At 59.5% G+C, this 109239-nt stretch carries 119 protein-coding genes and 4 pseudogenes (1 of these 123 only partly in view); 68 read left to right on the forward strand and 55 right to left on the reverse strand.

What is annotated here, in order from left to right:
- The 3 genes from AC1RL4_RS24050 to AC1RL4_RS24060 all read left to right on the forward strand — a co-directional run.
- Nucleotides 1-708, forward strand: a 708-nt coding sequence (locus AC1RL4_RS24050; RefSeq protein ID WP_493120320.1) for an RHS repeat-associated core domain-containing protein, incomplete at its 5' end; no start/stop codon positions are given.
- Between the two features lie 118 nt (nucleotides 709-826).
- Nucleotides 827-1135 carry a contact-dependent growth inhibition system immunity protein gene (locus tag AC1RL4_RS24055; protein ID WP_019582712.1) on the forward strand — a complete coding sequence of 103 codons (309 nt, stop codon included), beginning with the start codon at nucleotides 827-829 and terminating at the stop codon, nucleotides 1133-1135.
- Between the two features lie 338 nt (nucleotides 1136-1473).
- On the forward strand, nucleotides 1474-1797 hold the full coding sequence (locus tag AC1RL4_RS24060; protein WP_028941042.1) for a hypothetical protein: 324 nt from the start codon (nucleotides 1474-1476) through the stop codon (nucleotides 1795-1797).
- A gap of 202 nt (nucleotides 1798-1999) precedes the next feature.
- On the opposite strand, the gene AC1RL4_RS24065 is transcribed toward AC1RL4_RS24060, so the two are convergent.
- Complete coding sequence (locus AC1RL4_RS24065; protein ID WP_028941041.1) at nucleotides 2000-3310, reverse strand: ATP-binding protein; 1311 nt, start codon at nucleotides 3308-3310, stop codon at nucleotides 2000-2002.
- The gene (locus AC1RL4_RS24070) at nucleotides 3307-4047 is read right to left on the reverse strand and encodes a response regulator (protein WP_026286577.1); all 741 of its coding nucleotides are present in this window, start codon (nucleotides 4045-4047) and stop codon (nucleotides 3307-3309) included. Before AC1RL4_RS24070 ends, AC1RL4_RS24065 begins: the two co-directional genes overlap by 4 nt.
- Nucleotides 4048-4364: 317 nt before the next feature.
- Between AC1RL4_RS24070 and AC1RL4_RS24075 the strand changes: the two genes are divergently transcribed.
- The 3 genes from AC1RL4_RS24075 to AC1RL4_RS24085 all read left to right on the forward strand — a co-directional run bounded on the left by AC1RL4_RS24075 (nucleotide 4365) and on the right by AC1RL4_RS24085 (nucleotide 6247).
- Nucleotides 4365-4628, forward strand: coding sequence for a DUF2790 domain-containing protein (locus AC1RL4_RS24075; RefSeq protein WP_019582709.1), 264 nt, complete (start codon nucleotides 4365-4367; stop codon nucleotides 4626-4628).
- 50 nt (nucleotides 4629-4678) lie between these two features.
- Complete coding sequence (locus tag AC1RL4_RS24080; RefSeq protein WP_096480671.1) at nucleotides 4679-4951, forward strand: hypothetical protein; 273 nt, start codon at nucleotides 4679-4681, stop codon at nucleotides 4949-4951.
- Nucleotides 4952-5038: 87 nt separating this feature from the next.
- On the forward strand, nucleotides 5039-6247 hold the full coding sequence (locus AC1RL4_RS24085; RefSeq protein ID WP_028941040.1) for a cytochrome c biogenesis protein DipZ: 1209 nt from the start codon (nucleotides 5039-5041) through the stop codon (nucleotides 6245-6247).
- A 17-nt stretch (nucleotides 6248-6264) separates the two neighbouring features.
- On the opposite strand, the gene AC1RL4_RS24090 is transcribed toward AC1RL4_RS24085, so the two are convergent.
- Nucleotides 6265-6723, reverse strand: coding sequence for a GNAT family N-acetyltransferase (locus AC1RL4_RS24090; protein WP_096480670.1), 459 nt, complete (start codon nucleotides 6721-6723; stop codon nucleotides 6265-6267).
- A 232-nt stretch (nucleotides 6724-6955) separates the two neighbouring features.
- Between AC1RL4_RS24090 and AC1RL4_RS24095 the strand changes: the two genes are divergently transcribed.
- Nucleotides 6956-7228: a DUF4242 domain-containing protein gene (locus tag AC1RL4_RS24095; protein ID WP_019582706.1), complete on the forward strand. Its 273-nt coding sequence runs from the start codon at nucleotides 6956-6958 to the stop codon at nucleotides 7226-7228.
- Nucleotides 7229-7265: 37 nt separating this feature from the next.
- On the forward strand, nucleotides 7266-8078 hold the full coding sequence (locus tag AC1RL4_RS24100; RefSeq protein WP_028941039.1) for a class I SAM-dependent methyltransferase: 813 nt from the start codon (nucleotides 7266-7268) through the stop codon (nucleotides 8076-8078).
- Between the two features lie 181 nt (nucleotides 8079-8259).
- Here AC1RL4_RS24100 and AC1RL4_RS24105 read toward each other — a convergent pair whose 3' ends face one another.
- The 4 genes from AC1RL4_RS24105 to AC1RL4_RS24120 form a co-directional block, all read right to left on the reverse strand.
- Entirely contained in the window at nucleotides 8260-9186 is a 927-nt protein-coding gene (locus AC1RL4_RS24105) for a universal stress protein (RefSeq protein WP_019582704.1), read from the reverse strand.
- 209 nt (nucleotides 9187-9395) lie between these two features.
- Nucleotides 9396-9782 carry a DUF488 domain-containing protein gene (locus AC1RL4_RS24110; protein ID WP_230171993.1) on the reverse strand — a complete coding sequence of 129 codons (387 nt, stop codon included), beginning with the start codon at nucleotides 9780-9782 and terminating at the stop codon, nucleotides 9396-9398.
- An 11-nt stretch (nucleotides 9783-9793) separates the two neighbouring features.
- Nucleotides 9794-10516 (reverse strand): phosphatidylcholine synthase, encoded by a 723-nt coding sequence (gene pcsA, locus AC1RL4_RS24115; RefSeq protein WP_018928045.1) that lies wholly within the window; start codon nucleotides 10514-10516, stop codon nucleotides 9794-9796.
- Between the two features lie 197 nt (nucleotides 10517-10713).
- Nucleotides 10714-11079 (reverse strand): VOC family protein, encoded by a 366-nt coding sequence (locus tag AC1RL4_RS24120; protein ID WP_018928044.1) that lies wholly within the window; start codon nucleotides 11077-11079, stop codon nucleotides 10714-10716.
- Between the two features lie 107 nt (nucleotides 11080-11186).
- Here AC1RL4_RS24120 and AC1RL4_RS24125 point away from each other — a divergent pair, with 107 nt between their 5' ends.
- Nucleotides 11187-11969 carry a tellurite resistance TerB family protein gene (locus AC1RL4_RS24125; protein ID WP_019582702.1) on the forward strand — a complete coding sequence of 261 codons (783 nt, stop codon included), beginning with the start codon at nucleotides 11187-11189 and terminating at the stop codon, nucleotides 11967-11969.
- A 121-nt stretch (nucleotides 11970-12090) separates the two neighbouring features.
- Here the strand turns inward: AC1RL4_RS24125 and hglS are convergent, their stop codons facing one another.
- The 5 genes from hglS to AC1RL4_RS24150 form a co-directional block, all read right to left on the reverse strand.
- Nucleotides 12091-13482: a 2-oxoadipate dioxygenase/decarboxylase HglS gene (gene hglS, locus AC1RL4_RS24130; protein ID WP_230171995.1), complete on the reverse strand. Its 1392-nt coding sequence runs from the start codon at nucleotides 13480-13482 to the stop codon at nucleotides 12091-12093.
- Between the two features lie 130 nt (nucleotides 13483-13612).
- Nucleotides 13613-14830, reverse strand: a complete 1218-nt coding sequence (gene glcF / locus AC1RL4_RS24135) for a glycolate oxidase subunit GlcF (protein WP_230171997.1) — start codon at nucleotides 14828-14830, stop codon at nucleotides 13613-13615.
- On the reverse strand, nucleotides 14831-15880 hold the full coding sequence (glcE, locus tag AC1RL4_RS24140) for a glycolate oxidase subunit GlcE (RefSeq protein ID WP_230171999.1): 1050 nt from the start codon (nucleotides 15878-15880) through the stop codon (nucleotides 14831-14833). It abuts the gene before it with no gap.
- Nucleotides 15880-17379, reverse strand: a complete 1500-nt coding sequence (gene glcD / locus AC1RL4_RS24145) for a glycolate oxidase subunit GlcD (protein WP_028941036.1) — start codon at nucleotides 17377-17379, stop codon at nucleotides 15880-15882. Before glcD ends, glcE begins: the two co-directional genes overlap by 1 nt.
- A gap of 231 nt (nucleotides 17380-17610) precedes the next feature.
- Nucleotides 17611-18555, reverse strand: coding sequence for an alpha/beta fold hydrolase (locus AC1RL4_RS24150; RefSeq protein ID WP_018928038.1), 945 nt, complete (start codon nucleotides 18553-18555; stop codon nucleotides 17611-17613).
- A gap of 260 nt (nucleotides 18556-18815) precedes the next feature.
- Here AC1RL4_RS24150 and AC1RL4_RS24155 point away from each other — a divergent pair, with 260 nt between their 5' ends.
- Nucleotides 18816-19889, forward strand: a complete 1074-nt coding sequence (locus AC1RL4_RS24155; protein ID WP_204125644.1) for a diguanylate cyclase — start codon at nucleotides 18816-18818, stop codon at nucleotides 19887-19889.
- 132 nt (nucleotides 19890-20021) lie between these two features.
- The gene (locus tag AC1RL4_RS24160) at nucleotides 20022-21263 is read left to right on the forward strand and encodes a M20/M25/M40 family metallo-hydrolase (RefSeq protein ID WP_028941034.1); all 1242 of its coding nucleotides are present in this window, start codon (nucleotides 20022-20024) and stop codon (nucleotides 21261-21263) included.
- Nucleotides 21264-21356: 93 nt separating this feature from the next.
- On the opposite strand, the gene AC1RL4_RS24165 is transcribed toward AC1RL4_RS24160, so the two are convergent.
- Both AC1RL4_RS24165 and AC1RL4_RS24170 read right to left on the reverse strand, forming a co-directional pair.
- Entirely contained in the window at nucleotides 21357-21968 is a 612-nt protein-coding gene (locus AC1RL4_RS24165; protein ID WP_230172001.1) for a glutathione S-transferase, read from the reverse strand.
- 109 nt (nucleotides 21969-22077) lie between these two features.
- Entirely contained in the window at nucleotides 22078-22998 is a 921-nt protein-coding gene (locus AC1RL4_RS24170) for a MurR/RpiR family transcriptional regulator (protein WP_007939390.1), read from the reverse strand.
- 311 nt (nucleotides 22999-23309) lie between these two features.
- Between AC1RL4_RS24170 and AC1RL4_RS24175 the strand changes: the two genes are divergently transcribed.
- The 15 genes from AC1RL4_RS24175 (at nucleotide 23310) to AC1RL4_RS24245 (ending at nucleotide 41694) form a co-directional block, all read left to right on the forward strand.
- Nucleotides 23310-25247 (forward strand): bifunctional 5-dehydro-2-deoxygluconokinase/5-dehydro-2-deoxyphosphogluconate aldolase, encoded by a 1938-nt coding sequence (locus AC1RL4_RS24175; RefSeq protein WP_230172004.1) that lies wholly within the window; start codon nucleotides 23310-23312, stop codon nucleotides 25245-25247.
- Between the two features lie 183 nt (nucleotides 25248-25430).
- The gene (gene iolE, locus AC1RL4_RS24180) at nucleotides 25431-26324 is read left to right on the forward strand and encodes a myo-inosose-2 dehydratase (protein ID WP_019649283.1); all 894 of its coding nucleotides are present in this window, start codon (nucleotides 25431-25433) and stop codon (nucleotides 26322-26324) included.
- Nucleotides 26321-27130 carry a 5-deoxy-glucuronate isomerase gene (gene iolB, locus AC1RL4_RS24185; protein WP_064617026.1) on the forward strand — a complete coding sequence of 270 codons (810 nt, stop codon included), beginning with the start codon at nucleotides 26321-26323 and terminating at the stop codon, nucleotides 27128-27130. The genes iolE and iolB overlap by 4 nt, the downstream gene beginning before the upstream one ends.
- 44 nt (nucleotides 27131-27174) lie before the next feature.
- Nucleotides 27175-28677 (forward strand): CoA-acylating methylmalonate-semialdehyde dehydrogenase, encoded by a 1503-nt coding sequence (locus tag AC1RL4_RS24190; RefSeq protein WP_018928031.1) that lies wholly within the window; start codon nucleotides 27175-27177, stop codon nucleotides 28675-28677.
- 26 nt (nucleotides 28678-28703) lie between these two features.
- Nucleotides 28704-29525 (forward strand): TIM barrel protein, encoded by an 822-nt coding sequence (locus AC1RL4_RS24195; RefSeq protein WP_086945492.1) that lies wholly within the window; start codon nucleotides 28704-28706, stop codon nucleotides 29523-29525.
- A 31-nt stretch (nucleotides 29526-29556) separates the two neighbouring features.
- Entirely contained in the window at nucleotides 29557-31488 is a 1932-nt protein-coding gene (iolD, locus tag AC1RL4_RS24200; protein WP_230172007.1) for a 3D-(3,5/4)-trihydroxycyclohexane-1,2-dione acylhydrolase (decyclizing), read from the forward strand.
- A gap of 31 nt (nucleotides 31489-31519) precedes the next feature.
- Nucleotides 31520-32545 carry a bifunctional inositol 2-dehydrogenase/D-chiro-inositol 1-dehydrogenase gene (gene iolG, locus AC1RL4_RS24205; protein ID WP_230172010.1) on the forward strand — a complete coding sequence of 342 codons (1026 nt, stop codon included), beginning with the start codon at nucleotides 31520-31522 and terminating at the stop codon, nucleotides 32543-32545.
- A 134-nt stretch (nucleotides 32546-32679) separates the two neighbouring features.
- Complete coding sequence (locus tag AC1RL4_RS24210) at nucleotides 32680-33540, forward strand: sugar phosphate isomerase/epimerase family protein (RefSeq protein WP_007939382.1); 861 nt, start codon at nucleotides 32680-32682, stop codon at nucleotides 33538-33540.
- A 214-nt stretch (nucleotides 33541-33754) separates the two neighbouring features.
- Nucleotides 33755-34807, forward strand: coding sequence for a Gfo/Idh/MocA family protein (locus tag AC1RL4_RS24215; RefSeq protein ID WP_019582687.1), 1053 nt, complete (start codon nucleotides 33755-33757; stop codon nucleotides 34805-34807).
- Between the two features lie 366 nt (nucleotides 34808-35173).
- Nucleotides 35174-36100 carry a sugar ABC transporter substrate-binding protein gene (locus tag AC1RL4_RS24220; protein ID WP_019582686.1) on the forward strand — a complete coding sequence of 309 codons (927 nt, stop codon included), beginning with the start codon at nucleotides 35174-35176 and terminating at the stop codon, nucleotides 36098-36100.
- A gap of 69 nt (nucleotides 36101-36169) precedes the next feature.
- On the forward strand, nucleotides 36170-37735 hold the full coding sequence (locus tag AC1RL4_RS24225) for a sugar ABC transporter ATP-binding protein (protein ID WP_019582685.1): 1566 nt from the start codon (nucleotides 36170-36172) through the stop codon (nucleotides 37733-37735).
- A 57-nt stretch (nucleotides 37736-37792) separates the two neighbouring features.
- The gene (locus AC1RL4_RS24230) at nucleotides 37793-38815 is read left to right on the forward strand and encodes an ABC transporter permease (RefSeq protein ID WP_018928024.1); all 1023 of its coding nucleotides are present in this window, start codon (nucleotides 37793-37795) and stop codon (nucleotides 38813-38815) included.
- A gap of 326 nt (nucleotides 38816-39141) precedes the next feature.
- Nucleotides 39142-39546, forward strand: a complete 405-nt coding sequence (locus AC1RL4_RS24235; protein WP_007935965.1) for a TraR/DksA family transcriptional regulator — start codon at nucleotides 39142-39144, stop codon at nucleotides 39544-39546.
- A 599-nt stretch (nucleotides 39547-40145) separates the two neighbouring features.
- Nucleotides 40146-41369 carry a methyl-accepting chemotaxis protein gene (locus tag AC1RL4_RS24240; protein WP_371929201.1) on the forward strand — a complete coding sequence of 408 codons (1224 nt, stop codon included), beginning with the start codon at nucleotides 40146-40148 and terminating at the stop codon, nucleotides 41367-41369.
- Between the two features lie 121 nt (nucleotides 41370-41490).
- A complete protein-coding gene (locus tag AC1RL4_RS24245; protein WP_018928022.1) occupies nucleotides 41491-41694 on the forward strand; it encodes a hypothetical protein in 204 nt (67 codons plus the stop codon).
- 9 nt (nucleotides 41695-41703) lie between these two features.
- On the opposite strand, the gene AC1RL4_RS24250 is transcribed toward AC1RL4_RS24245, so the two are convergent.
- From AC1RL4_RS24250 to AC1RL4_RS24260, 3 genes are all read right to left on the reverse strand, one after another.
- Nucleotides 41704-41943: a DUF2789 domain-containing protein gene (locus AC1RL4_RS24250; protein WP_018928021.1), complete on the reverse strand. Its 240-nt coding sequence runs from the start codon at nucleotides 41941-41943 to the stop codon at nucleotides 41704-41706.
- Nucleotides 41944-42082: 139 nt separating this feature from the next.
- Nucleotides 42083-42313 (reverse strand): hypothetical protein, encoded by a 231-nt coding sequence (locus AC1RL4_RS24255; protein WP_018928020.1) that lies wholly within the window; start codon nucleotides 42311-42313, stop codon nucleotides 42083-42085.
- Between the two features lie 159 nt (nucleotides 42314-42472).
- Nucleotides 42473-42721 (reverse strand): hypothetical protein, encoded by a 249-nt coding sequence (locus AC1RL4_RS24260; RefSeq protein WP_081625793.1) that lies wholly within the window; start codon nucleotides 42719-42721, stop codon nucleotides 42473-42475.
- A gap of 410 nt (nucleotides 42722-43131) precedes the next feature.
- Here AC1RL4_RS24260 and AC1RL4_RS24265 point away from each other — a divergent pair, with 410 nt between their 5' ends.
- The 4 genes from AC1RL4_RS24265 to AC1RL4_RS24280 all read left to right on the forward strand — a co-directional run bounded on the left by AC1RL4_RS24265 (nucleotide 43132) and on the right by AC1RL4_RS24280 (nucleotide 45542).
- Nucleotides 43132-43602, forward strand: coding sequence for a hypothetical protein (locus AC1RL4_RS24265; protein WP_026286571.1), 471 nt, complete (start codon nucleotides 43132-43134; stop codon nucleotides 43600-43602).
- The gene (locus AC1RL4_RS24270; RefSeq protein ID WP_007935975.1) at nucleotides 43602-43805 is read left to right on the forward strand and encodes a hypothetical protein; all 204 of its coding nucleotides are present in this window, start codon (nucleotides 43602-43604) and stop codon (nucleotides 43803-43805) included. Before AC1RL4_RS24265 ends, AC1RL4_RS24270 begins: the two co-directional genes overlap by 1 nt.
- Before the next feature lie 119 nt (nucleotides 43806-43924).
- Nucleotides 43925-44941, forward strand: a complete 1017-nt coding sequence (locus AC1RL4_RS24275) for an ABC transporter substrate-binding protein (RefSeq protein ID WP_230172018.1) — start codon at nucleotides 43925-43927, stop codon at nucleotides 44939-44941.
- A 163-nt stretch (nucleotides 44942-45104) separates the two neighbouring features.
- On the forward strand, nucleotides 45105-45542 hold the full coding sequence (locus AC1RL4_RS24280) for a DUF3995 domain-containing protein (protein WP_028941026.1): 438 nt from the start codon (nucleotides 45105-45107) through the stop codon (nucleotides 45540-45542).
- 68 nt (nucleotides 45543-45610) lie between these two features.
- On the opposite strand, the gene AC1RL4_RS24285 is transcribed toward AC1RL4_RS24280, so the two are convergent.
- From AC1RL4_RS24285 to AC1RL4_RS24315, 7 genes are all read right to left on the reverse strand, one after another.
- Nucleotides 45611-45973, reverse strand: a complete 363-nt coding sequence (locus AC1RL4_RS24285) for a Na+/H+ antiporter subunit G (RefSeq protein ID WP_230172019.1) — start codon at nucleotides 45971-45973, stop codon at nucleotides 45611-45613.
- Nucleotides 45970-46248: a K+/H+ antiporter subunit F gene (locus AC1RL4_RS24290; RefSeq protein ID WP_007935991.1), complete on the reverse strand. Its 279-nt coding sequence runs from the start codon at nucleotides 46246-46248 to the stop codon at nucleotides 45970-45972. The genes AC1RL4_RS24285 and AC1RL4_RS24290 overlap by 4 nt, the downstream gene beginning before the upstream one ends.
- Entirely contained in the window at nucleotides 46245-46733 is a 489-nt protein-coding gene (locus AC1RL4_RS24295) for a Na+/H+ antiporter subunit E (RefSeq protein WP_230172022.1), read from the reverse strand. The genes AC1RL4_RS24290 and AC1RL4_RS24295 overlap by 4 nt, the downstream gene beginning before the upstream one ends.
- A complete protein-coding gene (locus tag AC1RL4_RS24300; RefSeq protein ID WP_096480659.1) occupies nucleotides 46730-48415 on the reverse strand; it encodes a monovalent cation/H+ antiporter subunit D in 1686 nt (561 codons plus the stop codon). Before AC1RL4_RS24300 ends, AC1RL4_RS24295 begins: the two co-directional genes overlap by 4 nt.
- The gene (locus tag AC1RL4_RS24305; protein ID WP_007935994.1) at nucleotides 48412-48756 is read right to left on the reverse strand and encodes a Na+/H+ antiporter subunit C; all 345 of its coding nucleotides are present in this window, start codon (nucleotides 48754-48756) and stop codon (nucleotides 48412-48414) included. Before AC1RL4_RS24305 ends, AC1RL4_RS24300 begins: the two co-directional genes overlap by 4 nt.
- The gene (locus AC1RL4_RS24310) at nucleotides 48756-51686 is read right to left on the reverse strand and encodes a monovalent cation/H+ antiporter subunit A (RefSeq protein WP_230172023.1); all 2931 of its coding nucleotides are present in this window, start codon (nucleotides 51684-51686) and stop codon (nucleotides 48756-48758) included. Before AC1RL4_RS24310 ends, AC1RL4_RS24305 begins: the two co-directional genes overlap by 1 nt.
- Nucleotides 51687-51847: 161 nt before the next feature.
- On the reverse strand, nucleotides 51848-52876 hold the full coding sequence (locus tag AC1RL4_RS24315; protein ID WP_019582676.1) for a DMT family transporter: 1029 nt from the start codon (nucleotides 52874-52876) through the stop codon (nucleotides 51848-51850).
- Here AC1RL4_RS24315 and AC1RL4_RS24320 point away from each other — a divergent pair.
- From AC1RL4_RS24320 to AC1RL4_RS24330, 3 genes are all read left to right on the forward strand, one after another.
- Nucleotides 52871-53434 (forward strand): helix-turn-helix domain-containing protein, encoded by a 564-nt coding sequence (locus AC1RL4_RS24320; protein ID WP_230172024.1) that lies wholly within the window; start codon nucleotides 52871-52873, stop codon nucleotides 53432-53434. The two genes, AC1RL4_RS24315 and AC1RL4_RS24320, sit on opposite strands and share 6 nt — an antisense overlap.
- A 282-nt stretch (nucleotides 53435-53716) precedes the next feature.
- Nucleotides 53717-55153 (forward strand): FAD/NAD(P)-binding protein, encoded by a 1437-nt coding sequence (locus AC1RL4_RS24325; protein ID WP_230172025.1) that lies wholly within the window; start codon nucleotides 53717-53719, stop codon nucleotides 55151-55153.
- A 428-nt stretch (nucleotides 55154-55581) separates the two neighbouring features.
- Nucleotides 55582-55941, forward strand: a complete 360-nt coding sequence (locus tag AC1RL4_RS24330; RefSeq protein ID WP_230172026.1) for a DUF6124 family protein — start codon at nucleotides 55582-55584, stop codon at nucleotides 55939-55941.
- Between the two features lie 271 nt (nucleotides 55942-56212).
- Here the strand turns inward: AC1RL4_RS24330 and ppnN are convergent, their stop codons facing one another.
- Nucleotides 56213-57586 (reverse strand): nucleotide 5'-monophosphate nucleosidase PpnN, encoded by a 1374-nt coding sequence (gene ppnN / locus AC1RL4_RS24335; RefSeq protein ID WP_230172027.1) that lies wholly within the window; start codon nucleotides 57584-57586, stop codon nucleotides 56213-56215.
- Nucleotides 57587-57814: 228 nt separating this feature from the next.
- Between ppnN and AC1RL4_RS24340 the strand changes: the two genes are divergently transcribed.
- On the forward strand, nucleotides 57815-58342 hold the full coding sequence (locus tag AC1RL4_RS24340) for a DUF3087 domain-containing protein (RefSeq protein ID WP_019582805.1): 528 nt from the start codon (nucleotides 57815-57817) through the stop codon (nucleotides 58340-58342).
- A gap of 6 nt (nucleotides 58343-58348) precedes the next feature.
- Here the strand turns inward: AC1RL4_RS24340 and AC1RL4_RS24345 are convergent, their stop codons facing one another.
- Entirely contained in the window at nucleotides 58349-59338 is a 990-nt protein-coding gene (locus AC1RL4_RS24345) for a LysR family transcriptional regulator (protein ID WP_196808882.1), read from the reverse strand.
- Nucleotides 59339-59422: 84 nt separating this feature from the next.
- On the opposite strand from AC1RL4_RS24345, the gene AC1RL4_RS24350 reads away from it, so the two are divergent.
- From AC1RL4_RS24350 to AC1RL4_RS24365, 4 genes and pseudogenes are all read left to right on the forward strand, one after another.
- Nucleotides 59423-60592: a M20 aminoacylase family protein gene (locus tag AC1RL4_RS24350; RefSeq protein ID WP_028941014.1), complete on the forward strand. Its 1170-nt coding sequence runs from the start codon at nucleotides 59423-59425 to the stop codon at nucleotides 60590-60592.
- 90 nt (nucleotides 60593-60682) lie between these two features.
- Nucleotides 60683-61462, forward strand: coding sequence for an ABC transporter substrate-binding protein (locus tag AC1RL4_RS24355; RefSeq protein ID WP_374707279.1), 780 nt, complete (start codon nucleotides 60683-60685; stop codon nucleotides 61460-61462).
- Between the two features lie 135 nt (nucleotides 61463-61597).
- Nucleotides 61598-61693, forward strand: a pseudogene (locus tag AC1RL4_RS24360) (histidine/lysine/arginine/ornithine ABC transporter ATP-binding protein); the annotation flags it as partial.
- Between the two features lie 165 nt (nucleotides 61694-61858).
- Nucleotides 61859-63436: a sensor domain-containing diguanylate cyclase gene (locus AC1RL4_RS24365; protein WP_096480643.1), complete on the forward strand. Its 1578-nt coding sequence runs from the start codon at nucleotides 61859-61861 to the stop codon at nucleotides 63434-63436.
- A gap of 2 nt (nucleotides 63437-63438) precedes the next feature.
- Here the strand turns inward: AC1RL4_RS24365 and AC1RL4_RS24370 are convergent, their stop codons facing one another.
- Both AC1RL4_RS24370 and dapA read right to left on the reverse strand, forming a co-directional pair.
- Entirely contained in the window at nucleotides 63439-63834 is a 396-nt protein-coding gene (locus AC1RL4_RS24370) for a DUF2784 domain-containing protein (protein ID WP_028941011.1), read from the reverse strand.
- Nucleotides 63835-63894: 60 nt separating this feature from the next.
- The gene (dapA, locus tag AC1RL4_RS24375) at nucleotides 63895-64770 is read right to left on the reverse strand and encodes a 4-hydroxy-tetrahydrodipicolinate synthase (protein WP_230172030.1); all 876 of its coding nucleotides are present in this window, start codon (nucleotides 64768-64770) and stop codon (nucleotides 63895-63897) included.
- A gap of 379 nt (nucleotides 64771-65149) precedes the next feature.
- On the opposite strand from dapA, the gene AC1RL4_RS24380 reads away from it, so the two are divergent.
- From AC1RL4_RS24380 to AC1RL4_RS24400, 5 genes are all read left to right on the forward strand, one after another.
- On the forward strand, nucleotides 65150-65848 hold the full coding sequence (locus AC1RL4_RS24380) for an AzlC family ABC transporter permease (RefSeq protein WP_018928001.1): 699 nt from the start codon (nucleotides 65150-65152) through the stop codon (nucleotides 65846-65848).
- On the forward strand, nucleotides 65848-66159 hold the full coding sequence (locus AC1RL4_RS24385) for an AzlD domain-containing protein (protein WP_162830927.1): 312 nt from the start codon (nucleotides 65848-65850) through the stop codon (nucleotides 66157-66159). Before AC1RL4_RS24380 ends, AC1RL4_RS24385 begins: the two co-directional genes overlap by 1 nt.
- 61 nt (nucleotides 66160-66220) lie before the next feature.
- On the forward strand, nucleotides 66221-66379 hold the full coding sequence (locus tag AC1RL4_RS24390; protein WP_019582797.1) for a hypothetical protein: 159 nt from the start codon (nucleotides 66221-66223) through the stop codon (nucleotides 66377-66379).
- Between the two features lie 219 nt (nucleotides 66380-66598).
- Nucleotides 66599-67498 carry a polysaccharide deacetylase family protein gene (locus tag AC1RL4_RS24395; protein WP_230172032.1) on the forward strand — a complete coding sequence of 300 codons (900 nt, stop codon included), beginning with the start codon at nucleotides 66599-66601 and terminating at the stop codon, nucleotides 67496-67498.
- 77 nt (nucleotides 67499-67575) lie between these two features.
- On the forward strand, nucleotides 67576-67827 hold the full coding sequence (locus AC1RL4_RS24400) for a DUF1652 domain-containing protein (protein ID WP_230172034.1): 252 nt from the start codon (nucleotides 67576-67578) through the stop codon (nucleotides 67825-67827).
- Here AC1RL4_RS24400 and AC1RL4_RS24405 read toward each other — a convergent pair.
- Nucleotides 67824-68720 carry a LysR family transcriptional regulator gene (locus tag AC1RL4_RS24405; RefSeq protein ID WP_230172035.1) on the reverse strand — a complete coding sequence of 299 codons (897 nt, stop codon included), beginning with the start codon at nucleotides 68718-68720 and terminating at the stop codon, nucleotides 67824-67826. The two genes, AC1RL4_RS24400 and AC1RL4_RS24405, sit on opposite strands and share 4 nt — an antisense overlap.
- A 129-nt stretch (nucleotides 68721-68849) precedes the next feature.
- On the opposite strand from AC1RL4_RS24405, the gene AC1RL4_RS24410 reads away from it, so the two are divergent.
- The 8 genes from AC1RL4_RS24410 (at nucleotide 68850) to AC1RL4_RS24445 (ending at nucleotide 76381) form a co-directional block, all read left to right on the forward strand.
- Entirely contained in the window at nucleotides 68850-69998 is a 1149-nt protein-coding gene (locus AC1RL4_RS24410) for a muconate cycloisomerase family protein (protein ID WP_230172036.1), read from the forward strand.
- 10 nt (nucleotides 69999-70008) lie between these two features.
- A complete protein-coding gene (gene catC / locus AC1RL4_RS24415) occupies nucleotides 70009-70299 on the forward strand; it encodes a muconolactone Delta-isomerase (protein ID WP_028941006.1) in 291 nt (96 codons plus the stop codon).
- 51 nt (nucleotides 70300-70350) lie between these two features.
- A complete protein-coding gene (gene catA / locus AC1RL4_RS24420) occupies nucleotides 70351-71280 on the forward strand; it encodes a catechol 1,2-dioxygenase (RefSeq protein WP_018927994.1) in 930 nt (309 codons plus the stop codon).
- 119 nt (nucleotides 71281-71399) lie between these two features.
- Nucleotides 71400-72359, forward strand: coding sequence for an AraC family transcriptional regulator (locus AC1RL4_RS24425; protein ID WP_290371263.1), 960 nt, complete (start codon nucleotides 71400-71402; stop codon nucleotides 72357-72359).
- Nucleotides 72360-72526: 167 nt separating this feature from the next.
- Entirely contained in the window at nucleotides 72527-73891 is a 1365-nt protein-coding gene (benA, locus tag AC1RL4_RS24430; protein WP_230172037.1) for a benzoate 1,2-dioxygenase large subunit, read from the forward strand.
- On the forward strand, nucleotides 73888-74376 hold the full coding sequence (benB, locus tag AC1RL4_RS24435; protein ID WP_230172038.1) for a benzoate 1,2-dioxygenase small subunit: 489 nt from the start codon (nucleotides 73888-73890) through the stop codon (nucleotides 74374-74376). Before benA ends, benB begins: the two co-directional genes overlap by 4 nt.
- A gap of 10 nt (nucleotides 74377-74386) precedes the next feature.
- Entirely contained in the window at nucleotides 74387-75400 is a 1014-nt protein-coding gene (gene benC / locus AC1RL4_RS24440; protein WP_230172039.1) for a benzoate 1,2-dioxygenase electron transfer component BenC, read from the forward strand.
- Nucleotides 75401-75607: 207 nt separating this feature from the next.
- Nucleotides 75608-76381: a 1,6-dihydroxycyclohexa-2,4-diene-1-carboxylate dehydrogenase gene (locus AC1RL4_RS24445; RefSeq protein ID WP_230172040.1), complete on the forward strand. Its 774-nt coding sequence runs from the start codon at nucleotides 75608-75610 to the stop codon at nucleotides 76379-76381.
- Nucleotides 76382-76411: 30 nt separating this feature from the next.
- On the opposite strand, the gene AC1RL4_RS24450 is transcribed toward AC1RL4_RS24445, so the two are convergent.
- On the reverse strand, nucleotides 76412-76774 hold the full coding sequence (locus AC1RL4_RS24450; protein WP_019582786.1) for an NUDIX hydrolase: 363 nt from the start codon (nucleotides 76772-76774) through the stop codon (nucleotides 76412-76414).
- 222 nt (nucleotides 76775-76996) lie between these two features.
- Between AC1RL4_RS24450 and AC1RL4_RS24455 the strand changes: the two genes are divergently transcribed.
- Nucleotides 76997-77200: a hypothetical protein gene (locus tag AC1RL4_RS24455; protein WP_007941550.1), complete on the forward strand. Its 204-nt coding sequence runs from the start codon at nucleotides 76997-76999 to the stop codon at nucleotides 77198-77200.
- A gap of 212 nt (nucleotides 77201-77412) precedes the next feature.
- Here the strand turns inward: AC1RL4_RS24455 and osmE are convergent, their stop codons facing one another.
- Both osmE and AC1RL4_RS24465 read right to left on the reverse strand, forming a co-directional pair.
- Nucleotides 77413-77772 (reverse strand): osmotically-inducible lipoprotein OsmE, encoded by a 360-nt coding sequence (osmE, locus tag AC1RL4_RS24460; RefSeq protein WP_019582785.1) that lies wholly within the window; start codon nucleotides 77770-77772, stop codon nucleotides 77413-77415.
- 11 nt (nucleotides 77773-77783) lie between these two features.
- Complete coding sequence (locus tag AC1RL4_RS24465) at nucleotides 77784-78023, reverse strand: hypothetical protein (protein ID WP_018927986.1); 240 nt, start codon at nucleotides 78021-78023, stop codon at nucleotides 77784-77786.
- Nucleotides 78024-78114: 91 nt separating this feature from the next.
- Between AC1RL4_RS24465 and AC1RL4_RS24470 the strand changes: the two genes are divergently transcribed.
- From AC1RL4_RS24470 to AC1RL4_RS24480, 3 genes are all read left to right on the forward strand, one after another.
- Nucleotides 78115-79341: an RtcB family protein gene (locus tag AC1RL4_RS24470; RefSeq protein WP_230172041.1), complete on the forward strand. Its 1227-nt coding sequence runs from the start codon at nucleotides 78115-78117 to the stop codon at nucleotides 79339-79341.
- A 99-nt stretch (nucleotides 79342-79440) separates the two neighbouring features.
- On the forward strand, nucleotides 79441-79677 hold the full coding sequence (locus AC1RL4_RS24475; RefSeq protein WP_018927984.1) for a hypothetical protein: 237 nt from the start codon (nucleotides 79441-79443) through the stop codon (nucleotides 79675-79677).
- Nucleotides 79678-79784: 107 nt separating this feature from the next.
- Nucleotides 79785-80120 (forward strand): hypothetical protein, encoded by a 336-nt coding sequence (locus AC1RL4_RS24480; protein ID WP_018927983.1) that lies wholly within the window; start codon nucleotides 79785-79787, stop codon nucleotides 80118-80120.
- 280 nt (nucleotides 80121-80400) lie between these two features.
- Here the strand turns inward: AC1RL4_RS24480 and AC1RL4_RS24485 are convergent, their stop codons facing one another.
- Nucleotides 80401-80595, reverse strand: coding sequence for a hypothetical protein (locus tag AC1RL4_RS24485; RefSeq protein WP_081625797.1), 195 nt, complete (start codon nucleotides 80593-80595; stop codon nucleotides 80401-80403).
- A gap of 178 nt (nucleotides 80596-80773) precedes the next feature.
- Between AC1RL4_RS24485 and AC1RL4_RS24490 the strand changes: the two genes are divergently transcribed.
- From AC1RL4_RS24490 to AC1RL4_RS24500, 3 genes are all read left to right on the forward strand, one after another.
- On the forward strand, nucleotides 80774-80968 hold the full coding sequence (locus AC1RL4_RS24490) for a hypothetical protein (RefSeq protein WP_018927982.1): 195 nt from the start codon (nucleotides 80774-80776) through the stop codon (nucleotides 80966-80968).
- 288 nt (nucleotides 80969-81256) lie between these two features.
- Entirely contained in the window at nucleotides 81257-81442 is a 186-nt protein-coding gene (locus AC1RL4_RS24495; RefSeq protein ID WP_172901198.1) for a hypothetical protein, read from the forward strand.
- A 263-nt stretch (nucleotides 81443-81705) separates the two neighbouring features.
- Entirely contained in the window at nucleotides 81706-81960 is a 255-nt protein-coding gene (locus AC1RL4_RS24500; protein ID WP_019582782.1) for a hypothetical protein, read from the forward strand.
- A gap of 186 nt (nucleotides 81961-82146) precedes the next feature.
- Here the strand turns inward: AC1RL4_RS24500 and AC1RL4_RS24505 are convergent, their stop codons facing one another.
- Nucleotides 82147-82560, reverse strand: coding sequence for a CBS domain-containing protein (locus tag AC1RL4_RS24505; RefSeq protein WP_018927979.1), 414 nt, complete (start codon nucleotides 82558-82560; stop codon nucleotides 82147-82149).
- A 327-nt stretch (nucleotides 82561-82887) separates the two neighbouring features.
- On the opposite strand from AC1RL4_RS24505, the gene AC1RL4_RS24510 reads away from it, so the two are divergent.
- Nucleotides 82888-83463, forward strand: a complete 576-nt coding sequence (locus tag AC1RL4_RS24510) for a hypothetical protein (protein WP_019582781.1) — start codon at nucleotides 82888-82890, stop codon at nucleotides 83461-83463.
- Nucleotides 83464-83667: 204 nt separating this feature from the next.
- Here AC1RL4_RS24510 and AC1RL4_RS24515 read toward each other — a convergent pair whose 3' ends face one another.
- Complete coding sequence (locus AC1RL4_RS24515) at nucleotides 83668-84411, reverse strand: anti-sigma factor family protein (protein WP_019582780.1); 744 nt, start codon at nucleotides 84409-84411, stop codon at nucleotides 83668-83670.
- Nucleotides 84404-84916: a sigma-70 family RNA polymerase sigma factor gene (locus tag AC1RL4_RS24520; protein ID WP_007941935.1), complete on the reverse strand. Its 513-nt coding sequence runs from the start codon at nucleotides 84914-84916 to the stop codon at nucleotides 84404-84406. Before AC1RL4_RS24520 ends, AC1RL4_RS24515 begins: the two co-directional genes overlap by 8 nt.
- 153 nt (nucleotides 84917-85069) lie before the next feature.
- Here AC1RL4_RS24520 and AC1RL4_RS24525 point away from each other — a divergent pair, with 153 nt between their 5' ends.
- Together AC1RL4_RS24525 and AC1RL4_RS24530 are read left to right on the forward strand one after the other, a co-directional pair.
- Nucleotides 85070-86038 (forward strand): metallophosphoesterase family protein, encoded by a 969-nt coding sequence (locus AC1RL4_RS24525; RefSeq protein ID WP_019582779.1) that lies wholly within the window; start codon nucleotides 85070-85072, stop codon nucleotides 86036-86038.
- A gap of 14 nt (nucleotides 86039-86052) precedes the next feature.
- Nucleotides 86053-86361 (forward strand): cupredoxin domain-containing protein, encoded by a 309-nt coding sequence (locus tag AC1RL4_RS24530; RefSeq protein ID WP_007941931.1) that lies wholly within the window; start codon nucleotides 86053-86055, stop codon nucleotides 86359-86361.
- Nucleotides 86362-86515: 154 nt separating this feature from the next.
- On the opposite strand, the gene AC1RL4_RS24535 is transcribed toward AC1RL4_RS24530, so the two are convergent.
- From AC1RL4_RS24535 to AC1RL4_RS24545, 3 genes are read right to left on the reverse strand one after another with little or no spacing between them, the layout of a single operon-like run.
- Nucleotides 86516-87160, reverse strand: coding sequence for a TetR/AcrR family transcriptional regulator (locus tag AC1RL4_RS24535; RefSeq protein ID WP_230172045.1), 645 nt, complete (start codon nucleotides 87158-87160; stop codon nucleotides 86516-86518).
- Nucleotides 87147-87998, reverse strand: coding sequence for a 3-hydroxybutyryl-CoA dehydrogenase (locus AC1RL4_RS24540; protein ID WP_230172047.1), 852 nt, complete (start codon nucleotides 87996-87998; stop codon nucleotides 87147-87149). The genes AC1RL4_RS24535 and AC1RL4_RS24540 overlap by 14 nt, the downstream gene beginning before the upstream one ends.
- A 16-nt stretch (nucleotides 87999-88014) precedes the next feature.
- On the reverse strand, nucleotides 88015-89199 hold the full coding sequence (locus AC1RL4_RS24545) for an acetyl-CoA C-acyltransferase family protein (RefSeq protein WP_064617060.1): 1185 nt from the start codon (nucleotides 89197-89199) through the stop codon (nucleotides 88015-88017).
- Nucleotides 89200-89331: 132 nt separating this feature from the next.
- Between AC1RL4_RS24545 and AC1RL4_RS24550 the strand changes: the two genes are divergently transcribed.
- Entirely contained in the window at nucleotides 89332-90348 is a 1017-nt protein-coding gene (locus tag AC1RL4_RS24550; protein WP_230172048.1) for an AraC family transcriptional regulator, read from the forward strand.
- Between the two features lie 299 nt (nucleotides 90349-90647).
- Here the strand turns inward: AC1RL4_RS24550 and AC1RL4_RS24555 are convergent, their stop codons facing one another.
- The 4 genes from AC1RL4_RS24555 to AC1RL4_RS24570 form a co-directional block, all read right to left on the reverse strand.
- Nucleotides 90648-91322: a polysaccharide lyase family 7 protein gene (locus AC1RL4_RS24555; RefSeq protein WP_026286569.1), complete on the reverse strand. Its 675-nt coding sequence runs from the start codon at nucleotides 91320-91322 to the stop codon at nucleotides 90648-90650.
- Nucleotides 91323-91617: 295 nt separating this feature from the next.
- Nucleotides 91618-91956 carry a hypothetical protein gene (locus AC1RL4_RS24560; RefSeq protein ID WP_019582774.1) on the reverse strand — a complete coding sequence of 113 codons (339 nt, stop codon included), beginning with the start codon at nucleotides 91954-91956 and terminating at the stop codon, nucleotides 91618-91620.
- A gap of 16 nt (nucleotides 91957-91972) precedes the next feature.
- The gene (locus AC1RL4_RS24565; RefSeq protein WP_019582773.1) at nucleotides 91973-92701 is read right to left on the reverse strand and encodes an XRE family transcriptional regulator; all 729 of its coding nucleotides are present in this window, start codon (nucleotides 92699-92701) and stop codon (nucleotides 91973-91975) included.
- A gap of 152 nt (nucleotides 92702-92853) precedes the next feature.
- Nucleotides 92854-93750: an HD domain-containing protein gene (locus AC1RL4_RS24570; protein WP_230172049.1), complete on the reverse strand. Its 897-nt coding sequence runs from the start codon at nucleotides 93748-93750 to the stop codon at nucleotides 92854-92856.
- Between AC1RL4_RS24570 and AC1RL4_RS24575 the strand changes: the two genes are divergently transcribed.
- Entirely contained in the window at nucleotides 93734-94111 is a 378-nt protein-coding gene (locus AC1RL4_RS24575; RefSeq protein ID WP_081625796.1) for a c-type cytochrome, read from the forward strand. The genes AC1RL4_RS24570 and AC1RL4_RS24575 overlap by 17 nt on opposite strands.
- 427 nt (nucleotides 94112-94538) lie before the next feature.
- Here the strand turns inward: AC1RL4_RS24575 and AC1RL4_RS24580 are convergent, their stop codons facing one another.
- Entirely contained in the window at nucleotides 94539-95444 is a 906-nt protein-coding gene (locus AC1RL4_RS24580) for a LysR family transcriptional regulator (RefSeq protein WP_019582771.1), read from the reverse strand.
- Between the two features lie 107 nt (nucleotides 95445-95551).
- Here AC1RL4_RS24580 and AC1RL4_RS24585 point away from each other — a divergent pair, with 107 nt between their 5' ends.
- From AC1RL4_RS24585 to AC1RL4_RS24595, 3 genes are read left to right on the forward strand one after another with little or no spacing between them, the layout of a single operon-like run.
- Nucleotides 95552-96793, forward strand: a complete 1242-nt coding sequence (locus AC1RL4_RS24585; RefSeq protein WP_019582770.1) for a D-amino acid dehydrogenase — start codon at nucleotides 95552-95554, stop codon at nucleotides 96791-96793.
- Between the two features lie 27 nt (nucleotides 96794-96820).
- Nucleotides 96821-97171, forward strand: coding sequence for a RidA family protein (locus AC1RL4_RS24590; RefSeq protein WP_019582769.1), 351 nt, complete (start codon nucleotides 96821-96823; stop codon nucleotides 97169-97171).
- Nucleotides 97172-97200: 29 nt separating this feature from the next.
- Nucleotides 97201-98103, forward strand: coding sequence for a transporter substrate-binding domain-containing protein (locus AC1RL4_RS24595; RefSeq protein ID WP_019582768.1), 903 nt, complete (start codon nucleotides 97201-97203; stop codon nucleotides 98101-98103).
- A 220-nt stretch (nucleotides 98104-98323) separates the two neighbouring features.
- Here the strand turns inward: AC1RL4_RS24595 and AC1RL4_RS24600 are convergent.
- The 6 genes and pseudogenes from AC1RL4_RS24600 to AC1RL4_RS24625 form a co-directional block, all read right to left on the reverse strand.
- Nucleotides 98324-98728 (reverse strand): annotated as a pseudogene (locus AC1RL4_RS24600) (alanine racemase C-terminal domain-containing protein); the annotation flags it as partial.
- A gap of 89 nt (nucleotides 98729-98817) precedes the next feature.
- Nucleotides 98818-100245: an amidase gene (locus AC1RL4_RS24605; RefSeq protein ID WP_230172050.1), complete on the reverse strand. Its 1428-nt coding sequence runs from the start codon at nucleotides 100243-100245 to the stop codon at nucleotides 98818-98820.
- A 4-nt stretch (nucleotides 100246-100249) separates the two neighbouring features.
- A complete protein-coding gene (locus tag AC1RL4_RS24610; RefSeq protein ID WP_028940989.1) occupies nucleotides 100250-100933 on the reverse strand; it encodes an amino acid ABC transporter permease in 684 nt (227 codons plus the stop codon).
- A complete protein-coding gene (locus tag AC1RL4_RS24615; protein ID WP_019582764.1) occupies nucleotides 100930-101586 on the reverse strand; it encodes an amino acid ABC transporter permease in 657 nt (218 codons plus the stop codon). The genes AC1RL4_RS24610 and AC1RL4_RS24615 overlap by 4 nt, the downstream gene beginning before the upstream one ends.
- Nucleotides 101586-102374 carry an amino acid ABC transporter ATP-binding protein gene (locus tag AC1RL4_RS24620; protein WP_019582763.1) on the reverse strand — a complete coding sequence of 263 codons (789 nt, stop codon included), beginning with the start codon at nucleotides 102372-102374 and terminating at the stop codon, nucleotides 101586-101588. Before AC1RL4_RS24620 ends, AC1RL4_RS24615 begins: the two co-directional genes overlap by 1 nt.
- Nucleotides 102375-102451: 77 nt before the next feature.
- Nucleotides 102452-103324, reverse strand: coding sequence for a substrate-binding periplasmic protein (locus AC1RL4_RS24625; RefSeq protein WP_019582762.1), 873 nt, complete (start codon nucleotides 103322-103324; stop codon nucleotides 102452-102454).
- Between the two features lie 99 nt (nucleotides 103325-103423).
- Between AC1RL4_RS24625 and AC1RL4_RS24630 the strand changes: the two genes are divergently transcribed.
- Nucleotides 103424-104524: a GlxA family transcriptional regulator gene (locus tag AC1RL4_RS24630; RefSeq protein ID WP_026331971.1), complete on the forward strand. Its 1101-nt coding sequence runs from the start codon at nucleotides 103424-103426 to the stop codon at nucleotides 104522-104524.
- 138 nt (nucleotides 104525-104662) lie between these two features.
- Here the strand turns inward: AC1RL4_RS24630 and AC1RL4_RS24635 are convergent, their stop codons facing one another.
- The 3 genes from AC1RL4_RS24635 to AC1RL4_RS24645 form a co-directional block, all read right to left on the reverse strand.
- Nucleotides 104663-105490: a formyl transferase gene (locus AC1RL4_RS24635; protein WP_028940987.1), complete on the reverse strand. Its 828-nt coding sequence runs from the start codon at nucleotides 105488-105490 to the stop codon at nucleotides 104663-104665.
- Between the two features lie 2 nt (nucleotides 105491-105492).
- Nucleotides 105493-105636: a hypothetical protein gene (locus AC1RL4_RS24640; protein WP_019582758.1), complete on the reverse strand. Its 144-nt coding sequence runs from the start codon at nucleotides 105634-105636 to the stop codon at nucleotides 105493-105495.
- Between the two features lie 328 nt (nucleotides 105637-105964).
- Complete coding sequence (locus tag AC1RL4_RS24645) at nucleotides 105965-106762, reverse strand: helix-turn-helix transcriptional regulator (protein WP_425439673.1); 798 nt, start codon at nucleotides 106760-106762, stop codon at nucleotides 105965-105967.
- A 105-nt stretch (nucleotides 106763-106867) separates the two neighbouring features.
- Here AC1RL4_RS24645 and AC1RL4_RS24650 point away from each other — a divergent pair, with 105 nt between their 5' ends.
- Entirely contained in the window at nucleotides 106868-107824 is a 957-nt protein-coding gene (locus AC1RL4_RS24650; protein ID WP_028940985.1) for a threonine dehydratase, read from the forward strand.
- 238 nt (nucleotides 107825-108062) lie between these two features.
- On the opposite strand, the pseudogene AC1RL4_RS24655 reads toward AC1RL4_RS24650, so the two are convergent.
- Nucleotides 108063-108231, reverse strand: a pseudogene (locus AC1RL4_RS24655) (IS5/IS1182 family transposase); the annotation flags it as partial.
- Nucleotides 108224-109239: pseudogene (locus tag AC1RL4_RS24660) on the reverse strand (benzoate/H(+) symporter BenE family transporter); its annotated part runs 178 nt beyond the window's last position; the annotation flags it as partial. The pseudogenes AC1RL4_RS24660 and AC1RL4_RS24655, both read right to left, overlap by 8 nt.

The raw sequence follows: 109239 nt of genomic DNA on the forward strand, positions 1-109239 counted from the left end.
CGCAGCTACGTCTACGAGCCGGGCAGCTTCCGCCCGTTGGCCATGCTCGACGGCAAAGGCCCGAAAAAGGCCTGCCCGTTCTACTACCAACTCGACCACCTCGGCACGCCGCAGGAACTGACGGATTTCGGTGGCGAGATTGTCTGGTCGGCGAAGTACAACGCCTACGGCAAGCTCACGCATCTGGCACTCGGTGGAGGCGAGCAGCTCGACCAACCACTGCGTTTCCAGGGGCAGTACTTCGACGCCGAGAGCGGCCTGCACTACAACCGGCATCGGTACTATGATCCGGAGGTGGGTCGGTATCTGACACCGGATCCGATCAAGCTAGCCGGTGGGCTGAACCAGTACCAGTACACGCCGAATCCGACGGGGTGGGTTGATCCGTTGGGGTTGGCATGTCTACCGTGTCCCGGAGAAATAGAGGCTGATGGGCCGTTCAGCGAAATTGTTCCGGGTGGTGGTTTAGCAGCACACGAGGCCCAAGGAGGGCATCTTATTGCGAAGCATATCGGGAGAACGGATTTGCAGTTAGCACAAAGACTGGAAGCAGAGCCAACTATCCCTGCCGCTTCAACATTCCCTGATCGAGCTATTGCTGAGTCGGCTGTCGCGAGGGCGCTATCTGAAAACAAAAAACGGATCGACAAGTTCCTTAAAAGTAAAAAGAGCAAGACGACCATTACGCACAATTCGACCTGCCAGTAGGAATCAGTTTGCCTAACGGTAGTACCGACTATGTGCCAGCCTCGAAAGTATTGTTGGTATTGATAAAAGACGCCCGACGTCCTGAGGGATATTTTTTGCTGACAGGGTTTCCAGAGATATGAACAAAGAATTTCCCGAGTTACACGACTTTTTTGGAGCGTACTTCCATCAAGATTGGACGGTCGAACATGATACGGCTGAGCAAGTGATTGATGCTTTTTTAGCTGACTCCGATCCCGAGGATCTGATGGTAGTCCAGCATGAACTCAACACACTGCTTGATCAGCGGAAAGATGAGCTGGTGTTAAGGGATTACCTATTGAAAGAACTGAGCTGTTACTACTGCTACTGGAATGCGTGGGAATCAGGCGAGTCGTGGTTGCTCCATATCGCCAACAGATTGGCTAGTCGGCTGGATCGTCCTTGATGGAAAATTGCTGCGAAATTTCTGGGCAAAGTCGTCGGAAGTTTCCTTCAAGTTGTAGCGGTTTCCATGAACTGGTGCGCAGCGCGCCTCATCGATAGTCTTTGGGCGGTCACTGCAAATTCAGTGACAGGGCGTGGAAGCCCTTCTATCGTTAGGCGCATCAAGCGCCACCAGTTCGGCGTTTTTTATCGTCTGTGTTTCATGGTGGCTGTGCGCGGGGCGCTTTCGAGTGCGCCGGGTGCCTAACGTCCCGGTCTTCCACACCTGCGTACAGCCGCCACCTATTCGCGTGGAAGTGATTTCTGGCGGCTTCAATCCATACGTTAGGACTTAAATCGATGAAGACGCTTACACCCGATCCACCCTACGAAAAACCAATCCCCCACCCCGAAAACCGCTTCATGGCCCTCACCGGCAACTGCACCGACATGCCCACCCTGTTCGTCGATACCCACGCGCCGATCGATGTTTTGTATGACACTGCCAGCTATCGAATTCGCGCAGTTACTCAGGTGCTTGAGAACATGTCGATGCGCGGTTCAGTCGAGTGCGAATCCTTCATTCTCAGTGATTTTGCTTTGCTCTGTGCCATTCCATTGCGCGATGGCTGCGATGTGCTGGATGTCATTGGACGGCGGTTGCGGGCTCGGCCTTCGGAGTAGCGTCTAGCGCGGCTTTTGTGGCGAGGGGGCTTGCCCCCGTTGGGCAGCGCAGCGGCCCCAAAATCAGCAATCCGGTTTTGTCAGGCTCGCTAGGGGGGGCTTTGCGACTGCTTCGCGGTCGAACGGGGGCAAGCCCCCTCGCCACAAGGGCCTGACCGCACACAATCCCCCAAACACCACACCTACATTGGATGGGCGGTGTTTATTGGGGCTTTGGCAACTTGAGCTCCGCACACAACCCACCATCCACGCGATTGCTCAAGGTCAGTGCCCCGCCAATCGCCAGCGCCAATTGCTGGGCAATCGCCAACCCCAACCCGGTCCCGCCGGTGCTGCGATTACGCGAATTCTCCACGCGGTAGAACGGCTGCATCACCTGGGCCAATTGCTCTTCGGCAATCCCCGGCCCTCGGTCCATGACCTTCACCGACAAGCTGCCGTCGGCCTTCGTTTCCACCCACAACTCAGCCGCGCCAGCGAATTTCAGCGCGTTGTCCACCAGGTTAACCAGCACTCGCCGCAAGGCATGGGGCCGGGTGTTGATCACTGCGGCGCTTTTGCCGCCCAGCTGCACGTCTTTGCCCATGTCCTGATAGTCGAACACCAGGCTGTCGAGGAACGAATCCAGATCGGTGCGGCGACTTTCCTCGGTGGCGCCATGGATGCTGCGGGCGTAGGCCACGCCTTCGCGCACCAGGTGTTCCATCTCGCCGAGGTCATTCCACAGTTTGTCTTTTTCGCTGGAGTCGTCCATGAATTCGGCACGCAGTTTCATGCGCGTGATCGGGGTTTGCAGGTCGTGGGAAATCGCCGCCAACAGTTGCATGCGCTCCTTGAGATACGCCGCGATGCGCGCTTGCATGGCATTGAATGCCCTGGCGGCGTAGGCGACTTCGGTCGGGCCTTTTTCATCGAGGTGCACGGCGTGGGTGTTGGGGTCGAGGGTTTCCACGGCTTGGGCGAGGCGGGTGAGCGGGCGGATGGCGATTCTCACGGCCAGCCAGGTGCAGGCGATCAGCAGCGCCAGTTGCCCCAGTAATACCGCCGGTAACCACGGGGACAAAGGCACCATCGCGGGTCGCACGTCGATGGTGACGGGGCTGCCGTCCTTCAGTTTCAGATGGGCCTGGAAGTGTTTCTTCGGGCCGGGGATGTCGGTAAAAGTCAGCGGGTATTCATGGCCGATGGCGTCCTGAATCGAGGGGACTGCAATCGGCACATCGCTGGGCGCCATCGGTGTGCCGGGCGAACCTTCATTCAGCAGATAACCATAGTTGGTGCGTTCCAGGCGCTGCAGCCAGCTCGCTCGTTCGTTGGCAGGCAAGCGGTCGAGGATGGCGAGGGAGGTCGAAACGTCGGTTTCCAGATTGCCCAACATCGTATTTTTTGCACTTTCATAACGCTCGTAGTACTGCGCGCCAAAGGACAGCGCCTGGGCGAGGATCAGGCCGATCAGGAAAATCAGCGACAGCCGCGAGGCCAGCGTGCGGGGCCAGTGCAGCGCAAGGTTCATGACGGCGCACCGAGCACTTCCACCGGCAGGGAAAACACATAGCCTTCGCTGCGTACGGTCTTGATGTAGGCCGGTTCCCGGGCATCGTCGAGCAGGCGCTGACGCAAGCGGCTGACCAGCAAATCGATGGAGCGGTCAAACAGATCGGCGTCGCGACCTTGAGTCAGGTTGAGCAACTGGTCGCGATTGAGCACCCGCTGAGGATGATCGAGGAACACCCGCAGCAAACGATATTCCGCGCCGCTGAGGGCGACCATGGTGCCGTCCTGATCCAGCAGATGCCGGGCCGAGGTGTCCAGGCGCCAGCGACCGAACGCCAGCAGGCGACCGCTTTCGGTGATCACCAGATTCGGCGGCAGCATCCGCGTACGGCGCAGCACGGCGTTGATCCGGGCAAGCAGTTCACGGGCGGCGAACGGTTTGACCAGGTAGTCGTCGGCGCCCATTTCCAGGCCGATGATGCGGTCGGTTTCATCGTTGCGGGCGGTGAGCATCAGCACCGGCGTGGCCTTGTGTTTGCCGGCGCGCAGCTCACGGCAGAGCAGCAGGCCATCGTCGCCCGGCATCATGATGTCGAGCACGATCAGGTCCACTGGCGTGGTCTCCAGAAACGCGCGCATCTGCCGTCCATCCGCCACCACGGTGGTGCGCAGGCCGTTCTTCTTCAGGTAATTGCCTACCAGTTCCCGGATCTCGCGGTCATCGTCCACGATGAGAATGTGATCGACGTGTTCCATGGTCGCCATGCCTCTTGAGTAGGAGTTTTCGCGCAGTCTACCGAGTCAAGGCTCGCTCGCCCGCAGCGGTTTGTATTGCAGTGTATCTGGCCTGTCGGCGGATACACGGGGACGCAAAAACAGCCGGTTTCAGGGGTTTTGTATCGCTGTGTATCGCCGGCCGTTGCTGATACATAGCAATTTACTCGCGCCTGTTCCAGACACAGACGGGATACCTCGCGGGCTTCTAATGGCTTCCATCGAGGCAAACCCAAACCGCCTCGGCCCCATCAACGATTTGGCAACGATTGACCCATTGAAGCCCCGAGGAAACCACCATGAATACCAAAGCCGTCTACGCCGCCTGCCTGTTTGCCGCCCTGAACATCTGCACCTTGTCGGCCCGGGCCGAAGCCAATGTCACCCCGCAAACCTACACCTATGGCACGCACCTGGACATCCAGAAAGTGCTGTCGATGAAAGAGGACGCCACGCCTTCCTGCGGGATTGTGAATGCGCGGATGACCTACCTGGATTCCCAAGGCAAAACCCAAGCCCTGAATTACAGCAAATTCGCGGACAACTGCAACGAAGACAACTGAGTCCCTTGCTCACCCGTTATCAACCCCTTTTTTGAAACAGGAAGAACCCCATGAACAACGTCACTCGCTTTTTAACCGCCATCGTTTTCTCCGTAGCCGGCGTCGCCGCCCATGCCAACGCTGCTGTTGAGCAGAGCAGCGGTGGCAGCAGCACCTGCTTCCAACTGACGCCGCTGGTGGCTGAGGATGGTTCCAGCCGCACACCGCAGGGGCAATTGGTTGCAGAGAACGGCTCCAGCCACACACCGCAGGGGCAATTGCTTGCAGAGAACGGTTACAGCCGGACGCCACAGGGCCAGCAGTTGGAAAACCAGATGGCTTGAAGCCAGGCACTGTTCTGATGAACTCAATATTCCCAGTGTGGGAGCAGGCTAGCCCCCACATGGGACTCGTATTCTCAAGGTGAACCCATGTTTCTCATCGCATTCCTGGGCGGCATTTTGACCGTCCTCAGCCCCTGCATCCTCCCGGTCGTGCCGTTTTTGTTTGCCGGTGTTAAACGCACACGCACCTCGATCCTGCTCACCCTCGGCGGCATGGCCCTGACCTTCGCCCTGATCTCCAGCCTGGCCGTGGTCAGCAGCGATTGGGTGATACAAGCCAACAACACCGGTCGCCATGCGGCGTTGATCGTGATGGTGCTGTTTGCGCTGTCGCTGATCTCCGCGCGCATCGGCGGCTGGCTGGCGCGACCGTTCGTGTTGCTGGGCAATCGCCTCGACCCCAACACTCGCAAAATGTCCGGCCCGCTGGGCTCGGTGATGATTGGCGTCGCCACCGGCCTGCTCTGGGCACCGTGTGCCGGGCCGATCCTCGGGGTGATCCTCACCGGCGCCATGCTGCAAGGCGCCAACGCTCAGACCAGTCTGCTGCTGGTGGCGTATGGCCTGGGCAGCGCGTTGTCACTGGGCACCTTGATCTTCGCCGGTCGCGGTCTGGTCAATCGCTTGAAACCGTCGATTCCGGTTACCGGTTGGCTGCGTCGCGGCGCCGGTGCTGGGGTGTTGGTCGCGGCGGCGGTCATTGCCACCGGAACCGATAACAGATTGCTCGCCGGCACCTCCTCCGAAGGTGTTACCTCGGTGGAACAGCAGGTGCTGGAAACCGTGCCGAAGGTGGTCGATTACCTGGTCAGCAAGGTCAAGGCCGACCCGATGGACGCGGCCAAAGGTGCGATGCCGTCACTCTCTGGCGCGGTCGAATGGCTCAACTCGCCAGCGCTGAGCAACGACTCCCTGCGCGGCAAGGTGGTGCTGGTGGATTTCTGGACCTATGACTGCATCAACTGCCAGCACACCTTGCCCTACGTGAAGGACTGGGCGAAAAAATATGAAAAGGACGGCCTGGTGGTGATCGGCGTGCACACCCCGGAATACGGTTACGAACGCATCCTCGACAACGTTCGCGATCAGGTGAAAAAGCTCGGTATCACCTACCCGGTGGCGATCGACAACAACTACGCGATCTGGCGCGCCTTCGACAACCAATACTGGCCGGCTCACTACCTGATCGATGCCAAGGGGCAGGTGCGTTACAGCCACTTTGGCGAGGGTCGCTACGAGACTCAGGAGCAGATGATCCGGCAGTTGTTGGAAGAGGCCAAGGCGCCTGCCGCGTAACCTTTCCAATCAATGGCTCACAGGTTGCGCACCATGAGCCATTGGTCGTTTTCCCAGGCCTGAAAACGCTCCAGCACTGTCCATCCGCGTCTGGCGTAGTAATCGCTCTGGTCCCGGGTGTGTAAATAGATCTTCGCCACGCCACGTTCCCTGGCCTGCGCGCATATCCCCTCAATCAAACGCTCCGCCAATCCTTTTCCCCTTGCTTGGGGGGTGACGAACACACAAGCCAGCCAAGGACCCAGGTCAGGCCGGTGAGCCAGGTCGGCGGTGGCCAGTGCCGCACCACCCAACAGGCGGTCTTCATCCCGGGCGATCAAACATTGCCACGTGCCGTCGAATTGGCCGTCAGCGAATTCCCGTTGCCACTGAGGCAAGGGCTGGTCGGCGTATTCATAGTGGAATTGTTGGTGAATCCATGAAGCAAAGATGTCGCTGTGGTGCATGTGGTGAGCGAGCCAGTCCAGGCGAGGCATGGGGGAATCCTTTCAAAAAACGGTGGCCCATAAGAGCTGATTCAGGGCACATCGGCAATCCCGGGGGGCGGGTGTTAATCCTGCGTTACAAACGCATGACCATGTATCGGAGATCGGTGTATTTCGTGAGTCTGCCGGACGACCGGGCAGGACGGATACCTATCCGGGAGCTTTAGTTTGTGGACGGGGTCACTTGCGACCCTGCCATCACGATCATGAAAGGGAGAGGGTTATGCCTAAGTTCATTATTGAACGCGAGCTTCCGGGAGCCGGCGCACTGCCACAACAGGAACTCAAAGCGATCTCGCAAAAATCCTGCGATGTGTTGCGCGGATTGGGGCCGCAAGTGCAATGGCAGCAGAGTTACGTCACGGGCGACAAGATTTACTGCGTGTACATCGCGCCGAGCGAGGAACTCATCAGGGAGCATGCCAAACAAGGTGGCTTTCCGATCAACAGCGTTTCCCGAGTCATGAGCATCATCGACCCCACCACGGCGGAGTAAGCCGAGACCCGTTACAACCCGCAGCGGAGCAGACTTCATGAGTACACCCATTGACCTCACCGCCCTGAAAAACCGTCAGATGACTGCGTGGGCCAGCGGCGACTATGCCGTGATCGGCACCACGTTACAGATCGTCGGCGAACAATTGGCTGAAGCCTGCGACCTGCTCTGCGATGAGCTCGTGCTGGACGTCGCTGCGGGCAACGGTAATGCCACGCTTGCCGCTGCGCGCCGGGGCTGTAAGGTCACGTCCACCGACTATGTGGCCAAGCTGCTTGAGCGCGGCGAAGACCGGGCACGGGCGGAACACCTGAACGTGACCTTTCAGGTGGCCGACGCCGAGGCGCTACCTTTCGAGGATGCCAGTTTCGATGCTGTGCTCTCGACCTTTGGGGTGATGTTTACCCCTGATCAGCCAAAGGCTGCCGCGGAATTGGCGCGGGTGTGCCGCCCGGGAGGCCGGATCGGCCTTGCCAACTGGACGCCTGAAGGTTTCGTTGGCCAGATGTTCAAGGTCCTGGGGCGCCACATGCCGCCACCCGTGGGCGCTCAACCGCCTTCAAACTGGGGCTCTGAAGCGTGGTTGCACTCACAGTTCGATCAGCGCGACTTCGTGCTTCAGGTAACGCGGCGATTGTTCAATTTCCGCTATCGCTCGGCGGCTCATTTCATCGACACCTTCCGCACCTGGTATGGCCCGGTTCACAAGGCCTTTGCGACCCTGCCACCTGAAGGGGCCGCCGCCCTGGAAAACGACCTGACGGAACTGCTCAAGCGCCTGAACCGAGCGGGGGAGCGGTCGTTGGTGGTGCCAAGCGAATACCTGGAGGTGGTGATCACCCGGCGCTGAGTCGAGAACACAAAATCCCCGTGGGCGCGACCTCCTGTGGCGAGGGGGCTTGCCCCCGTTCGGCTGCGAAGCAGTCGCAAAGCTTTTGGGGCCGCTTCGCGACCCAACGGGGGCAAGCCCCCTCGCCACAGGGGTCGCGTCCACAAAGGTATGTGCACAATTTGGTATTCAGCCGTTGCAGTCACTCATCCAGTGACTCGGTGTACACCACCCACACGCTGCATGGCATTTTGTACAGCACATGCTCCACCGTGCTGCCGATCAACCGGCCCATGCCGCGATGGCCGATCCGGCCCATGACGATCACATCCACATCATGGGTCTCGGTGTAGTGGGTCAGTACCTTGGTGGGGTTGCCCATGATCATGTGCCGCTGCTCCGGCGCGATGCCGTTGCGCGCGGCCAGTTCGTTGAAGGCATTCTCCTGGAGGTCGAACAGGGTCTTGACCTGGTCCGAAGAGAAAAGCGCCGAACCGTTATAGAAGTTGAACTCGTCCGCGCTGATGGATGAAAGGTCATAGGCGTAGACCACATCGAGTTCGGCATTGCAGGCGCTCGCCAGTTTTGAGGCTTCGTGAAGGATCCGGTCGTTGAAACTGTTGTATTGATCATCGCGGTGAAACGGGTCGATCGCCGCGACGATCTTGCGCGGCAACGCGCGAGTGGCATGGCTGACGAAATGCAGCGGCACCGGGCATTCACGCAACAAATGCACGTCGAGGGGGGTAAACACCAGCCGCGACAGCCGCGATGGATGATCCAGCGCCTTGATCAGCACGTCCATCGGCTGCTCCTTGAGGTGAATCAGGATCTCCTCCAGCGGATGCTCGACCCAGGCCACCTCGGTGGTGACGTTCACACCGATCTTGCGCAAGGGGTGGGCCTGTTCTTCAAGCCACTGGCGGTGGCGCTCGACATAGCCCAAGCGCATCTGCTCCATGGCCTTTTCGTTGACCAGGCTGGCGGTCGCCAGGCCTTCCAGATAGTCGAAGGCCACGATGTGCAGGGCCGCCCCCTCGGCCTTGGCCAGCATCGCAGCCCGGTCAAAGGCGGGGCTGTGTTCCATCAGCGGTGAGGCGACCAGCATGAAGCGCGGTTGACCAGACATGACAAACCTCCCGTGGGTAAGCGAGCAGACGGTGGTCGTTCAATACATCTCAACCCTTTCATTATTGACCATGATCAACCCCTCGTCCGGTTCTAATGTGGGAGCGGGCTTGCTCGCGAAGGCGTCGGCATATCCAACATCGATGTGCCAGACAGACCACCTTCGCGAGCAAGCCCGCTCCCACAGGGGGATTTTGGTGTTCTTTTTATCTAAACAACCGTTGCGCCCCGAGCCTCCAGCAACTCCCGCAATACGGACCGGTGGCAGTGCGCTTCGTCTTCGCAGTAACACCCCACGGCCAGTGAGGTTTGATGGGAGAGGGCGGCCAGCAGGTCCAGCAACTGACTGGGCGCGGGATGGTTCATCTCGGCCTTGAACTTGCGCTTGAAGTTCTCCCAGGCTTTGGCATCTTCTGCCGCTTTGGCTTCGGCCACCAGTTCGGAGCTGGGGGACAGCAGCGGTTGCCACACATCATAGAAATCACGGCTGGCGAATTCGGCCTTCGGTACGCCACGGGGCGGGCGGCGTACCGTGCCTAGGCGCAGGCCTTCATTTGCGGTGCGGGGTGAGCCGAGTCGCACGATATGGATGGGCATGATTGCAGTGCCTATTTGAGCCGCGAGCCGTCGAACCACTCCAGCGCCGTGCGCCAGATGCAGATCCCCAGGAAGTACGCCGACATCAGCAGCCACAGGCCCATCACCAGTGGATTGATGACCGGATGGTTGAGCACCAGCGACAAGCTGCACAGCAACCAGATGGCCGTCACGGCAATGTTGATCGGCATGAAGCGGCGCACGCGGAACGGGTGCAGGAATTTCATTCGAGTCACGGTCAACAGCGCCAGGCCGATCACGGTGAGCAACGTGATCCACGGCGACGGACCGATGATGTACAGGCACAGCGCAACCACGTTCCACGCAGCGGGGAAGCCCTGGAAGTAGTTGTCCTTGCTCTTCATGTTGACGTTGCAGAAGCAGAACAGCGACGACACCAGAATCAGCGACACGGTCAGCAGCAGGGTGTAGTCCGGCAACGGGATGTAACGGTAGATGAACAGCGCCGGGATAAACACATACGTCAGGTAGTCGATCACCAGGTCGAGGATCGAGCCGTCGAAACTCGGCAGCACCGATTGCACATTGACCTTGCGTGCCAGCGCGCCGTCCAGCCCGTCGACGATCAGCGCCACGCCCAGCCACAGCAGGCAATGGGTGGGCTGGTTCTCCAGCAGGGCGAGGGTCGCGAGGAAAGCAGTGACCACGCCGGTGGCGGTAAAACCATGGGCGCCCCATGCTTTGAGCCTGGCGATGTGTACGGTGGATATCACGGGGGCGTTCTCCAGAAAATGAAGCAAGCCAGTTATCACCCTGCTATTGAGGGCGTCGGCAAACCGGATCGGGTTGCAGGTATCGACCGGATTTTCGGGGATAAGGTTCACCACCTTTGAATCTTAGACGCCGCGCAAAAAAATACCCCGGAAATATCCGGGGTACGTCATGAGCGTGGTCTGCCTGTGTTGTCAGCTTAATGAGGAAAGAACACACGCAGCCGATGGCTATCCGGGTCAAGGGCGACGAAGGTGCGACCGAAATCGAGTTCGGTCGGTGTTTGCAGCATGGTCAGCCCCAGGGCGCTCCACTTGGCAAACAGTGCATCGACCTGCTCGGCGGACTCTACCGGGAACGCCAGCTCGGTTCCGCCGCCCGTTACAGTCGTTGCAGGTTCGGCGGTATGCCGCGACCAGAGCCCCAGTTTATAGCCGTCGTCCAGGACAAACAGGGCGAAGGTCGGCGACTCTTCCACGGGCTTGCGCTCCAGCAGAAACTCATAAAACCGTGCACTGACGGCGGGATTGTCCACGAAAAGCAAAATGAAACGGGGAGTGATCATGGGGTTGCTCCATTAGAAGGTGGACGCAGCATAAAAGGAGGCGCTGTCAGTTTCTGTCAGGAGTGTGAAGGGGCACCTTTTGACGTCAGCCAGACGGAGTTGGCGGAATGTCCGGCGAGGACTATCGTTGCCTGACTTGGTTTCTGCCCATCAATGAGGACGTCGTCATGAACACCAGCGATTTGCTTGAGCAATTACTGCGGGCCGGCCAGGGCTCGTTGTCGCAACAAGGTGGTGGTGCGGCGTCGACTCAAGGCGGCTTGGGCGATTTGGGTGGCTTGCTCGGTGGCCTGTTGGGTGGCAGCGCGGGTGGAGGTGCTGGCGGCGGAGGTCTGGGAGGTTTGCTCGGTGGTCTGTTGGGCGGCGGTTCCCCTTCGGGCGGTTCAAGCCAAACGCGCTCGGGCGGCACCAACTATGCGGCGCTGGCCTCTTTGGGGATGATGGCGTTCCAGGCCTATCAGGCATGGCAACGCAGCCAGGCCTCGGCACCCCAACAGGCGCCGCGTACCGTTGATCTGTTGTCCGGTCCGGAAATCGAAGACCACAGCCATGCCATCCTTCGCGCCTTGATCGCCGCCGCCAAGGCCGACGGCCGTATCGACGACGCCGAGAAACAAATGATCAGCACTGAAATCGGCCGCCATACCGACGACCCGCAACTGCAACAATGGCTCGATGACGAAGTCGCCCGGCCGCTGGATGCCGCCGATGTGGCGCAGTCCGCCCAGGACCCGGGCATGGCCGCCGAGATGTACCTGGCCAGCGTGATGCTGGTGGACGATCAGCAGGATGCCGAGCGCAATTATCTGGACGAACTGGCCGCTGCGCTGAAGATCGATCCAGAGCTGCAACTGCACCTGGAGCAACAGGCCAAGGGCGGTGCGGCTTAAAAGGTCGAAAACGTGCCGTGCCGGCAACGACGCGACGAACGACGGGGCGGCCCCTCCTGCATGAAATACGTATTTCTGCAGGAGCTGCCGCAGGGCTGCGATCTTTTCGCGGCCATAACGCCTAATCGGTAACCTTCAAGCCCAATGCTGCAAAACACTCTTCGATCGATCGCCGCTGCGTCTCGGCATACAAGCCCAACTCATCAATCGTCGACCGTCCCAGCGCCTTTTCGAACGCCTGTTGGTTCGAGTGCACGCCATAGTGGGTTTGCGCCGCGTCCCCCAGGTTCGACTGAAAAATCCCCGCCGCACTGACCGGCAGGAAATCTTCGTACACCAGCGGTTCAACCCGCACATACCCGTCGCGGAGCAAATCCTCCAGAGACGCGTCTTTCAGCCCATCCGCCGCCAGGCCTTTTTCGGTCATGAAGTAGCGAAAGTACGCCAGTTCCTGTTGGCGCATTTCTTCTACGGTGTCAGGGAATTCGCCAAAGTGCTGCGTCATTAGCGCGTTGTAGCGTGCGGTATTGGCTTCGTTGGGGAACTCCTTGAGCTCATCCCGGGCAGCGTTGAGCAAACGGTCGTAAAGTGCCCGGCCCTTGGGCGTGAGCGCTGCGCCGCGTTGTTCGATTTCACCGAAGCGGGCGCTGTGGCTGCCGCGCATCTCGGCTTGATCGGTAAAAGCAATCGGCTCGTCCAACGCCTTGAAGCTGGTTTGACGCAGCAGAATCGGGCATTGGCGGCGGGGTGGGCCTTCGATCACCGCTTTGGGGGTAATGCCATGGGCGGGCATTTGTGCCTGGACGATGTCGATGTCCAGGGTGCGCGGCGTCAGGTGGTTAATGTGCGGGCCTTTGAACGCCACCACGTCGGCGATCAGTCGATGCTGGGCGCTGAGTTGTTGGTACTGCTCGGCGGTGACGGTGGCGCTGTGGTGCCAGCGGAAGGTTTCCAAGGCTTGTGCGACGAAGTCCTGCGCCTCGTATTCGGTCAGCCCTCCCTGGGTTTCGGCGCGCTCGATGAGCGTCAGCGCAGCCGGGGTGAAGATTGAACGCTGGTCCAGCACTGATTGGGCAAAGGCCCGCAGTTCGGTGTCTTCGATCAGTTCCAGGCGCAGTAGCGAGGTGAACACCCGGAACGGGCTGACTTGCAACGCCGCCTCATGCACGGCACGGAACGCGGTGGAATGCACCGGCACGCCGGCCGGGGTCAGGTCGTAATAGCCCACCGGTTGCATGCCCATCACCGCGAACAGGCGGGCGAGGGTTGCCAGTTCAGTGGCGGTGCCGACGCGGATTGCACCGTGGCGCTCCAGGTCCAGCCGCTGGATTTCCCCGGTGCTGTGCAACTGTCGGGCGATTTGCGGGTCGCTGTCCAGCACGTGGCGGTTGGTCTGTTCCACCAGTTCCATCAGCGCGCCGTACAGCGGCACTTCTTCGCGGTACATGTCGGACATCGCTTTGGAGAAGCGTTGGCGGATCAGGTCAGGGCTGACGAAATTCGGGTGGCTCATGAAAAAAATTCCTGGCGCAGTGACGTAACGGATGCCGGAAAAGATCGCAGCCTTCGGCGGCGCCGACAAACGAAGTTTCTGACGAACTTCATTCTGCCAAGGACTGTTCTTGCAACGCGGAAGTGTTCGGTCAACGCAGCACTTGGTCCACCAATTCGATCCAGTGCCTGACTGGGGTGCGTCCGGCGCTGTTGAGGTGGCTCTGGCAGCCGATGTTGGCGGTGGCGATGACGTCGGGGTGGCCGCTTTCCAGGGCGTTGAGTTTGTTGTCGCGCAGTTGCCGGGCCAGCTCCGGTTGGGTGATCGAATAGGTGCCCGCCGATCCGCAGCACAAATGACTGTCGGGCACAGCTGTGAGATTGAAGCCCAACCGCGTCAGCACGGCCTCGACCGCGCCGCCGAGTTTCTGTGCGTGCTGCAAGGTGCAGGGGCAGTGAAAGGCGATCCGTCGGTCGGTGGCGGCGCAGACCCGTTCCAACGGTTCATCGGCCAGCACTTGCACCAGGTCCAGCGCCAGTTCGCTGACTCGCCGTGCCTTGGCCGCATAAACCGGGTCGCGCTCCAGCAGATGCCCGTAATCCTTGATGAATGCGCCGCAGCCGCTGGCGGTTTGCACGATGGCTTCGGCGCCGCTTTCCAGGTGCGGCCACCAGGCGTCGATGTTGCGTCGGGCGCGGTCCAGGCCCACGGCTTGGGCGTCGAGGTGATAGTCCAGCGCGCCGCAACAACCGGCTTCCGGCACCGCAATCACGCTGATCCCCAGCCGATCCAGCACCCGCGCCGTCGCGGCGTTGGTGTTCGGTGACAGACCGGGTTGTACGCAGCCTTCGAGCATCAACACCTGGCGCGCATGCCGAGGGACGGGGCGTTTGCCCGGAGCAGGGAGGTCGTGGGGTAACTTCGCCTCAACCCCCCGTGGCAGCAACGGCCGGAAAGTGGCGCCGATCTGCAGCAGGGTCTTGAACAGGATCGGGTTTGGCGCCAATGCCCGCAGGCCCTGACGCAATAGCCGTTGACTGGCCGGGCGTGGCACCGCTTGATCGATCACGGCGCGGCCAATGTCCAGCAGGTTGTGATAATCCACCCCGGACGGGCAGGTGGTTTCGCAGTTGCGGCAGGTCAGGCAGCGATCCAGGTGCAATTGGGCCTGTGCCGTGGCGGGGGCGCCTTCGAGCACTTGCTTGATCAGGTAGATACGCCCGCGCGGCCCGTCCAGTTCGTCGCCGAGCAGTTGATAGGTCGGACAGGTGGCGTTGCAAAACCCGCAGTGCACGCAGGTGCGCAGAATCTTGTCCGCTTCTTCGGCGCGGGGCAGTTTCCGGGACTGCTCGCTAAGGTTGGTTTGCATCTAGAACTCCGCGTACATCCGGCCAGGGTTGAACAGCCTTTGCGGGTCGAGTTGCGCCTTGAGTTGCCGGTGATAGCGCAGCAGCGCCGGGGCCAGGGGCTGGAAAGGCGTTTCTGTGACGCCATGACTGAAGCAGGTGGCATGGCCGCCGTGCTGCTGAGCCAGTGATTGAATGTTATCGGCTGCTGATTTCAACCAGCGTTGCGCGCCACCCCAGTCGATCAATTGCTCGCCGGGCAAGTCCAGTGGCCCGAGGTTGTTGGGCAATGACAAGCGCCACAACGGCAGGCCTTCATTGAAAAAGTCTAGTCGTTGTTCGTTCAGGTCGGCCCAATAACCAGAATCCAGCGGCTCGCCGCCGAGCCGTTGATGAGCCGCCGCGACCGAGCCTTCGCCACCTTCCAGGCGCAGGTACAAACGCTGGCCATCGTGGCTGGCAGCGCTGATGGGCAGCGGTTGCTGGCCCCATTGCGCCAGATTGGCCAAGGCGCGGGCGCAGTCGATGTCCAGGCTGATGCTCAAGCATTGCCGGGGTTTGGGCAGCACCTTGAGCGAGACTTCGGTCAGCACCCCGAGGCAGCCATAACTGCCGACCATCAGGCGCGACAGGTCATAGCCGGCGACGTTTTTCATCACTTCGCCGCCAAAGCGCAGGTGAGTGCCCAAGCCGCTGATCACCCGCGTACCGAGGACAAAGTCGCGCACCGAACCGGCCCATGGGCGCCGCGGCCCGGACAGCCCCGCGGCGATCATTCCGCCGACCGTGGCGCCTTCGCCAAACGACGGCGGTTCGCAGGGCAGCATTTGCCCTGCGGCGTCCAGTGCAGCAAACAGTTCGCTCAGCGGTGTGCCGGCGCGAACGCTGATCACCAGTTCCGTCGGGTCATAGCTGACGATGCCGCAGTGGGCGCGGGTATCGAGCACTTCCCCGGCCACTTCACGGCCGAGAAACGCCTTGGTGTTCCCTCCCTGAATGCGCAGCGGCGTGGCGTTCTCTCGCGCTTGCCTGACCTGCCCGAGCAGGGCTGCACTGGCATCGAAGTCCGCCATCAGAAACGCTCCAGCTCAGGAAACGGCAGTTTTCCTGCGTGGATGTGCATCGCGCCGAATTCCGCGCAGCGGTGCAGGGTCGGGATGTTCTTACCGGGGTTGAGCAGCCCCTGCGGGTCAAACGCGGCTTTCACCGCGTGAAACAAGGTCAACTCGTCACTGTTGAACTGCGCGCACATCTGATTGATTTTCTCCCGGCCCACGCCGTGCTCGCCGGTGATGCTGCCGCCGACTTTCACGCACAGTTCGAGGATCTTGCCGCCGAGGGCTTCGGCCCGTTCCAGTTCGCCGGGCTGGTTGGCGTCGAACAGGATCAGCGGGTGCATGTTGCCGTCGCCGGCGTGGAACACGTTGGCCACCCGCAAGCCATATTCTTGCGCCAGGTTGGCGATGCCCTTGAGTACGCCGGGCAGTTCGCGACGGGGGATGGTGCCGTCCATGCAGTAGTAATCCGGCGATAGACGGCCGATGGCCGGGAAGGCGTTTTTGCGTCCGGCCCAGAACCGCACGCGCTCGGCCTCGTCCCGGGCCTGGCGCACCTCGCTGGCGCCGGCCTGTTGCAGCACCTCGCGGACTCGTTCGCAATCGTCCTGGACATCGGCTTCGACGCCGTCCAGTTCGCACAGCAGGATCGCTTCGGCATCCACTGGGTAACCGGCGTGGATGAAGTCTTCAGCGGCGCGGATCGCCAGGTTGTCCATCATTTCCAGGCCGCCGGGAATGATCCCGGCGGCGATGATTTCGGCCACCGCGCGGCCGGCCTTTTCCACGGAATCGAAACTGGCCAGCAGGACTTTGGCGACCTGGGGTTTGGGCAGCAGTTTGACCGTGACTTCGGTGATGATCCCCAGCAAGCCTTCGGAGCCGGTGAACAGCGCCAGCAGGTCAAACCCCGGCGCGTCCAGCGAGTCGGCGCCGAGGGTCAGGTGTTCGCCTTCAAGGGTCAGGATTTCGAGTTTCAGCAGGTTGTGCACGGTCAGGCCGTACTTGAGGCAATGCACGCCACCGGCGTTTTCCGCGACGTTGCCGCCGATTGAACAAGCGATTTGCGAGGACGGGTCCGGTGCGTAATACAAACCGAAGGGCGCCGCTGCCTGGGAAATCGCCAGGTTGCGCACCCCTGGCTGGACCCGTGCGGTGCGGGCGGCGGGGTCGATGTGCAAGATGTTGTTGAATCGCACCATCACCAGCAACACGCCTTTGTCCAACGGCAGCGCACCGCCGGACAACCCGGTGCCGGCCCCGCGCGCCACCACCGGCACGTTCCGGGCATGACAGAGCTTGAGCAGTGCCTGCACCTGTTCAAGATGCCGGGGCAGGGCCACCAGCATCGGCGTGGTGCGATAGGCCGAGAGACCGTCGCATTCGTAGGGCTTGAGTTCTTCCTCGCGCCAGATAATGTCCAGGTCCGGCACCTCCTGTTGCAAGGCCTTGAGCAGCACCGCCTTGTCGACGTTGGGCAGGGCGCCGTCGATGCGTTCGTCGTAAAGAATGTTCATCAATCGCGCCTCGTATGAATCGCCGAGCATCCCCCCCGAATTATCTGCCAACCCGTAGCAGCTGCCGAGCTTGCGAGGTTGCGTTCGGCTGCGTAGCAGTCGTAAAACCAGAGCTTGCAGTGCATCAGGCAAACTGCGTCAGCCGGATTCACGACTGCTGCGCAGCCGAACGCAGCCTCGCAAGCTCGACAGCTGCTACCGGCGAACGCAGCCTCGCAAGCTCGGCAGCTGCTATGAGGCGGTGGGGGTCATGTGATGCGCCCGCAAAAACTCCCGGTACAAGCGTGCGGTTTTGGTCGGCTGCTCAACCATCGGCATGTGGCCGACTCCGTCCCAGATTTCCACCCGCAGATCGGCGATGCCCTTGCTCCAGACGGGCACGCTACTGACGTCGATCAAGCGGTCCTTGCGCCCCCACAGCAGCAGCGCCGGGCATTTGATGTCGGGCAGTTTCGGTTCCATCGGCGGGCTGGCCCGGAAGTCCCTGAAGATTTCTTCCAGCTCGTCGCGCTGCTGTTCATAGCGCTGGGCGACGGCGTCCAGCACGATCCCCGGTACCCATGGCGGCGAAGCCATGGTCATGGCGTAGAAATGCTGAAACTCTTCACGGGAATGAATCAGGAACGGGTTATGGCCGCGAGCCAGGTGGCGCTCCATGTCGCTGGGTTCCGGGGCAGTGACGCCAGCCGGATCGAGCAGCGCCAGTGAAACGATACGCTCGGGGTAATTGACCGCCAGCCATGCCGCGATGTAGCCACCCATGGAATTGCCGATCACGTGCACCTTCTCGACGCCGCAGACATCGAGCAACTGGATCAATCGTTTGGCCTGGACCGGAATGTCGTAGCCACCACCGGCCTTGAAACCGGTTTCGCCATGGCCGGCGAGGTCGGGAATGATCACCCGGTAGTCGTTGACAAAATGCCGGGCGAAGCGCAGCCAGATATTCTTGTCGGCGCTGTAGCCGTGCAGCATCAGTATGTTGCTGGAGGCTTCGTACGGCCCGCCCTGCCAGGTCGAAACGGTCATTTCGGTGATCGGCACGATAAGCTTGTGCAACCGATACAGCCGGGCCTCCAGCGCCATGTTCAAGTCATAGAGCCAGTAACCGATGGCCGGGTAGCTCAACCAGCTCCAGGCCGCGAAAACGGCGATAGCGACAACCAACAAAAGCATCAGGCTATTCCTTTTGCAGTGATCAGGACGGAGGGTGGTTGGCGGAGCCTCTGCAGCGGCCTCCTGTTTATCGTGGTTTATCGATCCCTTACTTCATGTATAGACAAACATTGGGCACTCGCCTCATCGCGATGCCACACTATTGGAGCTACCAGCTGTCAGACCGTCATCCGGTGATGGCTATTCGCCGTTCCCCTGATAGACTTCAAACACTTTCACCCATGTGTTGTCAGGCTCGGTTCAGTAGTACAGAGGCCTCTATGGAAAAAAAGGGAGGAAAGGGACTTTCATTGGCCAGGAGGCTGTATGGGTCGCGCATCCTGGGTCTGGCCCTTGGACTATTGTGTGTCGGTGCAGGGATGTATCCACTCGACCCCGCGCCCTGGGTCTGGGTGGTGATGCTGTTCAACGGCGTCATCTGGCCGCATGTGGCCTATCAATGGGCGCGTCGGGCGAAAATTCCTTATCACGCCGAACACCGCAACATTCTGGTGGACGCGTTTCTCGGCGGTTTCTGGGTGGCCGCCATGCAGTTCAATCCGCTGCCCAGCGCAGCTACGCTGTCGATGATGGCGATGCACAACGTGGCCATCGGTGGCTTGCGTTTTCTGTTGGCGGGTGCCGTCGCGCAGGTGCTCGGGATAGGCCTCGGGCTGCTGGTGTTCATGCCGGCTTTTGTCCCGCAAACCAGTCCATTTCAGCTATACGCCTGTTTACCTTTGCTGTCGATTTATCCGATGTCCCTGGGCTGGGTCTGCTTCCGTCAGGCCCACACCCTCGGCCGACACAAGCGCGAGTTGCTGGCCCTGAGCCGCACCGACAGCCTGACCGGTCTGCTGAATCACGGTGCCTGGAAAGACCAGCTGGACATCGAGTTTCAGCGTTGCCGGCGCCAGCAGAAGGGCGGGGCGATTGCGTTGATCGACATCGATCATTTCAAGACCATCAACGACACCTACGGCCATGTCGCCGGGGACATCGTCTTGCGTCAGCTGAGCAAAATCCTCAAGCAGAACCTGCGTGCCGCCGATGTCGCCGGACGCTATGGCGGCGACGAATTCTGCGTGCTGCTGCCGGACCTGCCGCTGGAGCGCGCCGCCGTGGCGATGGATGCGCTGCGTGCTCGTTTCGCCACGTTGGGTTACGAGCAGAACCCGGCGCTGAAGGTCAGCTTGAGCATCGGCCTGGCGGCCTTCAACCCGGACCATGACGACGCGACCCTGTGGCTCAACGACGCCGATCAGGCGCTCTACGAAGCCAAGACCACCGGGCGTAACCGCGTCATCTGCCATGGCGACGGCAAGCCGCGTAAAGAGTTGCTTGATTCTGTGTAACCCAATAACCACACAAGCCCGCACACAGGGGATGTGCGGTGAATCAAATCTGTATGTGTCGCATCCGGTGTAGAGCCTTGCGTCGTAGTCAGGTAGGGTCTAAAGACCCCGACACGAAACAAGGATCGATTCATGACGTTCAAGCTCCCGCGTTCCTTCCTGGCCACCAGTCTTGGCCTGACCCTCGCCCTCGGCGCCTTCACCCCCGCAGCCTTCGCCGAACCCCACAAACAAGTCCTCGCCGATGCAGAACAGTACAAGGCTGAAGCCCTGAAACTGCTGGAACGGCTGGTGAACATCGACTCCGGCTCCGGCTATGAACCGGGCCTGACCCAGGTGAGTGACATCGCCATCGAAGAGTTGAAGAAACTGGGTGCCACCATCGAACTGGTGCCCAACACCCCGGACGAGAGCAACCATGTGCTGGCTACCCTCAAAGGCACCGGCAAGGCGAAGATCCTGCTGATGGCGCACATGGACACTGTGTTCAAGGAAGGCTCCGCCGCCGAGCGCCCGTTCCACATCAAGGACGGCCGCGCCTATGGGCCGGGCGTGATGGACGACAAGGGCGGCATCGTCGCCGGGATCTACGCGCTGAAAGTCCTCAAGAACCTCGACTTCAAGGACTACGCGCAGATCACCTTCCTGCTCGATGCCAGTGAGGAAACCGGCTCGGACGTCGCTACTGACCTGATCAAGAAAACCGCCAAGGCCCACGACGTGACCCTCAACCTCGAACCGGGTCGCCCGGCCGATGGCCTGGTGGTCTGGCGCAAAGGCAGTGCTACCGCCGTGGTCGAGGTCAAAGGCAAGGCTGCGCATGCGGGCGTTGCCCCGGAATTGGGGCGTAACGCTGCCATGGAAGCCGCGCACCAGATTCTGCAACTCGGCAAACTGGGCGATGAAGCGAAGAAAACCACCATCAACTTCACCGTGCTCAAGGCCGGTGACCGCACCAACGTGATTCCGGATCAGGCTACGGCCAAGGCTGACGTGCGGGCGGCGGTGCCGGAGGAATTCGACCGGATCGAAAAGGACCTTGCGCGGGTGTCGAAGGACAAACTGATTGCCGATACGCAAGTCACCACCAGCCTCAAGCGCGGCTTGCCACCGATGCCGCAAACGGCGGAATCGGATCGCTTGATGGCCATGGCCCAGGGCATTTACGGCGAAATTGGCCGCAAGTTGACGGAAGAAGGCAGCGGCGGGGCGGCAGATGCGAGTTTGTCCGCGGGTGTTGGTACGCCGACGCTGGACGGGTTCGGGATTGTCGGCGGCAATATCCATACGCCTGAGGAGTACGCCGAGGTCGAAAGCGTGGCGCCGCGGATTTATTTGCTGTCGCGGATGATTATGGAATTGGCCAAGCGGTAATCGGCCAGATCGTCAGGGCCCTGTGGTGAGCATTGCCCAATGCGGAACCCGCTCCCACAGGGATTTTCAGTGTTTCGGCTTACTGCGTATTGCCTACTCGATCGGTGTATCGACAAACACCTCAAGCCTTTCGGCATAAGCCGTAAACGCGTTGATCAGTGGAAACTGCTTGGCCTCCACCTGATCCGGCACCACCAGGTTGGTAAAGCTCCAGGCCACCGCCAAGCTAATCCCGTCCTGCGCAATCGAGCCGTCGGTCTTCAGCGGCTGTTTTTCCAGCTCCCGCTCCAGCGCCGAATACGCCGCCGCCAATTGCCCTTCGACCCGTTCCACCCAAGGCGTGTACTGAATTTCCGCTGGCCGCAGGTTGCGTTCGTAGTAAAGCTGTACCGACTTCTCGCACGCCGCCAATGCCAGGCCGATCAGCCGCAGCGAGCGCAAGCGTTGAACCGGATTGTCGGATATCAGGCTTTTACCCGGAGCGGCCAAGGCTTCGAGGTAATCGATGATCAGCGTTGAATCCATCAACACCTCACCGTCATCCAGCACCAGCGTCGGCGCCTTCACCACCGGGTTGATCTGCTGGAACTGCTCGAAGTGCCTGAACACCGAAACCGACGCGTGTTCCAGCGGGATGCCCAGGCATTTGGCGGAAATGGCGACGCGCCGCACGTAGGGCGAATCCAGCATGCCGATCAGTTTCATTGAGCCTCTCCTTACAGACGGTCCTTGGGGAGGGACAACCTTAGCCGAGGTTCAGCGACCTGCAAGCGGTTTCGCGCTAATTCTCAGGCCTATTGTTCATCCTCGAAGGCTAATCCTCAAAACCTGCCTGTTCATGAATCTCATCGACCTTCAATTCCAGTCGATAAGCCACGGCGATGAACAGCGCCTGGCACAGGCACAAGGTGGCACTCAATGAACGGAAGGCAAACGAGCTGCCCTCGTTGACCAGCAGCACGGTGTTGGCGCGCTTGGCCAATGGCGAGAGGTTGCTGTCGGTGATGATCAGGGTTTTCGCCTGATGGTGCTGGGCGATGCGCAGGCAGTGCTGGGTTTCCTTGCCGTAGGGCGTGAAGCTGATGGCGATCACCAGGTCATTGGCGCGCACGCTGCGCATCTGTTCGCGGTAGCTGCCGCCAAGGCCCGACACCAGGTGGATGCGCTTGTTGGTGTGTTGCAGGTTGTAGACCAGGTAATCGGCCACCGCAAACGAGCGACGCACCCCGACCACGTAGATGTTATCGGCATTCACCACCAGGTCCACGGCCTTGTCGAAAGCCTGGTCATCGAGTTCCAGCCCCAAACGCTCGATACCCGACAGGGTGGCGTTGATGCATTCGCGCGCCAGGTCGCCGCCGCTGGCCTTCTGCGACTTGTTGGCGATCATGCTGCGGATGCGTTGCTGGTAGTTCTGCACCGGCGTGGTCTTGTGGGTGTAGGCCTCGCGAAACAGCGCCTGCATTTCACTGAACCCGCTGAAGCCGAAGCGCTGGGAAAAGCGCACGATGGCCGACGGGTGCACTTCGCATTCGCGGGCGATGTCGCTGATGCGGTCGACCATGATCCGGTCGCTCTGCTGGCTCATGTAGCTGGCGATGCGTTTGAGCTGGCGCGGCAGACTTTCGTACTCCTCGGTGATCAGCTGCAACAGACGCTCGGCATTGATCGGAGGGCTGGCGAGATCGCTGTCGGGCGAGCTCTCGGTCGTAGCCGGCTGATCGGTGCGGGACATAGAAAATCCTTCTGGCTTGTTCTTATAGGAATGACGGTTCTCGTCATCCCCTGACAATAGGTTGGCTGTGCGCAGTCTACAGGGTAGGCCGGAATAAAATCTTGAGCTTGCAATCGGCCTGGGGTCTGCTGAAACGATGCACGGTGTCTGGAACGCTTGTATCAAAGTTTATTGGAAAAAATATTCCACGTAAAAAATATATAGAATAAATATTGATTGTTCGGCCCCGGTCGTTTTAGTCTGCATCCACCAAGAGTGTTCGGCGCCTTCATCGCCCCGAACGCAGGCTGATAAAAATAACAGGAGCCAGCATGGGCCAGACTCGTTTTGCCAGTGGGCGTCAATTGGATCTGATTTGCCTCGGACGCCTTGGCGTCGATCTTTATGCGCAACAAGTCGGGGCGCGGCTGGAGGATGTGAGCAGCTTCGCCAAGTACCTGGGCGGTTCGTCCGCCAACATCGCCTTCGGCACCGCGCGGCTGGGGCTGAAGTCGGCGATGTTGAGCCGGGTAGGGGACGACCACATGGGCCGTTTCCTCGTTGAATCCCTGGTCCGTGAAGGCTGCGACGTCAGCGGCATCAAGGTCGATCCGGAACGCCTGACCGCCATGGTCCTGCTGGGCCTCAAGGATCGCGAAACCTTTCCCCTGGTGTTCTATCGCGAAAATTGCGCCGACATGGCGTTGCGCGCCGAAGACATCAGCGAAGCCTTTATCGCTTCCAGCAAAGCCCTGCTGATCACCGGCACCCATTTCTCCACCGACGGCGTCTACAAGGCGAGCATTCAGGCGCTGGACTATGCCGAAAAGCATAACGTCAAACGGGTGCTGGACATCGACTACCGCCCGGTGCTCTGGGGTCTGGCCGGCAAGGCAGACGGCGAAACCCGTTTCGTCGCCGACCAGAACGTCAGCCAGCACGTGCAGAAAATCCTCCCGCGTTTCGACCTGATCGTCGGCACTGAAGAAGAATTCCTGATCGCCGGCGGCGCCGAGGATCTGCTCACCGCGCTGCGCAATGTCCGGCGCCTGAGCGCGGCAACCCTGGTGGTCAAGCTCGGCCCGCAAGGTTGCACGGTGATTCATGGGGCGATCCCGGTGCGTCTCGAAGACGGCGCGATCTATCCCGGTGTGCGCGTCGAAGTGCTGAATGTGCTGGGGGCCGGCGATGCCTTCATGTCGGGTTTCCTCAGTGGCTGGCTGGAGGACGCCAGCGACGAGCGCTGCTGCCAGTTGGCCAATGCCTGCGGCGGTCTGGTGGTATCGCGCCATGCCTGCGCCCCGGCGATGCCGACCCGCGCCGAACTCGATTACCTGTTCAACAGCCCGGTGCCGATCACCCGGCCGGATCAGGACGTGACATTGCAGCGTCTGCATCAGGTCAGCGTGCCGCGTAAACAGTGGAAGCAACTGTTCATTTTTGCCTTCGATCATCGCGGGCAACTGGTAGAGCTGGCCCACAAGGGCGGGCGCGACCTGAGCGCCATCTGCGAGCTCAAACAACTCTTTATCAAAGCCGTGGAACGGGTCGAGGCGGATTTGCGTGAGCAGGGCGTCGACGCCGATGTCGGCTTGCTGGCCGATCAACGTTTCGGCCAGGACTCGCTGAACACCGCCACCGGTCGCGGCTGGTGGGTGGCGCGGCCAGTGGAAGTGCAGGGTTCGCGGCCATTGGCGTTCGAACACGGGCGCTCGATCGGCAGCAACCTGATCGCCTGGCCGCAAGAACAGATCATCAAGTGCCTGGTGCAATTCCATCCCGACGACGAGCCTCTGCTGCGTCTGGAGCAGGAGGCGCAGATCAAGGGCCTGTATCAGGCCTCGCAGGTCAGCGGGCATGAATTGCTGCTGGAGATCATTCCGCCCAAGGATCACCCATCACCGCATCCGGACGTGCTCTATCGCGCCCTCAAACGCCTCTACAACCTGGGCATCTACCCGGCGTGGTGGAAGATCGAAGCGCAAAGCGCCGAGGAGTGGAAACAACTCGACGAGCTGATCCAGGAACGCGACCCGTATTGCCGTGGCGTGGTGCTGCTGGGCCTGAATGCCCCGGCGGCGACCCTGGCCGAAGGGTTTCAACAGGCCAGCCAGAGCCAGACCTGCCGTGGTTTCGCCGTGGGCCGGACGATCTTCCAGGAACCGAGCCGCGCGTGGCTGGCCGGTGAAATCGACGACGAAGCGCTGATTCGCCAGGTGCAGGGCACCTTCGTCGAACTGATCGATGCCTGGCGCACGGCCCGAGCCTGAACAAAGTCATGTGGTCGATTGGGCTTTTTGTGGCGAGGGGGCTTGCCCCCGTTCGAGTGCGTAGCACTCGCTATTTTGGGACCGCTTCGCGCTCCAACGGGGGCAAGCCCCCTCGCCACAAGAGCGCCACTGGCCACAGATGATTGGCCGAATTTTTTAGAGAAAACAATAAAAGGTGCAGCCATGCCCGCTATCCGAATTGGCATCAACCCGATCTCCTGGAGCAACGACGACCTGCCGTCCCTCGGTGGCGAGACGCCGTTGAGCACCGCCCTCAGCGAAGGCAAGGACATTGGCTACGAAGGCTTTGAACTCAACGGCAAGTTCCCCAAGGACGCCAAAGGCGTCGGCGATGTGCTGCGGCCTTACGACCTGGCGCTGGTGTCGGGCTGGTATTCCAGCCGTCTGGCCCGCCGTTCCGTGGCCGAGGAAATCGACGCCATCGGCAGCCATGTCGAGCTGCTGGCGAAGAACGGCGCCAAGGTGTTGGTCTATGGCGAAGTCGCCGACTCCATTCAAGGCCAGCGCATTCCACTGGTCGAGCGCCCGCGTTTCCACACCGAGCAGGCCTGGCAAGAATACGCCGACAAACTCACCGAACTGGCGCGTTTCACCCTGTCCCAGGGCGTGCGTCTGGCGTATCACCATCACATGGGTGCCTACGTCGAATCCCCGGCCGACATCGACAAACTGATGGCATTGACCGGCAGCGAAGTTGGCCTGCTGTTCGATTCGGGCCACTGCTACATGGGCGGCGGCGAACCGCTGCAGGTGCTGCGCAAACACATCGAACGGGTCTGTCACGTGCATTTCAAGGATGTGCGCAAACCGGTGGTGCAACTGGCGCGCAACAACCTGTGGAGCTTTCCGGACTGCATCATCAACGGCACCTTCACGGTGCCTGGCGATGGCGACATCGACTTCGGCGCCTTGCTCGACGTGCTACTGGGCGCCGATTACCACGGCTGGCTGGTGGTGGAAGCTGAGCAGGATCCGGCGGTGGCTCCGAGTTACGTCTACGCCAAAAAAGGCTACGACACCTTGCGTGCCTTGCTCGACGAGAGGACCGCGCGATGAGCCTGTTGGTCAAGAGCAATGCCCGCGGTCGGACCATGGTCGAGCTGGGTCAGGGTGAGCTGGAATACGTCGGTTTTGCCGCCTACCGCCTGAGTCTTGGCGAAACCCTTCCGGTCAGCGCGGGCGACAAGGAATTGTGCCTGGTGCTGCTCAGCGGTCGGGTCGGCATCAAGGGTGAAGCACCGGGGCAGGGCGCGTTCGACTGGGACAACATCGGCGATCGCCAGTCGGTGTTCGAAGACAAATCGCCGTTCGCCGTGTATTTGCCACCCGGCAGCCAGGCCCAGGTGGTGGCGTTGAGCGACGTGCAAATCGCCGTGTGCGCGGCGCCCGGTTCCACCGCCGAAAACCTCGTCCCAAGGCTGATCAAACCCGACAGCATGAAACGCAGCGTGCGCGGCAAGGGTGCCAACACCCGTTATGTCTGCGACATTTTGCCGGACACCGAGCCCGCCCATTCGCTGCTGGTGGTGGAAGTGCGTACGCCGTCCGGTCACTCGTCGAGCTACCCACCGCACAAGCACGACACCGACGATCTGCCGCACCAGAGCTTTCTCGAAGAAACCTATTACCACCAGATCAACCCGCCCCAGGGCTTCGTGTTCCAGCGGGTCTACACCGACGATCGCAGTATCGATCAGGCCATGGCGGTGGAAAACAGCGATCTGGTTGTGGTGCCCAAGGGTTATCACCCGGTCAGCGTGCCCTACGGCTATGAGTCGTATTACCTGAACGTGATGGCCGGCCCGAAACGCGTCTGGCAGTTCCATAACGATCCGCAGCACAGCTGGCTTCTGGATCTCTGAATTACAACGCCTGAATTCAAACATTCGAACGGAGAACAAGAATAATGAGCGACGCCCCGGTCATAGGCCATTACATCGACGGTCAGCTGCAGGACAGTGGTAGCGAGCGGTTCAGCAATGTCTTCAATCCGGCCACCGGCAGCGTTCAGGCGCGGGTCGGGCTGGCCAGCCAGAAGACTGTGGATGAGGCCGTCGCTTCGGCCATGAAGGCGTTCCCGGCCTGGGCCGAGCAATCGTCCCTGCGCCGTTCGCGGGTGATGTTCAAGTTCAAGGAATTGCTCGATCGCCATCACAACGAACTGGCCGAAATCATCAGCCGCGAACACGGCAAGGTGTTCTCCGACGCCAAGGGCGAAGTGACCCGTGGCATCGAAATCGTCGAATACGCCTGCGGTGCGCCGAACCTGCTGAAAACCGATTTCAGCGACAACATCGGCGGTGGCATCGACAACTGGAACCTGCGCCAGCCATTGGGCGTCTGCGCGGGCGTTACGCCGTTCAACTTCCCGGTGATGGTGCCGCTGTGGATGATCCCGTTGGCGCTAGTCACCGGCAACTGCTTCATCCTCAAACCGTCTGAGCGTGATCCATCCGCCAGTTTGTTGATGGCTCGTTTGCTCACCGAAGCCGGGTTGCCGGACGGAGTGTTCAACGTGGTCCAGGGCGACAAGGCGGCGGTCGATGCCTTGCTGCAACACCCGGACATCGAGGCGATTTCCTTTGTTGGCTCGACGCCGATTGCCGAGTACATCCACCAGCAAGCCACCTCGCGCGGCAAACGCGTACAGGCGCTGGGCGGTGCGAAGAACCACATGATCGTCATGCCCGATGCCGATCTGGATCAGGCGGCGGATGCGCTGATCGGCGCGGCGTACGGCTCGGCCGGTGAGCGTTGCATGGCGATTTCGATTGCCGTGGCTGTCGGTGATGTCGGTGACCAGTTGATTGCCAAACTGTTGCCGCGTATCGATCAACTGAAGGTCGGCAATGGCATGCAGGGCGACAGCGACATGGGGCCGCTGGTGACTGCCGAACACAAGGCCAAGGTCGAGGGTTTTATCGGCGAAGGCGTGGCCCAGGGCGCGCAGCTGATTGTCGATGGGCGCAACTTCAAGGTGCCGGGCGCCGAGAAAGGCTTCTTCGTCGGCGCCACGCTGTTCGACAAGGTCACGACCGAGATGAGCATCTACCAGCAAGAGATCTTCGGACCGGTGCTGGGCATTGTGCGCGTGCCGGACTTCGCCAGCGCCGTGGCGCTGATCAACGCCCATGAATTCGGCAACGGCGTGTCCTGTTTCACCAGCGACGGCGGCATCGCCCGCTCGTTTGCCCGCAGCATCAAGGTCGGCATGGTCGGCATCAACGTACCGATTCCGGTGCCCATGGCCTGGCACTCGTTCGGCGGCTGGAAGCGCTCGCTGTTCGGTGATCACCACGCGTATGGCGAAGAAGGCATTCGCTTCTACAGCCGCTACAAAAGCGTGATGCAGCGTTGGCCCGACAGCATCGCCAAGGGCCCTGAATTCAGCATGCCGACAGCCAAATAATTCACGTGTGCGGAGAACAACAAAAAATGAGCAAACCCCTGCGTTTCGCCTTGAACCGTATGGTCGCCCCACGTTTGTCCCTGCCGGCGTTCATCGAGTTGGCGGTGACCCTCAAGGCCGACGCCATCGAGATTCGCAACGATCTCAAAGGCGTCGAGATCGAGGATGGCACCGCACCCGAACACGTCCGTGAGCTGTGCGCGGCCAAAGGCATCACTGTGCTGTCGATCAACGCGCTGTATCCGTTCGATGTCTGGAATGACGAGCGCCGCGCACACGCCCTGAAGCTTGCCGCTTATGCCCGTGACTGTGGCGCACGGGGCTTGGTGATGTGCCCATTGAACGACCGCGCCGATCCACGAACCGAAGCGCAGCGTGCGTCTGGCCTGCGCACGGCGCTGAGTGAACTGGCACCGATCCTGCGCGATCACGGCATTCTCGGCTTCATCGAACCGCTGGGTTTCGAAGAATGCTCGCTGCGGCGCAAACGCACGGCAGTCGATGCGATCAAGGCCATCGGAGGGCTGGATGTGTTTCGTCTGGTGCATGACACCTTCCACCATCACCTGGCCAGCGAGCATGAATTCTTCCCTGAACTGACCGGGTTGGTGCACATCTCCGGCGTCGAAGATGCCGAGGCGCCACTGGCGACCATTCGTGACGGCCATCGGGTGCTGGTGGGCGAGGGCGACATCCTCGGCAATGCGGCGCAGATCGACACCTTGCTCAGTAGCGGCTATAGCGGCTACCTGTCGTTCGAACCGTTTGCCGACAGCGTCCATGACCTGGCGGATATCCAGACGGCGATCGGCGCGAGCATGGATCACCTGCAGAAATCCCTGAGCTGACATCGGATTCGCATACGGAAAAGGTGCAAGCATGACCACAACAAGACTGACCATGGCCCAGGCCCTGGTGAAATTCCTCGATAACCAGTACATCGAGGTCGATGGGGTTCAGAGCAAATTCGTCGCTGGGATCTTTACCATTTTTGGCCACGGCAATGTGCTGGGGCTGGGGCAAGCCCTGGAACAGGACAGCGGCGACCTGATCGTCCATCAGGGCCGCAACGAACAAGGCATGGCCCACGCGGCCATTGGTTTTGCCAAGCAACACCTGCGGCGCAAGATCTACGCCTGCTCTTCATCGGTGGGCCCGGGCGCGGCGAACATGCTGACTGCTGCCGCGACGGCCACCGCCAACCGTATTCCCTTGCTGCTGTTGCCCGGCGACGTCTACGCCTGCCGCCAACCAGACCCGGTGCTGCAACAGATCGAGCAGTTCCACGACCTGAGCATCAGCACCAACGATGCGTTCAAGGCCGTGAGCAAATACTGGGACCGGATCAACCGTCCCGAGCAACTGATGACCGCGGCGATCCACGCCATGCGCGTGCTCACCGACCCCGCCGAAACCGGCGCCGTCACCCTGGCCTTGCCGCAAGACGTGCAGGCCGAGGCGTACGACTACCCTGATTACTTCCTGCAAAAACGCGTGCACCGCATCGAGCGCCGTCCGGCCACCGAAGCGATGCTCGGCGATGCCGTGGCGCTGTTCAAAGGCAAGCGCAAACCGCTGATCATCTGCGGCGGCGGGGTCAAGTATTCCGGTGCCAATGCAGCGTTGCAGGCCTTTGCCGAGCGCTTCGATATTCCTTTCGCCGAAACCCAGGCCGGCAAGAGCGCGGTGGTGTCGAGCCATCCACTGAACGTCGGGGGGATCGGCGAAACCGGTTGCCTGGCGGCGAACCTGTTGGCCAAGGACGCTGATTTGATCATAGGCGTCGGCACCCGCTACAGCGATTTCACCACCGCGTCGAAATCCTTGTTCAAACACCCGGATGTGCAATTTCTCAACCTCAACATCAGCCCTTGCGACGCCCTGAAACTCGATGGCGTGCAACTGCTGGCGGACGCCAGAACCGGCTTGAACGCCTTGGCCGCTGTGTTGGGCGACTATCGCTCCGGCTGGGGCGATCAACCCCGACAGGCCCGGGCGCAGCTGGACGAGGAAGTCGACCGCATCTATCAGGTCGAATACCAGACTCAAGACTTCGTCCCGGAAATCAACGATCACCTGGACCCGGCGGTGCTGCGCGAATTCATCGAGCTGACCGGTTCCTGCCTGACCCAGAGCCGGGTGCTCGGTGTGCTCAATGAAACCCTGGCCGATGATGCGGTGATCGTCGCCGCCGCCGGCAGTCTGCCCGGCGACTTGCAGCGCAGCTGGCGCAGCAAGGGCGTGAACACCTACCACGTCGAATACGGTTATTCGTGCATGGGTTATGAGGTGAACGCCGCACTGGGGGTGAAGCTCGCCGAGCCTGAGCGCGAGGTCTATGCGCTGGTGGGCGACGGCTCCTACATGATGCTGCACTCGGAGCTGGCAACCTCGATCCAGGAGCGCCGCAAGATCAACGTGGTGTTGCTGGACAACATGACCTTCGGCTGCATCAACAACCTGCAAATGGAACACGGCATGGACAGCTTCGGCACCGAGTTCCGTTTCCGCAATCCTGAAACCGGCAAGCTCGATGGCGGTTTCGTGCCGGTGGATTTCGCCATGAGCGCGGCGGCTTACGGCTGCAAGACCTACAAGGTCAACACCGTCGAGGAGCTGCAAGCCGCGTTGGCCGATGCACGCTTGCAGACGGTGTCGACGCTGATCGACATCAAGGTCCTGCCCAAAACCATGATTCACAAATACCTGTCATGGTGGCGGGTCGGCGTGGCGCAAGTCTCCACCAGCGCGCGCACTGACGCAGTGGCCAAGACCCTCAACGAACGATTGGCCAAGGCCCGTCAATACTGATTGCCCTGAAACGAACAACAGGAGTGTTTATATGTCTTCGCTTTCCAATTCGTTGCGCATTGGCGTCATCGGCACCGGGGCCATCGGCCAGGACCATATCCGTCGTTGCAGCCAGACCTTGCTCAACAGTCAGGTTGTCGCGGTCACCGACATCAATTTGCAGCAAGCGGCCAAGGTCGTCTCCGATCTGAAACTGACCGCCGAGGTCTATCCCGATGGCCACGCGCTGATCAAGGCGCCGGACGTCGACGCAATCCTCGTCACCTCCTGGGGCCCGAGCCACGAAGAGTTCGTACTGGCGGCCATTGCGGCGGGCAAACCGGTGTTCTGCGAGAAACCGCTGGCGGTCACCGCCGAAGGCTGCCGCAAGATCGTCGAGGCCGAAGTGGCCCACGGCAAGCGACTGGTGCAGGTTGGTTTCATGCGCCCGTACGATGAAGGTTATCGGGCATTGAAATCGGTGATCGACAGTGGCCAGATCGGCGAGCCGCTGATGCTGCACTGCGCACACCGCAACCCGACCGTAGGTGAAAATTACAAGACCGACATGGCGATTACCGACACGCTGATCCATGAGCTGGACGTGTTGCGCTGGTTGCTCGACGACGACTATGTGTCGGTGCAAGTGGTGTTCCCGCGCAAGACCAGCAAGGCCCACGCCCATTTGAAAGACCCGCAGATCGTGTTGCTGGAAACCGCCAAGGGCACGCGCATCGACGTGGAAGTGTTCGTCAACTGCCAGTACGGCTACGACATCCAGTGCGAAGTGGTAGGGGAGACGGGCATCGCCAAACTGCCGGAGCCGTCGCAGGTTCAGCTGCGCAGCGGAGCGAAACTGTCCAATGCGATTCTGATGGACTGGAAGGATCGGTTCATCGCCGCGTACGACGTCGAGTTGCAGGCGTTCATCGATGGCGTGCGCGGCGGGCAGGTCGGCGGGCCATCGGCGTGGGACGGTTTCGCCGCCGCCGTCGCTGCGGATGCCTGCATCGAGGCGCAGAACAGCGGCCAGATTGTGAAGGTCGCACTCCCTGATCGCCCACACTTCTACGGCTAACCGATCATTCCCACGCTCTGCGTGGGAATGCATCCCGTGACGCTCCGCGTCACAAAACGGACGCAGAGCGTCCATGGCGGCGTTCCCACGCAGAGCGTGGGAACGATCAGCGTAAGGTGATGGAGAACAAAAAAATGCGCATCGCACTAGACCCCTACATGTACCGCAACCTGTCCCTGGGCAAGATGGTCGACAAGGTCGCCGAGCTTGGTTACGAACACATCGAGCTGTCGCCCCGAGAAGATTTCCTGCCGTTCTATAAAGCCCCGCGAGTCGACAAGGCGCGGATCAAGGAATTTCGCAAAGCCCTGAGCGATACCGGGGTCAAACTCTCTTCCTTATTACCCATGTACCACTGGGCCGCCGCCGATGAAGGTTTGCGCGTGGCCGCCGTGCGCAACTGGAAGCGGGCGATCCAGATTGCCGTGGAGATGGACTGCGAACTGGTCAACACCGAGTTCACCGGTCAGTCGGACAACCCATTGGTCTGCGAGAACCAGTTCATGCGCTCCATGGACGAACTGATCCCCGAGTTCGAACGCGAAGGCATCAAGCTCGATATCCAGGCCCATCCTTATGATTTCTGCGAGCGCAACAACGAGTCGGTGGACATCATTCGCGGTCTGGACCGCGACTGGATCAACTACCTCTACGCCGCGCCGCACACGTTTTTCTATGACGATGGCGTGGGTGATATCGCCTCGATGCTCAAGTACGCCGGTTCGAAGCTGAGTCATTTGATCATCGCCGACACCTACAACCACAAGGCCTCTTCGGGCTTGCGCTACATCGTCAACCCGCCGGGTGTCACTGCCACCGTGCATCAGCACCTGGACATCGGCCAGGGCGAGGTCGACTGGGAAGCGTTTTTCGGCACCTTGCGCGAGATCAAGTTCGATGGCATCGCCACCGTCTCGGTGTTCGCCTGGGAAGACCGGCCGGACGAGTCCAACCGAATGATGCTCGAACGCGTGACCCGCGAACTCTGCCAATAACCGCGGCATACACAAAAAACCTGTGGGAGCGGGCTTGTGTGGCGAGGGGGCTTGCCCCCGTTCGACTGCGAAGCAGTCGTAAACCAGTCACTGCTTTCTAAATTCAATAACGCGGTGATTGGTTTTAGGGGTGCTTCGCGCCCCAACGAGGGCAAGCCCCTCGCCACACAAGCTCGCTCCCACAGGGGCCGCGTTCTATAAGGAGAATACTTTCATGCGTATCGGACTTGTCGGTTACGGCCATGGCGGCCGGTTTTTCCATGCTCCGCTGATCAGCAGTTTGCCGGCGGCGACGTTTGTGGGCGTGGTCACCCGTTCCGCCGAGCGCCGACAACTGCTGGCCACGGAACATCCCGGTGTGCCGGCCTTCGACAGCATTGGCCAACTGGTCGAAGCCGGGATTGATGTGCTGGTGGTGTCCACGCCGCTCAAAGGTCGTCCGGCGTTGGTGCTCGACGCCATCGAACACGGGGTGGCGGTGGTCAGCGACAAGCCGTTCGCCGCCGATACGCAGCAGGCGCAAACCCTGATCACCATGGCCGAGCGTCAGGGCGTGCATTTGAGCGTTTACCAGAACCGGCGCTGGGACTCGGATTTCCTCACCGTACGCAAACTCATCGAGTCCGGTGCCCTGGGCCAGGTCACCCGTTTCGAGTCGCGGATCGAACGCTACTCGCCACAGTCGGTGAACAACGGCAGCGGCGGTGGTTTCCTGCGTGATCTGGGCAGCCATCTGGTGGATCAGGCGTTGCTGTTGTTCGGCCCCGTCACCCGGGTTTACGCCGAACTGGATTACCTCGAAAAAGGCCAGACCTTCGACAACGGCTTCTTTATGTCCCTGACCCATGCCAGTGGCGTGATCTCGCACCTGAGTGGCAGTTGCCTGCAAAACACCCCGGGCCCGCGTTTTCGCGTGACCGGCACCCAGGGCTGCTACAGCGTCGATGGTCTGGACGGGCAAGAGGCGTCGACCCTGGCCGGGCTCACGCCCAAATCCGAGGGCGAGCGCTGGGGCGTCGAAGAGCATCGTCGCTGGGGCTGGTTCGAACAGGGCGAGGTGCGCGAGCGGGTGCCGTCCGAGCGAGGCTGCTGGAACCAGTTCTATTTGCAGCTACAAACCGCGTTACAGAGCGGTGGCCCACTGCCGGTCGAGGCCCGTGATGCACTGGCGACCACCCGCGTGCTAGACGCTGCGCGGCTCAGTTTCGAGCGCCATCAAGTGGTGGCGTTGAGCGCATTTGAAAGCCATGGAACAAAATCAGAATAAAATTCTAAAATGAGTTGATATAGAAATTATTTTCTAATAAAGTCGTTTCCAGGTTGCCGACTATCAACGTCCGATCACGCTCAAGCAGGCCTTGAACGAGTGAAGGACGCACCAAAAACAAGAAACAAAGCCAGGTACCGTCGATGAAAACCTTCAACTCTGCTCTGCATGCTTTACGTTCCGCGCTGCACCTCTCTCGCGACCTGCCTCGCGTCTCGTTTCATTCCGTCTCTCGCTTGCTTTGCGTCGAACGCAAGGGCGCCCTGGTCTGCTGCATTCCGGGAGCGCCGATAGTCCGCTTGCCCGCTTACTGAAATCGTCACGCCTTATCCATAAAACCAACAAGAATGTGGAGAAAGACCTTTCATGAAGACCAAGACCCGTTTCGCCTCACTCGCCTTGTCCCTGATGCTCGCCAGCGGTGCCGCACTCGCTGACATGAAGATCGGCGTCAGCATGGCGCAGTTCGATGACACCTGGCTGACCTATCTGCGCGAATCCATGGACACCAAAGCCAAGTCCTATCCTGATGGCGTCAAGCTGCAGTTCGAAGATGCGCGCAGCGACGTGGTCAGGCAGTTGAGCCAGGTAGAAAGCTTCATCAGCCAGAAAGTCGATGCCATTGTGGTCAACCCGGTGGATACCGCCGCCACCAAGAAAATTACCGAAGCGGCGGTCAAGGCCGGCATTCCGCTGGTGTACGTCAATCGCCGCCCCGATGACTTGAACCTGCCCAAAGGCGTGGTCACTGTCGCCTCCAACGATCTGGAGGCCGGTCAGATGCAGATGCAGTACCTGGCGGAAAAAATGGGCGGCAAGGGCGACATCGTGATTCTGCTCGGTGATTTGGCCAACAACTCCACCACCAACCGTACCAAGGGCGTAAAAGAGGTGCTGGCCAAGTACCCGAACATCAAGATCGAGCAAGAGCAGAGCGGCATCTGGTCGCGGGACAAGGGCATGACCCTGGTCAACGACTGGCTGACCCAGGGCCGCAAGTTCGACGCGGTCGTCTCCAACAACGACGAGATGGCGATTGGCGCGGCCATGGCCCTGCAGCAGGCGGGTGTCGCCAAAGGCAGCGTGCTGATCGCCGGTGTCGACGGTACGCCCGACGGTTTGAACGCGGTGAAGAAGGGCTCTCTGCTGGTTTCGGTGTTCCAGGACGCCAAGGGGCAGGCCGACGGTTCGGTCGACACGGCGGTGAAAATGGCCAGGAACGAGCCGGTCGAACAGGCCGTGTGGGTGCCGTATCGCTTGATCACTTTGCAAAACGTTGACCAGTTCAAATAGTCCGTCCGTTCGATAACAACAATAAGCACGCAAGGTTGCGACGCGACCTTGCTGATGGAGTACCTGATCATGTTCGCTTCAGCGACTGCTTCGAGCCCCCCGTTGGTGGGTATCCAGCCAACCGCAACACCTGTCGATGAGCCGTACCTGTTGGAGATCATCAACGTCAGCAAGGGTTTTCCCGGTGTGGTGGCCTTGTCCGACGTACAGCTGCGGGTGCGTCCCGGTTCCGTGCTGGCGCTGATGGGCGAAAACGGTGCTGGCAAATCCACCCTGATGAAAATCATTGCCGGCATCTACCAGCCGGACGCTGGCGAGTTGCGCCTGCGGGGCAAGCCGGTGGTCTTCGAAACGCCACTGGCCGCGCTCCAGGCCGGGATTGCGATGATCCACCAGGAACTCAACCTGATGCCGCACATGAGCATCGCCGAGAACATCTGGATCGGCCGCGAGCAGCTCAACGGCCTGCACATGATCGATCACCGCGAAATGCACCGCTGCACCGCCAAACTGCTGGAGCGTCTGCGGATCAATCTCGATCCGGAAGAGCAGGTGGGCAACCTGAGCATCGCCGAACGGCAGATGGTCGAGATCGCCAAGGCGGTGTCCTACGACTCCGACATCCTGATCATGGACGAACCGACTTCGGCCATTACCGATAAGGAAGTCGCTCACCTGTTCTCGATCATTGCCGACCTCAAGAGCCAGGGCAAAGGCATCATCTACATCACTCACAAAATGAACGAAGTGTTCAGCATCGCCGATGAAGTGGCGGTATTCCGCGACGGCGCCTACATCGGCCTGCAGCGGGCCGACAGCATGGACGGCGACAGCCTGATTTCGATGATGGTCGGTCGCGAACTGAGCCAGTTGTTCCCGGTGCGCGAGAAGCCGATCGGCGATCTGTTGCTGTCGGTACGCGACCTCAAGCTGGACGGCATTTTCAAAGACGTCTCCTTCGACCTGCATGCCGGGGAGATCCTGGGCATCGCCGGATTGATGGGCTCGGGGCGGACCAATGTCGCCGAGGCGATTTTCGGCATCACTCCGAGTGACGGTGGCGAGATCCGGCTCGACGGCGAGGTGGTGCGCATCACTGATCCGCACATGGCCATCGAGAAGGGCTTCGCGTTGTTGACCGAAGATCGCAAGCTCAGCGGCCTGTTCCCGTGCCTGTCGGTGCTGGAAAACATGGAAATGGCGGTATTGCCCCATTACGTCGGTAACGGCTTCATCCAGCAGAAAGCCCTGCGCGCGTTGTGTGAAGACATGTGCAAGAAGCTGCGGGTGAAAACGCCGTCGCTGGAGCAGTGCATCGATACCTTGTCCGGCGGTAATCAGCAGAAGGCGTTGCTGGCGCGCTGGCTGATGACCAACCCGCGAATCCTGATTCTCGACGAGCCAACCCGGGGCATCGATGTTGGCGCCAAGGCCGAGATCTACCGGCTGATCTCGTACCTGGCCAGCGAAGGCATGGCGGTGATCATGATCTCCTCGGAACTGCCGGAAGTGCTGGGCATGAGCGACCGGGTCATGGTCATGCACGAGGGCGACCTGATGGGCACCCTCGACCGCAGCGAAGCGACCCAGGAACGAGTGATGCAACTGGCCTCGGGCATGTCCGCGGTTCACTAATGGATGCCGGCGGTGGCCATGGCTGCCGCCGATGACGCAATAGAAGGGTGAGTGGTTATGAACGCGATACTGGAAAACAAGCCTGCAATGGCACCGGTCAAGAGTCGCCGGCGCTTTCCGACCGAGTTGAGTATCTTCCTGGTGCTGATCGGCATTGGCCTGGTCTTCGAGTTGTTCGGCTGGATCGTGCGGGATCAGAGCTTTCTGATGAACTCTCAGCGCCTGGTGCTGATGATTCTGCAAGTGTCGATCATCGGCCTGCTGGCAATCGGGGTAACCCAGGTCATCATCACCACCGGTATCGATCTGTCCTCCGGTTCGGTGCTGGCGCTGTCGGCGATGATTGCCGCCAGCCTGGCCCAGACCTCGGACTTTGCCCGGGCGGTGTTTCCGTCCCTGACTGACTTGCCGGTGTGGATTCCGGTGATCACCGGGCTGGGGGTGGGATTGCTGGCGGGGGCGATCAACGGCAGCATCATTGCAATCACCGGGATTCCACCGTTCATTGCCACCCTCGGCATGATGGTCTCGGCGCGCGGTCTGGCGCGCTACTACACCGAAGGTCAGCCGGTGAGCATGCTCTCGGATTCCTACACGGCCATTGGACATGGCGCGATGCCGGTGATCATCTTTCTGGTGGTGGCGGTGATCTTTCACATTGCCCTGCGCTACACCAAGTACGGCAAGTACACCTACGCCATCGGCGGCAACATGCAGGCGGCGCGCACCTCCGGCATCAACGTCAAGCGGCATCTGGTGATCGTCTACAGCATCGCCGGGTTGCTTGCCGGCCTGGCCGGGGTGGTGGCGTCGGCACGGGCCGCGACCGGGCAGGCCGGGATGGGCATGTCTTATGAGCTGGACGCGATCGCCGCGGCGGTCATCGGCGGCACCAGCCTGGCCGGTGGCGTTGGGCGCATCACCGGCACCGTGATTGGCGCATTGATTCTCGGGGTTATGGCCAGCGGCTTTACCTTTGTCGGTGTTGACGCTTATATTCAAGACATTATCAAGGGGCTGATTATTGTGGTGGCGGTGGTCATCGACCAGTACCGCAACAAGCGCAAACTCAAGCGCTAAGCCACACGAAACACGAAACTGCGCCACGCCTGACCCGCGTGGCGCAGCCGTTTGTCTTCTATATACAGCCGTTGGACTGAATTTCTTGCTATAAACGCACTCCGATAAGCGCCTCAAAGCTCGCCATAGAGCACTTTCAAGGCTTTGTCGGACAGATTTGCTGTCTTTTCAGTTGCTGAGGCCTCAAGTCGGCCTTAGACTGCCGCCCCTCGTAAATTGAGTGCCGGGTGGCGCTTGGAATAAACGGCGCCGTTCCAATGACCGCACAAGGCTCAACGGAACGCTCCCTAATTCGCCTTAATGCACGTTTTTTTATAGAGATATCAATGACAAAGGACAAGTTGCTGGCCATGCCGGCGGATGACTACATGAATGCCGAGCAACATGCTTTTTTCTCTGAGCTGTTGCAGAACATGAAAGTCGAAACCCATGAGCGCATCGAACAGAATCGCATCGCCATCGAGAGCCTGGACACCCCGGCCGATCCGGCTGACGCAGCTTCTGTCGAAGAAGAGCGCACCTGGCTGGTGAACGCGATCGATCGCGACCAGCGCATGCTGCCTCAGTTGGAACAGGCCCTGGAACGCATCAAGGAAGACAGCTTCGGCTGGTGCGATGACAGCGGCGAGCCAATTGGCCTCAAGCGCCTGCTGATCAGCCCGACCACCAAGTACTGCATCGAAGCTCAAGAACGTCACGAGCAGATCGACAAGCACCAGCGTCAGGCCTGATTTCGTAGCGCCCCCATCGCGGGCAAGCCCGCTCCCACAGGTTCAGCACGGACTTTGTGGGAGCAGGCTTGCCCGCGATGCTTTTCGACGTCTGCGAAAAGCCGACGCACTTCTATTGATCTGCTGCAACCCCCCACTACTAACGGACCATAGATAATGGCCTTGTGGTGGCGTTTAATGCGGATACAACAATTAGAAGATGCCTGGGGTGACAAACGATGACGCGAGACGGGTCTCTGGCTGGGGCAGTGCCCGCAGCCGTACTTTTGCCGAAAAACCAGTGGCTCACGCCGACCCTGCAAAGCATCGCCCTGATGCTCTTGCTGTGTGGCATGGCATTGGCTGGCTGGTCGCTTTACCTTGGCCTGCCATTGGCCGTGCTGATCATCTGGCTGCCGCGCCTGCGTTCGCGCGCGCTCCCCGAGGCAACCCCAGAGGACAGCGCCAGCGCCATCGCCGGTTTGACTCGTGATCTTTCCTACACCACCAGTCATAACGCCTTGTCGGCTGCCGGCGTAGCCTTTTCGGTCAAGCAACTGGCCGACAAGCTGCAATCGCAACTCGGCGCCGCAGCACAGATTGTCAGCAGCGCTGAAGTGATGATCGCCACCGAACAGGTTACCTCGACACTCAGCCGGGAAGCCTTGAGCGCGGCCAGCGAAGCCCATCAGAGCAGCGCGGCAGGGCGTACGGAACTGATCGAGTCCATCGCGCGCATGCATCAACTCAGTCAGCGTGCCAGCAGCAGCCGCGAGTTGATCGAAGCCCTGAGCCTGCGCAGTGACGATATCCAGCGGGTCACGCTGGTGATCCAGTCCATCGCCAGCCAGACCAACCTGTTGGCGCTGAATGCGGCCATCGAAGCGGCGCGGGCCGGGGAACATGGTCGCGGGTTTGCGGTGGTGGCCGATGAGGTTCGTGGCCTGGCCGCGCGCACGGCGACGGCGACCGGCGAAGTCGGGGAGATGGTCGCTGACATTCAACAACGCACGGCGCAAGTTGTAGAGCAGATTCGTCAGTTGGCCAGCGACCTGAATACCGGCGTTGCGCAGGTCGAGCACACGGGGCAGCACCTGGAAAACATCGCGCGCCTGGCCGCCGGTGTTGAAAGGCAGGTCGGGGAAATCGCTCTGGGCGCGGACACTAATCGCGAACAACTCGACAGCCTGTTCCACGCCATCGAACAAATGCGCAGCGACCTGGCGATCAGTGACCAGCAAACCCAGCGCCTGGCCCAGGCGGCGGTGCAAATGGAAGGGCAGGCCGAAACCATCAGCGAACGCCTTGCCGAAGTCGGGCTGGATGACTATCACCAGCGGATTTACGACCTGGCCCGCGAAGGGGCAAGTCAGATTGCAGCGCGTTTCGAGGCGGATATAGACCAGGGGCGGGTCAGCCTCGACGACCTGTTCGATCGCAATTACCAGGCGATCCCCAACACCAGCCCGACCAAATACCAGACCCGCTTCGACCGTTACACCGATCAGGTCTTGCCGGCGATTCAGGAACCGTTGCTGCCGCGTCACGAAGGCCTGGTGTTCGCCATTGCCTGCACGCAGCAGGGGTATGTGCCGACCCACAACACCGTGTTCAGCCAGCCGCTGACCGGCGACGTGCAGGTCGATACCCTGCAAAACCGCACCAAGCGCAAGTTCGCCGACCGCACCGGGATTCGCTGTGGCAGCCACCAGCAGGCCGTACTGTTGCAGACCTACACCCGCGACACCGGTGAACTGATGCACGACCTCTCGGTGCCGATCATGCTCAAGGGTCGCCACTGGGGTGGATTGCGGTTGGGCTACAAACCGGAAAAGCCTCGCTGATAGCCTGACAATTGTTACCGCATATGCAACGAAGCTGTGCAGCGCCGTTGCTGTTTCCTCGCGGATGAACTCATTAACATGCCTGCATAGTTAGGTCGCTAATGAAATTCGAGAGGTCAGCATGCAAAGCAAAGTCGATGTCGCGGTCATGATTGGCAGCGGCGTGCCCGCCAGTTTGCGAGCGATGGGGCAGAGCGTCTGTTGGGTGGTGCTGCTCAATGGTGAGCGCCGGGGGACGGTGTTCTCCAGTCGCAATGAAGCCGAGGAGTGCAGGGCTGCCTGGTTGGCACAATTGAACGCCGAAATGCCCGACAGCCTGCATTGAGCCTCTTGGCTAGTGGATCTGGTGCATGCGCAGGTTCAGGTCGTCGACCACATGGGCCCAATCGGCGTCTTCACGCAGTTGTTCCTTGAGGAAGCCGGCTTGTTGCGGGGTCCAGAACTCGGCATCGATGAGTTTCTTGTCATCGGGCAACGGTGAATGCAGGGCAATGAAATCGTCGATGGCCTTTTCGCTGGAGTCCAGGCCGAGCTGGTCGAACAAGCCTTTCAAGTCATGTGTGGGTGAATCCATCTTCATCTCCTTGCAGATAATCAATCGCCTGGGGCGTGAGGTCTGAGGTGCGGCTTCATTGCATCTGAAGGCGCCGCGCGCCAGGGAGTTCGATAACGATGTCCAAAGCAGGGATGAGCATAGACTGCAAACCCGATGGTCAGCCCTTCAACGCACCCTCATCGACGGCAAGCTTCAGGGCTTTGGCGGATTCCTGGGCGGCAATCGTCGCGACTTCCGCAGTCTTGAACCAGCGATCCTTTTCAACCTGGTGATACGACACGGTGGTCAACGGCGGTTTGGCGCGCATGATAATGACTGCCTGGAATTCACCGTCGACCTCTCTGGCTTCGCCCCGGATAAAAAATTCACCGATATCAAATTCCGTCACGTAGCAGTCTTCCCTTTGAAATATTATGTTGTATTGAGCGCCGTCCACCCTGGGGACGGGTTTCATGGGGCGGGCAGTATGGCAGTAGTTGCCTGCCGGCGGCTGAGTTAAGTCGCCGGCGTGACGAAACGTCTATAGATGTGAATGCCGCAGGATGAGTCAGTTGCGAGACTCGAGCGAGCGGGCAAGGGCGCAGGCTTCGTTATGGTCGGCGCGGAAACCTCTGACACGTCCTGTGGATATTTCCCTGATGTGAAAAAAGGCGTTGCCGGCCAATACCACCTGAAAACGCGGGAGCAGATGCGCCTCAGGGAGGAAATCCTGCTGGCGGAGTACTATCGATTGCAGAAGTGACGAACTGTTTGTGTGGTGTGTGTGAGGCTGGGCGAAGTGAGTCAGTGTGCACATATGAAGTCCTTTTCGTGGTTTTACCGACGTGTGTACGTTGTTTTGGGTAGTCTCGGTGAGCATGGCTGCTCTAGAATCGCCGTCACTGGTTGGCGATTGCTGCCCATCTAAAGCAATTTTTTTCTGGCGATATGTCGGAAAAGTGCTTTTTTTAAAGAGATTTTTCCCTAAAGTTGGTAGTCAGGTTTTTCTGGCCGTCAGAAGGGCGTTTTCCTTCAACCTCTGACGACCGCCAGGCAAGACGACGCGGGGGATGTTCCAGTAATCTTCCCAAACCTCGCGATGAATGAGCCCTCTGCTCGTTCCAGGATTACGACCCGGGTCATTTGGCTAAACCTCGGCATTGCCGCTTTTTTCTGCTGTGCGCGTTTCCTGCGTGCGGCATCATTTTCAGATGTGGGGATGTTTCCTTGGCAGTAAGTAATCTCGATATGCATGCTTTGTTCGTACTGGGTGATTTGCGCGCAAAGCTGGTTAAACAGTTTCAGTCACGTTTCGTCTACATCACCGAACAGAACGCTGAAGGCATTTACATTGCCGAGATCGACACCGAAGCCGCGCTGGTGGTAGACGACAAGCCCGGGCTGAAACTCAAGGTCGGCGATCATTTCAGCGCTTCCGTATTGCCCAGCCGCGAAGGCGGCAAGCTGGACATCAAGTTCCGCGAAATCAAATTGACGGTATACGGACTGGGGGATTACGCGTTCGTGACCACCGCGGACGGCCACGGCATCGTGTTCAAGGAAGGTCATAGCGTGGTGATGGTGTTTGCGGCCCACCAACAATTGCAGGAAGGCCTGACCAAGACACTGAAAGCCGTGACTGCCAAGGCCGCCAAGTGGCGCAAAGGCGAACTGGTGACCTTCAAGGCCAGCGAGTAATGACCCAGACCCGCGCCGATTTCCATGAGCAGAACCAGGCCAGTGCACATGCCGAGGCCCAGCGCCTGTTGGCTGAAAAGGCCGTTCTGCAGGGAGCCTGGCTGAGTTGGGTAGCGTCACAGATTTATATGTTGCGCCCGGCGGCGTACGCCAGCATGGTCAGAAGAGAGCTTGCGCGCTTGCAGGAACCTTCCGAAAAATAATCCTCGCCCCTCGAAAGCAGAAACCTCTACTACAGTCAGTTGACTGAGTATTCAGAGGCTTGCGGTCTTCTTTGTCAGGCCATCCTGCTATTGCTGTGAACAGCACGAGGTGCAAGAGCATGAAGGGATTACGACGGTTACTGGCCGCTACCCTGGCCACGTTCGGCTTGTTGGTTTCACCCGTTCCGGTATTCGCTGCCCAGGCGCCGATTCACTTTGCCGACCTGAATTGGGAAAGTGGCAGCCTGATCACCGAGATTCTGCGGATCATCGTCGAGCAGGGCTACGGCTTGCCGACCGATACCTTGCCGGGGACGACCATCACCCTGGAAACCGCCTTGGCCAACAATGACATTCAGGTCATTGGCGAAGAGTGGGCGGGCCGCAGTCCGGTCTGGGTCAAGGCTGAGGCCGAGGGCAAAGTCGCGAGCCTGGGCGATACGGTCAAGGGCGCCACCGAGGGCTGGTGGGTGCCGGAATACGTGATCAAGGGCGACCCGGCCAAGGGCATCAAGTCGCTGGCGCCGGGGCTGCGCAGTGTCAGTGATCTGCCGCGCTACAAGGATGTGTTCAAAGACCCGGAAACCCCGAGCAAGGGGCGCTTCCTGAACAGCCCGATCGGCTGGACGTCGGAGGTGGTCAACAAGCAGAAGCTCAAGGCCTATGGGCTGAACGACAGCTACGTGAACTTTCGCAGTGGTTCGGGGGCGGCGCTGGACGCAGAGATCAGTTCGTCGATTCGTCGCGGCAAACCAGTCCTGTTCTATTACTGGTCACCGACGCCATTGCTCGGCCGTTTCAAGCTGATTCAACTGCAAGAGCCGCCATTCGACGCCGAAGCCTGGAAAACCCTGACCGAGGCCGACAACCCTAATCCGAAGCCGACTCGCTCACTGCCCTCGAAGCTGTCCATCGGTGTGTCCGCGCCGTTCCAGAAACAGTACCCGCAGCTCACCGAGTTCTTCAGCAAGGTCGATTTACCGATCGAAGCGTTGAACAAGGCCCTGGCGGACATGAGTGAAAAACACACCCCGCCACGTCAAGCGGCCGAGGCGTTCATGAAGGCGAACCCGCAGATGTGGCAGGCCTGGGTACCCAAGGATGTGGCGGATAAAGTCGCTGCCCAGCTGAAATAAACTGCTCGGGTGTACATAAATCCCGTAGAAGCCTGCGATCTTTTGATTTTGCCGTTGGAAGCAAAGTCAAAAGATTGCAGGCTTCGCCAGCTTGTGCCTGGCGCTTTTAAAATCGCGCAAGGAAGTTCATTCTTCTGCAACATTTCACACGGGACGTCTGAATATGAGCCTTTTGGTCGCGCAATGGATTGCTGCAATCTTTCTAGTCATCAGCCTGATCCACCTGTATTGGGCGGCGGGTGGCAAGTGGGGTAGCGAGGCGGTGATACCGAGAGTACCCGGGGAGGGCGGTGAGGCATCAAGGCCGGCGTTCAAGCCATCGGGCTTTGGCACGCTGCTGGTGGCGGTGGGTTTGCTGCTGATTGCGATGCTGGTGTGCCTGCGGGTCGGGCTGTATCTGCCCACGGTGCATCACTGGTCGTTGCAATGGGTGATTAGCGCGATTGCGCTGCTGATGTTCGCTCGGGCGATCGGCGATTCGAATCTGGTGGGGTTCTTCAAGCAGGTCAAGGATTCGAAGTTTGCCCGGCTCGACACTTGGGCGTATTCGCCGTTGTGCTTGGTGTTGGGGGCCGGGTTGCTGGCAGTGGCCTGGATCTGAGGGGGCGGTCAATCGCTTTCGCGAGCAAGCCCGCGAAGAGATCCCGCCAATCAACACAAATCCCTGAACTAACTCCCGGGTTCCGTGCGCCGACTACTCACTTCCGCCGGCACATCATCCCCTGCCATGCGCTTGCGGAACAGCGCCGCCCGGGCGAGCAGCAGCGTGGTCACCGGCATCGTGATCGATAACAGAATCGGAATCAGCCAGGCGTGCAACACCGGCCCCGACTTGAGCGCCGAAAAGTAAATGATCGAAGCCAGTGCCACGCACCACGCACCCAATGTCGAGGCCAGCGCCGGCGGGTGCATGCGCTGGAAGTAATCCTTCATCCGCAGCAGCCCGACTGCGCCGATCAGCGCAAACAGACTGCCAAACACCAGCAGAATCGCCACCGGTATTTCCACCCACAAAGACAGTTCAGCGCTCATTCGATCACCTCGCCGCGCAACAGAAATTTAGCCAGGGCAAACGAGCCGACGAAGCCGAACAGCGCGATCAGCAGCGCCGCCTCGAAGTAAGTGTCACTGGCATAACGAATGCCCAGCGCGAGCATCATCAGCATGGCGATGATGTACAGGTAATCCAGGGCCAGAACCCGGTCCTGGGCCGACGGGCCCTTGAATAGGCGGATCAGGGTCAGAATCATCGCCAGCGAAAAGATGAACAGACTCAGCAGGATCGCGTTCGACAGCAATTCGCTCATTCGAAGATCTCCATCAAGGGGCGCTCGTAGGTCGCCTTGAAGTGCTGGATGAATTGGTTTTCGTCATCCAGATCGAAGACGTGTAGCAACAGAATGCTGCGATCCAGCGCCAGTTCCGACCAGACCGTGCCAGGAATCACCGTGCAGATGATCGACAGGGCCGCCAGACCGTTGGCATCGCGCAAGTCCAGCGGCACCTTGATGAACCGCGAGCGAGGCGCACGCCGCCCGGTATTGAGCACGCCCCAGGCCACGGCGAGGTTGGACACCAGCACATCGCGCCCGACCAGCAAGAACAAATGCAGGATTACCCCAGGGCGACGAATGCGGATCGGCAACGGCCGCAACTTGCGCATCATCAGCGGAGCGCAGAAGCCCAATACCGCGCCCAACAGCACATTGCCGGGGCTCATCGACAGGTTCAACAGCAGCCACAGCAGCCACAAGGACAGCGACAACCACGGCGCAGGAAACAGACGCTTCATGGTTGCACCTCCACCAGTGCTGCCCTGGCTTCAGGGCTCGGCACCGCACGGGTGCCGAGCACCGCCATCACGTATTGCTGAGGGTTATTCAATGCTTGAGCGGCGGCCTGGGTGTAGCGCAGCAGCGGTTCAGCCTTGAACGTCAGCGCGATGCTCAGCCCCAGCAGCACCATGATCGGCACGCATTCCAGGCGGCGCAGCAAGGGCGACGGTCGCTCTTGCGGGGTCCAGAAACGCTGGATGCCCAAACGCGAGAAAGCGATCAACGAGGCCAATCCGGACAGGATCAACAACGCCAGCAACCCCCACGCGCCGTTCGATACCGGCTCGTCGCTGCCATGACCCAGGCCCAGCGGGTTGAGCAGGGCGCTGAGCAGGCTGAGTTTGCCGATAAAACCGGAGAGCGGCGGCATACCGATAATCAATAAAGCGCAGGCGATGAAGCTCAGGCCGAGGAAGGCCATGGTCCAGGGAATCACCTGACCGACCACGGCTTTCTGGTCGTCATCGAGGTTGAAGCCTTTGGCCGGCTGCAAGGATTCCAGGGGCCGTGGCAGCAGCTCGCCGTCATCGTCCAGTGGCATTTCGTTGGCCGAACGCGAACGCTCGATCAACTCCGCCAGCAGGAACAGTGCGCTCAAGGCCAGGGTCGAGCTGACCAGATAAAACAGCGCCGCGCCGATCAGGTTCGGCTGGGCGAAACCGATGGCCGACAACAAAATGCCTGCCGACACCAGAATGCTCAGGCTGGCCATGCGCTCCAGGCGTTGCGCGGCGAGGATCGCCACGGCGGCGCAGACGATGGTCGCCATGCCGCCGTAGATCAGCCAGTCGCCACCGAAGTACGCGGAGGCCCCGGCCTGGCCGGAGAACAGCAGCGTCCACAGGCGTAGCAGGGTGTAGACGCCGACCTTGGTCATGATCGCGAACATCGCCGCTACCGGCGCGCTGGCCGCGGAATAGGCCGGCACCAGCCAGAAGTTCAGCGGCCACATGCCAGCCTTGGCCAGGAACGCCACTGCCAGAATCGCCGCGCCGGCATGCAGCAGGCCGCGATCGGCTTCCGGCACCAGCGGGATTTTCAGCGCCAGGTCGGCCATGTTCAGTGTGCCGGTAACGCCGTAGATCAGCGCCGCGCCAATCAGGAACAGCGACGAGGCCAGCAGGTTGATCGAGATGTAATGCAGCCCCGACGACACCCGCGCCCGACCCGAACCGTGCAGCATCAGCCCGTAAGAGGCGGCGAGCAGTACTTCGAAAAACACGAACAGGTTGAACAGGTCCGCCGTGAGGAAGGCGCCGTACAGGCCCATCAACTGAATCTGGAACAGTGCGTGGAAACTCGAACCGGCGCCGTCCCAGCGGGCCATGGCGAACAGCAGGGCGCTGACGCCGATGATCCCGGTCAGCACCAGCATCAACGCCGACAGGCGATCGACCACCAGCACGATACCGAACGGCGCCTGCCAGTTGCCCGGCAGGTACACGCCAATGGAGCCGGGCACGCCGGTGGTTTGCGTCCATTGCAGCAACATCACGGCAATGCCCAGCCCCAACAGGCTGGAGAACAGATTGATCTTGGCCTTCAGTGGGCGGTGTTTTTCGCCCAGCATCAGCATCACGGCGGCAGTCAGCAGCGGCAGCAGGATCGGTGCGACGATCAAGTGAGTCATCGCCATCATTCTTTAGGCTCCCGGCCATCCACATGGTCGGTGCCGGTCAGGCCCCGGGAGGCGAGCAGCACCACCAGGAACAGCGCGGTCATGGCGAAACTGATGACGATCGCGGTCAGCACCAGCGCTTGCGGCAGCGGGTCGGTGTAGTGCAGCAAATCCTGAGGCACGCCGTCCTTGATGTTCGGCTCCTTGCCGATGAACAGGCTGCCCATGCTGAAGATGAACAGGTTGACGCCGTAGGACAGCAGGCACAGGCCCATGACCACCTGGAACGTCCGTGGCCGCAGTATCAGCCATACGCCAGACGCAGCCAGCACACCGATGGCGATTGCGATGACTTCTTCCATCAGATGGCTCCTTGGGTGACAACGGCTTTGGCCGCGGGCCTGATTTGCGCGCTGGTTTTATGACCGCGTACCGATTGGTGGGCGAGGGCGGTGAGGATCAACAGCGTCGAACCGACCACCACGGCGTACACGCCAATATCGAAGAACAGCGCGCTGGCGATATGAATGTCACCCAGCAGCGGCAGCTCGAAATGCCAGGTGTGGGTGGTCAGGAACGGATACCCGACCGCCATCGCCCCGAGCCCGGTAACGGTGGCGAACAACAGCCCGGTGCCCATCCAGCGCAGCGGCCGCAGGCTCATTTGCGCCTCGACCCACTGGGTGCCGGCGACCATGTATTGCAGGATGAACGCCACCGACATCACCAGTCCGGCGACGAAACCGCCACCCGGCTGGTTGTGCCCGCGCAGGAACAGATAGAAGGAGATCACCAGGGCGATCGGCAACAGCAGGCGCACCAGCACCGCCGGCACCATCATGAACCCGAGCGCGGTGTCGCTGGCATGACGCGGGTTGACCAGATCGGTGACCACATCGGGTGCCAGCAGACGCTGTTGGGCCGGCAGTTGCAGGCTTTCTTTCGGAGGGCGGAAGCGTCGTAGCAGGGCGAACACCGCCAGGGCCACTGCCACCAGCACGGTGATTTCGCCGAGGGTGTCGAAGCCACGGAAATCCACCAACATTACGTTGACCACGTTGCTGCCGCCGCCTTCGGGCAGGGCGCGACTGAGGTAGAACGAGGAAATGTCATTGGGCGTCTGGCGGGTCAGCATCGCGTAGGACAACAGCGCCATGCCGCCACCGACCGCTGTCGATAGCAGCAAGTCGCGAACCCGCCGTACCCGCGCCTTGCGCAGGCTGCTCGGCAACGGTGACACCTCTTCGATCCGTCGCGGCAGCCAGCGCAGGCCGAGCAGGATCAGCACCATGGTCACCACTTCGACCACCAGTTGCGTCAGGGCGAGGTCCGGCGCCGAGAACCAGACGAAGGTCACGCAGGTCATCAGGCCGCAGACACTGACCATGGTCAGGGCCGCGAGCCGGTGATACTTGGCTTGCCACGCCGCGCCGAGTGCACAGGCAATTGCCAGCAGCCAGAGGATCACGAACACGATCGAGCCCGGAATTTTCGCCCGGTCACCCCAGCTCAGGCTGCTGTGCAGCATCGGGATGACCCCGGCCAGTACGGCGGCGAGCACCACCAGAAACAGTTGGGTTTGCAGGCGCCGGGTGCTGATCCGCCGCTCCAGACGACGGGCCAGACGCATCATGACCACCAGGCTGCGCTCGAACAGGCGCTTGCCGTTGAAGCGGTTGATCACCGGCGGGTGCATGAAACGCCCGTGCTTGAGCTGATTGCGCAGCAACAGGTAGAGCACGATGCCGCCGGACATGGCGATCAGGCTCATGATCATCGGTGCGTTCCAGCCGTGCCAGATTGCCAGGCTGTATTCGGGCAGCGTGCCGCCCACCACCGGTAACGCCGCCGCCGCGAGCAGCGGGCCGACCACTTGCGCTGGGAAAATCCCCACCACAAGGCAGGTAAACACTAGCAACTCCACCGGCGCGCGCATCCAGCGCGGCGGCTCGTGTGGAGTGTGCGGCAGGTCGGTGGCGGTCGGGCCGAAGAACACGTCGACGGTGAAACGCAGGGAGTAAGCGACGCTGAACGTCCCGGCTATGGTCGCGACGATCGGCAGGGTCATCTCGATCCAGGCCGTGGCGTTGATGAACACTGTTTCGGCGAAGAACATCTCTTTCGACAGGAAACCGTTGAGCAGCGGCACGCCGGCCATGGAGGCGCTGGCGACCATGGCCAGGGTGGCGGTGAACGGGATCAGTTTGACCAGGCCGCTGAGTTTGCGAATGTCCCGGGTGCCGCTTTCGTGGTCGATGATCCCGGCGGCCATGAACAGCGAGGCCTTGAACGTGGCGTGGTTGAGAATGTGGAACACCGCGGCCACGGCGGCCAGTGGACTATTCAGGCCCAGCAGCAGGGTGATCAGGCCCAGGTGGCTGATGGTCGAGTAGGCCAGCAGGCCCTTGAGGTCATTCTGGAACATCGCGCAATACGCGCCGAGCAACAGGGTGCAGGCGCCGGCCCCGCTGACGATGTAGAACCATTCTTCACTGCCGGACAGCGACGGCCACAGGCGCGCGAGCAGGAACACCCCGGCCTTGACCATGGTCGCCGAGTGCAGATACGCCGAGACCGGGGTCGGTGCCGCCATCGCGTGGGGCAACCAGAAGTGGAAGGGAAATTGCGCACTTTTGCTCAGGGCGCCGATCAGGATCAGGGGCAGCAGAATAGGGTAGAGGGCATGCGCGCGAATCAGATCGCCGGCGGCCAGGACCTTGTCCAGGTCATAGCTGCCGACCACATGGCCGAGCAGCATCACCCCCGCCAGCAAACACAAACCGCCCGCGCCGGTGACCATCAACGCCATGTAGGCACCCCGTCGCGCATCGGCGCGGTGGTGCCAGTAGCCGATCAACAGGAACGAGAAGAGGCTGGTCAGCTCCCAGAAAAACACAATCTGGATCAGGTTGCCGGAGATCACCAACCCCAGCATGGCGCCCATGAACGCCAGGAAAAACGCAAAGAAGCGCGGCACCGGATCGTCCGGTGACATGTAATAACGGGCGTACAACGAAACCAGCGTACCGATGCCCAGCACCAGCATCGAGAACAGCCAGGCGAAACCGTCCATACGCAGCACGAAGTTCAGGCCCAGGCTGGGGAGCCAGAAGAACTCTTCACGGATCACGCCGCCATGGGCGATTTGCGGGTACAAGAGGGCGACCTGGACGGTGCCGATCAAGGCAACCAGGCCAGCCAACAGCGATTCGGTATTACGCGCGTTGTGCGGCAGCAAGGCTGCCAGACAGCTGCCGATAAAAGGCAGAAGCAGTAGAACTATCAGGGACATAGGCTTCTAATCTGCGGAAGTTTATGAAGCATCATACGTGCCAGCTCCCCGATCACCAAACGTCAAGCTGTCGCAGAATCCTACAAGGTAGACGCAGAAACCCTGATTCACATTGTTTCGGAGAGCCGGTTCGATCATTCCCACACTCTGCGTGGGAATGATCAGTGCTCGGCTTCGCTCTCCAAGGCTTCATCAACCTCGGCAGCCGCCTTACCCTTGGTCTTCAACTCACTGACAATCACCGCCGCCACAATCAACCCGGCTCCAACCAGCGCAATCGCCGGCAAGCGTTCCCCGGCAATCCGCCCGACAATCCCGGCCCACACCGGCTCCCCGGCATAGATCAACGTTGCCCGAGTCGGCGAAACACTCTTCTGCGCCCAATTCATCGCCACCTGAATCGCCGCACTCGCCGCGCCTAATCCCAAAGCGCTGCACAACAGCAACCACGAGAAGTCGGGAATCACTTCCTGGGTCGGCACCACCATCAGGAACGACAGCACCGACGTGGTTGCCAATTGCACCACCGTCACCCGGCGCACGTCGACCTGGCCGGCATAGGTGCTGATCAGAATGATTTCCGCGGCAATCGCCACGGCACTGATCAATGTGGCGATTTCACCGGGGCTGAAATTGAACGAAGCACCGGAAGGCCCCGACAGCAACATCAGACCGGTGAAGGCCAGCATGATCCCGATGCTCGGCATCAACCCCGGACGACGCCCCAGCACCAGCCATTGCAGCAATGGCACGAACGGCACATACAGCGCGGTAATAAACGCCGACTGACTGCTGGGAATGCTCTGCAAACCCACGGTCTGCAAGCCGTAACCAAGCATGATCGCCACGCCGATAAATGCCCCGGCCTTGAGTTCGAACAGCGTCAGTTCGCGCAGATGACGCCAGGAGAACAGCGCCACAAGGCTCGCCGCCGCGGCAAAACGCAGCCCGACGAAGAACATCGGCCCGCTGACGGTCATCGCATGCTGTACCAGCAAAAAGGTCCCGCCCCAAACCATGGTAATCAGCACCAGCACGCACTCGGCCTTGCTGAACCGGGAGAAACGGGGGGAAGTGTGAGAAGCGTTCATTGACGTCATGACCTTGCGCGCCATCTGAGGGAGACGCACAATGCGCCCGAAGTTGGGCAGTATACTGCGCAACGCCACCCAGTGAGCAATATAGTGCACAAAGATTCCACTCAACGGGCTTCGGTCCTCCAGCACGTCAGCCTGAACGTGCGACGTCTGCGCCACGCCGCCGACATGAGCCAGAGCGCCCTGGCCGAAAAGTCCGGGGTCAGCCGCCGGATGCTGGTGGCCATCGAGGCCGGCGAGAAGAACGTCAGCCTGACCACCCTCGACCGCGTGGCCGAAGCGTTGGACGTGGCCTTCAGCGACCTGATCCAGGCCCCCGACGCCCGCGACCCGAGCCGCATCAACGAATTGGCCTGGGCCGGTACGATCCCGGGCAGTAAAGCGGTGCTGCTGGCCAAAGCCACCGCCACCCGCGAAGTAGAACTCTGGGAATGGCGCCTGGAACCGGGCGAGCATTACCTCTCGGAGCCGGATGCCGAAGGCTACAGCGAACAGCTTTATGTGTTCGAAGGTTGCCTGACCCTGATGCTTGGCGGTCAGCCGCAGAAAATTGCGGCTGGCGAGTTCTTTATGTTTGCCAGTCATCAACCGCATTCTTATCGCAATGATGGGGAAGTGGCGGTGCGGTTTGTGCGCAATGTGGTGATTTGACTGTTTACCGGCTAACACTGGATAAACACTTTGCTGTTTTAAAGCTGCAAGTGTTTCTTGAATAATTACCCAACTTATTGAAATAAAAGAAAATTATATTCAAGTGCGGCTCCTGAAAAACAGTGGGGATGGCATCGAAACGAGCAGGTGCGCTTCCTGATGGCCGAGCAAAATATTAACTTGGCACCCAAGTACGCTTCACAGGCTAGCGTCCGGTGAGTGACTGACACGGAGCGATCCGCACGACTTCCATTCAGGTAAACATTGATCAGTGAGAACGCCATGACTGAGACCCCACGCGCACAGGCGAGCGACGCCATCCGTCACGCTGACATCCTGATCATCGGCGGCGGCCTCAGCGGTACGATGTTGGCGGCGCAGTTGTTGCGGTTGCCCGGTCAGCGCCGGATTCTGGTGATCGAGCCGCGAGCAGAACTGGGCCGTGGCGAAGCCTATAGCGCGGTGGAGCTGGGCCATACGCTCAACGGTAACGCGGCGCGTATGAGCGTCGACCCGGACAACGCCGATGACCTGACCCACTGGCTGACCGAACACATCGCCGCCGGTGGCTGGCCGGAGTCGGATGAGCAACATGTGCCGGTCAGTGAACTGTTTCCGCCGCGCGGGTTGTTTGGCGTTTATGTGCAGCAGCGTCTGGCTGAAGCGCAGGCGGTGGGCGCATTGAAGGGGTCGAGCGTCGAACATGTGCGGGCCGAGGTAGTGGACCTGGAAACGTTGAGCGATTCGGTGCGGTTGAGCCTGAGTGATGGGCAGCAATTGCAGGGCGCTTACGCGGTGTTGGCGACTGGAATGTTTCCCGCCGCCCGCACGCCGCAAACCGAATCCAGCGGTTTGAACGCCGCTGCACTCGACCCGTGGGATGTGGCCGCCATGCGTCAACTCGATCCGCAGTCGACGGTGCTGATCATCGGCTCGGGCCTGACCATGGTCGATGCCGTGGTGTCGCTGGAGCAGGCCGGGCATCGTGGGCCGATCGAAGTGTTCTCCCGTCATGGTTTGCTGCCGCATGTGCGCCGACAACCGCCGGCGTGGGTGGATTTTCTCGCCGAGGACCACAGTATTCGCACACCGCGTCAGCTGGTGCGCGAACTGCGCCGGCATTGCCGCGATGCCATCGCTCAGGGCATCGACTGGCAAGCGCCGTTGGATACCGTTCGGGCGCATATCGGGCGGTTGTGGAGTCAGGCGACCGATGTGCAACGCCGGCAATTTGTGCGGCATGTACGGCCATGGTGGGAAAGCCATCACCATCGCTCGCCGCCGCTGAGTGCCGAGTTGGTGGCGCGGCTACACGGGGAAGGGCGGTTGCGGATTCATGCCGCATCGTTCAAGGGGCTCGAGCCTGCGTCGGACGGTGAGGTCAGCATCCGCATTCGTCGTCGTGGCGAGACGCAAACTTGCGTGGTGCATGGCGCGGCGCTGATCAACTCCAGCGGCATCGAATACGACTGGCGCCGGGTGGCGCGGCTGTTGCCCCAGCAATTGCTCGCTCGCGGGCTGGTACGGCCGGGGCCGTTGGCGTTGGGCATTGCTGCGGCGGTGGATGGCGCGGTACTCAGCGCCGACGGGCAGGTCGCCAGCCGTTTGTTCGCCATGGGGCCACCGTTGCGCGGCATGTGGTGGGAGAGCACGGCGGTAACTGATGTGGCGAGCCAGGCCAAGTCTCTTGCGGCGCGATTAGTAAGCGATCTGTTGTAGCAGCTGCCGAGCCCGCGAGGCTGCTGCTACGGGCAGGCCAAGTCTCTTGCTCGCGAAGAGGCCAGCCCATCCACCGCAAAATCCACAGTAAGACCAATAAACAGGCGATGTTTAATCGACATCTCCAGATACTCACTCAGGCTACACAGCCTTGCGCCGTTGCCTACGACTACGCCAGAATCCGCCGGCTTGTGCGCCTTGAGGCCGGGCTCTATCGTTTCCGGGTCGCAGACGAATCAGCGATCGGGTTTAGCAGCTCGATGAATATCAAGGCACGTCAGTGTCGCCATTCGCGTTATGGCGGCTATGCGTGGGGCACTTCCGTGCGCCGGGTTCCTTGATCCCTGGTCTGCTAACCCGCGTACAGCCGCCACCTTCTTCGTTTAGCAGCGATAGATGTCGGCTCCACTGATCAAGGAGCTTCATTTATGTTCAAACCAACACCAAATCCTCCGGAAACCGACGACGTTTCCCCCTACGAATCCCTCGATTCGAAAAAACTCCACGAAGCCGCCGACCGCGCCCTCGACCACTACCTCAAACCACCCATCCCCAAAGCCACCAAGCGCAAACCCAGCACCATTTACCATGTGGGTACGAAGGTCGATAACGAAACCCTGCTGGTCAACGCCTGCGAATCCCTGGCGTCAGCGAGCATGATGCTCAGTGAGTTCGCCGGACTGATGGACATGCCACATCGCAATGTGATGTTGGGGATTCAATCGGTGGTCATGCTTGGGGAGTTGGCGGTGAACCGGGTGCTGGATAATTTCGATCCACAAGACTAGCTAGGATCTTTGGCAAAAGGGGCTTGTTGTGGCGAGGGGGCTTGCCCCCGTTCGGCGGCGCAGCCGTCGCAAAACCGGTATATGCGGTGTATCTGAAAACATGCAGCTGCAGGTTTTGGGGGCGCTTCGCAACCCAACGGGGGCAAGCCCCCTCGCCACAATGGGTTCCTGACTGAGCCCCTTAAATGCAAGAAACCCCGCATCACGCGGGGTTTCTTGTTTCCGGTGGTTTAAACGGCAACTCAAGCCCGCTTCCACAGGGTTTTGCGTATCAAGCCACTACTTGGTAACACGGCACATACGCCGCGCCGCCCGGCAGTTTCATCCGGTGCTGGGCGACGAAGGCTTTGAGCAAGTGGTCCAACGGCTGCAAGACCTCGGCATCACCGCGAATCTGGTACGGCCCGTGTTCTTCGATCAGGCGGATGCCCTTGTCCTTGACGTTGCCGGCGACGATGCCGGAGAACGCGCGGCGCAGGTTGGCGGCCAGTTCGTGGGACGGCAGGTTGCGGCTCAGTTGCAGGTTGGCCATGTTGGCGTGGGTCGGGTCGAACGGGCGCTGGAAGCCTTCGTCGATCTTCAGCAGCCAGTTGAAATGGAACGCGTCGTTGCGCTCGCGGCGGAACTGTTTGACCGCTTTGAGGCCCTGAGTCATCTGCCGCGCCACTTCAGCCGGGTCGTCGATGATGATCTCGTAGTGCCGCTGCGCTTCTTCACCGAGGGTTGCGCCGACGAAGGCGTGCAGTTGCTCCAGATACGGCGCGGCGCTTTTCGGCCCGGTAAGGACCACCGGGAACGGCAGGTCCTGGTTGTCCGGGTGCATCAGGATGCCGAGCAGGTACAAGAACTCTTCGGCCGTGCCCGCGCCGCCGGGGAAAATGATGATGCCGTGGCCAACCCGCACGAACGCTTCCAGGCGTTTCTCGATGTCCGGCAGGATCACCAGTTCGTTGACGATCGGGTTCGGCGCCTCGGCGGCGATGATCCCAGGTTCAGTCAAACCGAGGTAGCGACCGCCGTGGATGCGTTGCTTGGCATGGGCGATGGTCGCGCCTTTCATCGGGCCTTTCATCACGCCAGGGCCACAACCGGTGCAGATGTCCAGGCTGCGCAGGCCGAGTTCGTGGCCGACTTTCTTGGTGTATTTGTATTCTTCGGTGTTGATCGAGTGGCCGCCCCAGCACACCACGATTTTCGGCTCGACGCCGGGGCGCAGGGTGCGGGCGTTGCGCAGCAGGTGGAAGACGTAGTCGCTGATGCCCTGGGAGGTGCTCAGGTCGATGCTCAAGGCGTCGAGTTCGTTTTCGGTGTAGACGATGTCGCGCAGGGCGCTGAAGAGCATTTCGCGGGTGCTGGCGATCATTTCGCCATCGACGAAAGCGTCGGCCGGGGCGTTCAGCAGTTCCAGGCGTACGCCACGGTCTTGCTGGTGAATGCGGATTTCGAAGTCTTTGTAGGCTTCCAGGATGGTCTTGGCGTTATCAACGTGGGCACCGGTATTGAGGATGGCCAGGGCGCACTGGCGGAAGAGGGTGTAGGTGATACCGGATGAGGCTTCGCTCAGTTGCTGTACTTCACGCTGGGAGAGCGTTTCCAGGCTGCCTTTAGGGCTGACCGAGGCGTTGATTACATGTCGTTGGGTCATTCAATGATCCTTAAAACGATGTCACCCGCCAGCAACGGCGCATGGCATCCGAATAGTGTGTATCCATGATGAAGATGGCACGAACTGCGCTGTATCGCCATGCTCCCGTTTGACGATGAAAAGATGAAAAGGAGCTCCAGCATAGCTAAATCCTTCGGGGAGGCGATAATGCCTCGCAGTCTTTTTGTCACAGCGCCTTTTACCATCGATGCAAGGAACCCCGTCGCGATGTTCGAAATCCAGCCAATGAATGCCGAAACCTATCGACGCCAGACGCGGCGCAGCACGGTGATCATCGCCCTGATGTTCCTGGCGCTGGCGATGGTGCTGTCGACGGCGGCGGTGACGTTGTTCGGTGAACCCGGCGGCGATAATCTGCGGTTCAACGTGGGCGGGGTGTTTGCCGCGTTGTTGCTGACAGTGGCGCTGATGCGCGGCAAGTTCTGGAGCCAGGAGTGGATGGCGCCAGCGGTCTATGGTTGGCAGCTCAAGCGCAGCCTGATGAGCGTCACCAACGTCATGCACCAGGTGACGGCGGCGGTGGAGCAGGGCGACCCTGCCGCCATGAAACTGCTGCGCTTTTATCACTTGGGGCTGAGCCAGATGCACCAGTTGGACGGCAACTCCAGCGACCATAGTCAGCTGGCCCGCGAGATGGATCAACACGCGGCGCGGATGCAAGCACTGGGCATCGATACTGAGCAGACGCAATTGAATCCGGCCTGGCTTGAGGCATTGAAACAGACGCGCGCCTGATCCTTCTCAAACCCGCAGGTGCAGCGTTTCAAAGAGTTGTCGGTCTTCCTTTTTGGCCGAGCGGGCGTGACGCCGAATGACCTGTAACAGGCAATCGGTGAAGCACAGTGCCGGATTGCTCAGCGCGCCGTTGCGGCGTGTCACGATGCTCAACTGCCTGGGTTCGAATTGTTCGGTCAGTCCCAGGGAAACCACTCGGCCGAGAAAGGGCGGGGCGATACTCACGATGGAGGGCCCCCAGGTGCACATGTCGGCCCGCTCGACCATCATCTGCAGGATCGCCAGTGAATGGGCGCGGACGATTCGGCTCTCATCAATTTGTGCTCCGTGTTTCCAGAACAACTCCTGCATCAGCCCATCGTGACCGTCCGGTGCATAGTTCAAGGTCCAGTTCTGCTCCAGCAGCTCATGGATCGATCGAGCATTCTGTTGTGCATGGCCCTGGCGGACCAACACCGACGTTTGGTAATCGAGCAGGGTTTCGCAGGCAAATTCCTGGGTTGATTGTGCCGGGTGAAGCTGGCCGATCGCAAAATCCATGCTGCCATCGCGCAGCAGCGGTTGGGCCACGGCCATCAGGCTTTCGAACAGTTCCAGCCGGATTTCCGGCATTCGCTCCCGAAAGGCCAGCACCACTTCGGGCAAGAAGGTCAAGGCAATCCATGGCGTGATCCCGACACAGAGCCGCCCCTGAGCCTTGCCTCGCAGGTGATCAAGCTCTGTCTGCGCATGTTCGAGTTGCTTGATCACGAGCCGGGCGTGAGTCAGCAGCACTTTGCCGTACTCCGTGAAGTTCAGACCGTTGGGCGTTCGGGTGAACAGCGGCAACTGCTGGCTGGTTTCCAGTTCGCGAAGTGCTTTGGTTACCGCGGCCTGGGACATATCCAGCGAGCGAGCGGCCGCGCGGATGCTGCCGGTTTCGGCGCTGGCGATCAGTGCTTGTAGTTGATGCAGTTTCATATGCTCACCGTGACGACAACCAATGGTTGTCATCATAACCAAACTGCGTCTCCCCAGCCCGGATTCCGTTCCCTAAGATCGACCCCAACAGCCGCCCAGACCTATCGAGGGAATACAACAATGAACGCCGGCCCTGTCTTGCCTGGTATTGCAGCGATCCAGGATGAAATGATCGCTTTGCGGCACAGCATTCACGCGCACCCCGAGTTGGGCTTCGAGGAATTCGCCACCAGTGAGCGGGTTGCTCAGTGTTTGACGCAGTGGGGGTTTGAGGTCAGCACCGGTGTGGGCCGGACCGGGGTTGTCGCGACGCTGAAAAACGGTGAGGGGCGCTCCGTTGGCTTGCGCGCCGACATGGATGCACTGCCGATTCAGGAAACCACCGGCCTGCCGTATGCCAGCCGGATTGACGGTGTGATGCATGCCTGCGGCCACGATGGGCATACCGCAACCCTGTTGGCGGCCGCTCGATACCTGGCACAAACCCGGGCGTTCAACGGCACATTGCATCTGATTTTCCAGCCGGCCGAAGAAGGGCTGGGCGGTGCCAGGAAAATGCTTGAAGACGGCCTGCTCGAACGGTTCCCGTGTGATGCGGTGTTTGCCATGCACAACGTACCGGGTTATCCCGTCGGGCATCTGGGGTTTTACAGCGGCCCGTTCATGGCGTCTGCCGATACGGTGACGATCAAAATCATCGGCCACGGCGGCCACGGCGCGGTGCCGCACAAGGCCATCGATCCGGTGGTGGTGTGCGCCTCGATCGTAATCGCCTTGCAAAGCATTGTGTCGCGCAACGTCAACCCGCAGGACATGGCAATTATCACGGTGGGTTCCATACATGCCGGAAGCGCTTCGAATGTCATTCCCGTATTCGCCGAAATGAGTCTGAGCGTGCGAGCGTTGACCCCTGAAGTTCGCCGGCTACTCGAGCTCAGAATTACCGAGCTGGTCGAGGGCCAGGCCGCCAGTTTCGGCGCACAGGCCCATATCGACTATCAGCATTGTCATCCGGTGTTGATCAATGATCCCGAGCAGACAGCGTTCGCCCGTCAGGTCGCGCAGGACTGGCTGGGCGAAGGACAAATGATTGACGATCTGCGCCCCTTCACAGCCAGTGAGGACTTCGCTTTCATCCTGGAAAAGTGCCCGGGCAGCTATCTGGTGATCGGCAATGGCCAGGGCGACAACGGCTGTCTGCTGCACAACCCCGGCTATGACTTCAATGATGCCTGTCTGCCGATCGGGGCGAGTTATTGGGTGAAGCTGGTCGAGGGTTTTCTGCGTTGAGCGGCGGAGTTTTCAAGCGCTGCGGCTGTACAAAAAGCTGTCGGTAACCTGGCTCGGCGAGCCCCTAGAGGAAAAATAACAATGAATAAAATGATCGCGGCTGTATCACTGGTGTTGTTCACGGCATCCGGCCTGGCCGGAGCGGCCGACTGGTCCGGCAAAGTGTTGAGGCTGGGCGTCGACCCGACCTACCCACCGCTGGAATACAAGAACCAGGATGGCACGCTGACCGGCTTCGGGGTCGACATCGCCGAGGCGCTTTGCGCCGAGTTGCATGCTCGCTGCGTCTGGGTTGAAAGCAGCTGGGACGGCATGATCCCGGCCCTGCTGGCGCGCAAGTTCGACGCGGTGGCTTCGTCGATGACCATTACGCCCAAGCGCCTGGAGCAGATTGCGTTTACCGACAAGGTGTCCAATGCGCCGGCGCGTTTGGTGGTCAGGCGTGGATCGGGCTTGCTGCCCTCCCTGGAGTCGCTCAAGGGCAAGCGTATTGGCGTGGAGCAGGGGTCGACCCAGGAGGCTTATGCCAAAGCTGTCTGGGGTTCGAAGGGCGTAGATATTCTCTCCTATCAGAATCAGGACCAGGTGTACGCCGACCTGGTAGTGGGGCGACTCGATGCCTCGCTGCAGGGCGCGATCCAGGCCAGTTACGGGTTTCTGAACACTGCGCGGGGCAAGGACTATGAATTTGCGGGTGCCACCCTGGATGACCCCGGTTTTTTCGGCGTCGGTGATGGCATCGGCTTGCGCAAGAGTGATGTCGAGCTGCGCGAAGACTTGAACAAAGCGCTGGCGACGATTCTGGCCAACGGCACTTACGAACGGATCAACAAAAAGTACTTCGATTTCGACGTCTACGGCGCGAAATGACGCCTCTCGATACCTGAAACAGGGCGGCCGTCCGGGCCGCTCAGTTTGACCATCCTCTTCATTAATAAAAACACGGAGAGCGAAATGCTTCTGGAAGGCTTTGGCCCGAAAATCCTGCTGGGCACCCTGGCCGCCAAGGGACGGGTGGAGGAACAGGGAGCACCGAGCCGTGTGCTGGAGCAGCCTCGGAGCGAGCGGTTGAAGCAGTTTCTGGCGGGAAGCCTTAAGTAACGGGTGCTATCATCCTCGCTGATCCGGCGGATGATTTCGATGAGCCTTTTCGTGCAAATCACCTATCGTATCGGGTTGTAAAGGTTTGAGCGCCGGTCACGGCTGGCTGGCGCTAAAAGGGCGAACGGGAAAATTCGCCATGTCATAAGGGATTCAGGGAGCGTCATGGGGCATCCGTCCGTCAAAGATCGTATTGAACACACCCGGTTCGCCACGCCTTGGGTGCCCGAGCCGGTTGAGACAACGCTCAAGGTTCGATACGCGGTTTCTCTGCTGATTGCGGTGTGCCTGTCCTTGATGGCCATTGTGATCGGGGAAAGCTGGAACTCGCGTCAGTACCATCTGCGTGACAGCGAAGTGGCAATGTCCAACCTGGCGCAAACCCTGGCATCGCAGGCGCACGCATCGATCAAGCAAGCCGACACGCTACTGTTCTCCCTGGTGGACCGCCTCGAAATCGATGGCATGCAACCGGAAAAATTTCCCCGACTGCAACGTTTGCTCCAGGCTCAGCGCAGTGAGTTGGTACAGATCCATGGGCTGTTCGTGTTCGATGAAGAAGGACGCTGGCTCGCCAACGCCATTAACGTCATACCGCCCAATGCCAATAATTCCGACCGTGAATATTTCATCTACCACCGTGATCATCCCGACCGCGGCCCTCATATCGGTCCGTCGATAAAAAGTCGCTCGACCGGTGAGTGGATCATGACCGTGTCACGCCGGATCAATCACCCTGATGGCCGGTTTGCCGGCGTGGTGGTGGCTTCGATCTACCTCAAGCATTTCCTGGATTTGTACAACAGCATCGACATGGGCAATAACGGCGTGATCAACCTGATCTCCGATGACGCCACCATCGTCGTTCGGCGCCCGTTCAACGAAGCCGATATAGGCACCAGTGTTGCCAAAGGGCCGCTGTTTACCCAGCTGTTGCCCAAGGGCGATTCCGGTACGGCAACGGTCAGGTCCTTTGTCGACGGGGTGGTGCGGGTCGTGGGGTTTCGACGGGTCGAGGGGTATCCGCTTGTCGTCTTTGCCGGGCTCGACAAGGATGAAGTCCTGGCCAGTTGGCGGCAGGAATCAATATTCAGTGCGGGCATCGTCCTGTTGCTGCTGGGGTTTCTGGGGGCTCTCGGTTATCGCCTGATCCGCCTCATGAAGCAGCAGAATCATATTCAGAACAATCTGTTGGAGACTCAGGACAAACTCATTGAGGTCAACCGCAGCCTGGAGTTGCTGGCACTGGAGGATGCACTGACCGGGCTTTCCAATCGGCGTCAATTCGACCTGTTCATTCTCGCGGAAATGGGCCGCGCCAGGCGTAGCCAGGCCCATCTTGCGCTGCTGATGATCGATGTCGACCACTTCAAGAGCTTCAATGATCACTATGGTCATTTGGCAGGCGATGAGTGTTTGCGCAAAATCAGCACGATCATCACCGAAAACATCAAGCGCCCCGGTGATCTCGCGGCTCGCTTCGGTGGTGAGGAGTTTACGGTGGTGCTGCCCGGTACCGACTACGTGGGGGCGTTTCTGGTAGCGGAAAACATCCGCCGTGCGGTTCAGCAGGCCGGCATCGAACACGTTGGGGGCGTGGAAGGCGTGGTCACAGTCAGCGTGGGTGTCTGCGCCTACGACCCGGCCTCGCAAGCCCAGCCCGACGACATTGTCGGCGCCGCGGACAAGGCGCTGTATGTGGCCAAGGCCAGTGGCCGGAACATGAGTGTTATCGCCAACTGAGTTCAACCGGACCGGTGATTACTGCCTGAACGGGTCGGATGCTTCCATTGCCGGAACAGCCGCACATAGATCAGCATGTTGAGCGCCAACACCACGCTGCCCAGTGCCAGTTGAATCGTGGGCGTCAGCCCGGCCGGGTAAATAATCGGCCACACGTAATGTTCGATGAAGCCGCCGCCGTAACCGGTTTGCCCGGCCGCGTGGCGCATGCGGTTTTCCCATTCGGTGAGTGGGCATGCCAGGTGGAAGACTTCCACGATTACTCCCCATGCGGCGGCGGGCAGGTGCCACCAGATCAGGTGGCGCCATTTGAGCACCAGCAGCCCGCCGAACAGCACGAACAGAATGAACAGCAAGTGAGACAGCACCAGCCCGTCGGCGGCGATTCGGTAAAGCATGTCGATTCCCTGACGTGTTGGGTGAATCGCTCCATGGTACTCGGGCTGGACGCTTGTGCTCTATCGATTGCCGCCTTCAAGCGCTGCCAGTACTTCTTTCAAACGCACCGCCGTGCTTTCGCTGCTGCGTTGCATCGGCGCTCGCAGTTCGTCGTGGATCAATCCTTCAAGGGCCAGGGCGGTTTTTACCGGGGCGGGATTGGGCTCGATGAACAGGCTGTGAATCAGTGGCAGTAACTGGAAGAAGGTCGTTCGGCCGGCGGCTAAACGGTTGTCGCGAAGCTGTTGATACAGCGTCACGAACAGTTCGGGATGAACATGGGCCGAGGCGGCAATCGCGCCTTTGGCACCCAGGCATAGCGCGCCGAAGATCTGATTATCTTCGCCGCACAGCACGTCGACGTTACCGCTGGAGAGCAGTGCCAAGGTGTTGGCTGGGTTGCCGCCGCAGTCCTTGATCGCGACGATCCGCTCATGGGCGACGATCCGGAGCAGGGTCGCCTGCTCGAAGGCTATGCCGGTGCGATAGGGGATGTCGTAGAGAATAATCGGGGCGCTGGAAGCATCGGCGACGGTCTTGAAAAAGGCTTCGAGGCCGGCCTGGGAAGGGCGGATGTAGTACGGCGGCGGCACCAGCAAGCCCGCCAGGGGGCGCTTCAGGATTTCGCTTTGAAATTGCAGCAACTCGGTGAGGTTGTTGCCGGCCAGGCCCATGACCACACGTTCTGGTGGAGCCTGTTCCAGCACCGCATCGAGCACCGCCAGTTGCTCGTGTTTGCCCAGCGCCGCGGCTTCCCCGGTGGTGCCGCAGACCACTATGCCATCGACGCCTTTTTCCAGCAGACGACTGACCAGCCGCCGCAATCCGGCGAAGTCGATCGCACCATTGTGAAACGGCGTAACGATGGGAACCCAGATACCTTGAAACGATGACATGCACTTTCTCCTGAAGGTTGACCGATTTCGTCACCGTCAGAAGCGTAGAAGGAAGTCAGCAAGAGGAGGGGTGTCCGTCGCGCTCAATGTCCTGTCAGCTCATCTGACGGGACAGCGCGCCCCGGTCACATGAGCGACTGTTTCTTCGATTTAGGGGCGTGCGCAACGCAACCTTGCGCCTTGGCAATCAAGCCAATGACGACAGTGTTGAGGTTGAAGGTTGCGGACATGGTTGCTTACACCCTGAATGAGGCGCCCAGTTTTAAAAGCCGACGGGGTATTTGTCAATCGTGAAGTCGTTGCAAGTGCGCAAGATTGTTCAAGCCATCGGCCATGACTGCTGGCACAGTCTGACGTCTTTCCCTGGTTGTAGAGCGTTATGTCCAACTCATTCATGCCGCGTACTGCATTCCTTCGTGGCGCCGCGGCCATCATGCCGTTGTCCCTGGCGACCGCGCCCTGGGGATTGCTGGCCGGCTCCATGGCCATCGAGGCCAACCTCACGCCCCTGCAAGGCCAGGGGCTGTCGAGCATCGTGTTTGCCGGCGCGGCGCAATTGGTCGCCATCGGCATGCTCAAGGGCGGTGCCGGGGTCTTTTCGATTCTGTTGACCACGTTGCTGCTGACCTCCCAGCATTTGTTGTACGGGATGAGCATGCGTTCGGTGATTTCCCCGTTGCCGGGCCGCTGGCGTATCGGGCTGGGTTTTTTGCTCACCGACGAGTTGTTCGCCCTGACCAGCCAGCACGACAAACAGCAGTTCAACCGCTGGTACGCCCTCGGCGTGGGCCTGACGTTTTACATCGCATGGAACCTCTTCACCCTGGCGGGCATTGTGCTGGGCAGCAGCATTCCGGGCCTCGAACACCTGGGGCTGGATTTCTCCATCGCCGCGACGTTTATCGCCTTGATCACGCCGGTGGTGCGCAACGTTCCGACGGTGGTCTGCGTGGCGGTCTCGCTGTTCTGTTCGGTACTGTTCAGCTATTGGCAATGGGGTTCGGCGCTGGTGCTGTCGGGGTTGGCGGGCATGACGGCGGGCTTTATCTGCAACAAACTCTACGTGGGGCGCACATGATGGTCTGGGCTGTGATTATCGGGATGGGCCTGCTGGTATTCCTGAACCGCTACGTATTTCTTGAGCCTCGGTTGCCGGTACGCCTGAGCAGCAATGCCCGGCAGTTCCTCGGTTTCGCGGTGCCGGGCATGCTCACCGCGATCTGCGGGCCGATTGTGTTCATGCCCGACAAACAGTTGAACCTGCAGTGGGACAACCCCTACCTGATCAGTTCGCTGGTGGCCGTGGGCCTGGTGCTTTACACCCGCAATACTCTGCTCAGCATGTTGTTGAGCATGGGCTTTTTCTTTTTGCTGCGCTGGTGGCTCTGAGTCGTCCGGCGCGAAACTGTTCTACGCTTAACGGATGATCCCTTGAGGACGGGAGGTGGGCATGGCCACTGAACCAAAGCATCCGGACCTGGATGATGAGACCGATGAACCGACGGAGGAAGAAATCGAGCGGCAGAAGCGTTCGATGCCGGACTGGAAGCACCCCGACGACGGTAAAGAGCTGTCGGACCGCGACCAGGAACGCCCGCTGAAGCCCTGATCGGTTTGCACATCCCCAAAGCCCCGCCAATTGATGGCGGGGCTTTTTAGTTTTTGTAGTTTGAAATGCAATCACCCGGGGAGCAGGCGCTGGAACCAAACACTGTGTACCCTTATCCAACCTCGGCTCGCAGCGATTGGCGGGCCGGTCGAAGGATAAATGGGCGAGGGGCTTTTGCCATTAAACGTGACGGTCGCAAGGTCTGGCCCAAGGCAAAACATGAAGCAGTTGATCAAGGTTCTATCCGTATTCGCCATCGCCGTCGGCCTGTTTGGCTGCATCGCCGCGCCCATTGAAATGACGCCGCAGACGCAACAGCGTCTGCAAGCGCAGGCGCCGATCCGCTTTCTGCTGACCTTCGACGACGGGCCCAGCGCGTCCGGTTTTTACAACCCGACCGCCACTGTACTCGACAGCCTGGCGCGCAATCCGCTGCAACCGGACATCAAAGCCGTGTTCTTCGTGCAGACCCGCGCCTCGGGCGCCGGCGGCAGTGACGTGGGCCGCCAGCTCATGCGGCGCGAACAGGCCGAAGGGCATCTGCTGGGCTTCCACACGGCCACTCCCCATCACACCAACCATCGCTCCCTGGAGCCGGAACAACTGGAGCAATCGCTGACCAACGGCAGCGCAGACATCGCCGCGATCACTGGCACTCCACCGAACCTGGTGCGTCCGCCGTTCTGGAACTACGACAAACGCACCTTCGCCGCCTACCAACAGCATGGCATGCACGTACTGCTGACCGACCTGAGCGCCAATGACGGCAAGATCTGGGGCTTCAACGCCAGCCCTCGGCGGCGGGCCAATATGCTGCGGCAGCTGTCCGAAGTGCGCGAGCGCATCGCCCTTGGCCAGTTGCCGACGGTGGATGGGGTGATTCCGGTGGTGGTGACCTTTCACGACCTCAACCGCTACACCGCCCGGCATGCCCGCGAATACCTGCAAATCCTCCTCGACAGTGCCAACGCCACCGGTCTGGCCACGGCGCAGAAACCGTTTTACGACGACACGACAGCGCTACAGCGGGCGGCCATGGCGCGCACCGTCAAGCAGAGTTCCGAGCCTGTTCGTTTGCCGGGGATCTGGAATTGGATATGGGATGGGGATGCTCACTGAGCTCACTGGCGCATTGCGCAAGCTGAACTAATCTCAGTGGATCCAATCGGAAAACCGTCCATGGAGGGGCGTCTGTCATGGTTTCAATTGAGCAGCTTTGCCAGATTATCGAGTCCGGTTTCAAGCCGCTCTCCTGCGAGTGCACCGTGAACCGCGATGAAACCTTGCGGATCAAGGTCTTCGATCGCGATACCGGACGGATTGAGTTGTTGATCACCGGCGTATCCCCCGACAAACTGATCAGTGTTCGCGATATTTCCAACCTGATCGGCGAACTTCGTACAGAAATGCGTGCAGGTCGCCGAGCGTTCGCCGGTGTCGTGGCCTAGTTTGCAGGTCTGTCGCGCGGCAGCAGTTCATCGATCATCTGCAAGCAATGATTCAACCCCGGCGACACATCGCCCACGCGCCTGCTGAGAATGATCGGCGAGATCGCGTTGTCTTCCAGCACCGGAGTGAAGCCAATGTCGTCGCGGTGCAGCAACTGCACCGAGGCCGGTACCAGCGTCACCCCGATTCCCGCCCCCACCAGACCAATCGCCGTTTGCAGCTCGTTGGTCCATTGCGCCACCTTGATGTGCACGCCACTGGCTTCGAACAATGCGATCACGTGGTCGGCGTAACTCGGGCGCGGGTTGCCGGGGTAGAGCACAAAGGGTTCCTTGGCCAGCTCCCGAAGGCTGATGGGCCTGGCGAGGAGCGGATGGCCGGCGGGCAGGGCGGCGACCAGTCGATCTTCGGTGAGCACGGTCTGCAGAATGGCCGGGTCGTCGATGCGGATGCGCCCGAAGCCGACATCGATACGCCCGGCCTTGAGCGCCTGCACCTGTTGCAACGTGGTCATTTCCGAGAGCCCCAACTCCAGCGCCAGAGGCTCGCCGCTGCGCAACCGGCGAATCAGTTCCGGCAGCACGCCATAGAGGGTCGAGGGCGCAAAGCCAATGCCCAGCCAGGTCTTTTCGCCCAGGCCGATCCGCCGCGTGTTGTCGCACACCTTGCCCAGTTGTTCGAGCAGGGCGGTGGAGTGTTCATGGAAAAACCGCCCGGCGTCGGTCAGCTTCAGCGGTCGGCCGCGTTCCAGCAGCAACACCCCGAGTTCGTCTTCCAGCTGCTGGATCTGCCGGCTCAGCGGCGGTTGGGCGATGTGCAGCAGTTCGGCGGCGCGGGTGAAGTTGAGGGTTTGAGCCAGCACCTGAAAATATCGCAGGTGACGCAGTTCCATGGGGCCTCCGGACGTCGATCTGTTAAATACCTTTAAGGTATCGAGTCAGACCAATTCTATATTGGCTTCCCGAAAAAAGCCGTACCAGAATCGGTTCCAGAACTTTAAGAACCTGACGGGTATCGCGACATGCTTGCAACAGCCATTGAATCGATCGAGACGATCATCGTCGATCTGCCGACCATTCGCCCGCACAAGCTGGCGATGCACACCATGCAGAACCAGACTCTGGTGATCATTCGGGTGCGCTGTGCCGATGGCATTGAGGGTATCGGTGAGTCGACCACCATCGGCGGCCTGGCCTACGGCAACGAAAGCCCGGACAGCATCAAGACCAACATCGACAAACACTTCGCGCCACTGCTGATCAGCCAGGACAGCGGCAATGTGAATGCCGTGATGTTGCGCCTGGAGCGCAGCATTCGTGGCAACACCTTCGCCAAATCGGGTATCGAAAGCGCCTTGCTCGACGCCCAGGGCAAGCGCCTTGGCCTGCCGGTCAGCGAACTGTTGGGTGGACGGGTTCGCGATGCATTGCCGGTGGCCTGGACCCTGGCCAGCGGCGACACTGCCAAGGACATCGCTGAAGCGGAAAAGATGCTCGACCTGCGCCGCCACCGGATCTTCAAACTGAAAATCGGTGCCGGCGAGGTCAATCGCGATCTGGCCCACGTCATTGCGATCAAAAAGGCGCTGGGCGATCGCGCCAGCGTGCGGGTCGATGTCAATCAGGCCTGGGACGAAGCAGTCGCTCTGCGGGCCTGCCGGATCCTCGGCACCAACGGCATCGACCTGATCGAACAACCGATCTCGCGCAATAACCGCGCCGGCATGGTGCGCCTGAATGCCATGAGCCCGGCGCCGATCATGGCCGATGAATCCATCGAATGCGTGGAAGATGCCTTTAACCTGGCACGGGAAGGCGCCGCTTCGGTGTTCGCTCTGAAAATCGCCAAGAACGGCGGCCCGCGCGCCGTGCTGCGAACCGCCGCGATTGCCGAGGCGGCCGGTATCGGCCTGTACGGTGGCACCATGCTCGAAGGCGGTATCGGCACGCTGGCCTCGGCCCATGCCTTCGTCACCCTGAATACATTGAGCTGGGATACCGAATTGTTCGGCCCGCTGCTGCTGACCGAAGACATCCTCAGCGAGCCATTGGTCTACCGCGATTTCCAACTGCACGTCCCGTCAACACCGGGGCTGGGCCTGGTTCTGGATGAAGAGCGCCTGGCGTTTTTCCGTCGGGACAAAAGTTCCACTGTCGTTCATCAAGCCTGAGGAGGGCATCATGCTGTTTCACGTAAAAATGACCGTGAATCTACCGGTCGACATGAACCCGGAGCGCGCCGCTCAGCTAAAGGCCGACGAGAAAGCCCTGGCCCAGCGCCTGCAAGCGCAAGGCAAGTGGCGTCATCTGTGGCGCATTGCCGGGCTCTATGCCAATTACAGCGTGTTCGATGTCGACAGCGTTCAGGAGCTGCACGACCTACTGATGCAATTGCCGCTGTACCCGTACATGGCCATCGAGGTCAACGCGCTGTGCCGGCATCCTTCTTCCATTCGCGAGGATGACCGCTGAACCCAGCCTGTTCAGTTCGCTACGCTAATAATTACAAGATGAGGATCCACCATGAACGTCAAGATTTCCCACACCGCCAGTGTCCAGAAGTTTCTCGAAGAAGCCAGCGGCCTGCTCAATGAAGCCGGTGATCCGCGGGTCAAAGCGCTGGTTTACCGCATCCTGCGTGATTCGGTGAACATCATCGAAGACCTGGCCGTGACCCCGGAAGAATTCTGGAAAGCCGTCAATTACCTCAACGTGCTGGGCGCGCGGCAGGAGGCTGGTCTATTGGTAGCCGGGCTTGGTCTTGAGCATTACCTCGACCTGCTGATGGATGCCGAAGACGAGCAGGCCGGCAAATCCGGCGGTACCCCGCGGACCATCGAAGGGCCGCTGTATGTGGCGGGTGCGCCGCTGTCGCAAGGCGAAGCGCGTCTCGATGACGGCGTCGATCCGGGTGTGACTCTGTTCATGCAGGGCCGGGTGTTCAACACCGCCGGCGAACCGCTGGCCGGGGCGGTGGTGGATGTCTGGCACGCCAACACCGGCGGCACCTATTCGTACTTCGACACCACCCAGTCCGAGTTCAACCTGCGTCGCCGGATCGTCACCGATGCCGAGGGCCGTTATCGCTTCCGTAGCATCGTGCCGTCGGGCTACGGCTGCCCGCCGGATGGTCCGACCCAGCAACTGCTCAATCAACTGGGCCGTCATGGCCAGCGGCCGGCGCACATTCACTTCTTCATTTCGGCACCGGATCATCGTCACCTGACCACCCAGATCAACCTCGATGGCGATCAGTACCTGCATGACGATTTCGCCTACGCCACCCGTGACGAACTGATCGCCAAGATCACCTTCAGCGACGATCCGCAGCGTGCGGCGGCCCATGGCGTCAGCGGTCGCTTTGCTGAAATCGATTTCGACTTCACCCTGCAGTCGTCCGCCCAGCCTGAGGAGCAGCAACGCCACGAACGGGTCCGCGCACTCGAGGACTGATACCCTCGACCAGCCGAACCGGGCCACGAGATAACCGACCGTTTATCTCGTGGCCTTCTGTGTTTCGGGCAGGACACTAGAATGGCGGCGCCACTGATAACAACAATGAGAGTGAACCGATGATGCAAGCGCAATTGTTGAGTCATCGCAGCAGAATCTTCGACCATGCCGACCCGTATGCGGTGTCGGGCTACGTCAATCAGCATGTCGGCAACCATTGCCTGCAGATGCCCAGGGCCGGCCGACCGCTGGCCAGCCTCGATCATCGCAAGTTCGCCAGCCTCGACCTGTGCCGCATCAGTTACGGCGCCAGCGTGCGGGTTACCTCTGGCGCGCTGGACAGCATCTATCACTTGCAGGTGTTGCTGCGCGGCAACTGCCTGTGGCGTGGCCACGGTCAGGAACATTACTTCGCGCCCGGGGAGTTGCTGCTGATCAACCCGGACGATCCGGTGGATCTGACCTATTCCAGTGATTGCGAAAAATTCATCCTGAAAGTCCCCACCCGGCTGTTGGCGTCGGTGTGCGAGGAGCAGCGCTGGCGGTATCCGGGGCAGGGCGTGCGGTTTCTGGAAAACCGTTATCAGCTCAATGAACTGGAAGGTTTCGTCAGCCTGCTGGCGATGATTTGCCAGGAAGCCGAGGCTTCCGAGCCGATTCCTCGCGTGCAGGAGCACTATGCGCAAATCGTGGTCAGCAAGATGCTCGGCCTGATGAAGACCAACGTCATGCGCACCGACCCTGGCTCAGCCTCGGCCACGTTCGAGGCGCTGGTCGATTACATCGCCCGCAACCTCAAGCAAGACATCGACAGCGAAGAGCTGGCGCGCCAGGCGCGGATGAGCCTGCGTTCGCTGTATGGGCTGTTCGAACGCAATGCGGGGGACACGCCGAAAAACTACATCCGGCAGAAGAAGCTCGAGCGCATTCACGCCAACCTGAGCGACCCGACCTGCAACGTGCGCAACGTCACGGAAGTGGCCATGGATTACGGCTTCCTGCACCTGGGCCGGTTCTCCGACAGCTACCGCAAACAGTTCGGCGAATTGCCTTCCGACACCCTCAAGCGCCGTCACTGAGATCAATGAGCAACCCTGTGGCGAGAGAGCTTGCTCCCGCGCCACATTGGCAACCATCAACCGCCCCTTGCACAAAACGGATACAGGTCTGCACCCCGCGGATAGTCCGCCCCATCCCCACGTCCTAGCATGGCCCTGCCTGAATAAAAACAATGGAGGCGGCGGCCATGTCCCTGCGACCCGAATACCTTCACTCCCTGCTTGAAGAAGACCCTGAACAGGGTATCTATCGCTGCAAGCGCGAGATGTTCACTGACCCGCGGCTGTTCGACCTCGAGATGGAACACATCTTCGAAGGCAACTGGCTGTACCTGGCGCACGAAAGCCAGATCCCCAACAACAACGACTTCTACACCACCACCATGGGGCGCCAGTCGATCTTCATCGCGCGCAACAAGGACGGTGAGTTGAACGCCTTTATCAATGCGTGCAGCCACCGCGGGGCGATGCTCTGCCGGCACAAGACCGGCAACAAGAGTTCGTACACCTGCCCGTTCCACGGCTGGACATTCAACAACTCCGGCAAGCTGCTCAAGGTCAAGGACCCGGCGGCGGCCGGCTACCCGGCGAGCTTCAATTGCGAAGGCTCCCACGACCTGACCAAAGTCGCGCGTTTCGAGTCCTATCGCGGCTTCCTGTTCGGTAGCCTCAAGGCCGATGTGGTGCCGTTGGTAGAGCATCTGGGCGAGTCGGCGAAGATCATCGACATGATCGTCGACCAGTCCGCCGACGGCCTGGAAGTGCTGCGTGGTTCCTCCAGTTACATCTACGAAGGCAACTGGAAACTCACCGCCGAGAACGGCGCCGACGGCTATCACGTCAGCTCCGTACACTGGAACTACGCCGCCACCCAGAACCAGCGCAAACAGCGCGAAGCCGGCGATTGCAATCCGACCATGAGCGCCGGCACCTGGGCCAAGCAGGGCGGTGGTTTCTATTCCTTCGACAAGGGCCACATGCTGCTCTGGACCCGTTGGTCCAACCCCGAAGACCGTCCGCTGTACGAACGTCGCGACGAGTTGGCCCGGGACTTCGGCCAGGCCCGCGCCAACTGGATGATCGAGAACTCGCGCAACCTGTGCCTGTACCCGAACGTGTACCTGATGGACCAGTTCAGCTCGCAGATTCGCATCGCTCGGCCGATCTCGGTCAACCGCACCGAAATCACCATTTACTGCATCGCGCCCAAAGGTGAAAGCGACCACGCCCGTTCGAGCCGCATTCGGCAGTACGAGGACTTTTTCAACGTCAGCGGCATGGCCACTCCAGACGATCTGGAAGAGTTTCGCTCCTGCCAGACCGGTTACCAGGGCAGCGTTACCACCTGGAACGACATGTCCCGTGGTGCCGAACACTGGATTGAAGGCGCCGATGACGCGGCCAAGGAAATCGACCTGCACCCGTTGCTCAGCGGGGTGCGTACCGAAGACGAAGGCCTGTTCGTGCTGCAACACAAATATTGGCAGCAAACCATGCTCAAGGCCCTGGCCGCCGAACAGTCCGAACTGATTGCAGTGGAGGCCGTGCAATGACCATCACCTATGACGTGGTTCGCGATTTTCTCTACCGCGAAGCGCGCTACCTCGACGACAAGCAATGGGATGACTGGCTGGAGTTGTACGCGCCGGACGCCACTTTCTGGATGCCGTCCTGGGACGACAACGACGAGCTGACCATCGATCCGCAGCGGGAAATCTCGCTGATCTGGTACGGCAACCGCACGGGCCTGGAAGATCGCATCTTCCGCATCAAGACCGAGCGTTCCAGTGCCAGCATGCCGGACACCCGCACCTCGCACAACCTCAGCAACATCGAGCTGATCGAACAGGCCGACGGCTTGTGCAAGGTGCGTTTCAACTGGCACACCCTGAGCTTTCGCTACAAGACCGTCGACAGCTATTTCGGCAGCAGTTTCTACACCCTGGATGTGCGCGGCGAGAACCCGCTGATCTTGGCCAAGAAAGTGATCCTGAAGAACGACTACGTTCGCCAGGTCATCGATGTTTACCACCTCTGAGGCGGCCGTCATGACTCATTCCATTGCGTTCAATTTCGAAGATGGCGTCACCCGGTTCATCGACGCCAACGCCGGCGAAACCGTGGCCGATGCCGCGTACCGCCAGGGCATCAATATTCCGCTGGACTGCCGCGACGGCGCCTGCGGCACCTGCAAGTGTTTCGCCGAAGCCGGGCGCTACGACTTGGGCGAGGACTACATCGAAGACGCCCTCAGCGCTGACGAAGCGCAGCAGGGTTTTGTCCTGACTTGCCAGATGCGTGCGCAGAGCGATTGCGTGGTGCGGGTGCCGGTTTCATCGGATGTCTGCCGTACTCGTCAGGCCAGTTACGACGCGACCATCAGCGCCGTGCGTCAGCTGTCCGACAGCACCATCGCTCTGTCGATCAAGGGCGAAGCCCTGAGCAAACTGGCGTTTTTGCCGGGGCAGTATGTGAACCTCGGCGTTCCCGGCAGCGAGCAGACCCGCGCGTATTCATTCAGCTCGTTGCAGCGTGACGGCGAAGTCAGTTTCCTGATTCGCAACGTGCCCGGCGGTTTGATGAGCAGTTTCCTCACCGGCATGGCCAAGGCCGGCGACAGCATGAGCCTGGCCGGACCGCTGGGCAGTTTCTATCTGCGCGATATTCGCCGGCCGTTGTTGCTGCTGGCCGGTGGCACCGGCCTGGCGCCGTTTACCGCGATGCTGGAAAAAATCGCCGAGCAGGGCAGCGAGCATCCGCTGCATTTGATCTACGGCGTGACCAACGATTTCGACCTGGTGGAAATCGATCGACTGGAAGCCTTCGCCGCACGAATCCCGAACTTCAGCTTCAGCGCCTGCGTGGCCAACCCCGACAGCCGGCATCCGCTCAAGGGCTACGTGACCCAGCACATCGAGCCACGGCATTTGAACGATGGCGACGTCGATGTCTACCTGTGCGGCCCGCCGCCGATGGTCGAAGCGGTCAGCCAGTTCATTCGCGAGCAAGGCATCGCGCCTGCGAACTTCTACTACGAGAAATTTGCCGCCAGCGCGGCCTGAGCCGCGACACGCTCTAGTAGCAGCTGTCGAGCCCCAGCGAGGCTGCGTTCGGCTGCGAAGCAGTCGCAAAATAAAAAACTGCGGTATGTCAGGTAAACCGCGTTTGCCGGATTCACGACTGCTTCGCAGCCGAACGCAGCCTCGCTGGGGCTCGACAGCTGCTACAGATCGTGTTCCCGCGAAAGCGATTTCGCAACGAGGGTATGTATGAACAGATTCCACGAAAAAATCGCACTGATTACCGGTGCCGCCCAAGGCATCGGCCGGCGTGTGGCGGAACGCATGGCCGCCGAAGGTGCGCGGTTGATTCTGGTCGACCGCTCCGATCTGGTGTTCGAGTTGCAGAAAGAACTGGGGCGGGACAGCCAGGTGCTCGCCCTGACCGCCGACCTTGAGCAATACAGCGAATGCAGCCGCGTGATGCGCACCGCCGTTGAGCGCTTCGGGCGCCTCGATGTGTTGGTCAACAATGTCGGCGGCACGATCTGGGCCAAGCCTTTCGAGCATTATGAAGAGCAGCAGATCGAAGCCGAAGTTCGCCGCTCATTGTTCCCGACGCTGTGGTGCTGCCATGCCGCGCTGCCGTTCATGCTTGAGCAAGGCAGCGGCGCCATCGTCAACGTTTCATCGATTGCGACCCGCAGCGTCAATCGCGTGCCTTACGGTGCGGCGAAGGGTGGGGTCAATGCGCTGACCGCATGCCTGGCGTTCGAAACCGCCGGCCGTGGGGTGCGGGTCAACGCGACCGCCCCCGGTGGCACCGAAGCGCCGCCGCGGCTGATTCCGCGCAACACCGCGGAACAAAGCGCTCAGGAAAAGCTGTGGTATCAGCAGATCGTCGACCAGACCCTCGACAGCAGTTTGATGAAGCGTTACGGCACGCTGGATGAACAGGCAAGCGCTATCCTGTTTCTGGCCAGCGACGAAGCCTCCTACATCACCGGCATGGTCATGCCGGTTGGTGGCGGCGATCTGGGCTGACCTTTCGAAGGAGGCGTCGGCTGCGATGAGCTACAAGCGACGCTGAAACGCTCTGACGATTCTGAGTGTGGCGTCGCTTGTGTTCAGGTTCTGGACGGCGTCCAGCGGGTACCAGATGCAGTCGATGATTTCATTCTGTGGCCGCGCCTCGGCCACGTTTATGACCGATGCCTCGTAGACATGATGCCGGGTGCTGATCGTTTCCAGCTCCATCAGATACAGCAGGCCATCGACCCCTAGCCCGGTTTCTTCATAAAGTTCTCTTGTGGCCGCGCCCGCGATGGTTTCGCCAGGCTCGATTTTTCCGCCCGGCAAGGTCCAGCGCCCCCTGGGTTTGCGCACCAGGAGAATGTGCCGATCCTGCTCGCAAATGACGGTTGCGCGTACTTTCATGGATTACCTGACTGCCGGTTGTCATAAAACAGTCATAAAAATGCAATATTCAGACCGCAATCCGCAGACGTGTCTGCTTCAAGGGTTAGAGTCGACAGGGCGGTTGAAAGTGCAATGGAATGCCGGAATCCTGACGCGACGTCTGGTCGGCACTTCAGTGAAGGTCGGGTGTAAGGTAGCTAAGTGGACCCTGGACTATCACTGCCGAAATGGAGGTGACTAATGAGCGTTCCGATGCTGACCAAAATGCACATGAACGGCTATGACGTACTCAGCGTGAACAGTGGCCCGTGGCGGGTGTGCACCAAAGGTGACCGGCTTGGATCCTTTGGCAGCCGAGAAGAAGCACTGGCCTATGCGGCTGCGCTTCCCGCCTACAGAGCCCGGTCGGGCAGATCATCGCGTAGCCACAAATCAGACAAATAGTGCGCCTGAAGCCCCGGTACGCCGGGGCTTGTACCCGCTTGTACCCGCTTGTAGCAGCTGCCGAGCCCGCGAGGCTGCGTTCGGCTGCGAAGCAGTCGTGAAATCATACGGCGCGGTGTATCAGGTACACCTCATTTGCAGGATTTGCGACGGCTTCGTCCGAATGCGGCCCACACCGAACGCAGCCTCGCAGGCTCGGCAGCTGCTACAGGTCAGTAACCACCACCCATCCCGCCCGTGGACGGGGAATACTCTCTGGCTTTTCGTTGGACACGACTCCACTCGGCGCAGGTCATGAAGGCTTTATGGTCGACTTGGCCCCTGCCATCAAAACTGACGCTATACGGCTGCTGATTGCCGGCCTGGGTCAGTTTGTAATCGAAGCAAGTGCCTGGCTCTACCGTGCGATCGGTGATCGATAGCGGTTTGCCGCCAATCTGCTCGACCTGATCCTTGGTCATGCCGGCTTCGACCTTGGCCACCAGCGGCTGGTCCCGGTAAATTTGTGATTCGGTGTTGCAGCCACCTGTCGCCGCCAGCACGGCGATCAGCGCGCATAGAGGCTTGTTCATGGCAATGCTCTCTAGTGAACTTTCGTTCGAGTGATGGTTTTTGCTTTCACTTCTTCAGCATAGCCCGCCAGCCGCTCTTCATCGCCCTGGAACAAGGAGCACAGCCTGAGCGTCGCCTCTGCGTCCACATCATTGCCGGCCAGGCGCAACTGCTCTGCGATGCGCAAAAGCTCTACCGCCGACCACCTCAGATCCGACGCCACACCTTGCAGATCGCGCCGTAGTTGCTGTTCATATTCGTTAAGCCACATGATGACCTCCTGCAATTCCCCGCTACGAAATAGTAATCCCATTTACCTCGATGGAGCGTTATGTTCGTCTGATCCAAAGAGAGTCGAAATCATGCAACAACCTGCCTACCAACTGCTGGAAGTCGCCAACGGCAAGCCGATCAAACTCTGGACCGAAGGCGTGCCGGTTGAAAGCGAAGCCCGGCAGCAACTGATCAATACCGCGAAGATGCCGTTCATCTTCAAGCACCTGGCGGTGATGCCGGACGTGCACCTGGGCAAAGGTTCCACCATCGGCAGCGTGATCCCCACCGTGGGCGCGATCATTCCGGCGGCCGTGGGCGTGGACATCGGCTGCGGCATGATCGCCGCGCGCACCTCGCTGACCGCTGCCGACTTGCCGGATAACCTGCATGGTCTGCGCACTGCCATTGAAAAGGCCGTGCCCCATGGCCGCACGTTGAGCCATGGCCGCCGTGACGAAGGCGCCTGGGAACGCGTTCCACAGCAGGCCGATCAGGCCTGGGCGGCGCTGAATCCTCGGTTCAAGGCGATCATCGACAAGTACCCGAAACTCGCCAGCACCAACAACCGCCATCACCTGGGTACCCTCGGTACCGGTAACCACTTCATCGAGGTCTGCCTGGACGAGGCCAATCGCGTCTGGTTCATGCTGCACAGCGGTTCTCGCGGCGTTGGCAATGCCATCGGTACGCTGTTCATTCAATTGGCCCAGGCGGACATGCGCCAGCACATCGCCAACCTGCCGGACCGTGACCTGGCCTACTTCAAGGAAGGCAGCCGGCACTTCGATGACTACGTCGAAGCGGTGGGCTGGGCTCAGGACTTCGCCCGGCAGAACCGTGCCTTGATGATGCAAGCGGTGATTCACGCGGCGCGGCAGGTGATCCGCAAACCTTTCGAGGTTGCGCTGGAGGCTGTGAACTGCCATCACAATTACGTGCAGAAAGAGCGGCATTTCGGCGAAGACATCCTGGTCACCCGCAAAGGCGCGGTGTCGGCGCAGAAGGGCGAGCTGGGGATCATTCCCGGTTCCATGGGGGCCAAAAGCTTCATCGTTCGCGGCCTCGGCAACGAGCAATCGTTCTGTTCCTGCAGCCACGGCGCCGGTCGCACCATGAGCCGCACCAAAGCCAAGAACACCTTCACCGTCGCCGACCAGATCCGCGCGACCGCCCATGTGGAATGCCGCAAGGACGCGGCGGTCATCGATGAGATCCCGATGGCCTACAAGGACATCGACAAAGTCATGCACGCCCAGCGTGATCTGGTGGAAGTGCTGCACACGTTGCGACAGGTGGTGTGCGTGAAGGGGTAGGGATGGGAGGTATTCCGCTGGTCGGGAAAATCAACGGGAGTGGACAGCTCTGCTGTCGTATGGAGGTAGTGATCTATTCGCTGGGGCGAGGTATCTCAAATGACGGCGACTGATGATTTCAGACACCATGCGCATGAACTGATCGCGGACCTGGATGCGGCCACCACGGAAATGATGAAGTTGATTTCAGCCCATCAGCTCAGTGGGCCGGAATGGGAACGGGTCACGAAATGGCAGCATGAAGCGTACGAGCGGTGGATGAAGTATCTGAATGCGAGTTCGTATACCGATTCCGGCTCGGGGGTCGATCCGGGGCAGGGCGAGGCCTCTGTATAGGAGCCTCTGTATAAGAAAGCTCCTTTATAGCGGCGTAACCCCAGCGTTTGCTGGATGTCTGCCCAAGTACAGGCTACATTTCCCGTTTTTCAGGATAGAGAAGCATCATGCGGATGTTGATAGCGGGAGTAGCGGTGGCTGCGTTGGCGGGCTGTTCATTGCCCGCATCCCTGGTGCCCGGTGAGCCCAATGTCAGCAAATACAGCGATAAGGCGCCCAAGGAATATGCCGGGTGTGTATTGCCATTGTGGCGTCAGGAGATTGCGGGAACGACGCAAACCGCGATTTCCAATGGCTATCGGATTACTGCACCGAGCGTCATCACAGCTGACGAAATTCTGGATATCGTGAAGTCGAAGGATGGCAGCCGGGTATCGCTTTACCAAGGGCCGCCATGGGCCAAGTCAGGAGCGTTGCGCCAGGCTGTTCGGGATTGTCTGTAACGGCTTCTTCAGTAGATGACTCAAAAATAGTGTGGATATTTAATGAGTTACGAGATTTAGTAACTGGATAGTGAATTAAAATATCTTGTTACAGATCAATTGATTGGGTAGTATTGCCCCGCGTTCACCACCACGGTTTATGCATTTTTAAAGCCCAGGCGTCCATCAGCTGCCTGGGCTTTTTTTTTGTCTGGCATTTAGGGATGGCTTACAAGCACGCTGCCGGCAGAGCGCCAGCAGCGTTGGTGATGAGGTGGGTAAGCGCTATTGCTGCCTGTTGTTACCCGGCCGGATCAGCCTTGCGCCGATCACTGCCAGAAGGATTGCCAGTGTTTATAAGCCTCCTCTCGACCAGGACATTTCGCAGGGCCTGGCGTGCCGAAGGATCCAGTTGATGTTCTCTCTCCTTGAGTTCAAGCAAGATGGGGCTGGACCAGCCACGATAGGTTTGCTCGGTAATACGAGTAGGCGTCATCTATCTCTCCCTTGTGAGTCGCCCGACAACACAGTGGGCGAAGTCCTGTGCGATAAAAATCCTAGTCGAGGAAACGATTTGTCGCCAGCGATTGGCAGTGCCGACTGTCCTGCGCAACGTAGGTTGTTGGTGATTCGGGCGTAAACTGAAAAGGATACCTCATCAAAAGGAGCCGCATATGATCGCCGACCAAACGATTAGACAGGCGTCGGAGCAAAGCACTGTTTGGGACCAATATTTCTGTGCTGCGCTGATTGCCGAAAGCCATCTGACGGCACCGGTGGTAGGAGAAACCACCCACGAAGACAGGCAAAACATGCTGATTCAAAGGGCCAAAGCGCTTGCCGACAAGATGCTTGAAAACAGAAGATAAAACGGAGCCCGGCCATTGCGCCGGGCTCTTCACTTATCGGCCCTTTGACAGGTCACCTGGCCAGGCTGTCACTGGGCGGCGCGATGGACTGATCCGGTTTTTTGGGGCGCTGAGTTCTTTGTTCGTGGATCGTCTACAGTTGGTAATTCATGGATACGGAGATCGAACATGAAGTGCTTAATTTGTCACGCTGTCTCTAACACTGTTCATGTGGCTGAAGACTGGTCAGAAGTTGCATGCTCGGCTGGCTGTGGACGCTTCAGGGTCTCGGCCAACCTGATTAAAAGCATGAAGGGCAGGAACGAATCCTTTGACATCGAGCGCACAAGACAATGGCTCAAGATGTCCCGCAACGACGAGCCGGTGCCGTTGATATCCCGCTATGACTACAACGTTGCCTTGTTGCATCGCGACACCGGGGAGAAGTCGGTCATCGCGCCGAGTCGCTCCAGGCAGCCGCTGACGTCGGATTAGATTCCGCCCGGTTGTAACGCCACCCTCGGTAGGCGCTGCCCAAGGCTGCGATCTTTTGATCTTCAGCGGTTCCTGAACGATCAAGAGATGCAGCAGCTGCCGAGCGACGCCTAACGTTCGACCGTCATGTAAAAACAAGCAACCTCCTTGGATCGCCCGTGTCGATATCAACATATCCGCGCTATTCGTCATCACACCTGTCCAGGTTGTCAGCGTTTATGGCGGGCTGAAAGCGGCTATAGCTGAATGTTCAGGAGGTGGTTATGAACTGTCCGCTGTGTGGCAATACTAATGCGCTGGAAGATCGTTCGTTCGGGGGCGGATTGCGCATTCATTGCGAACCGTGTGGTGGTTTCTATCGAATTTCATCGACCCTGCATGCCTTGGCTGAAGGAAAGTCTTATGACACCGAGCTCGCTCGAACCCGCCTGAAGAAGAAGCGTGAAACCGGCAAATTGGAGGATCAAGAGCCGGCGCTAGGCCCGGAAGACAAAGACCTACTCATTGAGCCGGGCTAACGTGTCGCGCAACGCGAATGCAGTTCAACGAAGGGTGCGTTGCGTGGGGAAGGGGCAGCGACTATTTACAGAAGGACTCGCCTGGCCTTGAAGCCGAATTTCCAACGGATTCCAGGTCAGGCGAGCGTGTCGGATCCATGGGGCTGTAATCCTGATGAACACTTGAACGGCTCATTATCCAATCGGTTAATGAGCCTGTGCCACGCCGCACAAAACAGTCGCGGCGGCGGACTGAGATCGTGTGCTGGCAATGTTTCCCAGCGATACGACGCCAACCAGACGCTTGTCTCGGTTAAGCACGGGCAGGCGACGGAGGTGGACGTCCGCCATGTTTCTAGCGACATGCTCGATGTCTTCATCCTCATAGCAATAGCGGATGCCGCCACTCATTATTTTACTGATAGGGGTTGTTCCGGTGAGTCCTTCGGCGACGGCTCTGATGGCGATGTCCCGGTCCGTGATCATGCCAATCAGGCGCTCTTGCTCTTCAACCATAATGGCGCCGCTATCGATCCTGGCCATCATGCTTGCAGCCTCCTGGATCGTCTGGCTTGGTTTGGCTGTTAAAACATCTTTCGTCATAACTTCCGAGATCTTCATGAAAAAGACTCCTTTTAAAGGGATGCTTCAGTGATTACTGACTGTCTATTTTTCGACTTGGAGGGGATGTACAGGGTTCAGAATGTTTTGTCTCCGCTCGTCATCGTGGTGAACCGGGATTCTCCAGCGCCGCTCATTGAGCGGCGTTTTCGTATTCGGGCGTTGCTCAAGGAGCAGCGCAACACCGCAAACGTGCGAGAGGGCAGGCGGCTTCGGATGGATGGTTGAGTTTGTAACTTGCTCGATACAAATATGAATCTGTATCATTTAGTTTCAATTTAAGGGTGCGAGGGAGTGCATTGCCCACATAAAAATAAGGTCCAGGTAATGCTCAAAATGCTACTCGTGTACGGTCATCTGATTGCCACCTGTATTGCTCTGGGGAGGGTGCTGCAGGCAGATCAAAAGCTATGGAGCTGGCGCAGGGATGTGTTGAGCCAGGTGCAACGTGAGTATCTCGACGAGACTCAAAAAATCGTCACGCTCGCGCTATTGGCTCTTTGGGGAAGTGGCTTGCTGCTGGTGCTCCAGGGTTACCTCTATGAGGGGACCACGTATCTGCTCAATCAAAAGCTCTGGGCCAAGGTGAGTGTCGTCGCACTGCTTAGCCTCAACGGCGCTTTGTTGCATCGGATCGGTTTCCCACTGCTGCAGAAGGCGCCCTTTGTCTTGTTACACAGCTGCGCCCGTAATCGCCTTGCACTGTTGGGTGCGCTCTCCATGAGTGGCTGGTTATTTGCCGCATTCCTGGGGGTGGCTCGAGCGTGGAATCACGTGCTGCCTTACTTGCATGTGATGGGGGCTTTTGCCGCGTTTTCGCTAGTGGCTTGTGCAGTGGCGTGGATAGTCGCCAGCACAGCAGGCGCTATGGATGATGAGTGGTCGCGCACTGGCAGTGAGTAAAACCTGATTATGCCGGACGCAGGCTGTTCAGGTTTATTCAGAATTGTGTTCGGGACACAGGGCGCAACTCTGGATAGAGTTCTCACCGCTCACCCAGCTTCGGCTCTTTACCAAGCACGGAGTGCTAGGCCTTGGTTGGGCGAGCACCCATTTTTGATTGTTCTCGACAGAGAGAATGACGGCTCACGCGAAACCGTGCTCCCTTCAGGCACCGTCCCTGAGCAACTGGCTGAACGCCTCCAGCTCACTTTTTTCCACATCGGAAACCAGCACGAAGCGCATGTGATTGGTTTGCCAGGACACCACGTTAAAGCCACGAATCGTCTGGGTCTGCCGCGGCTTGTCTGCCTCCGGCACAGGCAGGATAAACACATTGATGATGTGTTTGGCCCTCCCGTAACTCAGGGCTGCCGTGGTCTGGTGTTGCAGATAATCCAGCCGCCCGCCCAGTAATGGAAACCCCTGCGCCGAGTAATCGAATACCGGCGGCGAGAAGTCGAGTTTGCCGGTGAACCAGGGCTTCACGGTGTGGCGGTCGGAGGACACCACATCGTTCAGATGCTCGCCCATCAACGAGCGGACATGGCTGGAGACAGCCTCGTCCATCAGCGGTTGCTCGCTGCCCGGCGTCATCACATAAAGCACCGCTGCCAAGGCCAGCGCCGCCGTAGAAAACGTCGGAGCGAACCATTTCCGCCAGCGCTCGACGGCGCGAGTCGCGGGAGCACCCGTGGCAAACACGCCGGCCGCTAACGATGCCGGCGCCGGGTAATACGGCGCCTGGCGCTTCACACTGACCTTCAGCAGTTTCACTTCATCATGCAGCCGCGCGCACTCGGCGCATGCGGCCAGATGCGCAGCCACATCCGCAGCCGTCGCAGGATCGAGTTCCTGATCCAGATAACCATGCAGCCGTGTCTGGCAAACCGTGCAGTCGAGTTCATTCATGATCGTGCAACTTCAGTAATTCGAGCTTGAGCATCGCGCGCCCCCGGGCCAGTCTCGACATGACGGTGCCGATGGGGATATCGACCACCAAAGCGATGTCCTTGTAAGGCATGTCTTCGAGTTCTTTCAGCACAATCACCTCACGAAACACCGGCGGCAGGGCGCACAGCGCTTGCTGGATCAGCGCCGCGTTTTCCGTGTGAATAGCCAGCAATTCCGGGGTCTGGCTGTGGCTCAGCGCCCCTTCGTCATCGCCAATGTCGTCATCGAAAGCAACCCAATGGCGCCCGGCCGAGGCTTTGAGCCAGGTGTAGCTTTCATTGCGCACGATGGTCAGAAACCAGGCCTTGGCGTTGCCATCGGCGAAACGCTGCAAAAACCTGAAGGCGCGCAGGGCGCTTTCCTGCACGACATCGCGTGCCGCGGCGTCGTTGCCAGTGAGCCAGCGCGCGAGGTTGTAAGCGGCGTCCAGATGGGGCGCAATCAGGTCCTCAAATCGCTTCATAGTGGCTTCCGCACTGTCACACCCCTATAACCGTGATGCGTGGTCTTTTATTCCCTGAAAAGAATTTGTTTTCCAACGCGGAATAAACACTCGTCCCGCAAGGTTTACCTCGTGTCAGCTACATCACTGTAGTCCGCTTGCGAGGACATACCGATGGACATTCAATCAACCCCCCCAGTGCACACCGACGACTTGCTGAACCCTGACCGCCGAACGCTGCTCAAGTGCTCGGCGTGGGCCGGGGCAGGGGTCATCTGGGCCCTGAGCGGCGGCATTCCCCGGGCCTTTGCGCTGGATGAGGCAGGCAACGTCGCCGACCCCAAGGCACTGGCCAGCACGTTTCACTTCGTGCAGATCAGCGACTCGCACATCGGCTTCAACAAGGAAGCCAACCCGGAGCCGGCAAAGACATTGCAGGTGGCGATCGACAAGGTCATCAAGCTGCCAAAACCGCCGTCGCTGATTCTGCATACCGGCGACATTACGCACCTGTCCAAGCCTGAGGAGTTCGACACGGCGGCACAGTTGCTCAAGGGCCTGCCTTCCACCGTGCATTACGTGCCAGGTGAACACGACACCCTCGATGAGGGCGGCGGCAAGCTTTACCTGGAGCGATACGGCAAGGGCACCAAAGGCAACGGCTGGTACAGCTTCGATGACCACGGGGTGCATTTCATCGCACTGGTAAACGTCTTCAACTTCCAGGCCGGTCACGAAGCCACCCTTGGGGCCGATCAACTGGCCTGGCTGGCCGATGATTTGCGGGCAGTGAAGACCAGTACACCCATCGTCGTGTTTACCCACATTCCGCTGTGGACGATTTATCAGCCGTGGGGCTGGGGCACCGAGGATGGTGATCAGGCGATTGCGATGCTGCGCAAGTACGGTTCAGTGACGGTATTGAACGGGCACATCCATCAGGTTATCCAGAAAGTCGAAGGCAACATCACCTTCCACACCGCCCGTGGCACGGCTTACCCACAACCTGCACCGGGTGCGGCGCCGGCACCGGGGCCGATGACGGTGGCCGCCGATCAATTGCGCAATTATCTGGGGATCACCGATGTGCGAGCGACACAGGGCGATCATCCGCTGGCGCTGATTGATTCGACACTGGTCTAGGGGAGGGCGGTCAGATGAAAACGCGACTGTTGGCGGTGGTGTGCCTGATGCTGTCGATGCCGGCGTGGGCTCAGGAGGTGAAGATCGATATCAAGGAGTTCATGTTTGCACCCAAGGATTTGACCGTGGCCGTGGGCACCAAAGTGACGTGGGTGAATGACGACCAGATTCCGCACACGGTGGCAGAAACCCACAAGGTGTTTCGCTCGGGGGCGCTGGATACGAATGACAGTTTTTCCTGGGTGTTCAATACGCCGGGAGAGTTCGAGTATTTTTGTGCGCTGCACCCGCAGATGATCGGGAAGATTGTAGTCACCCAGTAAACAAAGGGCGCTGGAGGGTTAAAAGACCGCAGCCCTCGACTGTTCCGACGTCTGCCGGCTCACTCAGCAGGTATCCCCAGAAATGACAAAGCCCCGAATAATCGGGGCTTTGTCGTACGGAATCTGCTGGCGGTACAGTTCAAGGAAGAGCCGCTTATTTCGTAGTTGGCTGCTTCGTACTGTCGCCCGCGTTGGCAGTCGTCACCCAATTACGCGTCTTTGGCGCCAATAATCGCTCGATGGCGCCACTCACCATGTTTTCCATCAAATTATCGCGCTCTTGTTCATCCAGCGAATAGTGCATCAGCCAACTGGGCGCGCTGTTGAGCAAGGCTGCAATGGCTCGACCTGCGGCCCGTTGCGCCGGTTCGCTCACGCGGGGTTTGGCTCCGAGCATCAGCAGCAATTTGCGTTCGTATTGCTCGCGCAAGTGGCGAACCTGTTCCTGCTGCTCCTCGTTGAGGCAGCCACTGTCGCGCTCCGCCAGTCGAAAATGCCAGGGCATTTCCTGGTACAGATTCAGGTGGGCGCGGATCAGGCTGTTGAGCCTGTCGCGTTTTGCCGGCGCCTGTTGCTCAAGGCGCCCCAAGGTTGCCAATAACTCCTCGTAGAACTCCTCGATCAAGTCGAGCAGCAAGTGCTGTTTGCTGGGGTAATGGTGATACAACGAGCCTGGGGTGAGCCCCAGGCTCGTCGCCAGCTCACGCATGCCGACCTGACCGAAACCCTTGCTGGCAAACAGCTCCAGCACCTTGCCCCGGTACTCGGCAAACCGTGAGCAACGCTCAGGCATAGGCATGGAAGCCACGTCCCGTTTTGCGCCCCAGGTAACCAGCGGCGACCATTTCCTTGAGCAGCGGTGCAGGGCGATATTTGCTGTCATTGAAGCCGTCGTAAAAGGCTTCAAGAATGGCCAGCACCGTGTCCAGACCGATCAGATCCGCCAGAGCCAGTGGCCCGATCGGCTGGTTGCAACCCAGGCGCATGCCGGCGTCGATGTCTTCGGCGCTGGCCAGGCCTTCCTGAAACACCAGGATCGCTTCATTGATCATCGGCACCAGAATCCGGTTGACCACGAATCCCGGACGATTGCCCGCGGTGATCGCGGTCTTGCCGAGGGCTTTTGCCATGTCCAGCGCCAGGGCGTGGGTGGCATCGCTGGTTTGCAGGCCACGAATCACTTCGATCAGGCCCATCACCGGCACCGGGTTGAAAAAGTGCAGGCCGATGAAACGCTCAGGCTGGCTCACGCTGGCGGCGAGTTGGGTGATGGACAGCGACGAGGTGTTGGAAGCGATCACGCACTCGGCGCTGACCTGAGCGGCGATCTGTTGCAACACGCGCAGTTTCAGATCGAGGTTTTCGGTGGCGGCTTCGATCACCAGTTGCGCGTTCAGCAGGCTGCCGTAATCAGTGCTGGTGCGAATCTTGTCGAGGGCGGCGAGCTTTTGCTCCTGCGTCAGCGCGTCCTTCGCGACCTGCCTATCAAGGTTTTTATCGACGGTCGCGATTGCCCTTTGCAGAGCACTCTCGGAAATGTCGATCAAGGTTACGTTGAAGCCGGCCAGGGCGCAGACTTGCGCGATGCCATTACCCATGGTACCGGCGCCGATAACTCCAATGTTCTGTAGGTTCATGCGTATGTCCTTGTGATCAAACCCGCTCGAACAACACGGCGATGCCTTGGCCACCACCGATGCACATGGTCGCCAGGGCATAACGGCCCTGACAGCGGTGCAGTTCATGAATGGCTTTGGTGGCGATGATCGCGCCAGTGGCGCCCACCGGATGGCCCAGCGAGATGCCCGAACCGTTGGGGTTGACCTTCTGCGGATCGAAGCCCAGCTCTTGCGCTACGGCACAGGCCTGGGCGGCGAAGGCTTCGTTGGACTCGATCACGTCAAGGTCGGCAACGGTCAGGCCGGCGCGCTTGAGCACCAAACGGGTGGCGGGAATCGGTCCCAGCCCCATCATTGAGGGCTCAACGCCTGCGTGGGCATAACCCACCAGTCGAGCCATGGGCTTGAGGCCCTGTTCCTGAACAGTTTGACCGGTGGCCATGATCAGTGCGCCGGCACCATCATTGAGACCAGACGCGTTGCCGGCGGTGACGGTACCGTCCTTTTTGAACGCCGGTTTCATGCGGCTCAATTGCTCGACGTTGACCTCAGCCCGTACATGCTCATCCGTCGCAAACGAAACCGTCCCTTTGCGGGTCGCTACTTCGATCGGCACGATCTGCCCGGAAAAACGCCCCTCGGCAATCGCCCGGGCAGCACGCTGTTGGCTGAGAAGCGCCAACTCATCCTGGGCCTGACGCGTGATGCCATAGTGCTCGGCGATATTTTCAGCGGTGATCCCCATATGGAAACCGGCAAACGGGTCTTGCAGTGCGCCAAGCATGTAGTCGACGGCCTGCATGTCGCCCATTCGTGCGCCCCAGCGCGCCTGCGGCAACAGGTACGCGCCGCGGCTCATGGACTCGACGCCACCTGCCAGCGCAGCGCCCGCATCCCCCAGCATCAAACTTTGCGCGGCACTGACAATCGCCTGCAAACCCGAACCGCAAAGACGGTTGACGTTGAAGGCGGGAGTCTCTTTCGTCAGGCCGGCATTCATCGCTACGACCCGGGAGATGTAGGCATCGCGTGCCTCGGTCGGGATCACATGTCCCATCACCGCGTGGCCGATATGCTCGGGCGCCAGGCCAGATCGTTCGATAGCGGCGCGGCAAACATCGGTTGCCAACTGAATAGGCGGTACATCCTTGAGTGAACCGCCAAAGCTGCCGATGGCAGAACGGACGGCGCTCACTACAAAAATATCGGAATGGTTCATGTTGGCTCTCTTGAACAGGTCTTTTTTGTTGAGCACGAGTCTAGAATCAGCAGCGCCGCTGGCCTATGCCAAAACTGTTCAAGGGTGATGGCGTTTTTTGCCATGTTCAGATGTAACGAGAGAGGCATTCAAATGCGGGAAACGGATTCGGTGGCGGTTTACTTCATGTATCCCATGATCCATGCGTTGCGTGAGAAGCCGCAGCGTCTGCGGTCACTCCTTGAACAGGTGGGAATTGATCCGGCACTGATGGATCAGCCGACAGCACGGGTGCCGGCCACGGCTTTCGCCGCGTTGTGGCTGGCGCAGATTCGTGAGTTGAACGATGAATTTTTCCAGTTGGACTCCCATGGTATGCCGCCGGGCAGTTTTGCCTTGATTTGTCGGGCATTGATTCAGGAGCCGACGCTGGAAAAAGCCATGCGTCAGTGTCTGGCCAATTTCGCCTTGTTCCTGAGTGATTTTCGCGGCACGTTGAGTGTGCGTGGCAAGCGTGCGGTCATCAGCTTGCAGACCCGCTCGCAGAACAGCGAGGTCAGCCGGCTGGGCGAAGAAACGTTTCTGGTGTTGATGATCAGTCTGCTGTGTTGGCTGGGCGGGCGGCGAATTCCCATCGATCGTGCGGACTTTCGTCATCAGCGTTTGTCGCTGCGTGATGACGCCTTGCTCTGGGGGCCCAACCTGACCTTTGGCACCGAACACACCGAAATCGAGTTCGCCAGTCACTACTTGCGGCTGCCGGTGGTTCAGGACCTTGCCTCGCTGAAAGTGTTTTTGCGCACCGCACCGCAATGGCTGGTGATCCGCTTCCGCAACCAGCATGGGCTGGCATCGCAGGTTCATCAGCGCCTGCGCCATAGCCATTACAGCGAATGGCCGACCTTGCAGGACTTCGCCCTGGAACAGCATCTGAGCCCCAGTACCTTTCGCCGGAAACTGGGACGTGAAGGCTGTTCGTATCAGGAAATCAAGGATGAAGTGCGGCGCGGGGTGGCGTTTGAACGGTTGCGCCAGACTAAGGCGAACATCAGCGATATTGCCGAACAGTTGGGGTTTCAGGAGCCGAGTGCGTTTCACCGCGCCTTCAAAAAATGGACGGGGGAGAGCCCGGGGCAATACCGTTTGCGGTTTCAAGGTCGTGATGATTGACCCATCCGGGCAGTCTTTTTGTGGTCTGTTTAGTTCGAGACGTGTTGAGCATTTCGCTCGGATATCTACTCGGCTGCACTCATCCGTGCCGTACGCATCGGGGTGATCTGCGCGAGGTCGTCACCTCTGGCTCTGCCTGCGCCGGTCTCTGCCCGGCGTACTCAGTGGCTGGCCTGATTACCGGTCAGGTGCCTGCTTTGCTACAGATCACACTCCGATGCGCTCTCATTGAGAGGGGCGGGCAGTTATCGTCAGGCTGACGTGACGCTGGTTGTCATGCTCGCACGAAATACGCGATTTCAGAGGTGGGTGATGGAAAGGTCGCTGATGATGCAGACCGAACCGTCTTGCGGGTCAGTGGTGTCGGAGTAATCGATCTGGTTGTACACACCGCCGTGGAAGGCGAGAGTTTTCGTGTCCCAGGTGTTGTCGAGGCGCATGATTGCAGAGGTGGATTTGACGCCATTACAGCTCGCCGAGACGGATACAGCGCCGCTCGAATTGGCGTGAATGTTGATTTTGAAAAGTGCACCGAGTGGCACGTCTTCCAGAATCGTCGTGTTCACCGGGTCTTCCTGGAGATAGCTCGATCGAAATCCCATCGTGATTCGGCCTTTGTTCCAAAACACTTTTACAGGTGGCCTTTCCGAACCCTGAACATGAATCTGGCTGATCACAACCTTCTGCAGCGAGTTGACCTTCGTGACTCGCATTTCTTGTCGGTTCCAGTGGTCAGCAGCGCTGGCGAACAACCAATAGCCTGGCTCTTTCCACTCGCAGCGCGTCCGCAGGGTGCTCTTGCTCGAAGCACCGAGCGTCGGCGCCGTCATTTGCAGCGAGCCATCTGGAAGCATCGAAACAACTTCCGGGCATTCAAGCAGTGCCCGCCAGCCGATCAATTCAAGCGCGATCGGGTTGGTGTCGGAGATTGGAAGCGGTGTAGCGATTGTGTAGTTGCTGATGTCTACGGTCATGGTCATTTCCCTATTTCATTTGATGTCACCCTTTGCTCAGTTGAGCCTTACGTTTGGTGCTGCTAGGCCAGTGATGCGTTGGCTTGAATTGAAATATAGGTATTCCCGTAATTCGTGTCAATGGGTATTCCCATAATTCCGCCGCCCCCACATTCTTATGGTGAGAGGGGGTCTGTATTTGGTGAGATTGGATGCGCTGAAATTCTTCTTGGGAGTGCAGCCACGCGCAGTACGACGAACGCCTCAAGCTCGCCCAGGCATCGAGGAACGGCGTTCAGCAGCGCGTGTATTTGATCTATTTTGCTAAGACTGCACGTTGGAGCCAATTCCGACTTTCTGCTTTGGTGCAGCGTATCGAATCCATGCGCCGGATAAGTGCTTGGGATTTCGAAGGGTCAAAAGGCTTGAAAGCAGCAGAAAACCCGTTCAAGCCGGCAATATCCTGCATTTCAAAATAAAGCAGGTCGCTGAGATATTCGCATTGCTCCAGCCGATCAGCCTCAGTGGTGGGCATCGGCGCCGAGTCAATTTGCTTCTCGAATTCCGTTTTTTCCTTCGGTGCGCTGCTGCAGCCCGAAAGGAGTGCTGCCAGCAAAAGGCCGGCAATCTGTGGCAGGCGTACCTTCACTTCCATTTGAAATACCATTCCTTCAACGCGAATACATCGCCCACCAGAACACATGCCCCAGAATCGAAATCTGCTGCTCCTGGATTTGCTGGAACGTGTAGTCCTCGTCCGGATGCTCGTCTCGGTTAAAGCTTCGCAGGCGAATTCCGGTGGGCGTGCGGTATACCTGTTTGACCCTTAGCTGGCCGTGGTGGTTGATCGCGTACATCTCGCCGTCGACGATATCGCTCAACGTGTTCTTGCCGACGTTGACGCCAACCGTGGCACCGTCGCGCAGCACCGGCAGCATGCTGTTGCCGCTCACCGCCACGCACTTCGCGTTGCTGAACTGAACGTTGTTGTGGCGAAGGTCTTTCTTAAAGAAGCGCAGCCTGGCGCTGGCGCTTTCGGCAATCGCGAATCGGCCGGAGCCCGCTGCTAACTCCACTTCCTGGAGAAATGGCACGTAAACCTCGTCGTCATCGAGCGGGGTTTCGTCATCCCATGCCTCAATGTCTGACATTGCCACGTTTGGTTGAGTGCGCTCAGCGGCTACTGCAACACCTTTAAGCATGTCGCCACTGCCTTCAGCGAGCCACATAGGGGAGACACCACAGACCGAAGCAATCTGAGCAGCAAAGGCCGTTGCCTTCGATTTGCCGCGCTCAAGGTCGGAAATTGATGTCTGCGTGAGGCCGGCGCGCTCGGCAAGCTCGGTCTGGTTCAGACCGGCATGGCGACGGGCGATTTTGAGTCTTTCTTTAAATTCCATCCGCGAAGTATTACGGGCGCTCCCATACTCTTGCAAGTCGGTATTCCTATATTTATGTGGTATGGGTGCTCCTGTATGGGCGGCCCCCCCAAAAAAAGCGCTCAATGTCTGGAAGCATTGTGATCACCACAGCCTGGGTGGGCTCACTAAATTCAGAGCCGTATCATTGGCAGTGGGCTCAGTGGGTTTGTTAGCAGTCGTTTGAGCGAAAGCTGAACTAAGCGAATGTGAAATCCTGCATCTGGAAAGGCCGAGAATATCTCACGTCGCTTCTGTCGTGAGAGTCCAAAAGCAACCGCACCGCGGGAGACGTCGATCCAATCGGCTTTGCGAAATACCTCTGCAAGGTTCTGTGGATCGCTATGGGACCGAGTTATTTTATGGTGGTTGCGAATGATCAAGATAATTTCTTGCGCCCAATCCAGCTTGTCGATTTCCTGAAGGAAATCTTCTGCCAATTGCTCTGACGGGGGCAAATAATCAAACGTCTTGGCCGTCCATATACCAAGATCATGAAATACCCCGGCCAAAACTATCTTTTCTAGATTCACAGCGTCCAGCGTACTAAGCGAGCAACAAAAGTTGATGACTCGGTACACATGATTTCGGTATCCGGTGAAGTCATTGCCGAGGTGTCCGGCATAGCGCTGAAGCAGTTCGTCCAGCAGCTCAATGTTGGTGAGCACTGTTCCATCCTCCTTGTTTGGAGGGGCTACTTTATAGGCTTGGATGCCTTGCATAAAGGCGCCCAGTGGAGAATGCGAAATTGCACTCCACTTGAACACCCGTTTGCATCGACCTGACCAGTCATTTGCATTCGTTCTGACCACCGATTGCATCGGATTTGAGCAGCACGCTTTGCAACCATGTTCGGCAGAAAACGGCCAGAAGCGGTCAGCGGATGCGCCTGGAAGACGAGTTGATTCAATGGGCATCAGAAATGACGGTGCGTGCGGACACGATGGCTGATATCTTTCCTGCGCACCAAATCGCGTCCAGTCGACGCTGATCCGATCAAGGAAGATAGAAACAATGAAAGTGTTATTCATCGCTTCGCTAGGAATTGTATCGCTGATTCAAACATCACTATCCTTCGCGGATAATGTTAATGGAAAAAATCTCTATTTACAGCGATGCACCATGTGCCACGGAGTAGATCTCAAAGCAACAGGGCCATTGGCTAATAAAAGCAATCCTCCTACACCTGATCTAACAACATCCGCTTTCAAAAAACGATTAAATGATTATCCGGGCGTAATTGTGTCATCGATAATACTTCGTCCAAATGGAGACTTGATTCCAAGAACTTTGCGAGAGAATGGCGTAAAGCTATCGCCGTACGCTTGGAGGATTAAAGATCTACGCGATTTAAATGAATACATGGGTGGTGTGATTTCAAAAAATCGATGATTTTAGAGATGAGAGGCAGGCACAGAAATTTAAAAACCATTTCAGGTTTGAGGGTTTGTGGGGCAATGCCGGTGAGCCAGTCGGCCTCGCGCGGGCACATCGCTAATGAACAATCTCCGATTAATACAAGCTAACCTCCAGCGATGCTTGTATCCCGTCGAACGCTCGACATTCCCCCGCGATTTGCAAGAGGGGAGATCGAGCGTCCTGTCGTTTTACCAAACGCCCTTTTCCTCAAAGACTCAGGCAGTTAGGCCCCCTGGCCAAATCGCGTACAGCGTGCTCACCCGCTCCTGCCCCGAACCCTCCGCTGACTTCCCGGGGCTTCGCCCGCCACTCTGCCGAGCTCTCGGTCGCAGCGTCGTCCACCCTGTGATACGGAGAGTCACTGAAGGCTTGATTCACCCGTTTCTGGGTCAGTTCTCAATCAGCGCCAACAATCCAATTGTCCTTGCGCACGACTGCTGAAGATCATCAGCAGCTCGCTCAGTGTATGCGGCGGCGGTTCGGCAGTGCGGGTCACTGCGTACAGGGTGATCGGCAGCGCTGGGGCCAGGGGACGAATGGCGGTAGCCCCAGGCGACGCGCCAAGGGCGGTGAAGGGGTCGATCACCGCCAGCCCTGCACCGGATTCGACCATCGCCCTGGCCAGTGAATAGGTTTGCACCGCGATGCTCACCCGTGGCGGCGGCTCTACCGCCTTGAGGTAGCTGTCGAGGCGGGCCGAAAGCGGGTCGGTGCTGGACAGCCCGATCAAGGGCGCATCGGCCAGGGCCATCAACGGCAGCGGCTTGCCTTCATCTTCCTGCGGCCAATAACCTGCCGGTGCCAACGCCACCAACACCCCGCTGGCCAGCGCCTGGGCCTTGAGCGCGGGGTGATCAGGCTGTTGCAGAGTCAGGGCGACATCAATTTCACGCATCAGCAGGTTCTGCACCAGTTCGCGACTGTGGGCGCTGGACAGCTCGCAAGCGATGTCCGGATAACGCTGGGTCCACTCATGAATGGTCGGCGGCAGCAGCGACAGGGCCAGTGCCGGGGTCGCACCGATCCGCAGGCTATGGCCCGGCTCACGGCGCAGGCTTTGCGCCAGGCGTCGCACCCCTTGCAGGCTCTCCGTGACCTTGTCGACCTCGCGCTCCAGCTCCAGCGCTTCGGGCGTGGCCTGCAGTTTACCGCGCACCCGCAGAAACAACGGGAAGCCCAATTGCTGCTCGGCGTGTTGCAGCACCTTGGTCACGGCAGGCTGGGAAACGTGCAGCAGCTGCGCGGCACCGCTGACCGAGCCGGTCTGGCGGATGGCCTGGAAAATCTCGATATGGCGAAGGCGCATGGCAAGTCCATAACCTTTGTTTATGGGTTAGCCATCTTTATTCATTGTTCGACGCCTGTCACCTGGCTCTAACCTCGGGTTCGTCTCAACAACGATTAAGGACTGACATGGCTCAGCATGTATGCATCATCGGCGGTGGCGTCATTGGCCTGGCAACGGCTTACGCACTGGTGCGCGATGGCGTTGACGTGACGCTGGTCGAGGCTCGCGAGTCGCTGGGCAGTGAAACCAGCTTCGCCAACGGCGGCCAGTTGTCCTATCGCTACGTAGCGCCCCTGGCCGACGCCGGTGTGCCATTGCAGGCCATTGGCTGGATGCTGCGCGGTGACTCCCCGCTGAAACTGCGCCCGCGCTTCGATCCTGCACAGTGGCGGTGGATGGCATCTTTCCTTGGTGCTTGCCGCTCCTCGGTCAACCGCGCCAACGCGGCCCATCTATTGCGCCTCGCGCTGTTGAGCCAGTCCACTTTGCAAACCTGGCGTGAAGAGGATGCCTTGGGCGGATTCCACTGGCGGCGCAACGGCAAGCTGGTGACCTTTCGCCAGGCCAGCAGCTTCGAACATGCCCGCAACAGCCTTGCCGCCCCCCGGCAGCAACAGGTGCTGTCGCACGCCGACTGCGCCCGTCTGGACCCGGCGCTGGCGGAGGCGCCCTTTGTCGGCGCCATTTATACCCCGGATGAAGAAGTCGGTGATTGCCACGGCTTTTGCCAGCAACTGGCGGCGCGCTTGCAGGCGTCGGGACGTTGCGAGTTCCGTCTGGGCCAGGCCGTAACCGGAATTCGCCATGCCCATGGCGCGGTGAGTGCGATTGAACTGGGCGACGAAGTGCTGCCGGTGGAGCAGTTGGTCATTGCGGCCGGCCATCGCAGTCCGTTGTTGGCACTGCCCGGAGTCAACCTGCCGCTGTATCCCCTCAAGGGTTATAGCCTGACGGTACCGATCGGCGCTCAGCACCGGGCGCCGGACCTGAGCATCACTGACTACGACCGCAAGATCGTCTACGCCCGGATCGGTGAGCAGTTGCGGGTGGCGGCGATGGTCGACATTGTCGGTTTCGATCCGTCGCTGGACCCCAAGCGCCTGGCCCTGATCAAACGCCAGGCGCGCGATACTTTCGCCAATGCCGGCGACTACGACCAGGCCATTGAATGGGCCGGCATGCGTCCGGCGACCCCCAGCGGCGTGCCGCTGCTGGGCGCAACGGCGTATCGCAACCTGTGGCTGAACCTCGGCCATGGCGCGCTGGGCTTCACCCTGGCCTGCGCCAGTGCTCGATTGCTCAGTGAACTGATCGGCCAGCGCCGCCCCTCCATCGACCTGCAGGGTTTTACGCCCCGTGCGGCTTGAACGCTTACTCCTTAGAAGGACCACCCGATGACCATTAACCGTATCCAGCCCAATCCACGCTTGTCCGGTGCCGTGACCTTTGGCGACCTGGTGTTTCTCTCCGGCCAAGTGCCGGGCGACGCCACCGATGCCGGCGGCCAAACTAGCCAAGTACTGGAAAAAATCGACGCATTGTTGGCCGAGGCGGGCAGCGACAAGAATCATCTGCTCAGCGCGACCATTTACCTGAAGGACATCGGCGAAGATTTCGCAGCGATGAATGACGTCTGGTCTGCCTGGTTGTCGCCCGGCCAGGCACCAAGTCGCACCACCTTGCAGGCCGAACTGGCGCGTCCGCAGGTGCGGGTGGAAATAACCGTTATCGCGGCACGCCGCTAAACCAACCCTCACCACAACGGAGAATAACAATGCAAAAAATCACGTTGATCGGCTGCACCTTGGGCCTGTTGCTAGGTACTCAGGCTCATGCTGACGAAGCATCGCTGGGTCCTACCTTGAGCAAGATTGCCAGCGCCAATAGCATCACCCTGGGCTATCGCGATGCTTCAGTGCCGTTCTCCTACGTGGGCGATCACTCGGGACAACCCATGGGCTACTCGGTAGACCTGGCGAGCAAGATCGTCGAGCGGGTGCAGCAGAAGCTGGCGTTGCCAAACCTCAAGGTGAAGTACAACCTGGTGACATCGCAAACCCGCATTCCGCTGGTGCAGAACGGTACCGTTGACCTGGAGTGCGGCTCGACCGGCGTTACCGCAGAGCGACAAAAGCAGGTGGCGTTTTCCTATGGGTTTATCTATGTCAAAGGTCAATTGCTGACGGCCAATGACAGCGGGATCAAGAGTTTCGCCGATCTGCGCGGCAAGAATGTGGTAACCACCGCCGGCACCACCAACGAACGCTATCTGAAAAGCTACAACGTCGATCACAAGATCGACATGTTCGTGATCAGCGCCAAGGACCACGGTGAAGCCTTCCAGATGTTGCAGTCCGGTCGGGCGGTGGCGTTCTACATGGACGATGCGCTGCTCTACGGCGAACGCGCCAAGGCCCGCGATCCGCACAAGTGGGTGGTGGTCGGGGAAGAGCAGTCGCGGGAAATCTACAGCTGCATGGTACGCAAAGATGATCCGCAGTTCCTCGCGCTGGTGAACTCGTCGCTGGGCGAGCTGTACAGCTCCGGGGAAATCAACGGGATCTACCAGCGCTGGTTCGAACAGCCGATTCCGCCTAAAGGCTTGAACCTGGAGTTCCCGATGACCAGCGAACTCAAGGCCATTATTGCCAAGCCGGTGAGTGATCCGGTGCAGTAGCTTCAGCTGAGCGTCCATCCCCGTAAAGTCGGGTTGAGCAGCCCTATCAAATTGACCTGTTTGGTCGCCTTGGCTGCTTCAAGGCTCTGGAGAATAAAACAGCCTTGAACGTCAGCACCGTTTTAGTCGTCACGGGTCGGCAGTGACCAGCGAGCGTCACTGCCAAAAGTCGTTACTGTGTGAGCGTTACCACCGCAGTAGCGACTAGCACCCTCACTGGTTAGTCGCAGGCTTTATCCGCCACCAGGGCTTTGGGATTGCTACTCCCCCAAACGGTAGCAAGGTCCACCAGCAATGTTCCACAGAGTTCTTCAAGTTCACTCTGGGTAATCTCACTGTCGCCTTGTTTGCCGAAGAGCACCACTTGATCGCCAGCGCGCACAGCAGGGATATCTGTCACGTCCACCATGAGTGTATTCATGGAGACCTTTCCTGCCACTGGAGCACGCTGCCCATCTATAAGGACAACGCCTTTATTGGTAAACGCTCGACGATCGCCATCAGAGTAGCCCACTGGAATATTCGCAAGCTTTGAATCACGACTCAGTGTCACTGTTCGGTCATACCCCACTGTATTGCCTTTAGGGTATTGATTAACAGACGCCACATATGACTTGACCTGCATGAAGATTTATAGCTGACACTTTCTAATCCTACTTTAACTTGGAGCGTTGGCAGGGTGATACCCAAGGACATATCAAGCAGTTGTATCCATCATGCAACCGCGTTGTCCGCCAGCTCCCAGCCCTCAGGCCGTAGCGTGTGCCAATCGCTGACCTGTTGATAGGCATGGCCGATGCGCAGAATCAGCGGTTCGTCGAATGCCCGACCCACAATCTGCATCGAGACCGGCATGCACTTTTCATCGAGCCCGATGGGCAGCGCCACCGAACATAGGTTCAGCAAGTTGGCGAACCGCCCCAACAAGGCCAGTGGCGTGCCATATTCATCGACCTCATCCAACGGCACACTACCAATAGCGTTGGTCGGGAAAGCGCATGCGTCTATGTTGGTCATGGCCTCCTGCATGGCGTGCCGAGCGGCGCGGCGCTGATTGTGCAACTGGATATACGACGCTGCGTCGATGTCGCGACCACTGAGTACGCGACGTTGAACATGGGGGTCGAAACGCAGATCGTCGCGCTCGAACAAGCTACCCAGGCTGGCATAACCTTCTGCGCTCATCAGCCCACCAGCGATGCGCATGCACTGCTCCAACGACGTGGGTAGCGGTTGTTCGATCAGTTGCATGCCCAATGCGGCCAACTGCTTGAGCCCCAAATCGTAAGCCTTCAGCACCCCGGGAGCGACATGCGCTCGTTCGGCCTGTGGCAACACCCAGATGCGCAAACCGGCTACCGGCTGATTGAGACCGGCAGCGGCGCTGAATACAGGTGCCTGGGCCGAAACCGGATCCAGCGGGTCCGGGCCCAGCAGTGCATCCAACATCCACGCCGCATCTTCAACGGTGTGGGTGATAGGCCCTACCGAATCCAGCGAAGGACACAGTTCGATCAAGCCATGGCGACTGATAAGCCCACGCGTGGTTTTCAGCCCGACCAAGCCGCACATGCCCGCCGGAATCCGCACCGAGCCGCCGGTATCGGTGCCCAACGCAGCGCTCGCCAACCCGCTGGCCACGGCCACTGCCGAGCCGCTGCTTGAGCCACCCGGAGCGTGATGCACGTTACGGTCCCACGGGTTCCACGGCGTGCCCATCACCGCGTTAGTGCCCCAGCCACCGAAAGCGAATTCGACGGTATGGGTCTTGCCAAGAATGATTGCACCGGCACGCTCCAGGCGTTGCACTGCAGTGGCGGTCAACCTCGAAACACGCGGTGCCTGTGCCAATGATCCACCCGTGATGGCCTGGCCATCGATCTCGAACAAGTCCTTGATCGCCAGAGGAATGCCATGTAGCGGTCCCAGGTGTATACCGGACGCACGCTGGCAATCAGCGGCGATGGCCGCGTTCAAAGCACGCGAGGGATAGGCCTCGACATAGGCATTGAGCTGCTCGTCAAAGCGCTCGATGCGCGCCAGTTGCGCACGAACCAACGCCTCGCTAGTCAGCGATCCAGCCTGCAGCGCCTGCTGCAACTGGGCAATGCTGTGGGAAGTAACTTGATCTATGGTGCTCATATGTTCAACCTCGCACGGTTTTGCGCCCGCGTGAAAAGTGCTTTTCAAGCACACGCGACAGCATTGAAAGAGGGAAAGCGATAACAAAATAGAACAGCCCTACCAGCAGGAAGACATGCATTGGCAGGAAGGTTTCCGAAGCGATGGCTCGCGCCGCCAGCATCAACTCATCGGTGGCGATCAGAGCGCACAACGAGCTGTCCTTGAGGATCGACACGTAGGCGTTAAGCAGTGGCGGCAACATGCCACGAATCGCTTGCGGCAGGATGACGGTGGTAAACGCTTTCAGTGGTGTCAGTCCGATGGCGATGGCGGCTTCGCGCTGGCCGCGATGCAGCGAATCCAGGCCGCCACGGAGGATTTCCGCAACGTAAGCGGCACCCTGCAAACCCAGACCGATGGCCCCGGCCCAATAGCCGGACAACGTCAACCCCAGGCTGGGCAACGCGAAATACAGAGCCAGCAGCAACGCCAGAAGAGGTACAGCGCGCATGCTCTGAATAAAGAACGTTGCCAACCGTTTTAGGATGACACTTGGACTTCTCATCGCGCAGACCAATAACGCCCCCAGCACGACCGCCAGAGCGAACCCCATCAGGGACAATTCGGCAGTGATCCGTGCACCGAGCAATAGGCGAGCGATCCAGTCGCTCCAGTACACCGGGTATTGCTGAAAAAAACTGATCATCGCGCGCTCCCAAAATGACGTTCGAGCCGAATGAATCCCACACCGATCGGTAAAATCATCGCAGCGTAGATGCACATCACAGCCAAATAGATCAGTGAAGTCTGGAAGGTAGAGGTCACCAGATTGCGCGCCAGGAACATTATTTCCGGCACAGCGATGGCCGAGGCGATGGACGTGTCCTTGACCAATTGCGTGACGTAGTTGGCGAACGCAGGCAACGTCACGCGCAGGGCCTGGGGCAAGAGAATGCAGTGCAAAATCTGCATCCGGCTCAGACCGACAGCCAACCCGGCTTCATGCTGACCGACATGCAGCGACTGCAAGCCGCTACGGAAAATATCGGCCAACACCGCGCTGCCCACCAGACTCAAGCCAACGATGGCGGCCAGCCACGCGGGCAAGTTGATGCCAAGGTAGGAGAGACCGAAATAGATCAGGAACAGATGCGCCAGCGCGGGAACATTGCGCATCCACTCAATGAAACAGCCGATCACCCCATGCAACACCCGTGACCGACTGAACGTCAGCAACACCGCCAGTACTACCCCTCCGGCACTCGCCAGCAGCAAGGTACACAGCGCGATTTCCAGGGCGGTGAGCGCGCCTTTCAACAACAGAGGCAGTAGCCCGAGAAAGACCTCGAAGTTCGCCATCAAGCGCCCTCCATGGCCATGCGCCCAAGAAAACTGCGGGTGCGCTCATGGCTTGGGTTGTCGATTACCTGCGCCGAAGGCCCTTGCTCGACAATGTGTCCGCCGTCCATGAAGATCACCCGATCCGCCACATCCCGAGCGAAGCGCACTTCATGGGTCACCATGATCATGGTGCGACCCTCTTGCGCCAGCTCACGAATCACGGCCAGTACTTCACCCACCAGTTCGGGGTCCAGCGCCGAGGTCGGCTCGTCGAACAGGATGACTTTAGGTTGTTGGGCCAACGCGCGGGCGATAGCGACCCGCTGTTGCTGTCCGCCGGACAACTGCTCGGGATAGACCTCGGCCTTGTGCCGCAGATGGACTTTTTCCAACATGGCATCAGCCAGCTCATAGGCCTGCTCGCGCGGCATACCCTGTGCCTTGATCGGCCCCAGTGCGACGTTGTCGCGTACGCTCAAATGTGGCCAGAGGTAGAAGAGCTGGAACACCATCGCGATCTCGCGTCGCTGCGGAGCCATTTCCCGATCACTCATCAGACGTATGCGTTTACCGTCCTTGATCTGCCCGATCAACTCGTCACCCAGCCAGATATCGCCTCGAGTGGGTTTTTCCAGGTAATTGATGCAACGCAGGCAAGTGGACTTTCCCGACCCGCTGGGGCCGATCAATGACAGGGTCTCACCGGCTTTCAACTCCAGGTTGATACCCTTTAGCACCTCCAGATCACCATAACTTTTGTGTAGGTCATGCACTCGCAGCAATGCAGGTTCGGACGGGGTCGACATCTTGGCTAACCTCTTTTTGTTATAGACATGGCGATGAATCGGCACGGGCCATCAGGCCGATTCATCCGCTCAAGCGCTTATTTGCAGCCGGGCAGTTTCCAGTCCGCCGGGCGGTCGACACCCAGCCTCAGGTCCTTGCCTTCCGGCACATACCAGACATCCTGAGTCAGACCGTAGCGGGCACCGATCTTGCGCATTTCACAGCTTTTCCAGAGGGTCTGGATCTGCTCGTTCACGGCAGCCACCAGCTGTGGACTGGCCCCTTTATTAAAGCCGTACACCACCTGACCCAGACCCGTCAGCAGTGGGAAATTCGGATCGTTGTCGGTGAAAGCGTTGAAGTGCAGGTGCCACTGCTCGTTGCGAAAAATGGCGTATTGCATGACCGGAGGATCGCCAATCACTGCATCGATGCGCCCGGCGAGGAGATCGCGCACCGCGGCATCGGAGGTGTCGTACAACGCTACTTGCAGCCCTTCGATCTTGCGCATCTCAGGGATGAACGAAAAACCCGTGATGGTGCCGACCTTCTTGCCCTGCAAATCTTTGAGGCTGCTCCAGTTGGTCTTGTCGGTCTGGGTGATCCCGTTCTTGAAATAGTGAATCGGGTCGCTCACGGTCATGATCTTCGCGCGCTGCTCGGTCCAGCCCATGGTGCCGGCCATCACATCCACGCGTTTAGCTTGTACTGAGGCGATGGTGCCGGCCCAGTCCATCAAGGCAGGTTTAACCTTCAACCCCAGCTTCTCAGATATTTGTTGAAGGATTTCACCGTCGTAGCCGACCATCCGGCTGTCTTGATAACCGGTCCCCGGCATATCGCCAGTGAACGCGATAGTCAGGCTTCCCGGCTCTACTGTTTCCAGTGCGAGTGCCGGTGCCGAGGCCAGCATGGATACCAGCAGACCCGCATAAATACCGGAAAAACGTTGAACGTTGGGCTTCTTCATCACGTGCTCCTCGATTGCTTTTTTTATGAACAGCATGGTGTTAGGCAGGAGCTCATCGTATGGTGATCAGCGGCATAACTTGTTGGATGGTTTGCATGAATGATTGAACATTTGCGACATTTCGGAGATGTACTGCCCAGGGCCTCCAGCGACAGCCTCGTGGAGGGGCTTGATAATGGTCAGGCACGACATCCGCCAAGCCGACGCGGCGCCACCGAGTTGTCTATTGGTATTGTGTTGTGGCCGCGCTTCCCCTTGCTGTCACTCTCAGGGCTGACCGATGCGTTGCGACATGCTGCCGATACGGGTGATCAGAGCCGCCCGATACGATGCCAATGGAAAGTACTCGGTACCCCTGGGCAAAGAGTCATTTCCAGTTGCGGACTGGATGTACCTATCGACAGTGAACTCACCCATCCTCATCAATTTGATTACATCGTGGTGATTGGTGGACTGCTTGATTCCCTTGAGGCAGCACCAAAGACTTATCCGGCATTTCTGCATCAGGCGGCAGCCGCTGACGTGCCATTGATCGGTCTATGCACGGGCAGCTTCGTGCTCGCTCGACATGGCCTGATGGAGGGACGTACTGCTTGCGTGCATGCCTACCATTGCGACGACTGGAAACGTCTGTTCCCCAGATTGCGCTTTGTCAGCAACAGTGACTTCCTCATCGACAAGGATCGGATCACCTGCGCAGGCGGTATCTCGGTGATTGAGTTGGCCATCCATCTTATTGGGGTGCATTGCGGCCCGGATCGGGCCGGCAAAGTTGTTCATCAGATGACGGTCGCAAAACGCAGCTCCGGCAGTTTCGTCGACCGGCGCAAGGCTCTTGGCTACGCCAGCTCTTCGAACAGGCGCCTGCACGAAGCCGTGATGTTGATGGAAAAGCACATGACCGAGCCCTTGGATATCGACACAATCGCGAACCTTGTCGGTACCAGTAAACGGCAACTGGAGCGGCTGTTTGTCGCTGAAACCAGTAACACTCCGGCCCAATTCTATCGCCACGTTCGACTCAGGTTTGGCCGATGGCTTCTCATCAGCTCGGATCGACATATCGGGGAAATCGCTTTCGAATGCGGGTTCGCCGATGCGCCCCATTTCATTCGACATTTTCAGAACATGTTTGGCATGTCCCCCGGAAAATTGCGCAAAGAGTTGATGCAAAAAGCGAGTCATTTGCATCGGATTTGACCAGCACGATTCGTGGACATGGCCGGCAGAGAGCGACCCAACACGGACGTTGAGCGACGCCAACCTTTTGCGGCGTTGTTTTGAGCTTTTCAATGCTCCAGCAACAAGGCCTCAGTAGGCCTTGCCGCCGTTCAGCTCTCAAGGAGCGCTTATCCGCAACGGAAATCCGTACGATTCGAAAAGATCCCAAACGTCCTCGCGATCGAAGAGCCGCCACCCCTGTGTCGTGAACCGCATCAGGTCATCCTCGCCGGGAAAGGAGTAGTAGGCTCCGGCAGATGGATCTTGAGACGTCCCCGTCATGGGCTCATCGCGCTCCAAGCGCCTGATTGCGTTCATGATGAGACGCGCGCCTGGTTGATAAAGTGAAAGGATGTGCCACAGCAAGGAGCGCTCCTTTTCGACTGCCACACGCGCAGTCTCAATGATGCGACCAACATCAATGCCGGGACTGTCGATCCAATGGAGAGTACAACCGATCTCCGGGTCCCCGTTCAGCAACGCCCGGAAGGTCGCGAGAACACCTCGATATTGAGGCAAGAGGCCAGAGTGAAGATTGAGGACGCCGCGTGGCGGAATTGCCAACGCTTCATTCTTCAGGATTTGACCAAAGCGGATTGAGATGAACAGATCCGCTCCCGCATCCTGCAGCATTTGCAGGCCCGCAGGATCCCTCAAGCTGGGCAATACGCGCACAGGAACCCCAAAGCGTTGCTGCAGTTCTGCAAAACCGAATCGATGCCCGCTACTGACCTGGTCGCTCGATCCGATTAACCCAGGGGCCAAGGCATTGAAGAGGTCCTGCTCGATCAATGCTAGTTGTCCGAGCATGCGTGGCACCTTCCTGCCCGATCCCACTTTCTCCGAGAGGAATATTCCCACTGTGCTCTCGTGAATTTCGGGCAACAGGAAATTGAGAGTGAGATTGCTCTCCACGTCCCGGTTCACCAGAAAAGCGATTCGCAACTTCAGACCTCCTTCAGCAGACCTGCCTTGAGATGCAGCAACGGCCAATTCAACACAAGCGGATCGATCCCATTCCCATTGTTTTGCCACGACGTATGGACGGAAGGCCCGATCTGCTCGATCAATTCCGGCATCAGACCTAGCATAGTTGCTCTTTCGTCATTGCTATGTCCCCCAGCAGCTCCTGGCCGTTCTCTGCCGATCATGGTTACAAAGCGTGCTGGTGAAATCCGATGCAATCGGTGGTCAGAACGAATGCAAATGACTGGTCAGGTCGAATGCAAACGGGTGGTCAAGTGGAGTGCAATTGCGCATCTAGTCAGGGGCAGCAATCGGCCAAAATCGTCCGACAAATTTTCCTTCCAGTCCAATTTACGGTCTAAGGTGGAAAACCTATTGAGCAGCGTGTCGTTCAACTCAAGAAAACGGCGATACAGCTGATCAAAGTGTTCTTCTACTTTTCCCTGACTACTATTATCCACGCAGCTGTACCGGACTTAATCCAAGGCGTTGCCTGAAAGTGGTTGCCATGTGCGCCTGGGAGTTAAAGCCGCAGGTGTGGGCGATCTCTGCCAGGCTTGCTGTCGAATCGCGCATTAGCGCGCGGGCCTTGGCAAGGCGTCGGTCGATCAGGTAACTGTGCGGGCTCTTGCCCGTCGCGCTCTTGAACGCTCGCATGAAATAACCTTCGGACAATCCAAGTAAGCCCGCCAATGCCGGTATGCCCAGCGGCCCGTCGAGGCCAGCGTCAATGAACTCATCGAGCAGACGCATTCGGCTGCCGGTGATAGAGCCTTGGGGTGGAGCCGAAAATGTTTGATCGCTCGTCGCCCGTTCAGCCAATGCGAGTGCCCAGGCCTCCCAATCGTCCTCCACAGAGGCGTGCAACAACGCGCGGCGCATTCGCAGGGCGAGGGTAATGGCCTGCTGATCAATGCGATTGTTGAATGCACTATCCCCGACCAACATATTCCCGTTGGTGCGCATTACCTGCAGGTATTCACCGCCCGAGAGTGACTCGGACAGCACGTCACAGCCAATGGGGACGAACGCCAGACTGTTGGGCATGGCATCGAAGGGCAGCACTCGGTCGCTGCCAATGGCGTGAAGGCCTCGCTGGCTGTCGAAGGCAAAGCCAATCGCTGCCTGAGGCGCTACATACCGGGTCGCGTAGGCGGCGCCGGGTAGCAATTCAATCGTCCATGGCCCTGCCTCGACTCGACGGACCGGTTCGGGGCGGGGCGTTGGCTGAAGGCGGCTTCGACGGCTCATGAACGCCATATTAGTGAAGCGGGGGCACAAAAGTCAGGTCAGTTTTTTGAAAGCCTGCGTGATGCGCCCGTGTCTAGACTGGGCAAAACCTCAGGGAGACGACTCATGCACAGACTGACTCGCGACGATATCGAGCAAGCTGCTCACCACGTGTACCAAGTCATGCCCGCTACAGCTCAATACCCTTGGCCCTTGTTGGCCGAGCGGTTGGGTTGCACCGTTTGGGTCAAGCACGAAAACCACACACCTACAGGTGCTTTCAAGGTGCGTGGTGGCATTACCTTCATGCACTGGCTAAAGCGTGAGCACCCGGGCATCAAGGGTATTGTCACCGCCACCCGCGGCAACCATGGGCAGAGCCTGGCGCTGGCAGCCGGCGCGCTGGGTTTGAGGGCGTTGATTGTAGTGCCGGAGGGTAACTCGGTAGAAAAGAACAATGCCATGCGCGCCTTTGGCGGTGAAGTGGTCGAGTGTGGCCGCGATTTTGATGAAGCCTGTGAAGAGGCCGGGCGCCTGGCGCAAGCGCATGACCTCTATCTGGTGCCGCCGTTCCATGCCGAGTTGGTCAAGGGCGTGGCCACTTATGCGCTGGAGCTGTTCAAGGCTGCACCGGATCTTGATACGGTTTACGTGCCGATTGGCTGTGGGTCGGGGATTTGTGGGGTGATCGCCGCCCGCGACGCACTTGGCCTGAACACCCGGGTAGTGGGTGTGGTTTCCACTAAGGCTGAGGCTGCAAAGTTGTCGTTTGATGCAGGAGCAATATGCGAAACCGCCTCGGCGAATACCTTTGCTGACGGCCTTGCCGTGCGTAAGCCAATTCCAGAAGCCTTTGCCATCTACGCGCAAGGTGCGCAGCGAATCGTATCAGTCAGTGAGGCGCAGATTGCCGAGGCCATGTGCGTGTATTACACCGATACCCACAATCTTGCTGAAGGGGCGGCTGCGGCGGCCCTCGCGGCGCTCATTCAGGAGCGTGAAGCAATGGCTGGAAGAAGGGTGGGGGTGATTCTGTCCGGAGGGAATGTGGACCGATTGGTGTATGCGAGAGTGATTGAGTGAAGTAAGTCGATGGAGTAAATGACCGCTGTTGGCCGATTCTGGTGAAGAAGTCGACGCGGCTCAGATAGCCGTGCACTGAGCAGTGAAAACGCCTTTTTTGCACGCTACTACGTCAAATCTGAGTACTGAACCTTCTGCGCAAAATACGGATTTCAATCTCGGACACGTCTTTTTCTACCGTGGAAATCGAAGTCGACTTTTTCAACAGAATCGGCCGACTCCTGCCTGTCACGAATGCCATGTAGGCGGTGATGCCTACATGGTGATAAGTCAGGATTTCTTTGCTTTTTGAAGTGACCTCGGTCAGCTACTACCAATAGTGTTTCCAGCATCATCGCCTTGCGGGCCTGCTTGGCCATCGAGCTGAGTTGATCTTGGTCGGAGCCGAGGTTGGTAGCGGCCATGGCGCGGCAAACGGCCGTTTAGCACGGCGTACGCGACCAGACCAATCAGTAGCCCCCAGAACGCTCCGCCAACCCCGAACAAGGTAATGTTGGCGGCGGCTGCCAGGAAGGTAATCAGCGAGGCTTCGCGGGATTTGGCTTCGGCCATGGCACTGGCCAGGCTGGCGCCGATGGTGCCCAGCAGGGCGAGCCCGGCCAGAGTAGTGATGAAGGTTGCCGGGAAGGCCATGAACACCGCAGCGAGGGTCACGCCGAAGACCCCGACGAGGATGTAGAAGACGCCCGCAGCAATGCCGGCGATCCAGCGCTTGGAGGGCTCTTCGTGGGCGCCCTTGCCGGTGCAGATGGCTGCTGTAATCGCCGCGATATTGAATGCGTGGGAACCATAGGGCGCCATGAGCAGGGAACCCAACCCGGTGATGGTCACGATCGGATTGGCACTGGTGCTGAATCCATCATTGCGCAGCACCAGCATGCCAGGCATGTACTGACCGGTCAGGGTGATCAGAAACAGCGGCATCGCGACACTGAGCAAGGCATTGAGCGAGAACTCAGGCAGGGTGAATACCGGCGCCGCGAGTTGCGGTTCCAGCCCCGACAAATCCACACGTCCCTGAATCAACAGGAAGGCCAGCCCCAGTGCCAAGATGCCCACCACTGCGTAGCGTGCGGTAAAGCGCTTGAGCACGACGTAGGCGACAATCAGCAACCCGACCAGCATAGGGTCAATGCTCATACCGCCAAAAGCACCGATACCGAACTGCAGCAGGATACCGGCTAGTAGCCCTGCGGCCACACCCGGCGGGATCAGTCGGATGACTTTTTCGAAGTAACCGGACAGGCCCAGCAGCACGAAGGCCGCAGCCGAGAGCATGTAAGCGCCCACCGCCTCAGCATAGGGCGTGGTGGCTAGGGCGACGACCAGGAATGCCGCTGCGGGTGTCGACCAGGCGGTGATGATCGGCTCACGGGAAACCCAACTGAGGAACAGCCCGGTAACGCCCACGCCAA

The sequence above is a fragment of the Pseudomonas sp. GW822-FHT07A10 genome, assembly GCF_058798795.1.

Bases quoted from the DNA above. Each gene is read 5' to 3' on its own strand.
- AC1RL4_RS24630 (WP_026331971.1), top strand. From the start codon at position 103,424: ATGATTGAACATTTGCGACATTTCGGAGATGTACTGCCCAGGGCCTCC.
- AC1RL4_RS24380 (WP_018928001.1), top strand. From the start codon at position 65,150: ATGTCCAACTCATTCATGCCGCGTACTGCATTCCTTCGTGGCGCCGCG.
- benB (WP_230172038.1), top strand. From the start codon at position 73,888: ATGACCATCACCTATGACGTGGTTCGCGATTTTCTCTACCGCGAAGCG.
- AC1RL4_RS24230 (WP_018928024.1), top strand. From the start codon at position 37,793: ATGAACGCGATACTGGAAAACAAGCCTGCAATGGCACCGGTCAAGAGT.
- iolB (WP_064617026.1), top strand. From the start codon at position 26,321: ATGAGCCTGTTGGTCAAGAGCAATGCCCGCGGTCGGACCATGGTCGAG.
- AC1RL4_RS24500 (WP_019582782.1), top strand. From the start codon at position 81,706: ATGAACTGTCCGCTGTGTGGCAATACTAATGCGCTGGAAGATCGTTCG.
- AC1RL4_RS24450 (WP_019582786.1), bottom strand. From the start codon at position 76,774: ATGAAAGTACGCGCAACCGTCATTTGCGAGCAGGATCGGCACATTCTC.
- AC1RL4_RS24080 (WP_096480671.1), top strand. From the start codon at position 4,679: ATGAACAACGTCACTCGCTTTTTAACCGCCATCGTTTTCTCCGTAGCC.
- iolE (WP_019649283.1), top strand. From the start codon at position 25,431: ATGCCCGCTATCCGAATTGGCATCAACCCGATCTCCTGGAGCAACGAC.
- AC1RL4_RS24295 (WP_230172022.1), bottom strand. From the start codon at position 46,733: ATGAAGCGTCTGTTTCCTGCGCCGTGGTTGTCGCTGTCCTTGTGGCTG.
- ppnN (WP_230172027.1), bottom strand. From the start codon at position 57,586: ATGACCCAACGACATGTAATCAACGCCTCGGTCAGCCCTAAAGGCAGC.
- AC1RL4_RS24605 (WP_230172050.1), bottom strand. From the start codon at position 100,245: ATGAGCACCATAGATCAAGTTACTTCCCACAGCATTGCCCAGTTGCAG.
- AC1RL4_RS24340 (WP_019582805.1), top strand. From the start codon at position 57,815: ATGTTCGAAATCCAGCCAATGAATGCCGAAACCTATCGACGCCAGACG.
- AC1RL4_RS24455 (WP_007941550.1), top strand. From the start codon at position 76,997: ATGAGCGTTCCGATGCTGACCAAAATGCACATGAACGGCTATGACGTA.
- hglS (WP_230171995.1), bottom strand. From the start codon at position 13,482: ATGAGCCACCCGAATTTCGTCAGCCCTGACCTGATCCGCCAACGCTTC.
- AC1RL4_RS24565 (WP_019582773.1), bottom strand. From the start codon at position 92,701: ATGGAATTTAAAGAAAGACTCAAAATCGCCCGTCGCCATGCCGGTCTG.
- AC1RL4_RS24095 (WP_019582706.1), top strand. From the start codon at position 6,956: ATGCCTAAGTTCATTATTGAACGCGAGCTTCCGGGAGCCGGCGCACTG.
- AC1RL4_RS24590 (WP_019582769.1), top strand. From the start codon at position 96,821: ATGACCATTAACCGTATCCAGCCCAATCCACGCTTGTCCGGTGCCGTG.
- AC1RL4_RS24650 (WP_028940985.1), top strand. From the start codon at position 106,868: ATGCACAGACTGACTCGCGACGATATCGAGCAAGCTGCTCACCACGTG.
- AC1RL4_RS24290 (WP_007935991.1), bottom strand. From the start codon at position 46,248: ATGAGCGAATTGCTGTCGAACGCGATCCTGCTGAGTCTGTTCATCTTT.
- AC1RL4_RS24325 (WP_230172025.1), top strand. From the start codon at position 53,717: ATGACTGAGACCCCACGCGCACAGGCGAGCGACGCCATCCGTCACGCT.
- AC1RL4_RS24215 (WP_019582687.1), top strand. From the start codon at position 33,755: ATGCGTATCGGACTTGTCGGTTACGGCCATGGCGGCCGGTTTTTCCAT.
- AC1RL4_RS24485 (WP_081625797.1), bottom strand. From the start codon at position 80,595: ATGACGCCTACTCGTATTACCGAGCAAACCTATCGTGGCTGGTCCAGC.
- AC1RL4_RS24285 (WP_230172019.1), bottom strand. From the start codon at position 45,973: ATGAGCGCTGAACTGTCTTTGTGGGTGGAAATACCGGTGGCGATTCTG.
- AC1RL4_RS24065 (WP_028941041.1), bottom strand. From the start codon at position 3,310: ATGAACCTTGCGCTGCACTGGCCCCGCACGCTGGCCTCGCGGCTGTCG.
- AC1RL4_RS24575 (WP_081625796.1), top strand. From the start codon at position 93,734: ATGAAAGTGTTATTCATCGCTTCGCTAGGAATTGTATCGCTGATTCAA.
- AC1RL4_RS24540 (WP_230172047.1), bottom strand. From the start codon at position 87,998: ATGAACCTACAGAACATTGGAGTTATCGGCGCCGGTACCATGGGTAAT.
- AC1RL4_RS24620 (WP_019582763.1), bottom strand. From the start codon at position 102,374: ATGTCGACCCCGTCCGAACCTGCATTGCTGCGAGTGCATGACCTACAC.
- glcF (WP_230171997.1), bottom strand. From the start codon at position 14,830: ATGCAAACCAACCTTAGCGAGCAGTCCCGGAAACTGCCCCGCGCCGAA.
- AC1RL4_RS24465 (WP_018927986.1), bottom strand. From the start codon at position 78,023: ATGTGGCTTAACGAATATGAACAGCAACTACGGCGCGATCTGCAAGGT.
- AC1RL4_RS24520 (WP_007941935.1), bottom strand. From the start codon at position 84,916: ATGAAGCGATTTGAGGACCTGATTGCGCCCCATCTGGACGCCGCTTAC.
- AC1RL4_RS24400 (WP_230172034.1), top strand. From the start codon at position 67,576: ATGGTTTCAATTGAGCAGCTTTGCCAGATTATCGAGTCCGGTTTCAAG.
- AC1RL4_RS24330 (WP_230172026.1), top strand. From the start codon at position 55,582: ATGTTCAAACCAACACCAAATCCTCCGGAAACCGACGACGTTTCCCCC.
- AC1RL4_RS24075 (WP_019582709.1), top strand. From the start codon at position 4,365: ATGAATACCAAAGCCGTCTACGCCGCCTGCCTGTTTGCCGCCCTGAAC.
- AC1RL4_RS24155 (WP_204125644.1), top strand. From the start codon at position 18,816: ATGGAAAAAAAGGGAGGAAAGGGACTTTCATTGGCCAGGAGGCTGTAT.
- AC1RL4_RS24625 (WP_019582762.1), bottom strand. From the start codon at position 103,324: ATGAAGAAGCCCAACGTTCAACGTTTTTCCGGTATTTATGCGGGTCTG.
- AC1RL4_RS24645 (WP_425439673.1), bottom strand. From the start codon at position 106,762: ATGAGCCGTCGAAGCCGCCTTCAGCCAACGCCCCGCCCCGAACCGGTC.
- AC1RL4_RS24545 (WP_064617060.1), bottom strand. From the start codon at position 89,199: ATGAACCATTCCGATATTTTTGTAGTGAGCGCCGTCCGTTCTGCCATC.
- AC1RL4_RS24275 (WP_230172018.1), top strand. From the start codon at position 43,925: ATGAAGGGATTACGACGGTTACTGGCCGCTACCCTGGCCACGTTCGGC.
- AC1RL4_RS24100 (WP_028941039.1), top strand. From the start codon at position 7,266: ATGAGTACACCCATTGACCTCACCGCCCTGAAAAACCGTCAGATGACT.
- AC1RL4_RS24120 (WP_018928044.1), bottom strand. From the start codon at position 11,079: ATGATCACTCCCCGTTTCATTTTGCTTTTCGTGGACAATCCCGCCGTC.
- AC1RL4_RS24405 (WP_230172035.1), bottom strand. From the start codon at position 68,720: ATGGAACTGCGTCACCTGCGATATTTTCAGGTGCTGGCTCAAACCCTC.
- AC1RL4_RS24580 (WP_019582771.1), bottom strand. From the start codon at position 95,444: ATGCGCCTTCGCCATATCGAGATTTTCCAGGCCATCCGCCAGACCGGC.
- AC1RL4_RS24395 (WP_230172032.1), top strand. From the start codon at position 66,599: ATGAAGCAGTTGATCAAGGTTCTATCCGTATTCGCCATCGCCGTCGGC.
- AC1RL4_RS24530 (WP_007941931.1), top strand. From the start codon at position 86,053: ATGAAAACGCGACTGTTGGCGGTGGTGTGCCTGATGCTGTCGATGCCG.
- AC1RL4_RS24510 (WP_019582781.1), top strand. From the start codon at position 82,888: ATGCTCAAAATGCTACTCGTGTACGGTCATCTGATTGCCACCTGTATT.
- AC1RL4_RS24355 (WP_374707279.1), top strand. From the start codon at position 60,683: ATGATCGCGGCTGTATCACTGGTGTTGTTCACGGCATCCGGCCTGGCC.
- AC1RL4_RS24060 (WP_028941042.1), top strand. From the start codon at position 1,474: ATGAAGACGCTTACACCCGATCCACCCTACGAAAAACCAATCCCCCAC.
- AC1RL4_RS24105 (WP_019582704.1), bottom strand. From the start codon at position 9,186: ATGTCTGGTCAACCGCGCTTCATGCTGGTCGCCTCACCGCTGATGGAA.
- AC1RL4_RS24525 (WP_019582779.1), top strand. From the start codon at position 85,070: ATGGACATTCAATCAACCCCCCCAGTGCACACCGACGACTTGCTGAAC.
- AC1RL4_RS24305 (WP_007935994.1), bottom strand. From the start codon at position 48,756: ATGGAAGAAGTCATCGCAATCGCCATCGGTGTGCTGGCTGCGTCTGGC.
- iolG (WP_230172010.1), top strand. From the start codon at position 31,520: ATGTCTTCGCTTTCCAATTCGTTGCGCATTGGCGTCATCGGCACCGGG.
- iolD (WP_230172007.1), top strand. From the start codon at position 29,557: ATGACCACAACAAGACTGACCATGGCCCAGGCCCTGGTGAAATTCCTC.
- AC1RL4_RS24280 (WP_028941026.1), top strand. From the start codon at position 45,105: ATGAGCCTTTTGGTCGCGCAATGGATTGCTGCAATCTTTCTAGTCATC.
- AC1RL4_RS24250 (WP_018928021.1), bottom strand. From the start codon at position 41,943: ATGGATTCACCCACACATGACTTGAAAGGCTTGTTCGACCAGCTCGGC.
- AC1RL4_RS24585 (WP_019582770.1), top strand. From the start codon at position 95,552: ATGGCTCAGCATGTATGCATCATCGGCGGTGGCGTCATTGGCCTGGCA.
- AC1RL4_RS24560 (WP_019582774.1), bottom strand. From the start codon at position 91,956: ATGGAAGTGAAGGTACGCCTGCCACAGATTGCCGGCCTTTTGCTGGCA.
- AC1RL4_RS24615 (WP_019582764.1), bottom strand. From the start codon at position 101,586: ATGGCGAACTTCGAGGTCTTTCTCGGGCTACTGCCTCTGTTGTTGAAA.
- AC1RL4_RS24350 (WP_028941014.1), top strand. From the start codon at position 59,423: ATGAACGCCGGCCCTGTCTTGCCTGGTATTGCAGCGATCCAGGATGAA.
- benC (WP_230172039.1), top strand. From the start codon at position 74,387: ATGACTCATTCCATTGCGTTCAATTTCGAAGATGGCGTCACCCGGTTC.
- AC1RL4_RS24210 (WP_007939382.1), top strand. From the start codon at position 32,680: ATGCGCATCGCACTAGACCCCTACATGTACCGCAACCTGTCCCTGGGC.
- AC1RL4_RS24595 (WP_019582768.1), top strand. From the start codon at position 97,201: ATGCAAAAAATCACGTTGATCGGCTGCACCTTGGGCCTGTTGCTAGGT.
- AC1RL4_RS24370 (WP_028941011.1), bottom strand. From the start codon at position 63,834: ATGCTTTACCGAATCGCCGCCGACGGGCTGGTGCTGTCTCACTTGCTG.
- AC1RL4_RS24555 (WP_026286569.1), bottom strand. From the start codon at position 91,322: ATGACCGTAGACATCAGCAACTACACAATCGCTACACCGCTTCCAATC.
- glcD (WP_028941036.1), bottom strand. From the start codon at position 17,379: ATGAACATTCTTTACGACGAACGCATCGACGGCGCCCTGCCCAACGTC.
- AC1RL4_RS24490 (WP_018927982.1), top strand. From the start codon at position 80,774: ATGATCGCCGACCAAACGATTAGACAGGCGTCGGAGCAAAGCACTGTT.
- AC1RL4_RS24085 (WP_028941040.1), top strand. From the start codon at position 5,039: ATGTTTCTCATCGCATTCCTGGGCGGCATTTTGACCGTCCTCAGCCCC.
- AC1RL4_RS24125 (WP_019582702.1), top strand. From the start codon at position 11,187: ATGTCCGGCGAGGACTATCGTTGCCTGACTTGGTTTCTGCCCATCAAT.
- AC1RL4_RS24550 (WP_230172048.1), top strand. From the start codon at position 89,332: ATGCGGGAAACGGATTCGGTGGCGGTTTACTTCATGTATCCCATGATC.
- AC1RL4_RS24090 (WP_096480670.1), bottom strand. From the start codon at position 6,723: ATGCCTCGCCTGGACTGGCTCGCTCACCACATGCACCACAGCGACATC.
- AC1RL4_RS24195 (WP_086945492.1), top strand. From the start codon at position 28,704: ATGAGCAAACCCCTGCGTTTCGCCTTGAACCGTATGGTCGCCCCACGT.
- AC1RL4_RS24220 (WP_019582686.1), top strand. From the start codon at position 35,174: ATGAAGACCAAGACCCGTTTCGCCTCACTCGCCTTGTCCCTGATGCTC.
- AC1RL4_RS24475 (WP_018927984.1), top strand. From the start codon at position 79,441: ATGACGGCGACTGATGATTTCAGACACCATGCGCATGAACTGATCGCG.
- AC1RL4_RS24385 (WP_162830927.1), top strand. From the start codon at position 65,848: ATGGTCTGGGCTGTGATTATCGGGATGGGCCTGCTGGTATTCCTGAAC.
- AC1RL4_RS24610 (WP_028940989.1), bottom strand. From the start codon at position 100,933: ATGATCAGTTTTTTTCAGCAATACCCGGTGTACTGGAGCGACTGGATC.
- AC1RL4_RS24225 (WP_019582685.1), top strand. From the start codon at position 36,170: ATGTTCGCTTCAGCGACTGCTTCGAGCCCCCCGTTGGTGGGTATCCAG.
- AC1RL4_RS24235 (WP_007935965.1), top strand. From the start codon at position 39,142: ATGACAAAGGACAAGTTGCTGGCCATGCCGGCGGATGACTACATGAAT.
- AC1RL4_RS24640 (WP_019582758.1), bottom strand. From the start codon at position 105,636: ATGCTAGGTCTGATGCCGGAATTGATCGAGCAGATCGGGCCTTCCGTC.
- AC1RL4_RS24310 (WP_230172023.1), bottom strand. From the start codon at position 51,686: ATGTCCCTGATAGTTCTACTGCTTCTGCCTTTTATCGGCAGCTGTCTG.
- AC1RL4_RS24505 (WP_018927979.1), bottom strand. From the start codon at position 82,560: ATGAAGATCTCGGAAGTTATGACGAAAGATGTTTTAACAGCCAAACCA.
- catA (WP_018927994.1), top strand. From the start codon at position 70,351: ATGAACGTCAAGATTTCCCACACCGCCAGTGTCCAGAAGTTTCTCGAA.
- AC1RL4_RS24175 (WP_230172004.1), top strand. From the start codon at position 23,310: ATGGGCCAGACTCGTTTTGCCAGTGGGCGTCAATTGGATCTGATTTGC.
- AC1RL4_RS24300 (WP_096480659.1), bottom strand. From the start codon at position 48,415: ATGATGGCGATGACTCACTTGATCGTCGCACCGATCCTGCTGCCGCTG.
- AC1RL4_RS24535 (WP_230172045.1), bottom strand. From the start codon at position 87,160: ATGCCTATGCCTGAGCGTTGCTCACGGTTTGCCGAGTACCGGGGCAAG.
- AC1RL4_RS24470 (WP_230172041.1), top strand. From the start codon at position 78,115: ATGCAACAACCTGCCTACCAACTGCTGGAAGTCGCCAACGGCAAGCCG.
- AC1RL4_RS24495 (WP_172901198.1), top strand. From the start codon at position 81,257: ATGAAGGGCAGGAACGAATCCTTTGACATCGAGCGCACAAGACAATGG.
- dapA (WP_230172030.1), bottom strand. From the start codon at position 64,770: ATGTCATCGTTTCAAGGTATCTGGGTTCCCATCGTTACGCCGTTTCAC.
- osmE (WP_019582785.1), bottom strand. From the start codon at position 77,772: ATGAACAAGCCTCTATGCGCGCTGATCGCCGTGCTGGCGGCGACAGGT.
- catC (WP_028941006.1), top strand. From the start codon at position 70,009: ATGCTGTTTCACGTAAAAATGACCGTGAATCTACCGGTCGACATGAAC.
- AC1RL4_RS24190 (WP_018928031.1), top strand. From the start codon at position 27,175: ATGAGCGACGCCCCGGTCATAGGCCATTACATCGACGGTCAGCTGCAG.
- AC1RL4_RS24170 (WP_007939390.1), bottom strand. From the start codon at position 22,998: ATGTCCCGCACCGATCAGCCGGCTACGACCGAGAGCTCGCCCGACAGC.
- AC1RL4_RS24365 (WP_096480643.1), top strand. From the start codon at position 61,859: ATGGGGCATCCGTCCGTCAAAGATCGTATTGAACACACCCGGTTCGCC.
- AC1RL4_RS24110 (WP_230171993.1), bottom strand. From the start codon at position 9,782: ATGCCCATCCATATCGTGCGACTCGGCTCACCCCGCACCGCAAATGAA.
- AC1RL4_RS24390 (WP_019582797.1), top strand. From the start codon at position 66,221: ATGGCCACTGAACCAAAGCATCCGGACCTGGATGATGAGACCGATGAA.
- glcE (WP_230171999.1), bottom strand. From the start codon at position 15,880: ATGGCGGACTTCGATGCCAGTGCAGCCCTGCTCGGGCAGGTCAGGCAA.
- AC1RL4_RS24165 (WP_230172001.1), bottom strand. From the start codon at position 21,968: ATGAAACTGATCGGCATGCTGGATTCGCCCTACGTGCGGCGCGTCGCC.
- AC1RL4_RS24515 (WP_019582780.1), bottom strand. From the start codon at position 84,411: ATGAATGAACTCGACTGCACGGTTTGCCAGACACGGCTGCATGGTTAT.
- AC1RL4_RS24570 (WP_230172049.1), bottom strand. From the start codon at position 93,750: ATGAATAACACTTTCATTGTTTCTATCTTCCTTGATCGGATCAGCGTC.
- AC1RL4_RS24480 (WP_018927983.1), top strand. From the start codon at position 79,785: ATGCGGATGTTGATAGCGGGAGTAGCGGTGGCTGCGTTGGCGGGCTGT.
- AC1RL4_RS24410 (WP_230172036.1), top strand. From the start codon at position 68,850: ATGCTTGCAACAGCCATTGAATCGATCGAGACGATCATCGTCGATCTG.
- AC1RL4_RS24445 (WP_230172040.1), top strand. From the start codon at position 75,608: ATGAACAGATTCCACGAAAAAATCGCACTGATTACCGGTGCCGCCCAA.
- AC1RL4_RS24150 (WP_018928038.1), bottom strand. From the start codon at position 18,555: ATGCTTTTGTTGGTTGTCGCTATCGCCGTTTTCGCGGCCTGGAGCTGG.
- AC1RL4_RS24270 (WP_007935975.1), top strand. From the start codon at position 43,602: ATGACCCAGACCCGCGCCGATTTCCATGAGCAGAACCAGGCCAGTGCA.
- AC1RL4_RS24425 (WP_290371263.1), top strand. From the start codon at position 71,400: ATGATGCAAGCGCAATTGTTGAGTCATCGCAGCAGAATCTTCGACCAT.
- AC1RL4_RS24160 (WP_028941034.1), top strand. From the start codon at position 20,022: ATGACGTTCAAGCTCCCGCGTTCCTTCCTGGCCACCAGTCTTGGCCTG.
- AC1RL4_RS24245 (WP_018928022.1), top strand. From the start codon at position 41,491: ATGCAAAGCAAAGTCGATGTCGCGGTCATGATTGGCAGCGGCGTGCCC.
- AC1RL4_RS24260 (WP_081625793.1), bottom strand. From the start codon at position 42,721: ATGTGCACACTGACTCACTTCGCCCAGCCTCACACACACCACACAAAC.
- AC1RL4_RS24070 (WP_026286577.1), bottom strand. From the start codon at position 4,047: ATGGAACACGTCGATCACATTCTCATCGTGGACGATGACCGCGAGATC.
- AC1RL4_RS24055 (WP_019582712.1), top strand. From the start codon at position 827: ATGAACAAAGAATTTCCCGAGTTACACGACTTTTTTGGAGCGTACTTC.
- AC1RL4_RS24240 (WP_371929201.1), top strand. From the start codon at position 40,146: ATGATCGCCACCGAACAGGTTACCTCGACACTCAGCCGGGAAGCCTTG.
- benA (WP_230172037.1), top strand. From the start codon at position 72,527: ATGTCCCTGCGACCCGAATACCTTCACTCCCTGCTTGAAGAAGACCCT.
- AC1RL4_RS24345 (WP_196808882.1), bottom strand. From the start codon at position 59,338: ATGATGACAACCATTGGTTGTCGTCACGGTGAGCATATGAAACTGCAT.